The sequence below is a fragment of the Streptomyces sp. RKND-216 genome (assembly GCF_004795255.1).
Lineage (GTDB): Bacteria > Actinomycetota > Actinomycetes > Streptomycetales > Streptomycetaceae > Streptomyces > Streptomyces hazeniae.
In genome coordinates this window covers 4,781,246-4,894,282 of the sequence record NZ_SSBQ01000002.1, presented here as the reverse complement: position 1 = coordinate 4,894,282, position 113,037 = coordinate 4,781,246, and the positions used below count along the sequence as shown (strand labels likewise).

105 protein-coding genes, 2 pseudogenes and 2 riboswitches (1 of these 109 running past the window's edge) are annotated in these 113,037 nt (G+C 72.9%); of the genes and pseudogenes, 43 read left to right on the top strand and 64 right to left on the bottom strand.

What is annotated here, in order from left to right; all coding sequences use genetic code 11:
* Positions 1–970, top strand: the 3' portion of a protein-coding gene (locus E4198_RS21435; RefSeq protein ID WP_136184590.1) for a peptidase M6. Its footprint begins 242 nt before the window's first position; 970 of the gene's 1,212 nt are visible here — the last part of the coding sequence; its start codon lies beyond the left edge, outside the window; it ends in the stop codon at positions 968–970.
* Positions 971–1,011: 41 nt separating this feature from the next.
* Here E4198_RS21435 and lspA read toward each other — a convergent pair whose 3' ends face one another.
* Together lspA and E4198_RS21425 are read right to left on the bottom strand one after the other, a co-directional pair.
* Complete coding sequence (lspA, locus tag E4198_RS21430; RefSeq protein WP_136184589.1) at positions 1,012–1,665, bottom strand: signal peptidase II; 654 nt, start codon at positions 1,663–1,665, stop codon at positions 1,012–1,014.
* A 58-nt stretch (positions 1,666–1,723) separates the two neighbouring features.
* Positions 1,724–2,764 carry a TraR/DksA C4-type zinc finger protein gene (locus tag E4198_RS21425; RefSeq protein WP_136184588.1) on the bottom strand — a complete coding sequence of 347 codons (1,041 nt, stop codon included), beginning with the start codon at positions 2,762–2,764 and terminating at the stop codon, positions 1,724–1,726.
* 498 nt (positions 2,765–3,262) lie between these two features.
* On the opposite strand from E4198_RS21425, the gene ileS reads away from it, so the two are divergent.
* Entirely contained in the window at positions 3,263–6,421 is a 3,159-nt protein-coding gene (gene ileS, locus E4198_RS21415; RefSeq protein WP_136184587.1) for an isoleucine--tRNA ligase, read from the top strand.
* 176 nt (positions 6,422–6,597) lie between these two features.
* On the opposite strand, the gene E4198_RS21410 is transcribed toward ileS, so the two are convergent.
* The 16 genes from E4198_RS21410 to rsmH form a co-directional block, all read right to left on the bottom strand.
* Complete coding sequence (locus tag E4198_RS21410; protein WP_136184586.1) at positions 6,598–7,824, bottom strand: DivIVA domain-containing protein; 1,227 nt, start codon at positions 7,822–7,824, stop codon at positions 6,598–6,600.
* A 51-nt stretch (positions 7,825–7,875) separates the two neighbouring features.
* Complete coding sequence (locus E4198_RS21405) at positions 7,876–8,160, bottom strand: YggT family protein (RefSeq protein ID WP_027762541.1); 285 nt, start codon at positions 8,158–8,160, stop codon at positions 7,876–7,878.
* Positions 8,161–8,222: 62 nt separating this feature from the next.
* Complete coding sequence (sepF, locus tag E4198_RS21400) at positions 8,223–8,873, bottom strand: cell division protein SepF (protein ID WP_136185535.1); 651 nt, start codon at positions 8,871–8,873, stop codon at positions 8,223–8,225.
* A gap of 188 nt (positions 8,874–9,061) precedes the next feature.
* Positions 9,062–9,811 carry a YggS family pyridoxal phosphate-dependent enzyme gene (locus E4198_RS21395; RefSeq protein ID WP_136184585.1) on the bottom strand — a complete coding sequence of 250 codons (750 nt, stop codon included), beginning with the start codon at positions 9,809–9,811 and terminating at the stop codon, positions 9,062–9,064.
* 15 nt (positions 9,812–9,826) lie between these two features.
* A complete protein-coding gene (gene pgeF, locus E4198_RS21390; RefSeq protein WP_136184584.1) occupies positions 9,827–10,564 on the bottom strand; it encodes a peptidoglycan editing factor PgeF in 738 nt (245 codons plus the stop codon).
* Complete coding sequence (gene ftsZ, locus E4198_RS21385) at positions 10,561–11,763, bottom strand: cell division protein FtsZ (RefSeq protein ID WP_136184583.1); 1,203 nt, start codon at positions 11,761–11,763, stop codon at positions 10,561–10,563. The genes pgeF and ftsZ overlap by 4 nt, the downstream gene beginning before the upstream one ends.
* A gap of 283 nt (positions 11,764–12,046) precedes the next feature.
* The gene (locus tag E4198_RS21380; protein WP_136184582.1) at positions 12,047–12,895 is read right to left on the bottom strand and encodes an FtsQ-type POTRA domain-containing protein; all 849 of its coding nucleotides are present in this window, start codon (positions 12,893–12,895) and stop codon (positions 12,047–12,049) included.
* 57 nt (positions 12,896–12,952) lie between these two features.
* Positions 12,953–14,047, bottom strand: a complete 1,095-nt coding sequence (murG, locus tag E4198_RS21375; RefSeq protein ID WP_136184581.1) for an undecaprenyldiphospho-muramoylpentapeptide beta-N-acetylglucosaminyltransferase — start codon at positions 14,045–14,047, stop codon at positions 12,953–12,955.
* Between the two features lie 6 nt (positions 14,048–14,053).
* Positions 14,054–15,526, bottom strand: a complete 1,473-nt coding sequence (gene ftsW, locus E4198_RS21370) for a putative lipid II flippase FtsW (protein WP_136184580.1) — start codon at positions 15,524–15,526, stop codon at positions 14,054–14,056.
* Positions 15,527–15,577: 51 nt separating this feature from the next.
* Positions 15,578–17,026, bottom strand: coding sequence for a UDP-N-acetylmuramoyl-L-alanine--D-glutamate ligase (murD, locus tag E4198_RS21365; protein ID WP_247597783.1), 1,449 nt, complete (start codon positions 17,024–17,026; stop codon positions 15,578–15,580).
* Positions 17,023–18,087 (bottom strand): phospho-N-acetylmuramoyl-pentapeptide-transferase, encoded by a 1,065-nt coding sequence (mraY, locus tag E4198_RS21360; RefSeq protein ID WP_027762549.1) that lies wholly within the window; start codon positions 18,085–18,087, stop codon positions 17,023–17,025. The genes murD and mraY overlap by 4 nt, the downstream gene beginning before the upstream one ends.
* The gene (gene murF / locus E4198_RS21355; RefSeq protein WP_136184579.1) at positions 18,084–19,487 is read right to left on the bottom strand and encodes a UDP-N-acetylmuramoyl-tripeptide--D-alanyl-D-alanine ligase; all 1,404 of its coding nucleotides are present in this window, start codon (positions 19,485–19,487) and stop codon (positions 18,084–18,086) included. Before murF ends, mraY begins: the two co-directional genes overlap by 4 nt.
* The gene (locus tag E4198_RS21350) at positions 19,484–21,073 is read right to left on the bottom strand and encodes a UDP-N-acetylmuramoyl-L-alanyl-D-glutamate--2,6-diaminopimelate ligase (RefSeq protein ID WP_210732874.1); all 1,590 of its coding nucleotides are present in this window, start codon (positions 21,071–21,073) and stop codon (positions 19,484–19,486) included. Before E4198_RS21350 ends, murF begins: the two co-directional genes overlap by 4 nt.
* A 168-nt stretch (positions 21,074–21,241) precedes the next feature.
* A complete protein-coding gene (locus E4198_RS21345) occupies positions 21,242–23,263 on the bottom strand; it encodes a penicillin-binding protein 2 (RefSeq protein ID WP_247597967.1) in 2,022 nt (673 codons plus the stop codon).
* A 194-nt stretch (positions 23,264–23,457) separates the two neighbouring features.
* Positions 23,458–23,985, bottom strand: a complete 528-nt coding sequence (locus E4198_RS21340; protein WP_136184576.1) for a septum formation initiator family protein — start codon at positions 23,983–23,985, stop codon at positions 23,458–23,460.
* A complete protein-coding gene (gene rsmH, locus E4198_RS21335; RefSeq protein ID WP_136184575.1) occupies positions 23,982–24,941 on the bottom strand; it encodes a 16S rRNA (cytosine(1402)-N(4))-methyltransferase RsmH in 960 nt (319 codons plus the stop codon). The genes E4198_RS21340 and rsmH overlap by 4 nt, the downstream gene beginning before the upstream one ends.
* A 241-nt stretch (positions 24,942–25,182) precedes the next feature.
* Here rsmH and E4198_RS21330 point away from each other — a divergent pair, with 241 nt between their 5' ends.
* The 4 genes from E4198_RS21330 (at position 25,183) to E4198_RS21315 (ending at position 30,512) form a co-directional block, all read left to right on the top strand.
* Positions 25,183–25,692 carry a carbonic anhydrase gene (locus tag E4198_RS21330; protein WP_136184574.1) on the top strand — a complete coding sequence of 170 codons (510 nt, stop codon included), beginning with the start codon at positions 25,183–25,185 and terminating at the stop codon, positions 25,690–25,692.
* Positions 25,693–25,792: 100 nt separating this feature from the next.
* On the top strand, positions 25,793–26,812 hold the full coding sequence (locus E4198_RS21325) for a MoxR family ATPase (protein WP_136184573.1): 1,020 nt from the start codon (positions 25,793–25,795) through the stop codon (positions 26,810–26,812).
* Positions 26,812–28,140, top strand: a complete 1,329-nt coding sequence (locus tag E4198_RS21320) for a DUF58 domain-containing protein (RefSeq protein ID WP_136184572.1) — start codon at positions 26,812–26,814, stop codon at positions 28,138–28,140. Before E4198_RS21325 ends, E4198_RS21320 begins: the two co-directional genes overlap by 1 nt.
* Positions 28,137–30,512 (top strand): DUF3488 and transglutaminase-like domain-containing protein, encoded by a 2,376-nt coding sequence (locus E4198_RS21315; RefSeq protein ID WP_136184571.1) that lies wholly within the window; start codon positions 28,137–28,139, stop codon positions 30,510–30,512. Before E4198_RS21320 ends, E4198_RS21315 begins: the two co-directional genes overlap by 4 nt.
* 237 nt (positions 30,513–30,749) lie before the next feature.
* Here the strand turns inward: E4198_RS21315 and E4198_RS21310 are convergent, their stop codons facing one another.
* The 3 genes from E4198_RS21310 to E4198_RS21300 form a co-directional block, all read right to left on the bottom strand.
* Positions 30,750–31,166: a DUF3040 domain-containing protein gene (locus E4198_RS21310; protein ID WP_136184570.1), complete on the bottom strand. Its 417-nt coding sequence runs from the start codon at positions 31,164–31,166 to the stop codon at positions 30,750–30,752.
* Between the two features lie 245 nt (positions 31,167–31,411).
* Positions 31,412–32,173 carry a methyltransferase gene (locus tag E4198_RS21305; protein WP_136184569.1) on the bottom strand — a complete coding sequence of 254 codons (762 nt, stop codon included), beginning with the start codon at positions 32,171–32,173 and terminating at the stop codon, positions 31,412–31,414.
* Between the two features lie 129 nt (positions 32,174–32,302).
* A complete protein-coding gene (locus E4198_RS21300; protein ID WP_136184568.1) occupies positions 32,303–32,779 on the bottom strand; it encodes an SAV_6107 family HEPN domain-containing protein in 477 nt (158 codons plus the stop codon).
* Between the two features lie 182 nt (positions 32,780–32,961).
* On the opposite strand from E4198_RS21300, the gene E4198_RS21295 reads away from it, so the two are divergent.
* The 4 genes from E4198_RS21295 (at position 32,962) to E4198_RS21280 (ending at position 38,238) form a co-directional block, all read left to right on the top strand.
* Complete coding sequence (locus E4198_RS21295) at positions 32,962–33,708, top strand: ATP-binding cassette domain-containing protein (protein ID WP_247597782.1); 747 nt, start codon at positions 32,962–32,964, stop codon at positions 33,706–33,708.
* Positions 33,708–35,903 carry a YhgE/Pip domain-containing protein gene (locus E4198_RS21290; RefSeq protein WP_136184567.1) on the top strand — a complete coding sequence of 732 codons (2,196 nt, stop codon included), beginning with the start codon at positions 33,708–33,710 and terminating at the stop codon, positions 35,901–35,903. Before E4198_RS21295 ends, E4198_RS21290 begins: the two co-directional genes overlap by 1 nt.
* A 52-nt stretch (positions 35,904–35,955) precedes the next feature.
* Positions 35,956–36,570, top strand: a complete 615-nt coding sequence (locus E4198_RS21285; RefSeq protein WP_136184566.1) for a TetR/AcrR family transcriptional regulator — start codon at positions 35,956–35,958, stop codon at positions 36,568–36,570.
* A 282-nt stretch (positions 36,571–36,852) separates the two neighbouring features.
* Positions 36,853–38,238: an NAD(P)/FAD-dependent oxidoreductase gene (locus E4198_RS21280; protein WP_136184565.1), complete on the top strand. Its 1,386-nt coding sequence runs from the start codon at positions 36,853–36,855 to the stop codon at positions 38,236–38,238.
* Positions 38,239–38,337: 99 nt separating this feature from the next.
* Here E4198_RS21280 and E4198_RS21275 read toward each other — a convergent pair whose 3' ends face one another.
* From E4198_RS21275 to E4198_RS21255, 5 genes are all read right to left on the bottom strand, one after another.
* Positions 38,338–39,423 carry a hypothetical protein gene (locus tag E4198_RS21275; protein ID WP_210732873.1) on the bottom strand — a complete coding sequence of 362 codons (1,086 nt, stop codon included), beginning with the start codon at positions 39,421–39,423 and terminating at the stop codon, positions 38,338–38,340.
* Between the two features lie 74 nt (positions 39,424–39,497).
* Positions 39,498–40,406 carry a methylenetetrahydrofolate reductase [NAD(P)H] gene (gene metF, locus E4198_RS21270; RefSeq protein ID WP_136184564.1) on the bottom strand — a complete coding sequence of 303 codons (909 nt, stop codon included), beginning with the start codon at positions 40,404–40,406 and terminating at the stop codon, positions 39,498–39,500.
* Positions 40,407–40,470: 64 nt separating this feature from the next.
* Positions 40,471–41,157 (bottom strand): thiamine phosphate synthase, encoded by a 687-nt coding sequence (thiE, locus tag E4198_RS21265; RefSeq protein WP_136184563.1) that lies wholly within the window; start codon positions 41,155–41,157, stop codon positions 40,471–40,473.
* A 155-nt stretch (positions 41,158–41,312) separates the two neighbouring features.
* Positions 41,313–41,678, bottom strand: coding sequence for an Rv2175c family DNA-binding protein (locus E4198_RS21260; protein ID WP_136184562.1), 366 nt, complete (start codon positions 41,676–41,678; stop codon positions 41,313–41,315).
* Positions 41,679–41,711: 33 nt separating this feature from the next.
* Entirely contained in the window at positions 41,712–42,896 is a 1,185-nt protein-coding gene (locus tag E4198_RS21255) for an FAD-dependent oxidoreductase (protein ID WP_247597966.1), read from the bottom strand.
* A gap of 184 nt (positions 42,897–43,080) precedes the next feature.
* Positions 43,081–43,193, top strand: a riboswitch (TPP riboswitch).
* Here E4198_RS21255 and thiO point away from each other — a divergent pair.
* From thiO to E4198_RS21220, 7 genes are all read left to right on the top strand, one after another.
* Entirely contained in the window at positions 43,187–44,356 is a 1,170-nt protein-coding gene (thiO, locus tag E4198_RS21250; protein ID WP_136184560.1) for a glycine oxidase ThiO, read from the top strand. It overlaps the preceding riboswitch by 7 nt.
* Entirely contained in the window at positions 44,353–44,577 is a 225-nt protein-coding gene (gene thiS, locus E4198_RS21245) for a sulfur carrier protein ThiS (RefSeq protein ID WP_210732872.1), read from the top strand. The genes thiO and thiS overlap by 4 nt, the downstream gene beginning before the upstream one ends.
* 2 nt (positions 44,578–44,579) lie before the next feature.
* Positions 44,580–45,410: a thiazole synthase gene (locus E4198_RS21240; protein ID WP_136184559.1), complete on the top strand. Its 831-nt coding sequence runs from the start codon at positions 44,580–44,582 to the stop codon at positions 45,408–45,410.
* Between the two features lie 170 nt (positions 45,411–45,580).
* A complete protein-coding gene (pknB, locus tag E4198_RS21235) occupies positions 45,581–47,500 on the top strand; it encodes a Stk1 family PASTA domain-containing Ser/Thr kinase (protein WP_136184558.1) in 1,920 nt (639 codons plus the stop codon).
* 370 nt (positions 47,501–47,870) lie between these two features.
* The gene (locus tag E4198_RS21230; RefSeq protein WP_136184557.1) at positions 47,871–48,644 is read left to right on the top strand and encodes a transglycosylase SLT domain-containing protein; all 774 of its coding nucleotides are present in this window, start codon (positions 47,871–47,873) and stop codon (positions 48,642–48,644) included.
* Between the two features lie 44 nt (positions 48,645–48,688).
* Entirely contained in the window at positions 48,689–49,558 is an 870-nt protein-coding gene (locus tag E4198_RS21225) for a deoxyribonuclease IV (RefSeq protein WP_136184556.1), read from the top strand.
* 53 nt (positions 49,559–49,611) lie between these two features.
* Positions 49,612–50,061: a DUF4396 domain-containing protein gene (locus E4198_RS21220; protein WP_136184555.1), complete on the top strand. Its 450-nt coding sequence runs from the start codon at positions 49,612–49,614 to the stop codon at positions 50,059–50,061.
* Positions 50,062–50,131: 70 nt separating this feature from the next.
* On the opposite strand, the gene E4198_RS21215 is transcribed toward E4198_RS21220, so the two are convergent.
* Both E4198_RS21215 and E4198_RS21210 read right to left on the bottom strand, forming a co-directional pair.
* On the bottom strand, positions 50,132–50,533 hold the full coding sequence (locus E4198_RS21215) for a multidrug efflux SMR transporter (protein WP_136184554.1): 402 nt from the start codon (positions 50,531–50,533) through the stop codon (positions 50,132–50,134).
* Between the two features lie 47 nt (positions 50,534–50,580).
* Positions 50,581–50,901 carry an SMR family transporter gene (locus E4198_RS21210; protein WP_136184553.1) on the bottom strand — a complete coding sequence of 107 codons (321 nt, stop codon included), beginning with the start codon at positions 50,899–50,901 and terminating at the stop codon, positions 50,581–50,583.
* A gap of 174 nt (positions 50,902–51,075) precedes the next feature.
* On the opposite strand from E4198_RS21210, the gene E4198_RS21205 reads away from it, so the two are divergent.
* Positions 51,076–51,525: a MarR family transcriptional regulator gene (locus E4198_RS21205; RefSeq protein ID WP_136184552.1), complete on the top strand. Its 450-nt coding sequence runs from the start codon at positions 51,076–51,078 to the stop codon at positions 51,523–51,525.
* Here the strand turns inward: E4198_RS21205 and E4198_RS21200 are convergent.
* Both E4198_RS21200 and E4198_RS21195 read right to left on the bottom strand, forming a co-directional pair.
* Complete coding sequence (locus tag E4198_RS21200) at positions 51,432–52,409, bottom strand: alpha/beta hydrolase (protein ID WP_136184551.1); 978 nt, start codon at positions 52,407–52,409, stop codon at positions 51,432–51,434. The genes E4198_RS21205 and E4198_RS21200 overlap by 94 nt on opposite strands.
* 68 nt (positions 52,410–52,477) lie before the next feature.
* On the bottom strand, positions 52,478–53,101 hold the full coding sequence (locus E4198_RS21195) for a sulfite oxidase-like oxidoreductase (RefSeq protein WP_136184550.1): 624 nt from the start codon (positions 53,099–53,101) through the stop codon (positions 52,478–52,480).
* Between the two features lie 171 nt (positions 53,102–53,272).
* On the opposite strand from E4198_RS21195, the gene bfr reads away from it, so the two are divergent.
* The gene (gene bfr, locus E4198_RS21190; RefSeq protein WP_027762578.1) at positions 53,273–53,755 is read left to right on the top strand and encodes a bacterioferritin; all 483 of its coding nucleotides are present in this window, start codon (positions 53,273–53,275) and stop codon (positions 53,753–53,755) included.
* Between the two features lie 91 nt (positions 53,756–53,846).
* Here bfr and E4198_RS21185 read toward each other — a convergent pair whose 3' ends face one another.
* From E4198_RS21185 to E4198_RS21165, 5 genes are all read right to left on the bottom strand, one after another.
* On the bottom strand, positions 53,847–54,269 hold the full coding sequence (locus E4198_RS21185) for a hypothetical protein (protein WP_051307794.1): 423 nt from the start codon (positions 54,267–54,269) through the stop codon (positions 53,847–53,849).
* Positions 54,270–54,490: 221 nt separating this feature from the next.
* Positions 54,491–54,802, bottom strand: coding sequence for a (2Fe-2S)-binding protein (locus E4198_RS21180; RefSeq protein WP_136185531.1), 312 nt, complete (start codon positions 54,800–54,802; stop codon positions 54,491–54,493).
* A 191-nt stretch (positions 54,803–54,993) separates the two neighbouring features.
* On the bottom strand, positions 54,994–56,343 hold the full coding sequence (locus tag E4198_RS21175; RefSeq protein WP_027762581.1) for a 3-deoxy-7-phosphoheptulonate synthase class II: 1,350 nt from the start codon (positions 56,341–56,343) through the stop codon (positions 54,994–54,996).
* Positions 56,344–56,461: 118 nt separating this feature from the next.
* On the bottom strand, positions 56,462–58,270 hold the full coding sequence (locus E4198_RS21170; protein WP_136185530.1) for an AMP-dependent synthetase/ligase: 1,809 nt from the start codon (positions 58,268–58,270) through the stop codon (positions 56,462–56,464).
* 298 nt (positions 58,271–58,568) lie between these two features.
* A complete protein-coding gene (locus E4198_RS21165; protein ID WP_136184549.1) occupies positions 58,569–59,978 on the bottom strand; it encodes a GNAT family N-acetyltransferase in 1,410 nt (469 codons plus the stop codon).
* Between the two features lie 185 nt (positions 59,979–60,163).
* Here E4198_RS21165 and E4198_RS21160 point away from each other — a divergent pair, with 185 nt between their 5' ends.
* The 6 genes from E4198_RS21160 to E4198_RS21135 all read left to right on the top strand — a co-directional run bounded on the left by E4198_RS21160 (position 60,164) and on the right by E4198_RS21135 (position 65,380).
* Positions 60,164–60,925, top strand: coding sequence for a metallophosphoesterase (locus tag E4198_RS21160; protein ID WP_136184548.1), 762 nt, complete (start codon positions 60,164–60,166; stop codon positions 60,923–60,925).
* A gap of 86 nt (positions 60,926–61,011) precedes the next feature.
* Entirely contained in the window at positions 61,012–61,458 is a 447-nt protein-coding gene (locus E4198_RS21155; RefSeq protein ID WP_136184547.1) for an SRPBCC family protein, read from the top strand.
* On the top strand, positions 61,455–62,822 hold the full coding sequence (locus E4198_RS21150) for an ArsA family ATPase (protein WP_136184546.1): 1,368 nt from the start codon (positions 61,455–61,457) through the stop codon (positions 62,820–62,822). Before E4198_RS21155 ends, E4198_RS21150 begins: the two co-directional genes overlap by 4 nt.
* A gap of 60 nt (positions 62,823–62,882) precedes the next feature.
* Entirely contained in the window at positions 62,883–63,449 is a 567-nt protein-coding gene (locus E4198_RS21145; RefSeq protein WP_136184545.1) for a DUF5304 family protein, read from the top strand.
* 128 nt (positions 63,450–63,577) lie between these two features.
* Positions 63,578–64,519: an ROK family glucokinase gene (locus tag E4198_RS21140; RefSeq protein ID WP_027762586.1), complete on the top strand. Its 942-nt coding sequence runs from the start codon at positions 63,578–63,580 to the stop codon at positions 64,517–64,519.
* A 33-nt stretch (positions 64,520–64,552) separates the two neighbouring features.
* Entirely contained in the window at positions 64,553–65,380 is an 828-nt protein-coding gene (locus tag E4198_RS21135; protein ID WP_136184544.1) for an endonuclease/exonuclease/phosphatase family protein, read from the top strand.
* Positions 65,381–65,679: 299 nt separating this feature from the next.
* Here the strand turns inward: E4198_RS21135 and E4198_RS21130 are convergent, their stop codons facing one another.
* Complete coding sequence (locus E4198_RS21130) at positions 65,680–66,249, bottom strand: hypothetical protein (protein WP_136184543.1); 570 nt, start codon at positions 66,247–66,249, stop codon at positions 65,680–65,682.
* A complete protein-coding gene (locus E4198_RS21125; protein WP_136184542.1) occupies positions 66,236–67,006 on the bottom strand; it encodes an alpha/beta fold hydrolase in 771 nt (256 codons plus the stop codon). Before E4198_RS21125 ends, E4198_RS21130 begins: the two co-directional genes overlap by 14 nt.
* 186 nt (positions 67,007–67,192) lie before the next feature.
* Here E4198_RS21125 and E4198_RS21120 point away from each other — a divergent pair, with 186 nt between their 5' ends.
* From E4198_RS21120 to E4198_RS21105, 4 genes are all read left to right on the top strand, one after another.
* Entirely contained in the window at positions 67,193–68,065 is an 873-nt protein-coding gene (locus tag E4198_RS21120) for a lysophospholipid acyltransferase family protein (RefSeq protein WP_136184541.1), read from the top strand.
* A 40-nt stretch (positions 68,066–68,105) separates the two neighbouring features.
* Complete coding sequence (locus E4198_RS21115; protein ID WP_136184540.1) at positions 68,106–69,302, top strand: DUF5931 domain-containing protein; 1,197 nt, start codon at positions 68,106–68,108, stop codon at positions 69,300–69,302.
* Complete coding sequence (locus E4198_RS21110; protein ID WP_027762591.1) at positions 69,295–69,981, top strand: response regulator transcription factor; 687 nt, start codon at positions 69,295–69,297, stop codon at positions 69,979–69,981. The genes E4198_RS21115 and E4198_RS21110 overlap by 8 nt, the downstream gene beginning before the upstream one ends.
* 186 nt (positions 69,982–70,167) lie before the next feature.
* The gene (locus E4198_RS21105; protein ID WP_136184539.1) at positions 70,168–71,196 is read left to right on the top strand and encodes a 6-phosphofructokinase; all 1,029 of its coding nucleotides are present in this window, start codon (positions 70,168–70,170) and stop codon (positions 71,194–71,196) included.
* Between the two features lie 84 nt (positions 71,197–71,280).
* Here the strand turns inward: E4198_RS21105 and E4198_RS21100 are convergent, their stop codons facing one another.
* From E4198_RS21100 to E4198_RS21085, 5 genes and pseudogenes are all read right to left on the bottom strand, one after another.
* Positions 71,281–71,592 (bottom strand): hypothetical protein, encoded by a 312-nt coding sequence (locus E4198_RS21100; protein ID WP_136184538.1) that lies wholly within the window; start codon positions 71,590–71,592, stop codon positions 71,281–71,283.
* Between the two features lie 59 nt (positions 71,593–71,651).
* The gene (locus E4198_RS21095; protein WP_136184537.1) at positions 71,652–71,876 is read right to left on the bottom strand and encodes a hypothetical protein; all 225 of its coding nucleotides are present in this window, start codon (positions 71,874–71,876) and stop codon (positions 71,652–71,654) included.
* A 19-nt stretch (positions 71,877–71,895) separates the two neighbouring features.
* Positions 71,896–72,750 (bottom strand): annotated as a pseudogene (locus E4198_RS21090) (hypothetical protein); the annotation flags it as partial.
* 340 nt (positions 72,751–73,090) lie between these two features.
* Positions 73,091–73,216 (bottom strand): hypothetical protein, encoded by a 126-nt coding sequence (locus E4198_RS25735; RefSeq protein WP_281727998.1) that lies wholly within the window; start codon positions 73,214–73,216, stop codon positions 73,091–73,093.
* 608 nt (positions 73,217–73,824) lie between these two features.
* Positions 73,825–74,859: a hypothetical protein gene (locus E4198_RS21085; RefSeq protein WP_247597986.1), complete on the bottom strand. Its 1,035-nt coding sequence runs from the start codon at positions 74,857–74,859 to the stop codon at positions 73,825–73,827.
* 417 nt (positions 74,860–75,276) lie between these two features.
* On the opposite strand from E4198_RS21085, the pseudogene E4198_RS21080 reads away from it, so the two are divergent.
* The 4 genes and pseudogenes from E4198_RS21080 to E4198_RS21065 all read left to right on the top strand — a co-directional run bounded on the left by E4198_RS21080 (position 75,277) and on the right by E4198_RS21065 (position 78,605).
* Positions 75,277–76,106 (top strand): annotated as a pseudogene (locus E4198_RS21080) (helix-turn-helix transcriptional regulator).
* The gene (locus tag E4198_RS21075; protein WP_037792013.1) at positions 76,103–76,315 is read left to right on the top strand and encodes a DUF397 domain-containing protein; all 213 of its coding nucleotides are present in this window, start codon (positions 76,103–76,105) and stop codon (positions 76,313–76,315) included. The pseudogene E4198_RS21080 and the gene E4198_RS21075 overlap by 4 nt, the downstream one beginning before the upstream one ends.
* A gap of 372 nt (positions 76,316–76,687) precedes the next feature.
* Positions 76,688–78,262: a hypothetical protein gene (locus E4198_RS21070; RefSeq protein ID WP_136184535.1), complete on the top strand. Its 1,575-nt coding sequence runs from the start codon at positions 76,688–76,690 to the stop codon at positions 78,260–78,262.
* A gap of 94 nt (positions 78,263–78,356) precedes the next feature.
* Complete coding sequence (locus E4198_RS21065) at positions 78,357–78,605, top strand: hypothetical protein (RefSeq protein ID WP_136184534.1); 249 nt, start codon at positions 78,357–78,359, stop codon at positions 78,603–78,605.
* A gap of 113 nt (positions 78,606–78,718) precedes the next feature.
* Here the strand turns inward: E4198_RS21065 and E4198_RS21060 are convergent, their stop codons facing one another.
* Positions 78,719–79,876: a glycosyltransferase family 4 protein gene (locus tag E4198_RS21060; RefSeq protein WP_136184533.1), complete on the bottom strand. Its 1,158-nt coding sequence runs from the start codon at positions 79,874–79,876 to the stop codon at positions 78,719–78,721.
* Between the two features lie 85 nt (positions 79,877–79,961).
* Between E4198_RS21060 and E4198_RS21055 the strand changes: the two genes are divergently transcribed.
* A complete protein-coding gene (locus E4198_RS21055; protein WP_136184532.1) occupies positions 79,962–81,299 on the top strand; it encodes a glycosyltransferase 87 family protein in 1,338 nt (445 codons plus the stop codon).
* Here E4198_RS21055 and E4198_RS21050 read toward each other — a convergent pair.
* The 5 genes from E4198_RS21050 to E4198_RS21030 all read right to left on the bottom strand — a co-directional run bounded on the left by E4198_RS21050 (position 81,253) and on the right by E4198_RS21030 (position 86,897).
* On the bottom strand, positions 81,253–82,473 hold the full coding sequence (locus E4198_RS21050) for a hypothetical protein (RefSeq protein WP_247597781.1): 1,221 nt from the start codon (positions 82,471–82,473) through the stop codon (positions 81,253–81,255). The two genes, E4198_RS21055 and E4198_RS21050, sit on opposite strands and share 47 nt — an antisense overlap.
* Before the next feature lie 83 nt (positions 82,474–82,556).
* Positions 82,557–83,591 (bottom strand): C40 family peptidase, encoded by a 1,035-nt coding sequence (locus tag E4198_RS21045; RefSeq protein WP_136184531.1) that lies wholly within the window; start codon positions 83,589–83,591, stop codon positions 82,557–82,559.
* A gap of 239 nt (positions 83,592–83,830) precedes the next feature.
* Positions 83,831–84,862, bottom strand: coding sequence for a C40 family peptidase (locus E4198_RS21040; RefSeq protein WP_136184530.1), 1,032 nt, complete (start codon positions 84,860–84,862; stop codon positions 83,831–83,833).
* Positions 84,863–85,198: 336 nt separating this feature from the next.
* A complete protein-coding gene (locus E4198_RS21035) occupies positions 85,199–86,557 on the bottom strand; it encodes an NYN domain-containing protein (protein ID WP_210732871.1) in 1,359 nt (452 codons plus the stop codon).
* A gap of 40 nt (positions 86,558–86,597) precedes the next feature.
* Positions 86,598–86,897 (bottom strand): hypothetical protein, encoded by a 300-nt coding sequence (locus E4198_RS21030; protein ID WP_247597780.1) that lies wholly within the window; start codon positions 86,895–86,897, stop codon positions 86,598–86,600.
* A 141-nt stretch (positions 86,898–87,038) separates the two neighbouring features.
* On the opposite strand from E4198_RS21030, the gene E4198_RS21025 reads away from it, so the two are divergent.
* Positions 87,039–87,761 (top strand): rhomboid family intramembrane serine protease, encoded by a 723-nt coding sequence (locus tag E4198_RS21025; RefSeq protein WP_136184529.1) that lies wholly within the window; start codon positions 87,039–87,041, stop codon positions 87,759–87,761.
* On the top strand, positions 87,758–88,039 hold the full coding sequence (locus E4198_RS21020; protein WP_027766048.1) for an Lrp/AsnC ligand binding domain-containing protein: 282 nt from the start codon (positions 87,758–87,760) through the stop codon (positions 88,037–88,039). The genes E4198_RS21025 and E4198_RS21020 overlap by 4 nt, the downstream gene beginning before the upstream one ends.
* A 91-nt stretch (positions 88,040–88,130) precedes the next feature.
* On the opposite strand, the gene E4198_RS21015 is transcribed toward E4198_RS21020, so the two are convergent.
* The 6 genes from E4198_RS21015 to E4198_RS20990 form a co-directional block, all read right to left on the bottom strand.
* Positions 88,131–89,477 carry an aminotransferase class V-fold PLP-dependent enzyme gene (locus tag E4198_RS21015; protein WP_136184528.1) on the bottom strand — a complete coding sequence of 449 codons (1,347 nt, stop codon included), beginning with the start codon at positions 89,475–89,477 and terminating at the stop codon, positions 88,131–88,133.
* Between the two features lie 47 nt (positions 89,478–89,524).
* Positions 89,525–89,643, bottom strand: a riboswitch (SAM riboswitch).
* Positions 89,644–89,755: 112 nt separating this feature from the next.
* A complete protein-coding gene (trpD, locus tag E4198_RS21010) occupies positions 89,756–90,820 on the bottom strand; it encodes an anthranilate phosphoribosyltransferase (RefSeq protein ID WP_136184527.1) in 1,065 nt (354 codons plus the stop codon).
* A gap of 283 nt (positions 90,821–91,103) precedes the next feature.
* Positions 91,104–92,729 carry a cytochrome bc complex cytochrome b subunit gene (locus tag E4198_RS21005; RefSeq protein ID WP_136184526.1) on the bottom strand — a complete coding sequence of 542 codons (1,626 nt, stop codon included), beginning with the start codon at positions 92,727–92,729 and terminating at the stop codon, positions 91,104–91,106.
* The gene (locus E4198_RS21000) at positions 92,726–93,835 is read right to left on the bottom strand and encodes a Rieske 2Fe-2S domain-containing protein (protein WP_210732870.1); all 1,110 of its coding nucleotides are present in this window, start codon (positions 93,833–93,835) and stop codon (positions 92,726–92,728) included. Before E4198_RS21000 ends, E4198_RS21005 begins: the two co-directional genes overlap by 4 nt.
* Positions 93,832–94,644 (bottom strand): c-type cytochrome, encoded by an 813-nt coding sequence (locus E4198_RS20995; RefSeq protein WP_027766044.1) that lies wholly within the window; start codon positions 94,642–94,644, stop codon positions 93,832–93,834. The genes E4198_RS21000 and E4198_RS20995 overlap by 4 nt, the downstream gene beginning before the upstream one ends.
* Before the next feature lie 77 nt (positions 94,645–94,721).
* The gene (locus E4198_RS20990; protein WP_027766043.1) at positions 94,722–95,342 is read right to left on the bottom strand and encodes a heme-copper oxidase subunit III; all 621 of its coding nucleotides are present in this window, start codon (positions 95,340–95,342) and stop codon (positions 94,722–94,724) included.
* Positions 95,343–95,552: 210 nt separating this feature from the next.
* Here E4198_RS20990 and E4198_RS20985 point away from each other — a divergent pair, with 210 nt between their 5' ends.
* A complete protein-coding gene (locus E4198_RS20985) occupies positions 95,553–95,969 on the top strand; it encodes a response regulator transcription factor (protein WP_136184525.1) in 417 nt (138 codons plus the stop codon).
* 73 nt (positions 95,970–96,042) lie between these two features.
* On the opposite strand, the gene E4198_RS20980 is transcribed toward E4198_RS20985, so the two are convergent.
* From E4198_RS20980 to coxB, 4 genes are all read right to left on the bottom strand, one after another.
* Positions 96,043–97,314: an Ig-like domain-containing protein gene (locus E4198_RS20980; protein ID WP_136184524.1), complete on the bottom strand. Its 1,272-nt coding sequence runs from the start codon at positions 97,312–97,314 to the stop codon at positions 96,043–96,045.
* Between the two features lie 144 nt (positions 97,315–97,458).
* Positions 97,459–97,857 carry a cytochrome c oxidase subunit 4 gene (locus E4198_RS20975; RefSeq protein ID WP_136184523.1) on the bottom strand — a complete coding sequence of 133 codons (399 nt, stop codon included), beginning with the start codon at positions 97,855–97,857 and terminating at the stop codon, positions 97,459–97,461.
* Positions 97,854–99,608, bottom strand: a complete 1,755-nt coding sequence (gene ctaD / locus E4198_RS20970) for a cytochrome c oxidase subunit I (protein WP_136184522.1) — start codon at positions 99,606–99,608, stop codon at positions 97,854–97,856. Before ctaD ends, E4198_RS20975 begins: the two co-directional genes overlap by 4 nt.
* Entirely contained in the window at positions 99,605–100,543 is a 939-nt protein-coding gene (gene coxB / locus E4198_RS20965; RefSeq protein ID WP_037789421.1) for a cytochrome c oxidase subunit II, read from the bottom strand. Before coxB ends, ctaD begins: the two co-directional genes overlap by 4 nt.
* A gap of 520 nt (positions 100,544–101,063) precedes the next feature.
* Here coxB and E4198_RS20960 point away from each other — a divergent pair.
* Positions 101,064–102,491, top strand: a complete 1,428-nt coding sequence (locus E4198_RS20960; RefSeq protein WP_136184521.1) for a cysteine desulfurase/sulfurtransferase TusA family protein — start codon at positions 101,064–101,066, stop codon at positions 102,489–102,491.
* Positions 102,492–102,532: 41 nt separating this feature from the next.
* On the opposite strand, the gene E4198_RS20955 is transcribed toward E4198_RS20960, so the two are convergent.
* Positions 102,533–103,507, bottom strand: coding sequence for a carbohydrate kinase family protein (locus E4198_RS20955; RefSeq protein WP_136184520.1), 975 nt, complete (start codon positions 103,505–103,507; stop codon positions 102,533–102,535).
* Between the two features lie 135 nt (positions 103,508–103,642).
* On the opposite strand from E4198_RS20955, the gene E4198_RS20950 reads away from it, so the two are divergent.
* Entirely contained in the window at positions 103,643–103,864 is a 222-nt protein-coding gene (locus tag E4198_RS20950; protein WP_136184519.1) for a hypothetical protein, read from the top strand.
* A gap of 334 nt (positions 103,865–104,198) precedes the next feature.
* Positions 104,199–105,740, top strand: coding sequence for a hypothetical protein (locus E4198_RS20945; RefSeq protein ID WP_136184518.1), 1,542 nt, complete (start codon positions 104,199–104,201; stop codon positions 105,738–105,740).
* Positions 105,741–105,866: 126 nt separating this feature from the next.
* On the opposite strand, the gene E4198_RS20940 is transcribed toward E4198_RS20945, so the two are convergent.
* On the bottom strand, positions 105,867–106,220 hold the full coding sequence (locus tag E4198_RS20940; protein ID WP_136184517.1) for an iron-sulfur cluster assembly accessory protein: 354 nt from the start codon (positions 106,218–106,220) through the stop codon (positions 105,867–105,869).
* 326 nt (positions 106,221–106,546) lie between these two features.
* Between E4198_RS20940 and nadA the strand changes: the two genes are divergently transcribed.
* Together nadA and E4198_RS20930 are read left to right on the top strand one after the other, a co-directional pair.
* The gene (gene nadA / locus E4198_RS20935; RefSeq protein WP_136184516.1) at positions 106,547–107,737 is read left to right on the top strand and encodes a quinolinate synthase NadA; all 1,191 of its coding nucleotides are present in this window, start codon (positions 106,547–106,549) and stop codon (positions 107,735–107,737) included.
* Between the two features lie 87 nt (positions 107,738–107,824).
* Positions 107,825–108,727, top strand: coding sequence for a hypothetical protein (locus E4198_RS20930; RefSeq protein WP_168711485.1), 903 nt, complete (start codon positions 107,825–107,827; stop codon positions 108,725–108,727).
* 36 nt (positions 108,728–108,763) lie between these two features.
* On the opposite strand, the gene E4198_RS20925 is transcribed toward E4198_RS20930, so the two are convergent.
* The gene (locus E4198_RS20925) at positions 108,764–109,852 is read right to left on the bottom strand and encodes a nicotinate-nucleotide--dimethylbenzimidazole phosphoribosyltransferase (RefSeq protein WP_210732869.1); all 1,089 of its coding nucleotides are present in this window, start codon (positions 109,850–109,852) and stop codon (positions 108,764–108,766) included.
* A 172-nt stretch (positions 109,853–110,024) separates the two neighbouring features.
* Complete coding sequence (locus E4198_RS20920) at positions 110,025–110,225, bottom strand: hypothetical protein (protein WP_136184514.1); 201 nt, start codon at positions 110,223–110,225, stop codon at positions 110,025–110,027.
* 92 nt (positions 110,226–110,317) lie between these two features.
* Here E4198_RS20920 and E4198_RS20915 point away from each other — a divergent pair, with 92 nt between their 5' ends.
* Positions 110,318–111,520, top strand: coding sequence for a bifunctional adenosylcobinamide kinase/adenosylcobinamide-phosphate guanylyltransferase (locus E4198_RS20915; RefSeq protein ID WP_136184513.1), 1,203 nt, complete (start codon positions 110,318–110,320; stop codon positions 111,518–111,520).
* A 57-nt stretch (positions 111,521–111,577) separates the two neighbouring features.
* Here E4198_RS20915 and E4198_RS20910 read toward each other — a convergent pair whose 3' ends face one another.
* Positions 111,578–112,201: a methyltransferase domain-containing protein gene (locus tag E4198_RS20910; protein ID WP_348771325.1), complete on the bottom strand. Its 624-nt coding sequence runs from the start codon at positions 112,199–112,201 to the stop codon at positions 111,578–111,580.
* A gap of 68 nt (positions 112,202–112,269) precedes the next feature.
* A complete protein-coding gene (locus tag E4198_RS20905) occupies positions 112,270–112,863 on the bottom strand; it encodes a DUF3043 domain-containing protein (RefSeq protein ID WP_136184512.1) in 594 nt (197 codons plus the stop codon).
* Positions 112,864–113,037 lie beyond the last annotated feature (174 nt).

The window sequence follows — 113,037 nt, the reverse complement described above, 5'->3', positions numbered from 1 at the left end:
CATCCCGGCGGCCGGCTCCGCTCCGGAGCGGTTCGCGTTCTTCGCCGACTACGGCGACCGGTACCTGGACCTCGCCTCGTACGGCAGGTACCGGCTGGAACTGGAACCGACCCGCGACTGGGTGCGGATGCCGAAACCCTGGTCGGCGTACGGAGTCGAGCGCGGCATCAGCTCGGAGGTGATGCGCGCCTACGTGCAGGACGCCGTCGACGCCGCCGTCGCGCGCGGCACCGATTTCGCCGGTGCCGACTTCGTGTACGTCGTCGCGGACGACAACGTGCCGGCCCGCCCGACGGTCTCCCAGGCCAACACCTTCGAAGGGCTGCGCGCAGGCGGCCACACCCTTCGCGCGGCCGCGCTGGTCTTCGGACGCAACAACGACTCGGCCATATGGCAGCGCGGCAACTTCGTGCACGAGGCCAACCACCTCTACGGCCTGCCCGACCTGTACAACGTCGAGCGCGGCGCCTCGGTGGAGTACGCGGGCGGCTGGGACACGATGAGCATGGCCGGCATCTCCGACCTGCTGGGCTGGCACAAGTGGAAGTTCGGGTGGATCACGGACGACCAGGTCGCCTGCGTCACCGACCGCTCGGCCACGCACACGCTGAAGCCCGTCGGCTCGCCGGAGGGGGCGACGATGGCGGTGGTGAAGACCGGCGAGCACTCGGCGATCGTGGCCGAAGCCCGCACACGGGTCGGCCTGGACCGCGGCATCTGCGCGGAGGGCGTACTGCTCTACACCGTCGACTCCCGGGTGCCCACCGGGCAAGGCCCGGTGCGGGTGGTGGACGGCCGCCCGGCCAGCGGCGGCGGGCCCGCCTGCACCGGCCGTTCGCCGGAGGAGCTCGCCGAGCTGGGTGACGCGCCGCTGCGGCCCGGGGAGCGCCACACGTTCGCGAGTGGCGTCACCGTCGCGGTCACCGGGCACCACGGCGGCCGGTACCGGGTGCGGGTCAGCAGGCCCTGACGGAACGCTGCGGGCCCGCCCGGAGGCCGGTCCTCGCGGGCTCAGTCCTTGTGGACGGTGCCGTCCGGGTCGAGGCCGCGGAAGGAGAGCAGCACGATCAGGATGCCGCCGCAGACGATGGCGGAGTCGGCGAGGTTGAACACGGCGAAGTGCCGGGGGGCGATGAAGTCGACCACCGCGCCCTGAAAGACGCCCGGCGAGCGGAACAGCCGGTCGGTGAGATTGCCGAAGGCACCACCGAGCAGCAGGCCGAGCGCCACGGCCCACGGCGTGCTGTACAGCCTCCGGGCCAGGCGGGCGATCACCACGATCACGACGACGGCGATGGCGGTCAGGACGATGGTGAGCGCCTCGCCGATGCCGAAGGCGGCACCGCGGTTGCGCACCACCTCGAACTGCAGCCACTCGCCGATCAGCTCGATCGGCGCGCGGTGCTCGAGGTACGCGACCACGATCAGCTTGCTGACCAGGTCGAGGACGTAGGCGACGGCGGCAACGCCGAGCAGCATCGGAATGCGGCGCGGCCCCCTGGGACCGGTCTGCTCCGTGTCCTGGGGCGGCTCGGCGGGTCCGGCGTCGTTCGACGCGCCGTCCCGGTGCCGAGCGCCCTCCGGCACGTCGGCCGTGTGCTCGGACCGGTCTCTCGCGGCCTCGTCCTCGTCCGGGGTCTCGATCGCCCGCTCCACCTCGTTCACGTGACGAGGGTACGACACAGCGGTACGCACCCCGTCACCCGTGCGCCGGACCGCCGTTTCAGCGTCGCTCCTGCTTCTGCTTGCACTCCACGCAGAGGGTCGCGCGCGGGAACGCCTGCATCCGCGCCTTGCCGATCGGCCTGCCGCAGTTCTCGCACAGGCCGTACGTGCCGGCCTCGATGCGCTCCAGCGCGCGGTCCGTCTGGTACAGGCTCTCCCGGGCGTTCGCGGCCAGGGACATCTCGTGCTCGCGCGTGATGTTCCGGGTCCCGGTGTCGGCGTCGTCGTCGCCGGCTGTGTCGCCCGCGTCCCGCAGCAGCCCGCTCAGTGCCTCCTCGGAGGCCTGGATCTCGTCCCGCAGCCGCCCCGCCTCGTCCTCCAGGTTGGTGCGGGCCTCCTCGACCTCTGCGGGCGTCCAGGGGTCCTCCCCGGGGCGCACGGGCAGCTCACCGGGTGTGAGGGGGGCGGCCTGGGCCGAACGGGCGGTGGGGACCGCCGCGGCCTTCGCCGGAGTCTTCTTCGCAGCCACCTTCTGGGCTCCTGTCTTCTTGGCGGGGGTCTTCCGGGCGGTCTTCTTGCCGGCAGGAGCGGGCTGGGCCGGGGCTTTCCGGGCGGACGTCTTCCTGGACGCGGTCTTCGCCCTCTCGGCGGTCGCCTTCTTCGTGGTGGTCTTCTTGGCCGCGGTCTTCTTGGCCGGAGTCTTCTTGGCCGCGGTCTTCTTGGCCGCGGTCTTCTTCGCCGTCGTCTTTCCGGGCGAGCTCGTCTTCTTCGCCGCGGCCTTCCTTGCCGCCGTGGTGGAGGCGGTCTTCTTCGGAGCAGCCTTCTTCGCTGCAGTCTTCCTGCCCGCGCTCTTCGCCGCCCCCGCCGCCTTCTCCCCCGCCGCCTTCTCCCCCGCCGCCTTCTCCCCCGCCGCCCTCTTCCGGGGGGCCGCCGTCTTCCGCGCCGGGGTCGCGCCGGAGACGGCCTCGTCGGTCGCGGTGCGCCGGGACGCCGTCTTCCGCGCCGCCGTCTTCCCGGGCGCAGCCGACTTCGCGGACGCGCGCTTCGCCGCCGGCTTCCTGCCGGAAGACTTCTTCGCGGCGGTCTTCCTCGCCACCATGGCCGCGGCCCCTTCACATACTGTGATCTTGCTCGCGAATCGTGACCGGAACGATAAATCGACTTCCGGTGGGCGGCAACGGGACGCGCCGCTTCCGATCGCCCGGTCGGACCGTCTTCACGGTCTCCGTACGCCTTGCGATGGCGTTGTGCCCCGCACCGCCGGGGGAAAACCGGTCCGCGCCGAGCGCGGCGGCCCGTACACTGGGTTCAGCGAAAGGCGTGGATGGGGACGAGTAGCGTCGTCAGGCAGTCAGGAGCGACCCGGGGACGGTGTGAGCCCGGGGACGAGCGCGACGTGAAAATCACCCCGGAGCCGCCGGCAGAAAGCCCGCACGCCACGCGTGCGGGCGAGTAGACCCGGCAGCGCGGCCCCAATGAGGGGGCGGCGGACACGACACCGCCGCCAAGGAGGGTGGTACCGCGGGAGCGCCGTTTTCAGGCGCGTCTCGTCCCTCCGACGGAAGCACGCCAGTCCGCCGGAGGAAGACGACCGACGATGAGTCCCGAATCGCCGCAGCAGCACGACAAGCCGCTGTACCACCAGGTGCCCGCCCAGGTCGACCTGCCCGCGCTCGAGCACGCGGTGCTCGACTTCTGGCGCGAGCACAAGGTCTTCGCCCGCACCCTGGAGCAGTCCGAGGGACGCCCCGAGTGGGTGTTCTACGAGGGCCCGCCCACCGCGAACGGAATGCCCGGCGCGCACCACATCGAGGCCCGCGTCTTCAAGGACGTCTTCCCCCGCTTCCGCACCATGCGGGGGTACCACGTGGCGCGCAAGGCCGGCTGGGACTGCCACGGCCTCCCGGTCGAGCTGGCGGTGGAGAAGGAACTGGGCTTCTCCGGCAAGAAGGACATCGAGAACTACGGCATCGCGGAGTTCAACGCGAAGTGCCGCGAGTCGGTGACCCGGCACACCGACGCGTTCGCCGAGCTCACCACCCGTATGGGCTACTGGGTGGACCTGGACGACGCCTACCGCACCATGGACCCGGAGTACGTCGAGTCCGTGTGGTGGTCGCTCAAGCAGATCCACGCGAAGGGCCTGCTGGTCCAGGACCACCGCGTGGCCCCCTGGTGCCCGCGCTGCGGCACCGGTCTGTCGGACCACGAGCTGGCGCAGGGCTACGAGACGGTCGTCGACCCGTCGGTCTTCGTCCGCTTCCCGCTGACCTCCGGCCCGCTGGCCGGCGAGGCCGCGCTGCTGGTGTGGACGACGACCCCCTGGACCCTGGTGTCCAACACGGCCGTCGCCGCGCACCCCGAGGTGACGTACGTGGTCGCCACGGACGGGAACGAGAAGCTGGTCGTCGCCGAACCGCTGCTGGGGAAGGCCCTGGGCGACGGCTGGGAGGCCACCGGGCAGCGCTTCACCGGCGCCGAGATGGAGCGCTGGGCGTACGACCGGCCCTTCGCGCTGGTGGACGTCCCGGACGCCCACTTCGTCGTCAACGCCGAGTACGTCACCACAGAGGACGGCACCGGCCTGGTGCACCAGTCCCCCGCGTTCGGCGAGGACGACCTGGCGACCTGCCGCCGCTACGGCCTCCCCGTGGTCAACCCGGTGCGCGCGGACGGCACGTTCGAGGAGGGCGTCGGCCTGGTCGGCGGCGCGTTCTTCAAGAAGGCGGACGAGAAGCTGGTCGCCGACCTCGAGGCGCGCGGCCTGCTGTTCCGGCACGTCGCCTACGAGCACAGCTACCCGCACTGCTGGCGCTGCCACACCGCGCTGCTCTACTACGCACAGCCCTCGTGGTACATCCGCACCACGCAGGTCAAGGACGCGCTGCTGCGGGAGAACGAGCGCACCAACTGGTACCCGGACTCGGTCAAGCACGGCCGGTTCGGCGACTGGCTGAACAACAACATCGACTGGGCCCTGTCCCGCAACCGCTACTGGGGCACCCCGCTGCCCGTGTGGCGGTGCGCGGAGGAGCACACGGTCGTCGTGGGCTCCCGGGCCGAGCTGGGCGAGCTGACCGGCACCGACCAGTCCGGGCTGGACCCGCACCGCCCGTACATCGACGAGGTCACCTTCCCCTGCCCGACGTGCGGCGGGACGTCCACGCGCGTGCCGGAGGTCATCGACGCCTGGTACGACTCGGGCGCGATGCCGTTCGCGCAGTGGGGGTACCCGTACAAGAACAAGGAGGTCTTCGAGCAGCGCTACCCGGCGCAGTTCATCTCCGAGGCCATCGACCAGACCCGCGGCTGGTTCTACACGCTGATGGCCGTCGGCACGCTCGTCTTCGACAGGTCCTCCTACGAGAACGTCGTCTGCCTCGGCCACATCCTTGCCGAGGACGGGCGCAAGATGTCCAAGCACCTGGGCAACATCCTCGAACCCATCCCGCTGATGGACGCGCACGGCGCGGACGCGGTGCGCTGGTTCATGGCGGCCGGCGGCTCGCCGTGGGCGGCGCGGCGCGTCGGGCACGGCACCATCCAGGAGGTCGTCCGCAAGACGCTGCTGACCTACTGGAACACGGTCGCCTTCCAGGCCCTGTACGCCCGCACCGGCGCCTGGGCCCCGAGCGGGGCCGATCCGGCGCCGGGCGACCGCCCGCTGCTGGACCGCTGGCTGCTCAGCGAACTCCACGCGCTGACCGACCAGGTCACCGTCGCGATGGAGAACTACGACACCCAGCGCGCCGGCAAGCTGCTGTCCACGTTCGTCGACGATCTGTCGAACTGGTACGTGCGCCGCTCCCGCCGCCGCTTCTGGCAGGCGGACCCGGCGGCGCTGCGCACCCTGCACGACACCCTGGAGACGGTGACCCGGCTGATGGCCCCGCTGGTGCCGTTCATCTCCGAACGGGTCTGGCAGGACCTCGTGGTGCCCGTGACGCCCGGCGCGCCGGACTCGGTGCACCTCGCGACGTGGCCGGAGGCCGACCTGGGCGCGATCGACCCGGAGTTGTCCGGCGACATGCTTCTCGTACGGCGGCTCGTCGAGCTGGGCCGGGCGACACGGGCGGAGTCGGGCGTGAAGACCCGTCAGCCGCTGTCCCGGGCTCTGGTCGCGGCACAGGGCTTCTCGACGCTGTCGCCGGATCTGCGGCGGCAGATCACCGAGGAGCTCAACGTCTACGACATCGCCACCCTCGCCGACGTCGGCGGCTCGCTTGTCGACACCAGCGCCAAGGGCAACTTCCGTGCACTGGGGCGGCGGTTCGGCAAGAACACGCAGGCGGTGGCCAAGGCTGTCGCGGCAGCCGACGCCGCGGCCCTGTCCGTCGCCCTGCGCGAGGGCAGGGCCTCGGTGGAGGTCGACGGTGAGACGGTGACCCTCTCGCCGGAGGAGGTCATCATCACCGAGACCCCGCGCGAGGGATGGTCCGTGGCCTCCGACTCCGGCGCCACGGTCGCCCTTGACCTGAAGATCACGCCCGAGCTGCGACGGGCCGGGCTGGCGCGCGACGCAATCCGGCTCATCCAGGAGTCGCGGAAGAACTCCGGGCTGGACGTGGCGGACCGCATCGCCCTCCGCTGGTCCGCCGCCGACGGGGAGGTCCGCCGGGCGCTGACGGACCACGCGGAGCTGATCTCCGAGGAGGTGCTCGCGACGAGCTTCTCCGAAGGCGAGGCCGACGACACCTTCGGCGACCCCGTCGTGGACGAGGCGCTCGGCCTCACGTTCCGCCTGCGGCGGGCCTGAACCGACGACTCCCCACGGGGCGGCCGCCTGCGGGTGGCCGCCCCGTGGGCGGTCTCCCTCGCCGCGCTCCGGCCTCTGGCGCAGTGACCGCAGGTCGTGGTGAGCGCGGAAACGGCGGCGGGCTCCGAGCGTTGCTCGGGGCCCGCCGCCGTGGTCGGCTGTGAGGTGTCAGCCGTTCAGTTGTCGTCCTCGTCGATGAGGAAGCCGCGCATCGGCGAAGGCGCCGCCTGCGGACCGCCCTGCGGGCGGACCGGCGCCATCGGCTGGGTCATCGCGGGCGACATCTGCTGCTGGCCGCCGCCGTAGCTCTGACCGCCGCCCTGCGTGTGGCCGCCCTGCGTGTGGCCGCCGTGCCCGGGGCCGCCATGACCGCCCATGCCCTGGCCGCCGCCCATCGACTGGTGACCGCCCATGGTGCCGCCGCCGGGGGCACCCGCGGAGGCCATCGACGGAGACGGGGGCAGCGAAGCCGCCGCGGGCGTCCGGGACGGAGCCAGCGAGTCGTCGGCCTGGTTCTCCAGCTGGCGGAGCTGGCTCTCCAGGTACGACTTCAGGCGCGTGCGGTACTCCCGCTCGAAGCCGCGCAGGTCCTCGACCTTGCGCTCCAGCGTCGCGCGCGCGGACTCCAGGGAGCCCATGGCGACGCGGTGCTTCTCCTGGGCGTCCCGCTCCAGGGCGTCCGCCTTGGCGCGGGCGTCCCGCTCCAGGCCCTCGGCGCGGCTGCGGGCCTCGCCGACGATCTTGTTGGCCTCGGACCGCGCCTCAGCGATCGCCTGGTCCGCGGTCTGCTGGGCGAGAGAGAGCACCCGGGCGGCACTGTCGTTGTTCTGACCGCCACCGGGAAGCTGCGGGCCGCCGGGACCCATGGGGCCGCCCTGCGGGCCGTGGCCGGGTCCGCCGGGGCCCATGGGACCGCCGGGACCGGCCGGGAGCTGCGGCTGACCGCCGGGAAGCTGGGGCGGGCCGCCTTGCGGGCCGTGTCCACCGGGGCCGCCCGGACCGCCGTGACCGCCCGGACCATGTCCGCCCGGACCGCCGTGTCCGCCCGGACCATGTCCGCCCGGACCGCCGTGTCCGCCCGGACCGTGTCCGCCCGGACCGTGTCCGCCCGGGCCGTGCTGGCCCGGGGGAACCGGCTGCGGTCCTGATATGGCGGCGGGCACCGGCGCCCCGCCGGGACGTTCCTGGCCCTCCGGAGGCTTGCGGCCCTGCTGCTGGTTCTGCTGAGCGGCACGGGTCGCGGCGGCCAGCTTGGCGCGCAGGTCCTCGTTCTCACGGAGCAGACGGGTCAGCTCGGCTTCGACCTCGTCGAGAAAGGCGTCGACCTCGTCCTCGTCATAGCCCTCTCGCAGACGGACGGTCGTGAACTGCTTGTTCCGCACGTCCTCGGGGGTCAGTGACATCTCTTCACCTCAACGTATTCGTCGGCATATCGGCAAGACCATAGGAATCGTTCACAGCCTGGCCACGACGTTGATCAGGATGTAGACGATGATCATGAGCACGAAGAAGGACAGGTCGAGCGCCACGCCCCCGAAGCGTAGCGGCGGGATGAACCGCCGCAGGAGCTTGAGTGGCGGATCAGTGACAGTGTAGGTGGCCTCCAGGACCACCACCATCGCCTTGCCGGGTTGCCATGAGCGGGCGAACTGGAAGACGTAGTCCATCACGAGCCGGAAGATCAGCACGAGCATGAAGCACCACAAGGCGATGTAGATCACCTGCTGCCAGACGGCCATCTTGCTGTGCCTCTCCCCTTGGCTCGTGCGGCCCTCCTGGCCGCGTGTTCCGGTCCTGCGTCTCAGCTCTGGTTGAAGAACCCGCCCTCTGCGATGCGGGCCTTGTCCTCCGCCGTTACATCGACGTTAGCAGGAGACAGGAGGAAGACCTTCTGCGTCACCCGTTCGATGCTGCCGTGCAGACCGAACACCAGCCCGGCCGCAAAGTCGACAAGTCGCTTCGCATCGGTGTCGTCCATCTCGGTCAGGTTCATGATCACCGGGGTGCCCTCGCGGAAGTGTTCCCCGATGGTACGGGCCTCGTTGTAGGTCCGCGGGTGCAGCGTGGTGATCCGGTAGGGCTCCCGCTCGGACACGACCTTGGGCATGATCACCGGTGCGCTCTTCTCCAGGTTCTGACGTTCAGGTGTGATGGATGACACGGGAGCAATTCTCCCGCCTCGTCCGCTTTCGCCGGCGGACACGGGCGTCGGTGACGCCTCGCGGTCCCGCTGGGCCGGCGGATGCACGGCCCGGAGGGACTCCTCGGGCTCCGCCTTCTCCAGGGAGTGCCGCGACAGGGAATGCTGGGGGGATTCCTGGTGCCGACGCCGGTCCCGCTCGGGCTCCGGCTCGGGCTCGAACTCGTCGTCGGGGTCGAACCCCGGGCCGTCGTAACCGTCGTCCTCCACGAGGCCGAGGTAGACCGCCATCTTGCGCATCGCGCCGGCCATTGACTGCATCCTCCGCTCTGTGGTGGTTCCCCTGCCCTCGGCGGGAGACCCCACTCCTGCCTCCTGCGGGGAGGCCGTAAGGCTCCGTCGCCGGCGACCTTGGCTCCACGTGGCCCTCCCGCCTGCCGGCCTGTCCACCAGGACGGAATGACCATATTTTCTGCTGTGGTCCGACTTGCTTGGCGACGTTACCGGAGCCGGGGTCGGACTCCGAGTACCGCGCTTCCGACGCGGACATGTGTCGCGCCCGCGGAAATCGCCTCCTCGAGGTCCGCGCTCATCCCTGCGGACACCATCGTCGCAGCAGGATGCGCTGTGCGCAGGCGGGTTGAGATTTCCCGCAGCCGTGCGAACGCCTCACCCGGCCTGCCCGCGTACGGGCCCGCCAGCGGGGCCACGGTCATCACTCCGTCCAGACGCAACCCCCGGGCCTCGGCCACGGCATCGGCCAGTTCGGGGACCCGGTCCGGTGCGGCGCCGCCGCGCGGCCCGGCGTCGTCGCTTTCCGCGTCCAGCCCGACCTGGATCAGGCAGCCCAGTTCCCGGTCCCGCGGCGCGGCCGCGTTGGCCAGGGACCTCACCAGGCGCAAGCGGTCGACGGAGTGCACGAAATCGGCATATCCGGCCACCGAGCGTGCCTTGTTGGTCTGCAACTGGCCGACGAAGTGCCAGGTCAGGGGCAGGTCCGTGCACTGCGCGGCCTTCGGGGCGGCGTCCTGGTCCCGGTTCTCCGCGACGTGCCGGACACCGAGCTCCGACAGCAGCCGTACGTCACTCGCCGGGTGGGTCTTGGTCACGACGACCAGGGTCACCGCCTCCCGGGGACGGCCGGCCGCCTCGCAGGCGTGCGCGATGCGCTCCTCCACCGAGGCGAGGCCGGCGGCGAGTTCGGCCCGCCTGTCGCCGGTCGCGGAGCGGACGGGGGTGTCGTCGTTCATCGTGTGATCTTTCCCTCAGTCGTCCAGCCAGACGTAGCTCCCGAGCCGGCCCGTGTCGCGCTCGCGACGGTAGGAGAAGTGGTCGTCCGACTCGAGTGTGCAGACCGCGGACTGTTCCAGGGCCACGACACCGGCGGCACGCAACTGGGAGCGCACCCCCGCCGCGACGTCGACCGCCGGCGTGCCCCACGAAGTGGCCGCGTACGCCGCCGGCACGGCGGCCGCCACCTCGGCACGCATCTCCTCCGGCACCTCGTAGCAGCGACCGCACACCGCGGGTCCGGTCCGCGCGATCATGCGGGAGGTGTCGGCACCCAGGCGCACCATGGCCTCGATCGTCGCAGGCACCACGCCGGCCACCAGCCCCGGGCGTCCGGCATGGGCGGCGCCGGCCACCCCGGCCCCGGGGTCGGCGAGCAGCACGGGGGTGCAGTCGGCGGTGAGTACGGCGAGCGCGAGGCCGCGGCGCGCGGTGACCACGCCGTCGACCTCGGCCACCGCGCGTTTGGAGAGAGGCGGGGCCTCGTCCACGACCGCGACCTCACGGCCGTGCACCTGGTTCATCCAGACGACCCGGTCCGGGTCGATCCCCAGACTTCCGGCGGCCAGCGCGCGATTGCGCCGCACGGCGGCGGGGTCGTCGCCGACCGCTCCGCCGAGGTTGAGGGTGTCACGAGGAGCGGCGCTCACCCCGCCCCACCGGTCGGTGAAGGCGAAGTGGGCGCCGCTCAGCGTGTCGTGCAGGCCTATCACTTCAGGAAGTCCGGCACGTCCAGCTCTTCGGCCTGGCTGTCCTGGTACGGACGGGCGGGCGGCACCTGGGGAGCCGGCGGCGGAGCGTCGGCCCCGGCGACCGGCTGCGGGGCGGGGGTCTCCTCGTCGCGCGGGGTGAGCACCCCGAGCGCGGGCCGCTCCCCGCCCTCGTCGGAGGTGCGGGAGGAAGAGGAGGAGTCGTCCCGGGACCCGTACGCGCCGAGCACCTTGTCGCGGTTCTTCGGCGGCGGCTGGCCCCCGTCGAAGCCGGCGGCGATCACGGTGACCCGCACCTCGTCGCCGAGGGCGTCGTCGATGACCGCGCCGAAGATGATGTTCGCCTCCGGGTGGGCCGCCTCGCTGACCAGTTGGGCGGCCTCGTTGATTTCGAAGAGACCGAGGTCCGAGCCGCCGGAGATGGACAGCAGTACGCCTCTGGCGCCGTCGATGGAGGCCTCCAGCAGCGGCGAGGAGATCGCCATCTCGGCGGCGGCCACCGCACGGTCGTCGCCACGCGCCGAGCCGATGCCCATCAGCGCGGAGCCCGCCTCGGACATCACGGACTTGACGTCGGCGAAGTCGAGGTTGATCAGACCGGGCGTGGTGATCAGGTCGGTGATGCCCTGCACACCCGAAAGCAGGACCTGGTCGGCCGACTTGAACGCGTCGAGCACGCTCACCTGACGGTCGGAGATGGACAGCAGCCGGTCGTTCGGGATCACGATGAGGGTGTCGACCTCGTCCCGCAGGCCGGCGATACCGTCCTCGGCCTGGTTCGCCCGGCGACGGCCCTCGAAGGTGAACGGACGGGTGACGACGCCGATGGTGAGGGCGCCGAGTGAACGCGCGATGTTGGCCACGACGGGCGCGCCGCCGGTGCCGGTGCCGCCGCCTTCACCGGCGGTGACGAAGACCATGTCGGCCCCCTTGAGGACCTCCTCGATCTCCTCGCGGTGGTCCTCGGCGGCCTTGCGGCCGACGTCGGGGTTGGCCCCGGCTCCGAGCCCACGGGTGAGCTCGCGGCCCACGTCGAGCTTGACGTCGGCGTCGCTCATCAACAGGGCCTGCGCATCGGTGTTGATCGCGATGAACTCGACGCCCTTGAGACCGACCTCGATCATCCGGTTGATGGCGTTCACGCCACCGCCGCCGATACCGACGACCTTGATGACTGCGAGGTAGTTCTGCGGTGCTGCCACGTCGAAGGCCTCTCGCCTCGAGTTACGTTTCCCTGCTGGGCGGTCCGAATGCCGACCTGAACCCCGACCCTTAAGTCTAGGGTTAACCGTGCTCGTACTTCTCTGGACTCTTCGCAACGGACACTAAGTCGACAAGTGCTGGGTGTTCAACGAACACGCCGAACCTCCCGTTTTTCTTTTCACCCTATGTGATCAGGCCGTCCGGTGATCCACCAGGGTGCTGGCCTGCGGGTATGTACGTCAACTCGGTTGAGACTGCTGCGGCCTGCGGGGGCGTCAGGGGTCAGGGCGGAGAAGGGCGCGAAGGGGAGGCCGCAGGAGCGGTGGGGGCGGAGACGTCGAAGTGCGCGGCGTCGGGAGAAGCCTTCATCAGGGCGCGCAGCGCCCTGTTCTTCGCCGTGCCGCGTTCGGCGCTCCCCCACCGCACCGTGCGGGCGCCGGTCAGTTCGACGGTGAGCGCATCGTAGGAGGCGGCCCTGACCGTGCGGGCGTCCTCGCGTACCCCGGCGGGCAGACCGGCGAGGACGTCGGCCGCGGCCCGGCGCAGGGCCCGGGCACTGAAACGCTGCTGCGCTTGGGCGTCGGCGCGCGGTTCGACGGCGAGAAACGGAACGCCTTCCGGAGCTTCACCGACAGTCGCGAAGCGCACGCCTTCGGCGTCCACTTCGACGTACCGGGCGCCCTCCCCCGTGTCGCCGCCGTCCTTGCGGAGCAACAGCACGGGGCGCCGTTCGGTCACGTGCACGCCCACGCCGTGCGGCCAGGCGCGGACCACCCGGACCTCGTCGACGCGGCGCAGCGTCTCCCGTACCCGGCGTTCCACGGCGGTCGCGTCGAGGGACGCGAGCGGAGCACCGAGTGGAACGTCGGCGGCGTCGAGCACGCGGCGCTCCGTCAGGACGCGGGTGCCGTCGACGGAGACCTTCTCGACGCGCAGCCAGGAGGAGCCGTAGAGCGCCCAGACGCCGAAGGCGCCCAGCAGCAGCGCCAGGACGACGAGGACCAGGAGGGCGCGGCGGCCGGGGCGGGGGAGGCGGCGCCGGACGGACGGCTCGGCGGGGGCCGCGGCGGGGTCCTCCCCCGTCCGCCGCTCGTCCGTGTGCCGCTCGGCGGCCTGTGCGGGTCCGGCCACGCTCCCTGCCCTCTCCTCGGCCTCCGGGCGCGGTACCGCACCCGGAGGCGGGTGTGCCTACGCCTGACGGCGTGCCGACATCGCCTCGTGCACCATGCCGACCAGCAGGTCGTCCGCGTCCGGGCGGCCGAACTCGGCGGCGGCGCGGGCCATGTGGTGCAGCCGGTGCGGGTCGGAGAGGACCGGGAGCACGTGGTCCCGGATCCACTCCGCCGACAGCTCGGCGTCGTCGACCAGCAGGCCGCCGCCCGCCTTGACCACCGGCTGGGCGTTGAGTCGCTGTTCGCCGTTGCCGATCGGCAGGGGTACGTACGCCGCCGGCAGTCCGACGGCCGACAGCTCCGCGACGGTCATCGCGCCCGCGCGGCAGAGCATCATGTCCGCCGCGGCGTACGCGAGGTCCATGCGGTCCACATACGGTACCGGCACATAGGGCGGCATGCCGGGCATGTGGTCGACCTGCGGCAGTTCGTTCTTCGGGCCGACCGCGTGCAGCACCTGGATGCCGGCGCGCTGGAGCTGCGGGACGACGGACTGCACGACCTCGTTGAGCCGGCGCGCGCCCTGCGAGCCGCCGGTGACCAGCAGGGTCGGCAGGTTGGCGTCCAGCCCGAACGCGGCCCGCGCCTCCGGGCGCGCCGCGCGACGGTCCAGGGTGGCGATGGAGCGGCGCAGCGGGATGCCCACGTAGCGGGCGTGCCGCAGCTTGCTGTCCGGCGTGGAGACGGCCACGTACTGGGTGTAGCGGGAGCCGATCTTGTTGGCGAGACCGGGGCGAGCGTTGGCCTCGTGCACCACGATGGGGACGCCGAGCCGCTTGGCGGCGAGGTAGCCGGGCAGGGCGACGTAGCCGCCGAAGCCGACGACGCAGTCGGCCTTGGTGCGCTCCAGGATCTGCTCGGCGGCCTTGATGGTGCCGCGCAGCCGCCCGGGCACGGTGATGAGCTCGGGCGTGGGTTTGCGCGGCAGCGGCACCGCCGGGATCAGGCCGAGTTCGTAGCCGCGCTCCGGCACCAGCCGGGTCTCGAGTCCGCGCTCCGTTCCGAGGGCCGTGATGCCCACGGTGGGGTCCTGCCTGCGCAGGGCGTCCGCGAGGGCGAGCGCGGGCTCGATGTGGCCGGCGGTCCCCCCGCCGGCGAGTACGACATGCACCGAAATTCACCGCTCTCCGGACGGCGGCCTTCCGGACCGCCGTCTCATCGTCTTCCCTTTACGCCCAGCCCGGCCGCGGCGGAGGAGTCCCCCGAGGGCGGGCTGCCGCGCGGCCAGTGCCGCCCGTGCGGCCGGGTCGCTGCGCGCGAACGCGATCAGCAGACCGACCGCGAACATCGTCGGCAGCAGGGCGGAGCCTCCGTAGGAGAACAGCGGGAGGGGGACGCCGGCGATCGGCAGCAGGCCGAGCACCGCACCGATGTTGATCCCGGCCTGCACCGCGATCCAGGTGGTCACGCCTCCCGCGGCATACCTCACGAAGGGGTCCTCCGTGCGTCCGGCCACGCGGATACCCGCATAGCCTAGAGCCGCGAAGAGAGCGAGCACCGACAGCGTCCCCGCCAGTCCGAGTTCCTCCCCGGTCACGGCGAAGATGAAGTCGGTGTGAGGTTCGGGTAGTTGACCCCATTTCTCCACGCTCGCCCCGAGCCCGGAGCCGAACAGGCCGCCCGACGCGAGGGCATAGATGCCGTGCACGGCCTGCCAGCAGGGGTCCAGCGCGCCGGCGTCCGGGTCGGTCACGCCCAGGCACTGGAGCCGGGACATCCGGTTGGGGCTGCTCCAAACGAGCAGGGCGGCCAGCACCGCACCGACACCGAGCACCGACGCGAACAGGCGGGTGGGGGCTCCGGCGAGCCAGAGCAGGCCGAGGGCGATGGCGGCGACGATCATGGCAGTGCCCATGTCTCCGCCGAGCATGATGAGCCCGAGCAGTAGCAGGGCGACGGGCACCAGCGGCACCAGCAGATGGCGCCACTGCGTCATCGGGCCCTTCTCCCGCTTGCGGGCGAGGAGGTCGGCGCCCCACAGGACGAGTGCCAGCTTGCCGAACTCGCTGGGCTGGAGCTGGAAGGGGCCGCCGAGGCCGATCCAGTTCTGGTTGCCGTTGACCTCGACTCCTATGCCGGGCACCTGGACCAGGCACATGAGGAACACCGAGACGGCGAGCAGCGGGTAGGCGCAGGCGCGGTGCAGCGCGACGGGCATCCGCACGGCGATCAGCAGTAGCATCGCGCCCAGGAGCGCGGCCAAGACCTGCTTCTGGAAGTAGTAGGTGGACGACAGCCCGTACCGCAGCGCCTCGATCTGCGAGGCGGAGAAGACCATCACGAGTCCGAGCACGGTGACCAGCAGCGCCGATCCCATGATCAGGTAGTACGCCGTGAGCGGGCGGTCCCAGGCCCGGCAGGCGCGCCGGTACGCCCTGCCCAGCGGGCCTCCCTCACCGCCTGGCAGGCGCGGGGGCCTGCGGGGGGCGGGTGCCCGGCGGGGCACGGGCGAGCGGCGGGTGCGGGCGCCTGCCGCGTAGACGGTGGCCGGGCCGCGGCCAGCTGCGGTCCGTGCGGCCTGCCGCGCCCCCTCCCGGCCCGGCCGACGGGTGGTGCCCGCCGGGCGGTGCGGTGTCGCGTCGGCCGTCATGCGCGTCGTCCCCTTCGTCCCACCCGGTCCTCGGCCCCGGGGAGGCTGCGCTCAGTCGCCGGCCGCCGGGCCGGAGCCCAGTGCGTGGACGGCCTCGGCGAAGGCCTCACCGCGCGTGTTGTAGTTGGTGAACATGTCCATGGAGGCGCAGGCCGGTGCCATCAGCACCGTGTCGCCGGGTCCGGCGAGACGGGTGGCCTCGCGGACGGCGGCCGCCATCGCACCAGTGTCCGTCCGTTCGAGGTCGACGACCGGGACATCCGGGGCGTGTCGCGCGAGGGCTTCGGCGATCAGGGCCCGGTCGGCGCCGATCAGCACGGCCCCGCGCAGACGCTTCACCGCACGGGCGACGAGGTCGTCGAACGTGGCGCCTTTGGCGAGGCCGCCGGCGATCCAGACGATGGATTCGTAGGCGGCCAGGGAGGCCTCGGCGGCGTGGGTGTTGGTGGCCTTCGAGTCGTCCACGTAGGCGACGCCGCCGACGTCGGCGACGTGCTCGATACGGTGCGCGTCGGGGCGGAAGGTCCGCAGGCCCTCGCGTACGGCTGCGGGCGCGACGCCGTACGCGCGGGCCAGCGCGGCGGCTGCGAGCGCGTTGGCGATGTTGTGGGGGGCGGCCGGGGTGACGTCGGTGACCTCGGCGAGTTCCTGCGCGTTCCGCTGCCGGTCCGGCACGAAGGCGCGGTCCACGAGGACGCCGTCGACCACGCCGAACTCCGAGGGCCGGGGGGCGCCGAGGGTGAAGCCGATGGCACGGCAGCCCTCGACGACGTCCGCCTCGCGGACGAGTTCTTCGGTGGCCGGGTCGGCGGCGTTGTAGACGCAGGCGACCTGGTTGCCCTCGTAGATGCGGCCCTTGTCCGCGGCGTAGGCCGCCATGGAGCCGTGCCAGTCGAGGTGGTCCGGGGCAAGGTTGAGGACTGCCGCGGAGTGCGCGCGGACGCTGGGCGCCCAGTGCAGCTGGTAACTGGACAGTTCGACGGCGAGCACGTCGTGGTGCTCCCCGGAGAGCACCACGTCCAGCAACGGGGTGCCGATGTTGCCGACTGCCGCGGTGCGCAGCCCGGCGGCCTCCAGGATCGAGGCGAGCATCTGGACCGTGGTCGTCTTGCCGTTGGTGCCGGTGACGGCCAGCCACTGCGCGGCGTGCCGCCCGGGCCCCTCGCGCAGCCGCCAGGCCAGCTCGACGTCGCCCCACACCGGCACGTCGTGCGCGGCGGCCGCGGCGAACAGCGGACTGTCCGGCTTCCACCCGGGCGAGGTGACGATCAGGTCGGTGCCCTCGGGGAGGGTGGCGCCGTCGCCGAGGCGGACGGCGACGTCGTCCGCGCCGAGGGCGGCGGCACGGTCGCGGTGCGCGTCGCTGTCACCGCCGTCGACGACGGTGACGCAGGCCCCGAGCCGGGCCAGGACGCGTGCGGCGCTGACGCCGCTCACGCCCAGCCCGGCCACGACGACACGCCGACCGGTGAAGTCCTCCGGGCCCGGGGCGGCAGTCACTTCGCCGCCGCCCAGGCGGCGAAGAAGATGCCGACGCCGACGATCGCGCACATGCCCTGGATGATCCAGAAGCGGACCACCACAAGGACTTCGGACCACCCCTTGAGTTCGAAGTGGTGTTGCAGCGGCGCCATCTTGAAGACGCGTTTGCCGGTGAGACGGAACGAGCCGACCTGGATCACCACGGACATGGTGATGAGGACGAACAGGCCGCCGAGGACGGCGAGCAGCAGTTCCGTGCGGGAGCAGATGGCCAGGCCCGCCAGGGCCCCGCCCAGGGCGAGCGAGCCGGTGTCGCCCATGAAGATCTTCGCGGGCGAGGTGTTCCACCACAGGAACCCGAAGCAGGCGCCCATCAGCGCTGCGGCGACCACGGCGAGGTCGAGCGGGTCGCGCACCTCGTAGCAGCCGGGGCCGGCGGTGGCCGGGTTGGCGCAGGACTCCTGGTACTCCCAGACACCGATGAAGGTGTAGGCGCCGAAGACCATCACCGACGCACCGGTGGCCAGGCCGTCCAGACCGTCCGTCAGGTTCACGCCGTTGGACATGGCGAGGATCATGAACAGCGCCCAGACCACGAACAGCACCGGGCCGATGGACCAGCCGAAGTCCTGGGTGAAGGACAGCTTCGTCGAAGCGGGGCTCAGGCCGCGCTCGTCGGGGAAGTTCAGCGCCAGGATCGCGAAGCCGATGCCGACGATCAGCTGTCCGGCCATCTTCGCCTTCGCCCGAAGGCCGAGGCTGCGCTGTTTGACGATCTTGATGTAGTCGTCGAGGAACCCGACGAGGCCCATACCAGCGAAGAGGAACAGCACCAGCACGCCGGAGAAGGTGGGCTCACTGCCCGTCACCAGCTTGGTGACCGCGTAGGCGATCAGCGTCGCCAGGATGAACGCGATACCGCCCATGGTGGGGGTGCCACGCTTGCTGTGGTGGTTCTGCGGCCCGTCGTCGCGGATGAACTGGCCGTAGCCGCGGGACGCGAGCAGCTTGATCAGCAGCGGGGTCCCGATGAGCGACAGGAACAGACCGATGACCCCGGAGAAGAGGATCTGCCTCATCGAGCAGGAACCTCGCCCTCGAGCAGGCCGAGCGCCACACGCTCCAGACCGACCGAACGGGACGCCTTCACCAGAACCACATCCCCCGGACGCAGTTCCTCACCCAGCAGCTCGATCGCCGCCTGAGCGTCGGATACGTGCACCGACTCCTCACCCCACGAACCCTCGTTCTTGGCGCCCATGTCGAGCCAGGCGGCCTCCCGGCCGCCCACCGCCACGAGCTTGTGGACGTTGAGCCGGACGGCGAGCCGTCCGACCGCGTCGTGCTCGGCGAGTGCCTGGTCACCGAGCTCGGCCATCTCGCCGAGAACCGCCCAGGTCCGCCGCCCCCGGCCCATCGCCGCGAGCGCGCGGAGCGCGGCCCGCATGGAGTCGGGACTGGCGTTGTAGGCGTCGTTGACGACCGTGACTCCGTCGGCGCGCTCGCTGACCTCCATCCGCCAGCGCGAGAGCGTGCCCGCCGCGCCGAGTGCCGCGGCGATCTCGGAAGCGGGCATGCCCAGTTCATGGGCCACGGCCGCCGCGGCGAGCGCGTTCGACACGTGGTGCTCACCGTACAGGCGGAGGGTCACGTCGCTGCACCCGGTGGGTGTGTGAAGCGTGAAAGCGGGCCGCCCGCGGTCGTCGAGGTGCACGTTCTCGGCGCGTACGTCCGCTTCGCCCGCCTCGCCGAAGAGCACCACGCGTGCGCGGGTGCGGGCGGACATGGCGCGGACCAGCGGGTCGTCGGCGTTGAGGACGGCCACGCCGCCCGCGTCGGCCGGCGGCAGCGCCTCGACCAGCTCGCCCTTGGCCTGCGCGATCTGCTCGCGGCCGCCGAACTCGCCGAGGTGCGCGGTGCCGACGTTGAGGACGACGCCGATACGGGGCGGGGTGAGGCCGGCGAGGTAGCGGATGTGGCCGATGCCGCGGGCGCCCATCTCCAGCACGAGGTGCCGGGTGTGCTCGTCGGCGCGGAGCGCGGTCAACGGCAGCCCGATCTCGTTGTTGAGGTTCCCGGCGGGGTAGACCGTCGGGGCGAGGCGTTCCAGCAGCTGGGCGATGAGGTCCTTGGTGCCGGTCTTCCCGGCGGAGCCGGTGAGGGCGACCACCTCGGCGCCCAGAGTCCGCACGAGGTGGCGGGCGAGCGCTCCGAGGGCGGCCGTCACGTCGTCGACGACGATCGCGGGCACGCCCACCGGCCGGGTGGCCAGCACGGCGGCCGCACCGGCCTCGACGGCCCCGGTCGCGAAGTCGTGGCCGTCCGCCCGGGCGCCGGGGAACGCGACGAAGAGCGCCCCGGCCTCGACCTCGCGGGAGTCCTTCACCACGGGACCGGTGACACGGACGTCGGGGTCCGGTATGTCGCACTGCTGCCCGGAGACGACAGCGGCGATCTCGGCGAGAGAGAGGGGGATCATGAAATCTTGTCGTCTGTCCGGGAGGTCGGGGCACCGGCGGCGCGCGTCCGCTCGATGGCCTCGCGCAGCACCAGCTTGTCGTCGAACGGGCGGACCACTCCGGCGATGTCCTGGCCCAGCTCGTGGCCCTTGCCCAGCACGAGGACGGCGTCCCCCGGCTCGGCGTGGGCGACGACGGAGGCGATCGCGGCGGCCCGGTCCTCCTCCACCAGGACGGTCCCGCGTTCGTACGCGGGCACCTCGGCGGCCCCCGCGAGCATGGTGGCGAGGATCGCGAGCGGGTCTTCGGTGCGCGGGTTGTCGGAGGTCAGCACGGCCGTGTCGCACAGGCGGGACAGCGCGGCGCCCATGGCGTTGCGCTTGTGCGGGTCGCGGTCGCCGCCGCAGCCGAGCACGGCGTGCACCCGGCCGTCGGTGACTTTGCGGATGGCGTAGAGCACCGATTCCACGGCGTCCGGCTTGTGGGCGTAGTCGACGACGGCGAGGTAGTCCTGGCCGGCGTCGACGCGCTCCAGGCGGCCGGGCACGCCGGGTACCGCGGCGACGCCGTCGGCGGCCGTCTGCGGGTCGATGCCAGCGGCGACGAGGGCGGCGATGGCGGCGAGCGCGTTGGCGACGTTGAACGGCCCGGGCAGCGGCGCGGCGGCCTGGACGGTGAGGCCGTCCGGGCCGTGCACGGTGAAGGTGGAGCCGAGCGGACCGACCTCGACGTCGGCGGCGCGCCAGTCGGCGTCCGGGTGGCCTTCGGCGGAGAAGGTGGTGACGGGCACCTCGGACTCGGTGATCAGCCGGAAGCCGTACTCGTCGTCGAGGTTCACCACGCCGGCGCGGGAGCGTGCCTTGGTGAAGAGCTGCCGCTTGGCCTGGAAGTAGTCCTCCATGTCCGGGTGGAAGTCCAGGTGCTCCGGGCTGAGGTTGGTGAAGACGGCGATGTCGAAGACGCAGCCGTCCACCCGGCCCAGCACCAGGGCGTGCGAGGAGACCTCCATCGCCACCGAGGTGACGCCGCGTTCGCGCATGACCGCGAAGAGCGCCTGGAGATCGGTGGCCTCCGGCGTGGTGCGCTCGGACTTCAGGCGCTCGTCGCCGATGCGGGACTCCACGGTGCCGATCAGTCCGGTGACACCGCCGTCCTTCTCCGCGGCCCGGCGCAGTCCGCCTTCGACCAGGTAGCTGGTGGTGGTCTTGCCGGAGGTGCCGGTGATGCCGATCTGCAGCAGGCCGTCACCCGGGTCACCGTAGATCGAGGCGGCCAGGGCGCCGATCCGGGCCCGCGGGTCGGGCACGGTGAGCACGGGCAGCCCGGTGGCGGCGGCCCGCTCGGTGCCGGAGGGGTCGGTGAGCACCGCGACGGCGCCGAGGCTGGCCGCCTGGGTGGCGAAGTCGGCGCCGTGGAAGCGGGCCCCGGAGAGCGCGGCGTAGACGTCGCCGGGGACCACGGCGCGCGAGTCGTGGGTGATACCGGTCGCCGCGGCTTCGGAGGCGGGCGCGTCGACACCCAGCTGCCGGGCCAGTTCGCTCAGCGGTACGGGGCTCAGCTGGGCCGGACGAGGCGGTGCGGAGGAGATCTGATCAGCTTGTGGCACGGCGGTGAGCGTACCCGGCGAGCGGTCGTCGCCGCGAAGCGAGGGGTTTGCCGGGCGCCGTGCGGGGCGGCGTCCCGTGCCGTCGGTGATCGTGTCCACGTAACAGCTCCGGTCTTCCGTTCGCTGGGCCGTCGCGGCGGCCCCTGGGCCGATCCCCCCCGGGGGGTGCTACTGCTGCTCGCCCTCCTTCCGGCCAGTGTCGTCCTTCTCGCGCTCCGGGTCGAAGAACACGGGCAGGCCGGCGGGCTTCTCTCCGCTCGGCGGTACTCCCAGCGATTTGAGCGAGAAGGACATGACGTCCTTGAAGACGGGCCCGCACACCTCGCTGCCGAAATAGCTTCCCTTGCGGGGGTTCTGCACCGCGCAGTAGACGGTGACGCGGGGCGCGTCCGCGGGCGCGAAACCCGCGAAGGACGAGGTGTAGCCGTTGTAGCGGCCGGTCTGCGGATCCACCCGGTTGGACGTACCGGTCTTGCCGGCGACGAGGTATCCGGGGATGCGGGCGGTGGTGCCGGTGCCCTCGTCGCTGGAGACGACGGACTCCAGCATCCTCGACAGGGTGCGTGCCGTCTCCTCCTTGATCACCCGGCGCGCGTCGGGCTCGGCCGCCGCCGTGAAACCGCCGTCCGGACCGGTGGTGCCGCGGATCAGGGTCGGCTCGGTGCGCACGCCGCCGTTCGCGATGGTCGAGTAGACCGACGCGGCCTGGACGGCGTTGAGGGACACGCCCTGGCCGAAGGCGATCGTGTACTGCTGGGACGCCGACCAGTCGCCGGGGGCGGCGAGCAGGCCGGGGGTCTCGCCGGGGAAGTCGAGGCCGGTCCCCTGCCCGAGGCCGAACTTCCGCAGGTAGGAGTGCATGATCTTGTTGGTCTCCGACCGGGAGTCGGCGAGCTGCTCCGTGGCCAGAATGGTGCCGATGTTGCTGGACTTGGCGAGCGCCCCGTTGAGGGTGAGGTACCAAGTGGGGTGGTCGACGTCGTCGGCGAAGGCGCGGTCGGCGCGCGGCAGCCGGTTGGGCACGGTCACATGGGTGCGCGGGGTCGCGACGCCCTTGTCCAGCACGGCAGCCATAGAGACGGCCTTCAGCGTGGAACCGGGCTCGTAGGCGTCCTGGAGCGCGCCGTTGCCGAGGGTGGAGCTGTCGGCGCGGGCGATGTGGTTGGGGTCGAAGGTGGGGGCGTTGGCCATGGCGAGGATCTCGCCGCTGCGCACGTCCTGCACGACCACGTAGCCGCCGTCGGCGTGCGACGTCTCCACCTGCTCGCCGATGGCGCGCTGGGCGGCCCACTGGATGTCGCGGTCCAGGGTCAGTTCGATGTCGGAGCCCGGGACGGCGGGCTTCTCCTCGGCGTCGGCGGTGGGGATGCGCCGGCCGCCGGACTGGGCGTAGGTGATCTGGCCGTCCCGGCCGGACAGCTTCTTCTCCAGCTTGGCCTCCAAGCCCCCGGAGCCCTCGCCGGCGGCGTTGACGAAGCCCAGCACGCCTGCGGCGAGTTCGTCGCCGGGATAGACGCGTTTGGCGTGCGCGTCGGAGAAGACGCCGACGAGCACGTTGGGGCCGTCGCCCTCGGCCGCCTTGCCGGCCAGCGCGCTCTTGAGGTCCTTGATCTGCCGCCAGTCCTGCGGGGTGCGCTGGCGGGCGAGCCGCACGTAGCGGGTGTCGTCGCGGGAGAGCTTGCGGGCCAGCTCGGCCTCGGGCTCGTCGAGGATGGGAGCGAGGAGTTCGGCGGCCCTCGCGGGGGCGTCGCCGACGTCCGTGTGCTCCTCGGTGAACAGCAGCGGGTCGGCGGTGATGTCGTACGCGTCGACGGTGGTGGCCAGCGGCACTCCGTCGCGGTCGGTCATGGTGCCGCGTTCGGCGGCCAGCGAGACGGTGACGTAGCGGTGGGTCGCGGCGGCTTCGGCGAACGTGCCGGCGTCGACCGCCTGCACCTGGAGCAGCCTGCCGGCGAACACCAGCAGCACCAGGGTGACGGCGACGCCGATCAGCCGGAGCCGGGGCTGGGGACGGGCGAGGCGCAGCGGTCTGCCGCCCGGGCGGCTCCCGGCGCCGGCGGGGCGTGAACGGGAGGGGGGCGCCCCGCCGGGGGTGCGGCGGGTGCCGCGGGCCGGCGGGGCGGTGGGGGCGCGTCCGGGCTTCTTGCGCGCGGCGCCCGCCCGGGACGGCCCGGCACCCTTGCGGGGCACCTCCTTGCGCGCTTCCTTGCGCGGGGCGTCCTTCCGGGGCGTGTGCTTCCGGGGGGCGTCCCTGCGGGGTTCCTCGGCGCGCGGGGAGTCCTTGCGGGGGCGGCCCCCGCGCGGGTCCGGGGTGCGGCCGGTGCCGGGACGGGGTACGCGGCGCGGGGGCCCGTTGCGTTCGCTCACCGGTTCTCCTGTTCCGACTACTCGGGCTGGACGGGCTGCTGCGCGGCCCCCGCGGACTCCTCCGGCTGCACCCGCGGCTGGGGCTCCTGCGGCCCGCCGGACGCTCCCGGCTCCGGGGACGGTCCCGCCTCGGCGGGTGGTCCGGGCGCCTCCTCCTCCGGGGCTTCCCCGGGCGGGGGCGCGGGCGGCGCGGTCGCGGGCTCGGGGGAGCCGCGGACCGTGCCGTCCGGTTCGAGGAAGGCGGGCGGGCCGCCGGGGACCATGCCCAGTTCGCGGGCACGTTCGCGCAGGCCGGCAGGGTCGGAGTAGGACGCCACCTCCTGCTCAAGCGCCTGCTCCTCCTCCTCCAGCTCGGTGGTCCGCTGCTCCAGCCGCGTGACCTGGAACGATCCCGTGTTCAGGGACGCGTTCAGCAGCAGCAGGGCGAGCAGGCCCGAACCGAGCAGCACCACGACGAGCAGGACGAACGGCGTGCGCGCGGCGGTGGATGTGCGCCCGGCACCGACCGACCGGGTGAGGCGGGCGAGGCGCTGCTGGGCGTTCACTCCTGGACCTCCCGGATGCGCTCGGCGCCGCGCAGCCGGGCGGGGGCGGCGCGGCGGTTCGCGGCGATCTCCTCGTCGGCGGGCAGTTCGGCGCCGCGGGTGAGGAGCTTCAGCCGGGGCTGGTACCGCTCGGGGACCACCGGCAGGCCGGCGGGCGCGGTGCTGGTCGCTCCGGCGGCCAGCACCTTCTTGACCAGGCGGTCCTCCAGCGAGTGATAGGACAGCACGGCGATCCGGCCTCCGACGGCGAGCGCGTCGACGGCCGCGGGGACGGCGCGTTCCAGCACCGGCAGCTCACCGTTGACCTCGATCCGCAGGGCCTGGAAGGTGCGCTTCGCGGGGTTGCCGCCGGTGCGCTTGGCCGCCTGCGGCAGCGCGTCGCGGATGAGCTCGACCAGCCGGGCGCTGCGGTCGAACGGGTGCGCGTCACGTTCGCGCACGACCGCTTCGACGATGCGCCTGGCCTGCTTCTCCTCGCCGTAGGTGCGGAGGATGCGCACCAGGTCGCCGGGCGGGTAGGTGTTGAGGACCTCGGCCGCGCTGATGCCGCGGGTCTGGTCCATGCGCATGTCCAGCGGAGCGTCCTGGGCGTAGGCGAAGCCACGCTCGGCCTCGTCCAGCTGCAGGGACGACACGCCGAGGTCGAAGAGCACGCCCTGCACACGGGGGGTGCCGAGCCGGGCGAGGACGTCGGGCAGTTCGTCGTAGACGGCGTGCACCAGGGTGGCCCGGTCCCCGTGCGCGGCGAGCCGTTCCGCGGCGAGGTCCAGGGCCTGCGGGTCGCGGTCCAGGCCGATCAGGCGTGCGGCGGGGAAGGTCTCCAGCAGGGCCTCGCTGTGCCCGCCCATGCCGAGCGTGCAGTCGACCACGACGGCACCGGGTTCGGCGAGTGCGGGGGCGAGCAGGTCCAGGCAACGGCGCAGCATGACCGGGACATGACGCTCGTTCGTGTTCATGTGCACTCTCCGGCCGGCGGTCTCCACGGCCGACCGCACATGCTCCCGGGAGCACGTACGCGCCGCGCACGCGGGGGAATTCGGGATGCGGGGAGTGTCGCGCCTCCCGCTGCGCGTCACTCTAGTCCACCGCATCTCCCGGTCAACGAACTGGTCAGGCGCGTCTCCCGCGGGACCGGCGTGGGTCCCGCAGACGGGGTCGCGGCGCGCCGGCGCAGTGCGTGCGACTAATCTCGTCGCCATGTCTGCTTCCCCGGAGGGCCGGGTCACCGACGCCATCGTCGAGGCCAACGCCCGTTACGCGGCCGCGTTCACCGATCCCGGCCTCGAGGCCCGCCCCGCGCGCAAGGTCGCGGTCGTCACCTGCATGGACGCCCGCATCGACGTGCCGGCGGCGCTCGGTCTCGCACTCGGCGACCACCACACCATGCGCAACGCCGGCGGCGTGATCACCGACGACGTGATCCGTTCCCTGGCCATCAGCCAGCGGGCGCTCGGCACCCGTTCGGTGGTGGTGGTGCACCACACCGGCTGCGGAATGCTGACGATCACCGAGGACTTCCGGCACGAGCTCCAGGCCGAGTCCGGGCAGCGTCCGTCCTGGTCCGTGGAGGCGTTCAAGGACCTCGACGACGAGGTGCGCCAGTCGATCAACCGGCTGCGCAGGTCACCCTTCCTGCCCTACACCGACGACATCCGCGGCTTCGTCTTCGACGTGGCCACCGGGCGGCTGCGGGAGGTCGCGGCCTGACTCCGGAAGGGCCGCCGCCCGTGGCCGGGACGGCGGCTCCCGGACGGTTGATCGATCCCGCACGGTGACGGAATCGGCCGACCCATGAAGAATGGGCCGGGTGACGACGTATGACGAACACGTGAGCCTCAGCGATCTGACCACCACCGCGGATGGCGTGCGCCGTTCGGTGGAGAGCGTGATCGAGGGGAAGCCCGAGGTGGTGCGGCTGTCCCTGGCGGTGCTCCTCGCCGAGGGCCATCTGCTGATCGAGGACGTGCCGGGCGTGGGCAAGACCATGCTCGCCAAAGCGCTGGCCCGGTCGATCGACTGTTCCGTGCGGCGGATCCAGTTCACCCCCGATCTGCTGCCCTCGGACATCACGGGCGTCAGCGTCTACGACCAGCAACGACGCGACTTCGAGTTCAAGCCGGGGGCGATCTTCTCGCAGATCGTGATCGGCGACGAGATCAACCGCGCCTCGCCCAAGACCCAGTCCGCGCTGCTGGAGTCGATGGAGGAGCGGCAGGTCACCATCGACGGGCAGACGTACCCGCTGCCCGAACCGTTCATGGTGATCGCCACCCAGAACCCGGTCGAGATGGAGGGCACCTACCCCCTGCCGGAGGCGCAGCGGGACCGCTTCATGGCGCGGGTGTCGATCGGCTACCCCAGCCCGGAAGCGGAGCTGGAGATGCTCGACGTGCACGGCGCCGCCTCGCCACTCCAGGACCTCCAGCCCGTCGCGCACCTGCACGACATAGTGAAACTCACCGAGGCGGTCCGCGGCGTCCACGTGGCGGACCCGATCCGCCGCTACGCGGTGGAGCTGGTCTCCGCCACCCGCTCGCACCCGGAGCTGCGGCTCGGCGCCTCGCCGCGGGCCACACTCCAGCTGCTGCGGGCGTCGAAGGCGTCGGCCGCGCTCAGCGGGCGGGACTACGTGCTGCCGGACGACGTGCAGGAGCTGGCCGTGCCGGTCCTCGCACACCGGCTGCTGCCCACCGCGCAGGCCCAGCTAAGCAGACGGACCGCGGAGCAGGTGGTCACCGAGATCGTGCAGCAGACCCCGGTGCCGACCGCCGTCCCCGGCTCGGTGCCGCCCGGCCCGCAGGGCTACGGGCGCCCGCGAGGCTTCTGATGTCCACCGGCCCGGTCGTCGGCGCCCGGCCGCACCGGCCGAACCCTCAGGACGAGAACGCCGGCTCGCTGCGGGCCTCGCTCGGCGGGCTGACCACGCGGGGTCGTTCGTTCCTCGCCGCGGGGCTCGCCGCCGCCGTCTGCGCGTACGTGCTGGGCCAGTCCGACCTGCTGCGGGTGGGTCTGCTGCTCGCGATGCTGCCGCTGGTGTGCGTGCTCGTGCTGCACCGCACCCGCTACCGGGTCTCGGCCGCCCGCCGGCTGAGCCCCGCGCAGGTGCCAGCCCGCGAGGAGGCGCGCGTGCACCTGCGCCTCGACAACGTCTCCCGCATCCCGTCCGGCCTGCTGATGCTTCAGGACCGGGTGCCGTACGTGCTGGGCCCGCGGCCGCGGTTCGTGCTGGACCGGGTCGAGCCGCAGGGTCGGCGCGAGGTGTCCTACCGGGTGCGTTCGGACTTGCGCGGCCGCTACCCGCTGGGTCCGTTGCAGCTGAGGCTGACGGACCCGTTCGGGATGTGCGAGCTGACCCGGTCGTTCAGCGCCTACGACACGCTCACCGTGGTGCCGCGGGTGGAGGCGCTGCCGCCGGTGCGGCTGTCCGGCGCTGCCGGCGGCTACGGCGACCGCCGGCAGCGGTCGCTGGCTCTGGCCGGCGACGACGACGTGATCCCCCGCGGCTACCGGCACGGCGACGACCTGCGGCGCATCCACTGGCGCAGCACGGCACGGCACGGCGAGCTGATGGTCCGGCGCGAGGAGCAGCCGCAGAAGGTGCGCTGCACCGTCCTGCTGGACACCCGGCGCTCGGCGTACGGCGGCTCCGGGCCGGACTCGCCGTTCGAGTGGGCGGTGTCCGGCGCCGCGTCGGTCTGCCTGCACTTGCTGGAGAGGGGCTTCGCGGTGCGCCTGCTGACCGACACGGGTCTGCCGGCGACGGGCACGGACGGCTCCGGCTTCGACGGCGACTCGGCGGAGGTGGCGGCGCTGCTGCTGGACGGCCTCGCCGTGCTGGAGCAGTCGCCGGAGCCCGGTCTGTCCCGGGCGTGGGACGTGCTGCGCGGGGGCGGCGACGTGCCGGGCACCCGCGAGGGCCTGCTCATCGCGTTCCTCGGCGCGCTGGACGGTGAGCAGGCCGCACTGGTGGCCCGGATGCGGCAACGCACCCGGCGGGCGCTGGCGTTCACCGCGCAGCCGGGGCCGGACTGCGCGGACACGGATCCGCTCCTGCGGGAGGCCGGGTGGACGGTGTCGGCCGGCGGACCGGGCACGACGCTTCCCGGGCTGTGGCAGAAGGCGCACGAGGCGACCGGGGAAGGGCTGAAACGATGACCGGACGTGCCCGGCTGGCGGTGTGCGCCGGGGTCGCGACACTGACCTCGGCGTGCGCGATGCTGCCGCTCACCGCGGAGGCGACCTGGCTCCTCCAGGCGTGCGTGCTGCTCGGCATCCAGACGGTCGCCGGCGTCGTCGCCCGGCGCGTGCCGCTCGCCCGCCCGCTGACCGTGCTGGTGCAGCTCGCGCTCACGCTCATGCTGCTCACGCTGCTCTTCGCCCACGACCAGGCCGTGGGCTGGGTGCTGCCCGGGCCGGACGCGTTCGCGCAGTTCGGCGGGCTCTTCGCGGAGGGCGCCCAGGACGTGCGGCGCTATTCGATCCCGGCACCCGTCAGCGACGGCATCCGGATGATGCTGCTGGCCGGTGTGGCCGGGATCGGCCTGCTGGTGGACGCGTTCGCGGTGACCTACCGCAGTGCCGCCCCCGCCGGGCTACCACTGCTCGCGCTCTACTCGGTGGCCGCGGGGCTGTACGACGGCGGGGCGAACTGGCTGTGGTTCCTGGTCGCCGCGGCGGGGTTCCTGCTCCTGCTGCTCGCCGAGGGGCGCGAACGGCTGTCTCAGTGGGGGCGGGTCTTCGGCCGGCTGCCCGGCCCGTCCGGGCGGCCGTACGAGCCGGGCAGCGTCGGCGGCTCGCCGGTCGCGGCGGTCCGCACCGGCCGGCGCATCGGTGCGCTGACACTCGGCATTGCGCTGGCCGTGCCGGCGGCGCTGCCGTCGCTGGACAGCGGCCTGCTGGACTCCTTCGGCGGCCCCGGCTCCGGACTCGGGCCGGGGAACGGCACGGTGACCGCCGTGGATCCGCTGGTCGCGCTGCAGGACAGTCTGAACCAGCCGGAGAACCGCACGGTGCTGACGTACCGCACCGACAACCCCGATCCGGGAGGCATGTACCTGCGGATCGTGTCCCTCGACCAGTTCGACGGCGCGGCGTGGGAGACCTCGGAGCGGCAGGTCACCCGGGTTCCCGAGTCGTTCCCCTCCCCGCCGGGGCTGTCGGAGGAGGTCAAGACCCGCCGCGTGACCACGACCGTGTCCGCCGCCGACTGGTACGCCCAGTCCTCGCTGCCGATGCCGTACCCGGCGACCGGTGTGGACGTCGAGGGGGGCTGGCGGTTCGAGCCGCGGAGCCTGGCCCTGGTCGGCGAGGGCGGACAGACGACCCGAGGCGCCCGGTACCGGGTGGAGAGCCTGCTGGTGGAGCCCACCACGCAGCAGCTCGCGCAGGCGGGCGAACCGTCCGAGCCGCTCCCGGCCACCTACACCGAGGTGCCGAACTCGCTGCCGGACGTCGTGGAGAGGACAGCGAGGCAGGTCACCCGGAACGCCGACACCGACTACGACCGCGCGGTCCAGCTGCAGGAGTGGTTCACCCTGGACGGCGACTTCACCTACGACACGGAGGTGCGGGCCGGAAGCGGCACCGCGGCCATCGCCCGTTTCCTGAAGCAGCGCGAGGGCTTCTGCGTCCACTTCGCCTTCTCGATGGCGGCGATGTCCCGGACGCTGGGCATCCCGGCCCGCGTCGCAGTCGGTTTCACGCCTGGGGAAGAGCTGGACGACGGCCGGATGGCGGTCGGGCTCCAGGACGCGCACGCCTGGCCGGAGCTGTACTTCGACGGCGTGGGATGGGTCCGCTTCGAGCCGACGCCGACCCGCGGCAGTTCTCCCCCCTACTCCCTTCCGGAGATCGACGGGAGCGGCGGCGACCGGGACAGCCTGGTGCCGGAACGGCCGGACGACACGGCGGAACCGGCGCCTGCCCCGTCCGAGTCGGCGGAGTGCACGGCCGCCGAGAAGCGTCTCGACCCGACCTGCGGCGGGCCCGAGGCGGCCGGGGGCGCATGGGGCGGAGGCGACGGCGGCGTCCCCTGGGGGACCGTGGTGCCGGTGTCCGGCGCGGTGATGGCCCTCCTCCTGCTGCCGATGCTGCCGATGCTGTGGCGGCTGCGAGCCCGGCGCCGGCGACTGGCCGGCAAAGACGTGCTCGCCGCCTGGCGGGAGATGCTGGACTCCGGCTGGGACCTGGGCATCGAGCCCGACGAGGCGGCGACTCCGCGCCGCGCCGCGGAACGGCTGGTGAAGCGCGGCGCGCTGGGCACGGAGGCGGCCGCCGGTGCCGAGCGGGTCGCGCACGCCGTCGAACGCCTGCTGTACGCCCCGGTGGAACCGGAGGCCGAAGGCCTGGCGAGGGACGTCCGGCGGGTGCGTGCGGAGTTGGTGCGGCGAGCCCCGCGGGGGCGGCGGGCACGGGCCCTGCTGTGGCCGCGTTCCGCCATTCGGGTGATCTGGGCGGCCGCCGACCGAGGAACGGAGTGGAACCGTCGGTGGCGGGGCATGCTGCGGCCCGGTACCGCGGGTCGGTGAGCCGGGGACGGCGCGGGCGACAGGCGCGGACACAGGCGGCTGGAGGGCGACGGCCCGAGGGGGCGCCACCTGCGGGTGGCGCCCCCTCGGGCGGAGTCGGGTGAGGCTCAGCGTGACGGACAACGGGCCGGATGCGCTCGCGCGTGGACACCATCTGTGAGGGAACGCCGGGAAAGGTGCTCCCCCACCCCTCACGGGCTGTCGCTCGTCCTGCGGCGCTCGTGCCGGGCCGGTCAGTCAGCCCCGCTCGTCGCGGCGGCGCTGCCAGCGTTCCTCGATGCGGTTCATCATCGAACGGCGGGGTCGGGACGCGCGGCGGGTCTGCCGGCCGCCACCGGCCGGAGCGGCACCCTGCTCGGTGGCGGACTGCTCTTCACCGGGCTTGGGGGCCTTGCGCCAGCTGGTCACGGCCAGCACGGCACAGCCGAGCATCACGAGGAAACCGACGACGCTCACCCAGATCTGCTGCGCGACCATGCCCGCCATGAGGAGCGCGATGCCCACCAGAAATCCTGCGACCGCCTGGTAGACCCGCTTGCGGGTGTACGAGCGCAGCTCGCTTCCCTCGAGCGCTGTCGCGAACTTGGGATCTTCGGCGTACAGCGCTCGCTCCATCTGCTCGAGCATGCGCTGCTCGTGCTCAGAGAGCGGCACGGAGTCCTCCTACTCGTCGGTCGCGGGGGGCGACCGGATGCGGCCCTTCAAGGATAGGCAGGGAATCGCCCCCGTGAAACCCGCCCTCTACGCTGATTCCTCCCACCGTTTCCGGGATGCCGGGCCGGTGTGGTGGACGGTGTATTCCGTGCATTCCCTCACCGCCTTTCCGTCATGCCGGACGGTGTGCCTCGATCATACGGCGCCCCGGGCCGTTGCGGACGGGCTGTGCGCAGCCGCACGCCTCACCCGTCCGCGGCGGGCACCTCCGCCAGTACGTGGAGCTGCGTGGCCACCGACTGGAACGCCGGCAGCTCGGATGCGGCCGCCTCCAGTCGGGCCAGCGCGTCCAGGGCGTCCGGCTCGGTGTCCACCAGCGCTCCGGGTACCAGGTCCGCGAAGACCCGAACCCCGTGAACCGCCGCGATCCGGAGCCCGGTGTCGGCCACCAGGCCGGTGAGCTGCTCCGCGGTGAAGCGCCGGGGCATCGGGTCGCCTTCGCCCCAGCGGCCGTCGGGAGCGGCGAGCGCCTGCCGGGCCTCGGTGAAGTGGCCGGCCAGGGCGCGGGCGAGCACCGCGCCGCCGAGGCCGGCGGCGAGCAGGCTGAGCACCCCGCCTTCGGGCCGCAGCGCGGCCACGGCGTTGCGGAGGGCGTCGGCGGGGTCGTCGACGTACTCCAGGACGCCGTGGAAGAGCACCACGTCCGAGGCGCCGCGCTCGGCGACGTCGAACAGCCCGTGGGCGTCTCCCTGCACGCCGCGTACGCGCTCCGCGACGCCGGCCTCCGCGGCGCGGCGCTCCAGCGCGAACAGCGCGTTGGGGCTCGGGTCGACCACGGTGACCCGGTGACCGAGCCGAGCCACGGGCACGGCGAAGTTGCCGGTGCCGCCGCCGGTGTCCAGGACGTCGAGGCTGTCCCGGCCGGTGGACTTCACCCGTTCGTCGAGCCCGCCTCGCAGCACCTCCCAGACCACGGCGTTACGAAGGGAAGCGCTGGGGCGGGACATGCGGTGCTCCTCGGCGGCTGTGCTGCTGGGGCGGCTGCGGTGCTGGGCCGGCGGGGCGCCGGCGGGGGACCAGCCTAGTGCGCGGGCCTGGTCGTGCCGACGTCCCCACGACCGGTGGCGGCCGGCTCGTCAGCTCGCACGGGGTTCGTCGGCAGGGGGGACCCGCGGCTGGGGCAGCGCCGGCTGGGAGACCAGCATCCGTTCGACGAGCCGCAGGAACACCCAGGCCTCGCGCACCAGGTCGTCCGCGTCCCGCCAGCTCGCGGCGCCCTGGATGCCGGCCTCCGCGCGGGCGCGGCGCTGCGCACCAGCGGCGAACAGGGCGCTCCACTCGGTCAGTTCCGGTGCGGCCTCGGGAAGCACCTCCCAGGCGCTGCGTATCCGGGTGCGGCGGCGGGGGGCGGGCTCGGGGCGTCCGCGCACCGCCAGCACCGCCGCGGCCGTACGCAGTGCGGCGAGGTGAGCCGTGGCGAACCGCTCGTTGGCGGTCGGCATCTCGGCTGCCTCGTCCAGGCCATGCTGCGCCTGGGCGAGCAGGTCCAGTGCCGCGGGCGGCGCCGAGGCGCGGCGCAGTACGGGATGGACGTCGTTCGGGGGCCCGTGCATGGCGAACCTCCATTCGTCGGACGGCGGTCGGTGAGACCGCTCCTGTGTGTCCAGGAAAGACCACGGCACTGACAATCCGTGCCGACCTGCACAAACGCCGCGGGGAGCGGGGGTGGCGACGGACCACCGGTGCCGATGGCGTACTTTTTGAACTGACCAGTCAGTTCAAAAAGAAGAGGGGTGTGCCCGTGCAGAGGCCCCGGCAGACGGAGGGTGCGACCGTGACCGCCGACGGGCTGGGACTGCGCGGGCCGCGCGGCCCCGTCTTCGCGGACGTGGAGCTGCGCGCCCCGGAGGGGGCGCTGATCGTGGTGGACGGCCCCTCCGGCTCCGGCCGGACCGCGCTGCTGCTCACCCTCACCGGCCGGATGCGGCCGGACGCCGGCACGGCCGAGGTGGCCGGCCGACGGCTGCCCCACGGCGCGGCAGCCGTACGCCGGATGAGCGCGCTCGGCCCCGTGCCCGGCATCACCGACCCGGACCCCGCGCACTCCGTCGGCGAGCAGCTGCGCGAACGCGCCCTGCTGCTCGGCCGGTTCGACGGGCCGCTGCGGGGCCTGCTCGCCTCGCCCCGCCGACGCTCGGCGGCCGCCCGGGAGCGCACGGAGGCGGCACTCGCCGCCGCCGGCCTGGACCCGTACGCGCTGCCTCACGGGGTGCGCACGCGCGGGCGCGACCTCTCCCGTACCGAGACCTTCCGGCTGGGTGTCGCCCTGGCCCTGCTGGGCCGCCCCCGACTGCTGGCCGTGGACGACGTCGGGCTGAAGCTCACCGACGGCGAGGAGACCGCCGTGTGGGAACTGCTCGCGTCCATCGCCGCGGCCGGCACCACGGTGCTGGCCGTCGGCAAGTCCCCGGCGCCTGCCGTCGCCGGGGAGGTCCCGCTGGTCGTCGTCCGCACCGCGGACCGTGTCCGGGAGGCCGTGTGATGCGTGCACCGAGGCTGGCCTCCCTGGAGCTGCGGCGTTTCGGCCGGGGCCGTCTCCCCCGCGCCGCCATGGCCGCGATGATGCTGCTTCCACTGCTGTACGGCGCGCTGTACCTGTGGTCGTTCTGGGACCCGTACGCACGCCTGGACCGGATACCCGTGGCGCTGGTCGACGAGGACCGGGGCGCGGAGGCCGGAGGGGAACGCGTCGAGGCGGGCGCGTCTCTCGTGGAGAGCCTGCACGAGAGCGACACCTTCGACTGGCGGGAGACCGACGCGGCCGACGCGCGCGAAGGAGTCGCGGAGGGACGCTACTTCCTGTCCCTCACCGTGCCCGAGGACTTCAGCACGCGGCTCGCCTCCGGCGCCGGGGACCGCCCCGCGACCGGCGCGTTGCGGGTGCGCACCGACGACAGCAACAACTACCTCGTCGGCCAGATCGCCCGCACGGTGTTCTCCGAGGTGCGGGCCGCCGCGTCGAGCAAGGCCTCCCGCCGCTTCTACGACCGCATCTTCGTGTCGTTCTCCACTCTGCACGACCGGACGCAGAAGGCCGCGGACGGCGCCTCCGACCTGGACGGCGGAATCGGCCGGGCCGGCAAGGGCGCCGGGGAACTCTCCGACGGCCTGGACGAGGCGGAGCGCGGCAGCGGGCGCCTGGAGGACGGGACCAGGCGGCTGCACACCGGCTCGGGGAAGCTGAAGTCCGGCGCCGCGAAGGTCGCCGACGGCACCGGGAAGCTCGCCGCGAAGGTGCACCGCCTCTCCGACACGGCCGGGCCGCTGCTCGACCGTCACAGCGACGACATCGCGAAGACCGCCCGCAAGGTGTCGCGCGCGGCCGGGACCCTGCGGAAGAACCTCGACGACCTGCCCGGAGCCGCGCGGCGCGCCGAGACGGACTCCCGCAGGGCGGCCGACGCGCTGACCCGTGCGGACACCGCCCTCTGCGGCGGAACGGCCGCCCCCGGCGGCAGCAGCGCCCCGGACGGGCCCCTGCCCGGGCCGACAGCGCAGGGCTCCGCGCCTCCCGAAGTCCCGGGCGCCGGGGGGCAGTCCGGTCCCCCCGCCCCGGACGCGGCTGCGGGCGGCTGCCCGCAGCTGAAGAAGGCGGTGGCCGCGGCCGAACGCGCCGCCGACGTCGCCGCGGACACCCACGATCTCCTGCAGGACCACGAGAGCCTCGACGAACTCGGCGACCATCTGGAGGACCTGGAGCGCGCGGCCGGAAAGCTCGCCCGCGAGGCCCCCGGCATGGACGAGGACCTGGACCGTGCAGTGCGCAAGGTCGACAGGCTGAACTCGGGTGCGCGGAAGGTCGCCGACGGCGCGGCCCGGCTGCACACCGGCCTCGGCGGCGCCGAGGACGGCGCCGAGCGGCTCGACGGCGGTCTGGAACGGCTGGGCGACGGCGCCGACGCGCTGGACGGCGGGCTGTTCCGGCTCGCGGACGGCTCCGAGCGGCTCGCCGCCGGGCTCCACAAGGGCGCCGCCCGCATCCCGGACTACGACGACGAGGAACGCGCGAACCGCAGCGAGGTGATGGCCGACCCGGTCCGGCTGGCCTCGTCCCGGCTGCACGGCGTCCCCGACTACGGCACCGGCTTCGCGCCGTACTTCATCCCCCTCTCCCTCTGGGTGGGCGCGATGGTGGCGTACATGCTGCTCCAGCCGCTCAACCGGCGGGCGCTGGCGGCCGGTGCACCGGGGCGGCGGATCGCGCTGGCCGGCTGGCTGCCGGTGGCCGCGATCGGCACCGTGCAGGCCGCCGCGCTGCTGGCCGTCCTGCACTGGGGGCTCGGACTGCAGATGGCACGCGGGGCCGGCACCGCGGCATTCCTGGTGCTGGTGACGCTGTGCTTCACGGCGATCGTGCAGTTCCTGGGCGCACGTTTCGGGCCCGCCGGGCGCATCCTGGTGCTGGCGTTGCTGATGCTCCAGCTGACCTCGGCCGGCGGCACCTACCCCGTGCAGACCAGCCCGGACTTCTTCAACGTGCTGCACCCGCTGCTGCCGATGAGCTACGTGGTGGAGGGCCTGCGCCACCTGATCACCGGCGGCGGTCTGGAGCCCGTGTGGCGGGCGTGCGCGGTGCTCGTCACCTTCACGGTCGCCGCGCTGGCGCTCACCGCCTGGACGGCCCGGCGCGGTCAGATGTGGACGATGAAGCAGCTCCATCCGGAGCTCACGCTGTGAGCGCCGCGGGGCGGGGGCGGCGCGGGGGCGGAGGTCTGTGACAATCTCCGGCATGGCACGCGGCAGCACGCGCCGGAGCGCGACCCGTCAGAAGCTCTACGAGGCGGCCGTCACACTCATCGCCGAACAGGGCTTCTCCGCCACGACGGTGGACGAGATCGCCGAACGCGCGGGCGTCGCGAAGGGCACCGTCTACTACAACTTCACCAGCAAGACCGAGCTGTTCGAGGGGCTGATGCGGCACGGCGTCGAGCTGCTGCGGGACGACCTGCGCCGCGCGGCGGACGAGGCGGCGACCGGTGGCGGCGGCCGGGTGGACGCCCTGGACGCGATGATCCGGGCCGGGCTCGTCTTCATCGACCGCTACCCGGCCTTCACCCAGCTCTACGTCGCCGAGCTGTGGCGCACCAACCGCGCCTGGCGGGACACCCTCACCGTGGTGCGGCGGGAGGTCGTCGAGGTGGTGGAGCAGGTGCTGCGGGACGGCGTCGCGGACGGGGAGCTGAGCGGGGACGTCGACGTCCCGCTGACGGCCGCCGCGCTGGTGGGCATGGTGCTGGTGGCCGCGCTGGACTGGCAGGCGTTCCAGCCGGAACGGTCCCTGGACGAGGTGCACGGCGCGCTGTCGCTGCTCGTGCAGGGACGCGTCGGCGGGTGCGGCCCGTAGACCGCCCCCGCCGACGCTCCCCCCTCCCCCGTACCTCCCCCGTACGGTCTCCCCCTTCTCCCCCGTGTGGCGGGTGCCGCGCCGTTCCGCCGCCCCGTGCCGGCGGTCCGGCGCCGCGTCCCTCCACGCCCTGTACTCTGCCGTCCGCGCAGGCCGGCGCCCATCCGCTCGGGTACTCAAACCGGCGTCTGGGTATCCGTACTCAGCCCGTGGGTGCCGGCGCTCACCGTGGACCGGGCCGGTGCCCGGCCGTCGGTGCGCCGCTGGATAGAGTCGCCGGTCATGGCGGGAATCGCAGTGATCGGCGCGGGCATGGGCACCATGGCGGCCGCCGCGCGGCTGGCCGTGGCCGGGAGACGGGTCACGGTGCTGGAGCGCGGGGACACCTACGGCGGGGCCCTGCGGCGCTACGCGCGCGACGGGTTCACCTTCGACACCGGGCCGGGGCTGCTGCACCTGCCGGCCGTCTACCGGGACCTGTTCGTCAAGACCGGCCGGGAGGCGCTGGAGGAGTGCGTCGAGCTGCGCCGTGTCGATCCGGACGCACGGCACGTCTTCGCCGACGGCACCGCCGTCACACTGCCGGGCTTCTCGCACGGCGGCGTGCGTGCCGCGCTCGACGAGGCGCTGGGCGCGGGTGCCGGGCAACGGTGGAGCGACCTGCTGGGGCGGGCGCGTGCGGCCTGGGACGCCACCCGGCGCCCGCTGCTGGAGGAGCCGGCGCGCCCGGGAGACGGCGGACCGACGGCCGACCCGTACCCGGCGTCGCGGCGCCGCGGACTGCTGCGGCGGCGCCCGCCCACACTCGCCGAGGTGGCCGAGGACGAGCTGCGCGACCCCCGGCTGACCGCGCTGCTGGGCGGTTTCGCCCGGTCCTACGGCCTCGACCCGGCCGAAGCGCCGGCAAGCGCGGCGGTGCTGGCATACCTGGAGCAGACCTTCGGCACCTGGTACGTCTGCGGCGGCATGCGGGAGTTGGCGCGCGCGCTGCACGACCGGTGCGTCGCGCGCGGGGTGGAATTCCGGTTCGGCGCCGAGGTGGCGCGGGTGCGGGAGGCCGACGGCCGGGCCACCGGCGCCGAACTGACCGACGGCGAGGTGCTGGACGCGGACGCCGTCGTCGCCCCCGGACGGGCGGACGCGCACGCACCCGGGGCGCGGGCCCGCTTCACGGTGCTGCTCGCGCTGGACGGCCCCCGACCCAGGGATGAGCCGCACCGCACGCTGCTGCACGGCCCGGACCGGCTGGTGACCGTCCTGCGACCGGACGACCCTGCGCTGGTGCCGGACGCCGGGCACGAAGCGGTGGTGCTGACCGCGGTGGTGCCGGCCGGCCCGGTGGCCGAACCGGAGCGGCTGGCCGACACGTTGGTCGCCGCGGCGGACGCGGCGGGGCTGAACCTCGGGTCCCGTGTGCGGTGGCGGGAGGTGCGGACACCGCTCGACCACGCGGCCTCGACGCACGCGCCGGGAGGCGCGGTGCCGCCGCCGGTGCTCGCCGGCGGGGGTGGAGCGTGGCGGCGGGAAGCCAACCTCGGCTCACCGCGCGGGGTGTACCGCGCGGGGGGCTGGGCGCACCCCGGCGGCGGGACGGCGCACGCCGGGATGTCCGGCGCGCTGGCGGCCGGGCTGCTGCTGGAGGGCGACGACTGGCGCGGCTCGCGGTGACCGGCCCGGGGCGGTGACCCCGACGACGTGACGACGGTGCGCCCTGCGCGCGGTCGGGAGCCGCGCTGCCGCCGTGCCGGTCGGTGTCGGCCGTGGCGGTCAGTAGCCGCGCTGCTCGTCGTAGTGGTAGTCGCCCTGGCCTCCGGCCGCGGGAGCGCCGTAGCCCTGTCCCGCGTCGTGGCCCTGTCCGTAGCCGTTCTCGGCGGGGTAGCCCGCCTCGCCGTAGGAGTAGCCGTACCCGTAGCCGGCGCCCAGCCCTTCATCCCCGTAGCCGCCACCGTAGCCGCCGCCGTACGGGTCCTGGTACGGGTAGGACTGCTCCGGCACGGGCTGCTGGTCCGACTCGCGCTGCTGCGGCACCCATGCGCCGCCGTATGCGTCGGCGCCGTAGCCGCCATCGCCGTATGCGTCGGCGCCGTAGCCGCCGTCCCCGTAGCCGCCGTCGCCGTAGCCGCCGCCCTGGCCGCCGTAACCCTGCTGCATGCCGTAGTCCGGCGTGCCATGGCCCTGCTGGGTCCCGTAGCCGTCGGCCGGGCTGTCGTAGCCGGCGCCGTACGGACCCGTGTCGTAGCCGATGTACGGGTCGGAGTAGGCGGCGAACGGGTGCTGCTGCGGGTCTTCGCCACCGTGGCCGTAGCCGTACGGCACCTCGCCTCCCGCCACGCCGTGGGAGGCGGCGGGCACGAACACCGACCGGTCGTCGTCGCGGTCGTAGATGCCGTACTCGCCGGTGTCGTCGGGCACCGGCTGCGGGTGGTAGGCAGGCGGGTCGTAGGCCGAGGTGTCGTACACGTCCCCGGCATACTCCGCGGCGCCGTGGGCGCCGCCGGGCCGGTCCTCCTCGACGCCGGACACTTCGAGTACCGGGTCGGCGTCCTCGACCGGGGGGACGTCGTTGCCCTCGCGGCGCCTGCGGCTGGAGCCGGGCATGCCGCCGAGCGCCCAGCCGGTGGAGAAGCCGCGGCGGTAGGAGAGGGTGACGAAGGTCTGTCCGACGGCGAACGCCATGGCGCCCAGCGTGATGACGATCACCGAGGAGAGGGCGACGACGCCGAGCACGACGGTGGCGAAGCCGGCGAAGGCGAGCAGCCTCCAGCGCAGTCGCGCCTTGTACTGGAGCAGCACTTCGGCCAGGAGCCAGACCGCGACGGCTCCGAACGCTATGTAGAGGACCGTCCAGCCCATGTCCGCCCCTCTTCCCGCTGCCCTCGGCGCAGCTCGTGGAACCGCGTCCCGGCCGGACCCGGTCCGGTCAGACCCTAGTGCAGTCCCAGATTCTGGTGGATCTCAAGCGTGGCCGTGGAGTGGTTGAGCGTGATGAAGTGCAGTCCGGGAACGTCCTCGGCCTGCAGGCGCGCGCACAACTCCGTGGCGTACTCGATTCCGATTGAGCGTACCGCCGCCGGGTCGTCCTGTACCGCCAGGATGCGGTCCGCGAGTTCCGGGGGGAACGTGGCGTTGCTCAACTGGGAGAACCGCTCGATCTGCCGCACGTTGGTGACTGGCATGATCTCCGGGATGATCGGGGTCTCGCAGCCGGCCGCGGTCACGCTGTCGCGGAGCCGGAGGTAGTCCTCGGCACGGAAGAACATCTGCGTGATGGCGTAGTCGGCACCCGCCCGGCACTTGTTGACGAAGTGCCGCACGTCGGTGTCCCAGTCCGTGGACCGCGGGTGCATCTCGGGGAACGCGGCCACGCCCACGCAGAAGTCGCCGGCTTCCTTGATCAGCTCCACCAACTCGGCGGCGTAGCTGACGCCCTCGGGGTGCCGGACCCACTCCCCCATCGGGTCGCCCGGCGGGTCGCCGCGCAGCGCCAGCACGTTGCGGATGCCAGCGTCCGCGTAGCAGCCCATGACGTGGCGCAGCTCGGCCCGCGAGTGGTTCACCGCGGTCAGGTGCGCCACCGGGGTCAGGGTCGTCTCGTTGGCGATGCGCTCGGTGGACCGGACGGTCCCCTCCCGGGAGGTGCCGCCCGCGCCGTAGGTCACCGACACGAACGTCGGGGAAACCGCCTCGATCCGGCGGAGCGCGTCCCACAGGGTCCGCTCGCCCTTCGCCGTCTTCGGCGCGAAGAACTCGAACGAGTACGAGCGCCGGCCGGAGGCGAGCAGGTCGCGGATCGTGGGCGCGCGGTCTGTCCTGACGGAAGCGGTACCAAGGGCCATGTGTGCAGGTTAACCGCCGGTAGAGGGGCATCCGGCCGGAACAGCGCCAAGATGCCCGCACAGCTCACATGGCGGACATCTCGCGTCCAGCAAGTGGACGCTCGCGCAACCGGCGGGCCAGGTCGGCGGCCGCGGCCCCCGGGTCGTCGGCGGCGGTGATCGCCCGCACGACGACGATCCGCACCGCACCGGCGTCCAGCACCTCGTCGAGGTTTGCGGCGTCGATGCCGCCGATGGCGAACCAGGGACGGACGGGCGCGAGCGACGCCGCGTAGCGCACCAGCGGCAGACCGGGCGCGTGCCGGCCCGGCTTGGTCGGGGTGGGCCAGCAGGGGCCGGTGCAGAAGTAGTCGACCCCCCGCTCGACCGCCGCGGCGTCGACCTCCTCCTCGGCGTGTGTGGAGCGGCCCACCAGCACATCGTCGGACCGGCCGCCGAGGATCGCGCGGGCCGCGGGCACCGGCAGGTCGCCCTGGCCCAGGTGCAGCACGTCCGACCCCGCCGCGTGCGCCACGTCGGCCCGGTCGTTGACGGCCAGCAGCCTGCCGTGGCGGCGGCACGCGTCGGCGAACACCTCCAGGTGCTCCAGCTCCTCGCCGGCCTCCATGCCCTTGTCGCGGAGCTGGACGATGTCCACGCCCGAGCCGAGCACGGCGTCCAGGAACTCCGGCAGGTCGCCCTGCTCCCTGCGGGCGTCGGTGCAGAGGTAGAGCCGGGCGTCGGCGAGCCGGGCGGTGGCGGTGGGTGGCATGGGCGAGTCCCCGGGTCGGGGTGCGCGGGCCGCGGCGGGGCGGCCCGCGCACCGTCGAGCTGAAGTGTGCGGTGGTGACGGCCGGACGCGCCGTCAGGCGGCGCGGCCGGCTCCGCCGGGCCCGGCGGTCGCGCCAGGCCGCCTGGTCCGGGTGGTCAGACGGCGAGTGCCTGGGCGCGGCGCTTGACCTCGGTGCCGCGGTTCTCCCGCAGCGCCTGCGCGGGCGTGCCCGGCAGGCTGTCGTCCGGGGTGAACAGCCACTCCAGCACCTCCTCGTCGGTGAACCCGTCGTCCCTGAGCAGGGTCAGCGTGCCGACCAGGCCCTTCACGATCCGGTCCCCCGCGACGAAGTCGGCGGGGACGTGCAGCGCGCGGTTCTCGCCTCGGCGCACGGCGATCAGCTGGCCCTCCTTGACCAACTGCCGTACCCGGGTCACCTCGACGCCGAACTGCTCGGCGATGTCGGGCAGCGTGAGCCAGGCGGGGACGAGAGCATCGGTCTTCGCGTCAATCTCGGTCACGGACACCAGCCTGCCACCTGCCGCCGACAGTCACTAGCGCACGGCCTTCTTCAAGGCGACCGACGCGTCCGCCAGCAGGGTGGGATCGAGTACGGCGCCCTGCTGGATGAGCCGGCGGCCCTGGGCGAGGTCGCGGGGGCGCCCGACGGCAAGCAGCGCGGTCAGCGTCTCTCCGCGCAGCCAGCACACCGACCAGGACGGCTCCCCCGGGTCGCCGCGCAGCAGCATCCGGTCGGCACCCGCGTGGTGCCCCGCGTACTGCACGAAGCGGCCGAACTGCTCGGACCAGAAGTAGGGCACCGGGTCATAGACGGCCTCCTCCGCCGGGCCACCGCCGCGCAGCTCGGCGACGACGTTGGCGGCGACCACCACCGGGCCCTGCAGGGCGTTGTCCCAGTGGTGCACCAGCAGCCGGGCGCCGTAGCGGGCGGAGGGGAACGACACGCAGTCCCCCACCGCGTACACGCCGGGGACCGAGGTGCGCAGCCGGTCGTCGCCCCGCACCGAGCCGTCGGCGCAGAGCGCGACTCCCGAGTCGGCGAGCCAGCGGGTCGCCGGGCGGGCGCCGATGCCCACCACCACCGCGTCGGCGGGCACGCGCTCGCCGTCGTCCAGCACCACGGCGCCAGGTTCGACGGCCGCCACCCGGGCACCGGTACGCAGCCGGGCACCGCTCTGTGCGTACCAGTCGCGCATGTGCACCGCGACGTCGGCGGGCAGCGCGCCGGGCAGCGGCCGGTCGGCGCTCTCGACGACGGTGACGGCGCAGCCGGCCTCGCGGGCCGCGGTGGCGAACTCGGCGCCGATCCAGCCCGCGCCGACCACCACGACGTCCTTGCGCTCCTCGAGCACGGGCCGGAGCCGGGCGACATCGTCCAGGGTGCGCAGCAGGTGCACGCCGGGGGCGCCCTCGCCGCCCGGCAGGGTCAGGGGCTCGGCTCCGGTGGCGAGCACCAGGGCGTCGTACGGGACCGGCCCGCGGCCGGTCTGCAGCACCCGCTCACCGGCGTCCAACCCCGTGACGGGGTTGCCGAGTTCGAGTTCCACGCCAAGCGTGTCGAAGTCGATGTCGAACGCGGAGCCCTCGGCCGTGCCGAGCAGCACGGCCTTGGACAGCGGCGGACGGTCGTACGGCTGGTGCGGCTCGGCGCCCAGCAGCAGCACGGGGCCGGTCCAGCCCTGTTCGCGCAGCTGCACCGCTGTCTGGACGCCCGCCATGCCGGCGCCGACGATCACCACACGCGCGTTGTCCTCGGTCACACCGCCACTGTATGACGGCGCCCGGCACGGTCGCCCGAGCGTCCTTCCCGAGCGTCCTTGAGGCCGCGTGAATCTGGACGGCCGCAGGCGCCGGGCCCGCCGCGGAACGGCTCCCGGCGGACGCAGTAGGGTGGCCGGCATACGTCATGCACGCGGGAGCCCGGCGGACCGGGCTGAGAGGGAGGCGGAACGGCCTCCGACCGTACGAACCTGATCCGGGTCATTCCGGCGAAGGGAGGAGACGCGAAGTGCCGACCCCTGAGACGTCCGCCGCGGACGTCCTCGTTCTCGGCGGTGGGCTGTCCGGCCTGGTCACGGCCTGGCGCGCGGCCCAGCGCGGCCTTCGGACGGCAGTGGCCGACCCCGCGCCGGGCGGCGGCGCCGCGCGGGTCGCGGCGGGCATGCTGGCGGCCGTCACCGAACTCCATTACGGCGAGGAGACGTTGCTCGCCCTGAACCTGGCGTCCGCCCGCCGCTATCCGGACTTCGTCGCCGAGCTGGAAGAGGCGAGCGGGCGGCTCACCGCCCACCGCGCCTGCGGTGCCCTGTCCGTCGCCTTCGACGCGGACGACCGCGCCCGTCTCCGTGACGTGCACGCGCTGCAGCAGCGGTGCGGTCTGGAGGCCGAGTGGCTGACCGGCCGCGAGTGCCGGCGGCTGGAGCCGATGCTGGCTCCCTCGGTGCGGGCCGGCGTCCGGGTGGACGGCGACCACCAGGTCGATCCCCGGCGGCTCGCGGCGGCACTGCTCGCCGCCTGCACCCGTGCCGGAGTCGCCTTCCGCGAGGCCGCCGCCGCACGGCTGACCGTCGCGGGCAACCGGGCGGCCGGGGCGGTCCTCACGGACGGCCGCGAGATCCGCGCTGGACAGACGGTGCTGGCCACCGGCTCGTGGAGCGGGAAGCTGGACGGCGTGCCGCCCGGGGTGCTGCCGCCGGTGCGGCCGGTGAAGGGCCAGGTGCTGCGGCTGCGCGTACCGCCCGCGTACGCGCCGTTCCTCTCCCGCACCGTCCGGGCCACGGTGCGCGGCACGCCCGTCTACCTGGTGCCCCGGGAGGACGGGGAGCTGGTGGTGGGGGCGACGAGCGAGGAGCTGGGCTGGGACACCACGGTGACCGCCGGCGGCGTGTACGAACTACTGCGGGACGCACGGGCGCTGGTGCCGGGCGTCACCGAGCTCCCGCTCACCGAGTCCGGCGCCGGCCTGCGCCCGGTCTCCCCCGACAACGCGCCCGCGCTGGGGCCCACCGCGCTGCCGGGCCTGCACGTCGCGACCGGCCACGGCCGCAACGGCGTGCTCCTCACCCCCGTGACGGGAGACGTGATGGCAGAGGTGCTGACGACGGGCCGGCTGCCCGAGGACGCCCGGCCGTTCGCCCCGGACCGCTTCCTCTCCCCCCTCCAGGAGCACACCCGATGACTGCTGCACACACCGCGACCGTGACGCTGACCGTGAACGGGGAGCCGCGGGAGCTGTCCCGCGGCCAGACCCTCGACCGTCTGGTGGCGACGCTGACCACCGCGCCGTCCGGGGTGGCGGCTGCCGTGAACGAGGCCGTCGTGCCGCGCGGCCGGTGGCCGGAGACCGAGCTGGCCGACGGCGACCGCGTCGAAGTGCTGACCGCCGTACAGGGAGGCTGACCATGACCGTGCACACCGCGGACGACGTCGAACAGGCCGCGGCGGACCCGCTGGTGATCGACGGAGTCGCGTTCGGCTCCCGGTTGATCATGGGGACCGGTGGAGCGCCCAGCCTGGAGGTGATGGAGCGGGCGCTGCTCGCCTCAGGAACGGAGCTGACCACCGTCGCGATGCGCCGACTCGACCCGGCCGTGCAGGGGTCGGTGCTGACGGTGCTGCGCCGGCACGGCATTCGCGTGCTGCCGAACACCGCCGGCTGCCACAGCGCGGGCGAGGCGGTGCTGACCGCGCGACTGGCCCGGGAGGCACTGGAGACGGACTGGGTGAAGCTGGAGGTCGTCGCCGACGAGCACACCCTGCTGCCCGATCCGGTGGAGACGCTGGAGGCCGCTGAGACGCTGGTCGACGACGGTTTCACGGTACTGCCGTACACCAACGACGACCCGGTGCTGGCCCGGCGGCTCGAGGACGCGGGCTGTGCGGCGGTGATGCCACTGGGCTCGCCGATCGGCTCGGGTCTGGGCATCCGCAACCCGCACAACTTCCAGCTGATCGCCGAAAGCGCCTCCGTACCGGTCGTCCTGGACGCGGGGGCCGGCACCGCCTCGGACGCCGCCCTGGCCATGGAGCTGGGCTGCGCGGCGGTAATGCTGGCCTCGGCAGTGACGCGGGCGCAGGAACCGGAGCTGATGGCGCGGGCGATGCGGCACGCGGTGGCTGCCGGACGGCTGGCGCACCGGGCCGGGCGCATCCCCCGGCGGCACTACGCGGAGGCGTCCTCCCCCACCGAGGGCATCGCCGCATTCGACCCGGAACGTCCCGCTTTCATGTGATACGGACGTCGGGCATGAGGTGAGTCGCTGTCACCTGCCGCCCGGGCGGGCGCCGCACGGCCCGCGCTGGTCACGGAGGGGGCGGCTCCGTGTCACCGTTCTGCTGCGAAGCGGGCCCGGCGCGGCGGGGGTACCCGCTCCCGCGCGGGGCCCCTCGTAGACTCGGGCGGGTGGACACGACGCTTCAGGACCCGCTCATCGGCCATGTGCTCGACGGTCGTTACCGCGTGGACGCGCGGATCGCGGTGGGCGGGATGGCGACGGTCTACCGGGCGCTGGACATGCGACTGGACCGCGTGTGCGCATTGAAGGTGATGCACGCCGCGCTGGCGGGCGACCAGGTGTTCGTGGCGCGGTTCATCCGCGAAGCGCGCTCCGCGGCCCGGCTCGCCCACCACAACGTGGTGGGCGTCTTCGACCAGGGCACCGACGGCGGCCACGTCTACCTGGCGATGGAGTACGTCGACGGCTGCACCCTGCGGGACGTCCTGCGGGAACGCGGCGCACTGCAGCCGCGGGCGGCACTGGACGTGCTGGAGCCGATGCTGGCCGCACTGGGCGCCGCCCACCGGGCCGGTCTGGTGCACCGGGACATGAAGCCGGAGAACGTTCTGATAGGGGACGACGGCCGGGTCAAGGTCGCCGACTTCGGCCTGGTCGGGGCCGTGGACGGGCAGACCTCGACCAACACCGAGTCCCTCCTGGGCACGGTCTCCTACCTGGCGCCGGAGCAGATCGAGCACGGCGTCTCCGACACCCGCACCGACCTCTACGCGTGCGGCGTGGTGCTCTACGAGATGCTGACCGGCTCCAAGCCGCACTCCGGCGGTACGCCCGCGCAGGTCCTCTATCAGCACCTCCAGGCCGACGTGGCCGCCCCCTCGGACCGGGTTCCCGGGCTGGCCCCGGAGCTCGACGCGCTGGTGGCCCGCGCGGCCGCCCGCACCCCGGAACGGCGCCCGGCGGACGCGGTCGCCCTGCTCTCCGAGGTCCGGAGCGTACGGGCGGGTCTGACCGACGCCCAGCTCGACGTCGTCCCGCCGGAGGCCCGGAACCGGACGCAGGCGGGTGCGGAGAACCTCACCACCGTGCTTCCGCGCCCGGTGGACGACGGCCGGGACCCGTCGCCGGTCGAACGGACCGCCCGCTTCCCCTCCCCTCCCCTGGATCCGCCGGAGGGGACGGACGGCTCCCGGCACCGCGCCGCCCGCCCACGCGGGCCCCGCCGTCCGCTGCTGGTCGTCCTCGGCGCCGTGCTGGCGGTGCTGCTGGGCACCGGCGTCTGGTACATCAACTCCGGTCAGTTCATCCGCACCCCGAGTGTGCTGTCCCTGACGGAGGGCGACGCCCGCGCGAAGCTGCGGGACGCCGGGCTGGAGGTGCGCGTGGAGCGCGACCACAGCCTCACCGTCGACCGGGGACGCGTGATGGAGAGCGACCCCTCCCCGGGCGAGCGCATCCGCCGGAACGGCGCGGTCACCGTCGTCGTCTCGCGCGGCCCCGAGGTGGTGAAGGTGCCGGACCTGTCCGGCACGCCGCTCGACGACGCCCGGCGGGAGCTGAAGGAGCTGGGCCTGGAGCCCGGCCTGGTCACCCGCCGGTTCGACGAGGAGGTGGCGCAGGGCGCGGTGGTCTCCACCGAGCCGGCCTCGGGCACCGAGAGCCGCACGGGCTCCGCCGTGCGGCTCACCGTCTCCAAGGGCCGCGAGATCGAGGTGCCGGACGTCGCCGGCGAGGACGTGGCCTCGGCGCGGGAGACGCTGCGCGAAGCGGGGCTGGACGTGCGGATCACCCCGGAGCGGGTCTTCTCCGAGGAGGAGAAGGGGACCATCGCCGTCCAGTCGCCGGAGCCCGGCGCCGTCCGGGGCGAGGGCGAGACGGTCACCCTGACCGTCTCCAAGGGCCCGGACCTGGTGGCGGTCCCGGACGTGGAGGGCATGAGCGCGGACGAGGCACGCTCCACGCTGGAGGGCGCCGGGTTCGAGGTGCGGATCCGGCGCATCTTCCTCGGCGACACCGTCTTCAACCAGAACCCGGACCCCGGGCAGCAGGCCCCGCGCGGCTCCGGGATCACTCTCTGGGTGCGCTGAGCCTCCGCCACCCGGCCCCGGCCGCCCCCGCCGCTCCCCGTCCCGACCCGTGCGGGATGTCCGGTGACCGCGGGTCGCGGGCGGGGGACCCGGCGTGCACCCGGAAGCCCCCCACTGTGAGGCCGCACATAGGACCCACGTCACGTACGAAGCCGCTTAGTGGCACGAGCGGCGCCCCGAACGGCCCGCATGTCCGTTATGACCAGGTGAGTGCCGTTAGTTTCACGAAACGGGATAGTACGTCACACTTTTGATTCGCGAATTCTGAGCCTCTAAGAATTGCCAGCGTCGCATGGCGCCGTGAGACAGAACGCGGCGCGCCGCCACCGGCTTGGCGACCGTCACGCAATTCGAAAGGCCCGCACGCACCATGCCTCGCATCAACCTTCCGATCTCCGCCCTGACCGCCAGGACGAAGCAGTCCCTTCAGACGCTCAAGAAGGTCGACCTGCAGAGCCTCCGCTCCTCCGCCCGTACGAAGCAGTACTCCGTGGCCGGTATCGCCACGGCCGGCGCCGCCGCCATGGCGCTGACCCTGGTCCCCGGCTCCGCCGACGCGGGCGACGAGTCCCAGAGCTCCGCCGCCAAGGTCTCCTCCGCCCCCGTCGCCTTCTCCGGCCCGGTCGAGCACGCCGACAAGCAGCGCAACGGCATAGCCCAGCAGCTCGACTCCGTCGAGAAGCAGATCGCCGCGGACAAGAAGGCCGCCGAGGCCAAGAAGGAGAAGGCGGCCGCCGCGGCCGCGAAGAAGCGGGAGGCCAAGCAGGAGGCCAGCCGCAGCCACAAGCGCGGCCAGGCCGAGAAGGCCACCGCCCCGAGCTACCCGAACAACCTGGACGGCTGGATCCGTGAGGCCAGGTCCATCATGGCCAAGCACGGCATCCCCGGCAGCTACGAGGGCATCCACCGCAACATCATGCGGGAGTCCAGCGGCGATCCGCGCGCCATCAACAACTGGGACATCAACGCCCAGAACGGTGTGCCCTCCAAGGGTCTGCTGCAGGTCATCAAGCCCACCTTCGACGCCTACCACGTCCAGGGCACGCCCCACGACCAGTACGACCCGGTCGCCAACATCGTCGCCGCCTGCAACTACGCGGCCGACCGCTACGGCACCATCGACAACGTCGACTCGGCCTACTGAGCCCTGCCGACGCCCCGGCCGCACGCCCCGCGATACTGGACGGCGTGACGACCCCCGAACGACGCAATCCCATTGGCGGCCACGTCCCCGTAGCAGGCGGACTGGCCGCCAATGGCCTTTCCTATTCCGAGAAGATCTGCGCCGAAGCCGTCCAGGTGTTCGTCGCCAACCCGCGCGGGTGGGCGACACCACCGGGGAACCCGGCACAGGACGAGGAATTCCGAACCTGCTGCGCCGCACGGGGAATTCCCGCTTTCGTGCATGCGCCGTATCTGATCAATTTCGGTTCGCACACGGAGGCGACGGCGGCTCGCTCGGTGGTCTCGCTCCGGCACTCGCTGCGCCGGGGGCGTGCGATCGGCGCCGAGGGCGTCGTGGTGCACACCGGCTCCGCGACCGGCGGCCGCGAACGCGCCGTCGCGCTCGCCCAGGCACGGGAGTTGATGCTTCCTCTGCTGGACGAGCTGACGCACGACGACCCGCAGCTGCTGCTGGAACCCACGGCGGGACAGGGCTCCTCGCTCTGCTCCCTGGTCGGCGAACTGGGCCCGTACTTCGAGGCGTTGGACCGGCACCCGAAGCTCGGCGTCTGCCTGGACACCTGCCACGCCTTCGCCGCCGGTAACGACCTGGCAGCCCCCGGCGGAGCGAAGCAGGCGCTGGACGACCTGGTCGGCGCCGTCGGTCCGGGCCGCCTCCGGCTGATCCACGCCAACGACTCCAAGGACGTCTGCGGCGCGGCGAAGGACCGGCACGAGAACATCGGCGCCGGCCACATCGGCGCGGAGCCCTTCGCCGACCTGATGGACCACCCCGCCACTGAGGGGGTCCCCCTGGTGATCGAGACGCCGGGCGGCGAGGCGGGGCACGCTGCGGACATCGCCCGCCTCAAAGATCTGCGGAATACCCCATAGGGGTATAGCGTTCCTCGTGGTGAACGCCCCGTTCCCCCCGAGGAGGCGCCCCGATGCCGCACCACCACGACAGGTCCTGGCGCACGGCCGCCCGCGCGACCCTGCACTGCCTCACCGGCTGCGCCGTCGGCGAGGTCCTGGGCCTGGTCATCGGCACCGCGCTGGCCTGGCACGACGTCCCGACCATGATCCTGGCCATCACCCTGGCGTTCTTCTTCGGCTACGGCTTCACCATGGTCGCCGTGCTCCGCGCCGGTCTCCCCCTCCGGGGCGCGGTGAAAGTCGCCCTGGCCGCCGACACCGTGTCCATCACCGTCATGGAACTGGTGGACAACGGCGTCATCCTGCTCGTCCCCGGCGCGATGGACGCCCACCTGGCCTCGGGGCTCTTCTGGGGCACGCTCGCCTTCGCCTTCGCCGTCGCCTTCCTTGTCACGACCCCGGTCAACCGCGCCCTCATCGCGCGCGGCAGGGGCCACGCGGTCGCACACGCCCACCACTGAGCCGGGGCGGACTCCTCCCCATGCGGCTCGGCCGCCCCGGCACCGCAGCACCGGGCGGCTGCGCCACCGGTCAGGCTGCCGCACCCCGGACCTCCCGGGGCGCGGCACCGGCCTCCTGCCGCGCATTGGGCCGGTCGGCGAGCTTGAGCCAGACGACTCCGGCGATGATGACGCCCAGCCACCCGGCCTGGGCCGCGGTGAGGGTCTCGTCGAAGAAGACCGGCCCCAACAGGGCGGCACCGAGCGCCCCGATGCCGGCCCAGACCGCGTAGCCGATGCCGACGTCGATGGTGCGCAGGGCAGCACTGAGCGCCCAGAGCGTCAACAGGAAGAAGACCGCGGCGACCAGCGACCACGACACGCGGGTGAAGCCGCGGCTTCCGCCGACGGCGAGGGCGTACCCGACTTCGAAGACGCCGGCAAGCAGGAGCATGAGCCAGGAGCGTGCGGCGGTGCGTGCGGAGGTGTGCATGTGAGCGGTTCCTTTCCTGGAGGGCGGGGTGAGTCGGACGCGAGGGGTCAGGCGGCACCGCTGAGCTGGAGACCGACGACGCCGGCGATGATCACGGCGATACCCAGCGCCTTGCGCCAGTTCAGACGCTGACCGAACACCAGGACCCCGAGAAGCGTGATGCCGACACCGGCGACGGAGGTCCACAGCGCATAGCCGACCCCGACGTCGAAGGTCAGCAGCGCCTTGCTGAGGAAGAACGTGGCGAAGGCGCCGCTGACCAGGGTGGCGGCGGTCCAGGGACGGTTCCGGAAGCCCTCGGCCTTGCCCGCCGCCATGGCGACGGCGATCTCGAACACGACGGCGACGGCGAGGTGGAGCCAATGCATGGCAGGTCCTTTCGACAGCGCGAAGCGCGGCGCTGCGGAGTGGCGCCGACACGGAGATCCTGCAACACGTTGCTTGTACGTGCAACTAGGTACCGTCTCCTGGCGCACCCGAGCACCAAGGGAAAGCCCAGGAAGGACCCGGTTGAAGCTTGCATGCTCATGTAGTATGCGCTCATGACCACCTCACCCGCCGCACGCCTGGGCACCTCCGACCAGGACGTCTGGAACCGGGTACTCACCCTGCACGCGCGCGTCGAGCGGGAGCTGGCCGCGGCGCTGCAGCGCAGGCAGGGACTCGGCCTGTCGGAATACCGCTCCCTGGAGCACCTGTACCACTCCGGTACCAGCGAGCTGCGTATGCAGGTCCTCGCCGACCGGGTGGGGCTGGGCCAGTCGTCGGTGACACGCCTGGTGAGCAGGCTGGAGGCGGCCGGTTTCGCGTACAAGGACCTGTGCCCGTCCGACAAGCGCGGCGTCTACGCGGTGATCACGGACGAGGGACGCCGGCGCTACGAGGCCGCACGCGCCACCTACGCCGAGGTACTGTCGTCGGCCCTGAACACCTTCACCGGCGACCCGGAGCTGGGCCCCAGCGTCCAGGCCCTGCGCACCGCCCGGGGCTGATGCGGTCCGCCGGTACCGCCGCGCGGGCAGCGGCTCAGGAAGGAGAGGACAGCGGTGGTGACGGCCTCCGGGTTCTGTACCGCGAGGTCGTGTGCGGCGTCGGGAATCTCGGCGAACGCCGCATCCGCGAGACGGTCCACCATGCGTGCGGCAGTGGCCTGCGAGAGGAGTTCGCTGTGCCGGCCGCGGACCAGCAGGGTCGGCGCCGCGACGCGGTCGACGGCCTGCCACAGGTCGTCCTCGCCGGCGGCGCCGGCGACGAAGCCGGTGAGGCCGTCCGCGTCGAACCGCCAGGCCAGGCGACCGTCGGCGCGGCGGATCAGGTTGTGCGCGACGACGTGCCGGACCAGGGCCTCGCGCGCCAGCGGGTCGCCGTCGAGCCAGTCCCGTACCGCTTCGTCCGGGTCGCCGTACGTGACGTCGCGCAGCCCCCGGAGCATCGTCGGCAGCGCCTCGCGGGCCCAGGGGGTGGTGAGGGAGTCCGGACCGACGTCGAGCAGGACGAGCCGTTCGACCAGGTCGTGGTCGTCGGCGGCGGTCAGCAGCGCCGCCAGGCCGCCCATCGAATGGCCGACCAGATGCAGACGCGGAAGGTCCAGCCGCCGGGCCAGGTCCGTCACGTCGGCGGCCAGGGCGGCGGCGTTGTACGCGGCGGTCCGGTCGGACTCGCCGTGGCCGCGCTGATCCGGAGCGAGGACGCGGAAGCGCCGGGCGAGGCCAGCGTCCAGGGTGTCCCACTCACGACAGTGGCCGAGCAGACCGTGGAGCACCAGGACGGCGGGGGCATCGTGCTCCCCCCACTCCCGGTAGTGGAAGCGGAGTCCGTGCAGGACGGCGTAGCGGTCGACGCCGGCGGGTGCGGCGGGGGCGCGCGTCGAAGCCATGAGTCTGCGCTCCGGGGAGGGGACTGCGGGAGAAGACTCGCTTCTTCGAGGATAGGACCACCGGGCGGTCACGGCTCGGGGCCGTCGCCGGGGTCCTCCTGGTAGCTGTAGCGCTGTTCCCGCCACGGGTCTCCGACGTTGTGGTAGCCGCGCTCCTCCCAGAAGCCGCGGCGGTCTTCGGTCATGTACTCGATGCCGCGGACCCACTTGGGGCCCTTCCACGCGTACAGGTGCGGAACGATCAGGCGGACGGGGAAGCCGTGCTCCGCGGTGAGGAGTTCGCCGCCGCGGTGGGTGGCGAAGACGGTGTGGTCGGCGGTGAAGTCGGCGAGCCGCAGGTTGGAGCTGAAGCCGTACTCGGCCCACACCATGACGTGGCCCGCCTCGGGGGCGGGCGGCGCGAGGGCCAGCAGGGTCCGGGCGAGTACGCCGCCCCACTCGGCGCCGACCATGCTGAACTTGGTGACGCAGTGCAGGTCGGCGGTCACCGTCTCGTACCGGAGGGCCGTGAACTCCTCGTGGGACCAGCAGTGCTTGCGGCCGTCCGCGGTGGCACCGAAGACGCGGAACTCCCAACGCTCCGGACGGAACTTCGGCACCGGCCCGTAGTGGGTGACCGGCCAGCCGCGCTGGAGTCGCTGCCCGGGCGGGAGCGGTGGGTGCTCCCCTCCGTGGCTCTCCGGCTGACCCATGTCCCCATGGTGTCAGACCCCGCGCGACCGAACCGACGAGGGCCCCGCCGTGCCCGGCGCAGTACGCCCACCAGGCATTTCGGTAAGCCTGTGCTTACTGGAAGTGCGTGCCGCAAGGGTGCGAGTATGCGCAGGCAACCAGCCGTTCATCCCTGGAAGGAGCCCGCGGCGATGCAGGGAGACCCCGAGGTCATCGAGTTCCTGAACGAGCAGCTGACCGCCGAGCTCACGGCGATCAACCAGTACTTCCTGCACGCGAAGATGCAGGACAACTTCGGGTGGACCAAGCTCGCGAAGTACACCCGCTCCGAGTCCTTCGACGAGATGCGGCACGCCGAGCGGCTGACCGACCGCATCCTGCTGCTGGAGGGGCTGCCCAACTACCAGCGCCTCTTCCACGTGCGGGTGGGCCAGACGGTCACCGAGATGTTCCAGGCCGACCGGCAGGTCGAGGTCGAGGCGATCGACCGCCTCCGGCGCGGGATCGAGGTGATGCGCGCCAAGAACGACATCACCTCGGCGAACATCTTCGAGGACATCCTTGCCGACGAGGAGCACCACATCGACTACCTCGACACGCAGCTGGAGCTGATCGAGAAGCTCGGTGAACCGCTGTACCTCGCCCAGCAGATCGAGCAGCCGGCGGACGCCTGACGGCCGAGGGCGACTCGTCCTGCGACGCGCCGGGGCGGACCGTCGCGGTCCGCCCCGGCGCGTCGTGCGAGATCCGCCGGCACCGCCCGGGTCAGTCGCCGCCCCTGGCGACGTCCTCACCCCGCACGTTGCACAGGCCCCAGATCACGAAGCCGCACATGGCGATGAGCACCACCGACCACACGGGGTAGTAGGGCAGCGACAGGAAGCTGGAGATGATCACCAGTGCCGCCATCACCACACCGGCCACGCGTGCGGCCATGTTCGCCCGGAACAGCCCGAGGGAGACGATGACGGCCACGGCACCCACGAAGAGGTGCACCCAGCCCCAGCCCTCCGTGTCGAACTGGAAGGTGTAGTTGGGAGTCGTCACGATGACGTCGTCGTTGACGATCGCCATGACGCCCCGGAGCAGGTCGAGCACGCCCGCGATGAGCAGCATGACACCCGCGAAGACGGTGAGTCCCGCGGCGAGGCCGTAGTCCACCGGCCGTTGTCGGACTGTGTGAGCCATGGTTACCTCCTCGGACTTCGAGCGAGGCGCTGTGGCGGTACGGGAGCCGGGGCGAACTGCTGCGCGTCGGGACGGCGGCAGTTCGTACAGTGCGCGGGTACGGGCGCCTCTACCGTGAATTCTCCGCTCGCTGCGCGGAGGCGCAAATCGGCATGGGCATGCGCACACGGGTGGGTGAGGAGCGCCGGGCGGCGTCGGGATGGGCCGGCCGGCCAGAGGTGTCAGGCGGCGGGCGCGCTGAACGCGGTCGCCGGGACGGGCCCGACGCGCGGAGGCGCCTGGGTGCCGGGGACCTCTTCCTCGGTGGGCCGCAGGGCCCGTGCCGCCGGGGCGAGCGCCGGCTCGCCGCGGTCGAGGGCCTCGCGCCGGGGGCAGTCGCCGCGCCCGAGGATGCCCTGGATGCGGCGGACGCAGGAGCCGCAGTCGGTGCCCGCCTTGGACGCCGAGGCGATCTGACGGGGAGTGCAGGAACCTGCTGCCGCGTGTGCGCGGACCTGCTGCTCGGTGATGCCGAAGCAGGAGCAGACGTACACGCGGGTCACCTCCGTCGGGTCCTCGGGCGCCGTGGCGGCGCGTCCTCCCCCGTATTCCCAGGGGTGAGGTAACCCTAACCTTACTCACGGGGCGCCGTCCACCCAACGCCCGTGGGGCCCGCGTCACACCTGTGACACGGGCCCCACGGGCAAGGAGTACGGCCGCTGCAGGCGGGGCGTACGCGGCGCGACTACTGGTCGCGGTACATCTCGGCGACGAGGAACGCCAGGTCCAGCGACTGGCTGCGGTTGAGCCGCGGGTCGCAGGCGGTCTCGTACCGCTGGTGCAGGTCGTCGACGAAGATTTCGTCCCCGCCGCCGACGCACTCGGTCACGTCGTCGCCGGTCAGCTCCACGTGGATGCCGCCGGGGTGCGTGCCCAGGCTCTTGTGGACCTCGAAGAAGCCCTTGACCTCGTCCAGCACGTCGTCGAAGCGCCGCGTCTTGTGCCCGCTGGCCGCCTCGAAGGTGTTGCCGTGCATCGGGTCGCTGACCCACACCACCTGGGCACCCGACGCGGTGACCTTCTCCACCAGGGTCGGCAGGTGGTCGCGGATCTTGTCCGCCCCCATCCGCGTGATGAAGGTCAGCCGGCCCGGCTCGCGGTCCGGGTCCAGCCGGTCGATCAGCGTCAGCGCGTCCTCGGGCGTGGTCGTCGGGCCGAGCTTCACGCCGATCGGGTTGCGCACCCGGGAAGCGAACTCAACGTGCGCGCCGTCCAGTTGACGCGTGCGCTCGCCGATCCAGAGCATGTGGCCGGACACGTCGTACAGGTCCCCGCTGCGGGAGTCCGTACGCGTCAGCGCGCCCTCGTAGTCGAGCAGCAGCGCCTCGTGCGACGAGTAGAACTCGACAGTCTTGAGCTCCTCCGGGTCCGTGCCGCAGGCGTGCATGAACTTCAGCGCCTGGTCGATCTCCCGTGCCAGCGCCTCGTACCGCTGTCCGGAGGGCGAGTTCCGCACGAAGTCCCGGTTCCAGGCGTGCACCTGCCGCAGGTCGGCGTAACCGCCGGTGGTGAAGGCGCGGACGAGGTTCAGCGTCGCCGCCGAGGCGTGGTACATGCGCTTCAGCCGCTCCGGGTCCGGGCGGCGCGCCGCCTCGGTGAACTCGAAGCCGTTGACCGAGTCGCCCCGGTAGCTGGGCAGGGTGACGCCGTCGCGGGTCTCGTCGGGCTTGGACCTCGGCTTGCTGTACTGGCCCGCGATGCGGCCGACCTTCACCACCGGCACCGAGCCGGCGTAGGTGAGCACGGCGCCCATCTGGAGCAGTGTCTTCAGCTTGTTCCGGATGTTCTCCGCGGACACGGCGTCGAACGCCTCCGCGCAGTCGCCGCCCTGGAGCAGAAACGCCTCACCCCGGGCCACGGCGCCCAGCCGCTGCTTCAGCAGGTCGCACTCGCCGGCGAAGACGAGCGGCGGATAGGACTCCAGCTCGGCGATCACGTCGCGCAGAGCCTGGTGGTCCGGCCATTCCGGCTGCTGCGCCGCGGGAAGATCACGCCAGGTGGCGTTCGAGGTGCTGGTCTCAGCGTTCACGGTCACGCAGTCCAGCCTAAGGGCTGCACCGGGCCGAAAGGGGCCGTGACCGGCTGATGAGACGCGATCCACCAGATCTCGCCACGTGTCCCGGCGGGGGGCTTGCGCACCCCGCCGGGAGGGGTCAGGCCGCGTAGAGGTCGTCGATCTCGGTCGCGAAGTCCTTGGCGACGACGTTGCGCTTGAGCTTGAGGGAGGGCGTGAGGTGGCCGGACTCCTCGGTGAACTGGACGGGCAGCACCCGGAACTTCCGCACCGACTCCGCGCGGGACACCTCGGCGTTGCCCAGCTCCACGGCCGACTGGAGCTCCTCCAGAAGCGCCGGGTCGGCGAGCAGCGCCTCCCGGGTGAGCTCGGCCCTGCCGTTCTCCTGCGCCCAGCGCGGCAGGAATTCCTCGTCCACGGTCAGCAGCGCCGCGACGAACGGGCGGCCGTCGCCGACGACGATGCACTCGGCTACCAGCGCGTGCGCGCGGATGCGGTCCTCGATCACGGCGGGGGCGACGTTCTTACCGCCGGCGGTGACCAGGATCTCCTTCTTCCGGCCGGTGATCGTCAGGTAGCCCTCGGTGTCCAGGGTGCCGATGTCGCCGGTGTGGAACCAGCCGTCGGACAGCGCGTCGGCGGTCGCGGTCTCGTTGTTCCAGTAGCCGGCGAAGAGGTGCTCGCCGTGCAGCAGCACCTCGCCGTCGTCGGCGATGCGCACCACCGAGCCGGGCAGCGGCTGGCCGACGGTGCCGATCTTCTGCCGGTCGGCCGGGTTGAAGGCGGTGGCCGCGCAGGACTCGGTGAGGCCGTAGCCCTCCAGGACGGAGAAGCCGATGCCGCGGTAGAAGTGGCCCAGCCGTTCCCCCAGCGGGGCGCCGCCGGAGATCGCGTGGGTCGCGCGGCCGCCGAGGGCCGCGCGGAGCTTGCGGTAGACGAGCTTGTCGAAGAGGCGGTGCCGCAGCCGCAGTGCGAGCGACGGGCCGCCGGGCGTCTCCAGTGCCTTGCTGTAGGCGATGGCGGCGTCGGCCGCCTTGTCGAAGATCCGTCCCTTGCCGTCGGCGGCGGCCTTGGCGCGGGCGGAGTTGTAGACCTTCTCGAAGACCCGCGGCACGCCCAGGACCATGGTGGGCCGGAAGGAGGCGAGCTCGTCGGTGAGGGTGGTGACGTCGGCGACGTGACCGAGCTTGATCGGTGCCATCACGGCGGCCACCTCGACCAGGCGCCCGAAGACGTGCGCCACCGGCAGGAAGAGCAGCACCGAGGACTCGCCGGTGTCGAACTGCGCGCGCAGCCGCTCGACGACGTTGCCGCACTCGGCGAAGAAGCTGCGGTGGGTGAGCACGCAGCCCTTGGGCCGGCCGGTGGTGCCGGAGGTGTAGACGAGGGTGGCCGGGTCGTCGGCACACGCGGTCGAACTCGCCTTGTCCACCGCCTCGTCGGTCACCTCGGCCCCCGCCTGGGTGAGCGCGGCGACCGCTCCCGGCGCGTCCGCGGAGGGCTCGATGCGCCAGAGGTGCTCGAGTTCGGTGAGGCGTTCCCGCACCGACGCGACGGCCTTCTCGTGCACGTCGGTCTCGACGAGGACGGCGCGCGCCCCGGAGTCGCCGAGGATCCAGGCGATCTGCTCGGGTGAACTCGTCTCGTACACCGGCACGGTGACGGCGCCGGCGCTCCAGACGGCGAAGTCGAGGAGCGTCCACTCGTAACGGGTGCGCGACATCAGGCCGACCCGGTCGCCGGGGCGGACGCCGGCGGCGATCAGGCCCTTGGCCGCGGCGCGCACCTCGGCGAGGAACGCGGTCGCCGTGACGTCCTCCCAGGAGCCGTTCCGCTTGCGCGCCAGCACCGCCACGTCCGGGTGCTGCACGGCGTTCCGGCGGATGAGATCCGTCAGGTTGCCGTCCGCGGGGACCTCGTACAGGGCCGGAAGGCTGAACTCGCGCAACTGCTGCTCCTCGTCGGCGCCGGGCGGGCCCTGCGGCCGCACCCGTCCGCGTGTGTCCGGGACCGCGCTGCGCTCCCGAAGGAATGACGGCCCGGACGTTACCCACTGGTAAGGCAGTCCGGGTAGGGGACACGGCCAGATGTTCCGTGCGTCACACGTCGCGACGCGGACATGCTGACGCACTGCCGGAAAGGTTAGTGCACACCGCCGACGACCGGAGTGATCCCGCAGGTGAGAGCGAGCGAACGCCCGGCCGGGGTGGGAGGGCACCCCGGCCGGGCGCGCCGGCGACCGGCGTTCAGGGGGCGGACGCCCGCGCCCCGGCCGGCCGCACCGTGAGGACCACCGCACCGTCACGGTCCTCCCGGGTCAGGGGGAGCCCCAGGCCGCGCATCGCCGCGATCATCGCCACGTTCGCCGGGGAGGTGACGGCGTACACGACCGCGCACCCGCTCTCCCCGGCGATGCGCACCAGCCTGCGCAACAGCGCGCCGCCCACTCCGCGCCCCTGCCACGCGTCCTCGACCAGGAGGGCCACCTCGGTCTCCTCCCCGTCCCAGAGCAGGTGGCCGACGGCCACCGGACGTCCGGACCGGTCCTGCGCCACGACGGTCCGGCCGACGTGCGGGGACAACAGCCCGCCCAGGTACCGGCCGGGGTCGGCCACCGGAGCGTGGTAGCGCTCGGCGAGCGTCTGCCGGGAGCACCGGGCGTGCAGCTCGCGCACGGCGGGCAGGTCACGGCCGTCCGCACGGCGCAGGACCAGCTCGCCTCCGTCGCGGGCGGTGGCGGGCCACGCCTCCGCGGGGAGGCGCCTGCCGAGCCGCCGGTCCAGTGCAACCAGAGCGCGGGCACGGGCGTACTCCCCGGGCGTGAACGGAGCGTGGGGCCGCTCCACGACGAGCACGCCGCCGGACGGGTCGGCCAGCCGCAGGCGGCGCGGTGTGAACGCGTTCCGGTCCCCGGGGCGTTCGGGCGGCGCACCGCCCGTCGCCGGGGCGGCGGCCTCCGCGCGGATCGTGCAGCGTCCCAGCAGCCGGCGCAGCGCGGGCGGGAGTTCGGCCGAGTCGTGGGCGATGCGGACCGCCAGTTCCAGCGCCCTGGTGGTGCCGTCGACCAGCTCGTGCGCGTCGGCCTCCTCCACCAGGACGTGACGGCCGCCGGCGGCCGTCACGGCGCGCCGCAGCTCAGGGGCGTCCACCGTGGCGGGAGCCCTCACCAACAGCTCGTCCACGGTGTGGTCGGCCGTTTCCGGGCGTTCCGCGCCGCCGTCGGGCCCTGCGGCGAGGTCGCCCGGGCCCAACGGCAGCGTCTGCAGCGTCAGCACGTCCACCCGCAGTCCGGCCAGGGACGTGCAGAGCGCGGCGAGCGCGCCCGGCCGCTCCCGGACGGTCGTCCGGAGCCGCCACAGCGCGGTGTCCGCGACGACCGGGGGCGCGGCGGGAGCCTCCTGGGCGGGCACGCGCCGGCGCGACCACCATGCGTGCAGGCCGGCCGTGCAGACGAGGACCAGCGCCGACGCGGCCAGCAGTCCGGCGCCGTGCGGTCCGCCGACGATCGTCTTGGCAGCGAGGTCGGTGACCGTCACGGCGGTAAACAGCGCCGCCAGCTCGACGAGGTCGCGGCGCCAGTGCCCGCCGTGCCCGGAGGGGCCGCCGTGTCCGGAGGGGCGGCGGGACGCGGGACGGAGGTGCTGTGGATCTGCCATGCGCACCACCCTCGGGCAACGGTGTGCCAGGGGTGCTAACGGCCTGTTACCCCGGTGTTGACGAGCGCTGCCGCATGGTCGCGCCCGGGCACCGTGCTGCTCTGCGCGGCGCTCCGGGCGCTCCGGCCGCGGGGGGTGGGGGGAACGGCGGCGGCAGCGGCCCAGGGTGCCTCTAGGGTGGGGGGATGCGGGTCCATGTGGTGAGCGACGTGCACGGCAACGCGACGGATCTCGCGAAGGCGGGGGACGGCGCCGACGCGCTGCTCTGCCTCGGGGACCTCGTCCTCTTCCTCGACTACGCCGACCACTCGCGGGGCATCTTCCCCGACCTCTTCGGCGTCGAGAACGCGGACCGCATCGTCGCGCTGCGCACCGCCCGGCGCTTCGAGGAGGCCCGCGCGCTGTCCTCCCGGCTGTGGTCCGGCATCGACCGTCGGGCGGCCACCGAGGAGGCCGTGCGCCGCCAGTACGCCGAGCTGTTCGCCGCCTTCCCCAGCCCGACGTACGCCACCTATGGCAACGTGGACGTGCCGCCGCTGTGGCCGGAGTACGCCCGGCCGGGCACGACGGTGCTGGACGGCGAGACCTGTGACATCGGCGGCCTCCGGTTCGGCTTCGTGGGCGGCGGCCTGCCCACCCCGATGCGGACGCCGTACGAGATCGACGAGGAGACGTACGCAGCCAAGATCGCGGCGCTGGGGCAGGTCGACGTGCTGTGCTCGCACATTCCGCCCGAGGTTCCGGAGCTGTGCTACGACACCGTCGCCCGCCGGTTCGAACGGGGCAGCGCGGCGCTCCTGGAGGCGGTGCGCGAGGTCCGGCCGCGCTACCACCTCTTCGGACACGTCCACCAGCCGCTGACCCGCCGGATGCGCATCGGCCGCACCGAATGCGTCAACGTGGGCCACTTCAACGCCACGGGCACGCCGTGGGTTCTGACGTGGTGACCGGCGTCGCGGACGGACGGCCGCCTTCCGGGCGGTAGCCTGCCACCGCACACCACAGGCGGCGGCACGACGGAGGAGCCACGGAGATGGCCGAACACACCAGCTCGAGCATCACCATCGAGGCGGCACCCGCCGAGGTGATGGGGGTGATCTCCGACTTCGCGCGCTACCCCGAATGGACCGGCGAGGTGAAGGAGGCGGAGGTCGTCTCCACCGACGGACTCGGGCGGGCGGAACAGGTCCGGCTGCTGCTCGACGCCGGGGCGATCAGGGACGAGCACACCCTCGCGTACGACTGGGTCGACGAGAACGAGGTGCACTGGTCGCTGGTGAAGTCGCAGATGCTGCGTTCCCTGGACGGCTCCTACCGGCTGCACCCGGTGGCCGGCGGCAACCGCACCGAGGTGACGTACCAGCTGACCGTGGACGTCAAGATCCCCATGCTCGGCATGATCAAGCGCAAGGCGGAGAAGGTCATCATCGACCGCGCCCTGGACGGGTTGAAGAAGCGGGTCGAGGCGCTGGGCACGTGACTGCCGACGGCCTCTCCGGACGTCCGCGGCTGCTGCTGGTCACGGGCACCGGCGGCGCCGGCCGCACCACCGTCGCGGCGGCGACGGCGCTGGCCACCGCGCGTGGCGGCGAACGCACGCTGCTGCTGAGCACCGAGGAGGACGGGGTCCTCGAACGGGTCCTGGGCGCCCGGATACCCGCCGGGGAACCGGCCGAGGCGGAGCCCGGCACCGGCCTCTGGGCCGCACGTGTCGACCCGGACGCCGAAGTCCGCGCGCTGGCCGCCCTCCTGCGCGAGCGGGGCGGCACGCTGCTGCGGTTCACCGGTGCGGAAGCCCTGGACGACGACGAGCTCACGCCCCTGCCCGGCGCAGAGGAGTTCGCGGTGCTGCGGGCCGTGCGACGGGCCGCAGCCCAGAGTGGGACGGGTACCGGGGGCCGGGCGCGGTGGGACGCCGTCGTGGTGGATCTGCCGCCCGTGGAGCGGGCTCTGCGGACGCTCGCACTCCCGGACCAGGTCCGGCGGTACCTGGACCGGCTGCTGCCGCCGCAAAAACAGGCCGCCCGTGCGCTGCGCCCGCTGCTGGCCGGACTGGCGGGTGTCCCGATGCCGCCGCCGGGCCTGTATGCCGGGGCGGACCGCTTCCGTGCCGAACTCGCCGATGTGGCCGGGGTGCTGGCGGCCGCGGGGACGGCGGTGCGGCTGGTCGCCGAGCCCGGCGACGCGGCCGTGGAGCGGCTGCACACGGCGCGGGCCGCACTGGCCCTGTACGGGCTGCGGTGCGACACGGTGATCGCCAACCGGGTCCTGCCGACCCTCTCCCGCGACCCGTTCCTGGCCGCGCTGTCGGGTGAACAGCAGGCCGCGCTGAAGACGTTGCGCGCGCACCCGGTGCGCGGGCTCCCGGTGCGGGAGGTGCCGCACCTGGGGCGTGCCCCGCTGGGGACGGCGGACCTGGCGGAGCTGGCGGACTTCGTGGGCTCCGTGGGCCCAGCGGCCTCCCCGGACCCAGCGTGCTCTCCGGACGTCGCCGGGCCGCCCCGAGGCGTTTTCGTCCCCGGCCAAAGCGGCGCGCCGGGCACCGTGGAGGACAGACGCGCCGCCGAGGGGAGGCTGCACTGGCGGCTGCCGCTGCCGGGCGCGCGGAAGGAAGCACTCGGGCTGGTACGGCGTGGGGACGAACTCGTCGTCGGCGTCGGCCCGCACCGGCGCACGCTGCCCCTGCCGTCGGCGCTGCGGCGCTGCCGGGTGACCGGGGCCGCGTTCGAGAACGGCGAGCTGTGCGTGCGGTTCGAGCCGGATCCGTCGCTGTGGCCCGAGCGGCCCGACGACCCCACCGAGGGCGTCGTCGACGGCACCGCGGAGGACTCCGCGCAGGGCTGAGCCGGAAGGCGGGTCCGGTACCGTCGGAGGAAGAAGCCGACCCAGCACGGGAGCCCCACGATGAGCGATGCCTTCGAGCGGAACGACGCCGACGCCTGGGCCGAAGCGTGCGAGGAGGACCTCGCCGCGGAGCGGGACCGGCGGCGTGCCGCATACGGTCCGCAGCCGGCCAGCGCCTCGGAGGAACTGCGGCGGCTGGCCGACGCCGTGTCCGCGAAGGTCACGGAGATCGGCAAGCCCTTCGCCGGGACGCCGGGCGGCTTCGCCGCCCAGGGGTTGGCCCAGCAGTTCCTGGCGCAGGCGCGTGCGGTGGTGGAGCCGGTCGTCGAGCGCAACCCCCAGGTCTTCGACCACCTCGCAGCGGCGGGGAACGAGATCGCGGCCGCCTACCGCGTGGCCGTGCAGGGGCAGGAGCAGCGCTGGTCGGCGGACCTGCGTCCGCAGGGCGCCGCCCCCGCGCCGCGCGGCGACGAGCTCCGGCCCGAAGGCGTGGACCGCCCCGACGGCCTGGACCGGCCGGGAGACGTGGCCCGCCCCGAGGGGCCGGATGGAGCGAAGGGCACCCGCCCGACGGACCGGCGCGACGACGACGGCCCCGACGGCCCGGAACGCATCGACCTCGACTGACCGCGACCCCGCCGTTCCTGCCGCCACGTCCCTTCTCCGCGTCCCACTCCCCGGCGGCGTGCGCTGCGCCACACACCCCTCCGGTACCCTCGTGCGCAGCGGGGATCGACGGAACAACTGAGGGACACATGGGACTCACCATCGGCGTCGACATCGGCGGTACGAAGATCGCGGCCGGCGTGGTCGACGAAGAGGGCTCGATCCTCGAGACGTGCAAGGTTCCGACCCCGCCCACCGCCGAAGGCGTCGTCGACGCCATCGCGGACGCGGTCCGTACGGTCAGCGCGGAACACACGGTGGAAGCGGTCGGCATCGGCGCCGCGGGGTACGTCGACGACAAGCGCGCGACGGTCCTCTTCGCCCCCAACATCGCCTGGCGCCACGAGGCGCTCAAGGACAAGGTCGAGCAGCGCGTCGACCTGCCGGTCGTGGTGGAGAACGACGCGAACGCCGCGGCCTGGGGCGAGTACCGCTTCGGCGCGGGCCAGGGCCACGACGACGTCGTCTGCATCACCCTGGGCACCGGGCTGGGCGGCGGCATCGTGATCGGTGGGCGGCTGCACCGCGGACGCTTCGGCGTGGCGGCGGAGTTCGGCCACATCCGGGTCGTCCCGGACGGTTTGCTGTGCGGCTGCGGCAGTCAGGGCTGCTGGGAGCAGTACGCCTCCGGCCGCGCACTGGTGCGCTACGCACGGCAGCGGGCCGCCGCGACTCCCGAGAACGCCGAGATCCTGCTCAAGCTGGGCGACGGCACTCCGGACGGCATCGAGGGGCGGCACGTCAGCCAGGCCGCACGGGCGGGCTGCCCCGTCGCGGTCGACGCGTTCCGCGAGCTGGCGCGCTGGGCTGGTGCCGGGCTGGCCGACCTGGCCTCGCTGTTCGACCCGTCCGCGTTCATCGTGGGCGGCGGCGTCTCGGACGAGGGGGACCTCGTGCTGGAGCCGATCCGCAAGTCGTTCCGCCGCTGGCTGGTCGGCGGCAACTGGCGCCCGCACGCGCAGGTGCTGTCCGCCCAACTCGGCGGTGAGGCGGGCCTGGTGGGCGCCGCCGACCTGGCGCGTCAGGGCTGATCGAGCGGCCGGCCACGGCGTACGCTGCGGCGTATGACACCTGCTTCGGTACTCGCCGACCTGCCCGGGTCGCGCACCGAACCGGACGGCTCCGCCGTGGTGCGGCTGCTCAGCTACAACGTCCGCTCCCTGCGGGACGACGTGGGGGCGCTCGCCCGGGTCATCCGGGCGTGCGCCCCCGACGTCGTGTGCGTGCAGGAGGCGCCGCGCTTCTTCCGCTGGCGCAAGCACGCGGCACGGCTGGCGCGGGAGTCCGGCCTGGTGCACGTCACGGGCGGGGCGACCGCCGCCGGACCCATGATCCTGGCGTCGCTGCGCGCCCACGTCGAGGACGCCGAAGACCTGCTGCTGCCGCTGACGCCGGGGCTGCACCGGCGCGGGTTCGCCACCGCGGCACTCCGCTTCGGACCGGAGCGGCCCGGAGGACCGTGCGCCCGGCTGGGCGTGCTGAGCACCCACCTCAGTCTCCAGAAGGACGAGCGGTACGCGCAGGCCGGCATGCTGCTGGAGCGCCTGACCGAGATGCGGCAGCGGACCCCGTACGCCGTGGCGGCGGGCGACCTCAACGAACGGCCGCGCGGCCGGGCCTTCCGCCGGCTCACGGACGCCCTGCAGGACGGCTGGGCGACAAAGCCGTGGGGCGGGGAGCACACCTCGACCCCGTCGGACCCGCACCAGCGCATCGACGCCGTGCTGGCGTCGCCGGAGGTGGAGGTGCTGGGCTGCGGCGTGCCGAAGGGGCTGCCGGGCGTGACCGAACGGGATCTGCGGGCGGCCACCGACCACCTGCCGGTGCTGGCGGCGCTCCGCCTACCGGCCTCCGCCCCGTGCGGGGACGGCGGGCGGCCGGCGGCCGGCTGACGCCGGGCAGGTGTGGCCCGGTCAGCCGTCGCCGCCCGCCCGGGCGCGCTCGCGGCGCAGTTCGATCGCGACAAGCCAGCCGGTGAGCAGCGCCACCGCGGTGAAGACGAACAACAGGGTCAGCACGGTCGGTTCCCCCCTCCTACCGTCGCCCGCGCCGGCTGCTCCGGCCGCGGGCGCCCCATCCTCGCAGGGGCCGGGCCCGCCGCGCACTTCCGTTTACCGGCAGCGTCCGCCGCCCGGCGGTTGCCGGGATCGTCCGTGCAGGCCGGACCGCTGCGGACCGGAAGGGCCGCAGGTCAGACGACCGCGCCGCCGCCGGGGTCGCCCAGGTCGTCGTCGTGGTCGTCGCGGAGCCGGGTCAGCAGGGTGGCGAAGCCGACGAGGAAGCCGCCGACGCCGAGCGTGACGATCCACCACGACATGTAGACGTCGAACAGCACCGCCCCGATGAGCAGCAGGGGGCCGCCGAGCGCGCCGAGCCACCCGAACTTGGTGGTGGTGTCGGTCTCCGGCAGGGGTGGCGGCTCCGGTGGCGTGAAGTGGTCGTCGTCCTCGGCGTCCGGACGCTCCCAGTCGCGGGGGCCGGTGCCGGCGGCGTACACGGTGAAGCTGCGGGCAGGCCGGTCGTCGGGCTCGGCCTCCGTCTCCTCCGCTTCGCCCGCCCGCTCGCGGTCCCGGGCGTCGCGGTCCTCGTCCGCACCGCCGGGCGCCTCGCCGGACTCGTCCTCGGGCCGGTCGTCGGGCCGGTCGTCGGGCTCGTCGCCGTAGGCGGCGACGATCTGCGCCCACGCCGCCTCCTCGTCGGCCGGCAGTGCGGGCTCCCGCTCCTCGCCGGGACCGCCCGCGCCCTCCTTACGCTCCGTCACGTGCCGTCGTCCTCGCTGAGATCCGGGAGATGAAGCCGTGGGTGTCCGCGAAGATCCGCTCCGCGTCGTGGTCCAGGGTCGCCACGTGGTAGCTGTCCTCCAGCACCGTCTCGGTCACGTCCGTGGAGGAGACGAGGGAGAGGATCAGCGCCGAGTCGGACGGCGGCACCACGTGGTCGGTGCGGCTGTGCAGCAGCAGCAAAGGCTGGGTGACCTCCGGGAGTTCGGTGCGCAGCCGGCGGAAGAGGTTCCGCAGCGAGTAGGCGGCGTGCAGCGGCACCCGGTTGTAGCCGATCTCGTGCGACCCCTCCTTGGCGATGTCGTCGGTCAGCCCGCGGGTGGAGCGCACCAGCTGCCGCAGGACGGGCAGCGCGTACCCCTCGAGACGGGGGAAGGTGCTCGCCGGATTGACCACGACCACGCCGCTGACGTCGTCGCCGTGCTTGGCGGCCAAGCGCAGCGCCAGCGCGCCGCCCATGGACAGGCCGCAGACGAAGACCTCCGAGCAGCGGGCGCGCAACGAGCGCAGCTCGCGGTCGACCGTCGCGTACCAGTCCTCCCAGCCGGTGACCTGGAGGTCCTCCCAGCGGGTGCCGTGACCGGGTAGCAGCGGCAGCGACACGGTGTATCCGCGGTCCGCCAGATGGCGCGCCCAGGGACGCAGCGACTGCGGCGAGCCGGTGAAACCGTGACACAGCAGGACGCCGGTCTGCGAGCCGTCGTGACGGATCGGCTCGGCTCCGGGAAGGATCGGCACCGCGGGTCTCCCTTCGCACCGCACCGCGGGAAGGACGTCGGACGGTGCCACCCTACGCGTGCGCGGGTGACCCGGGTAGCACACCGCCTGGGGCGGTGTCCGCGGCGCACGCGGGGATACCGGCGGCTGCGCGGGATATGGTCGGTTCCGTCAGGTACAGGAGGTCCTCGGGTGTTCTACGGAGCGATGAAGCTGTCTGTCGGCAGTTCGCTGAAGCTCGTCTTCCGCCCCTGGGTGGAAGGGCTGGAGAACGTGCCGACCGCCGGGCCGGCGATCCTGGCGAGCAACCACCTGTCGTTCTCGGACTCCTTCTTCCTGCCCGCGGTGCTGGACCGCAAGGTCACCTTCATCGCGAAGGCGGAGTACTTCACGGCGCCGGGAGTGAAGGGGAAGCTCACCGCGGCCTTCTTCAAGGGCGTCGGTCAGCTGCCGGTCGACCGGTCCGGGGTGCGCGGCGCGGGCGAGGCCGCTATCCGCAGCGGGCTGAGCGTGCTGGAGAAGGGCGAGCTGTTCGGCATCTACCCGGAGGGCACGCGCTCGCCGGACGGGCGGCTCTACCGCGGCAAGCCGGGCGGCCTGTCGCGGGTGGCCCTGCGGTCCGGGGCCCCGGTGATCCCGGTCGCGATGATCGACACGGAGAAGATCCAGCCGCCCGGACAGATCCGGCCCAAGCTCATGCGGCCGGGCATCCGCATCGGCCGCCCGCTCGACTTCAGCCGCTACCAGGGCATGGAGAACGACCGGTTCATCCAGCGTTCCGTCACCGACGAGGTGATGTACGAGATCTGGAAGCTGTCCGGCCAGGAGTACGTCGACATCTACGCCACGGCGGCGAAGCGGCAGATCGCGGACGCGGCGAAGGCTGCGGCAGAGGCGCAGAAGGCGCAGGCTGCCGAGCAGACCCGGAAACCGGAGTCGGCGCAGGCGGCCGTCGCGGCGGAGCCGGTCGCGGAGCGGCCGGAGCGGAAGCCGGAGGGCACGCCCGCGGCGGGCGAACGGGCCGGGCACGACCCGCAGGGTGAGCCGGGGAAGCACGGCGAGAGAAGGAACGCCGCGTAGCGCACGCGGTGCACGAGGGGGGATTCGGATGCCGGCGAGGATGTCGGTGGAACAGCCGCTGTGGCGGGCCCTGACGGGCTACCGCCTGCTGAGCGCGGCCTACGCGGCGGGCCTGTGCGTCCTGGCCTACGACCACTACGTGCGCCCATACCTCGCGGTCGGCTTCGTGGCGCTGCTGGTCGTGTGGACGCTGGCGACGGCCACCCGCACGGTGTCCGCCGCCCGGTGCGGCTACCCGTTCCTGGTCTGTGAGCTGACCATCGCGCTCACCGGCATCGTGCTGACCCGTTTCACCGAGACGATGGCGCGGGTGGAGAGCGGCATCAACACGCTGCCGTCCATCTGGTCGGCCGGGGCCGTACTGGGCTTCGCGATCAAGGGCGGGTGGCGGTGGGCGGCGGGCGCCTCGGTGCTGGTCGGCGTCGCCAACCTGGTCGAGCGCGGCGCACCGTCCCGCGACACCGTGCACAACGTGCTGCTGGTGTGCGTCGCGAGCATCGCCATCGGCTACGTCGTCGAGGTCGCGCGGGCCAGCGAACGGACCCTGGCCCGCGCGCTCCAGATCGAGGCGGCCACCCGCGAACGCGAGCGACTCGCTCGCGACATCCACGACGGCGTCCTCCAGGTGCTGGCCATGGTGCAGCGCCGCGGCAGTTCGCTGGGCGGGGAGGCGGCGGAGCTGGGGCGCCTGGCGGGCGAGCAGGAGGTCGCGCTGCGCGCGCTGGTCTCCGGCGGCCCGCCGCCGCTGCCCGCTCCGGCGGCCGCGTACGCGGCGCAGGCCGTTGCCGGGCCGGGGCCGGAGCCGCACGGCGCGGCGGGCGGCCCCGGGGCCGTGGAACCGGGGGAGCCGTACGATCTGCGGAAGCTGCTCGCACGGCACGCCGGCGCCCTGGTCACCTTCTCCGAGCCGGGCACCCCGGTGCTGCTGGCGCCGGAGACGGCACGCGAACTGGCCGCGGCTGTCGGTGCCGCCCTGGACAATGTGCGGCAGCACGCCGGGGCGGACGCCAGGACGTGGATCCTGCTGGAGGACGAGCCGGACGCGGTGCTGGTGACCGTCCGGGACGACGGTCCGGGCATTCCGGCCGGGCGTCTGGCCACGGCCGAGGCGGAGGGCCGGATGGGCGTCGCGCTGTCCATCCGCGGCCGGCTCCGCGACCTGGGCGGGACGGCGGAACTGGTGTCGGTGCCGGGGCAGGGGACCGAGGTGGAGATGAGGGTGCCGAAGGATGGCTGAGGAAGCGACGGGCGAGCGGGAGCCGCTGCGGGTGATGGTGGTCGACGACCACCCGATGTGGCGGGACGCGGTCGCTCGCGACCTGGAGGCGGCGGGTTTCGCCGTGGTCGCGACCGCGGGCGACGGCCGTCAGGCCGTACGGCGGGCGCGAGCTGCCGTGCCGGACGTGCTGGTGCTGGACCTGAACCTGCCGGAGCTGCCCGGTGTCGAGGTCTGCCGTGAACTGGTGGGCGCCGACTCGGCGTTGCGGGTGCTGGTGCTGTCGGCGAGTGGGGAGCACGCGGACGTGCTGGAGGCCGTGAAGTCGGGCGCCACCGGCTATCTGGTGAAGTCGGCGAGCACCGAGGAGCTGATCGACGCGGTGCGGCGCACCGCCGCCGGCGACCCGGTGTTCACGCCGGGTCTGGCCGGGCTGGTGCTGGGCGAGTACCGCCGTCTGGCCACCGAACCGCCCGCCGCGGCGCCGGACGAGCCGGGGGTGCCGCAGCTCACCGACCGGGAGACCGAGGTGCTGCGGCTGGTCGCCAAGGGGCTGAGCTACAAGCAGATCGCGGAGCGCCTGGTGATCTCCCACCGCACGGTGCAGAACCACGTGCAGAACACCCTGGGCAAGCTCCAGCTGCACAACCGCGTGGAGCTGGTGCGGTACGCGATCGAGCGCGGCCTCGACGACGGCTGAACTGCCGATCCGCACCCGCCCGGCGCCGCGCGCGGTGTCGCTCGTACGGGTGAGAGCGGGCGCCCCCTCCCCGCCCAGCGCCGGGAATGTCGCACTGCCCCATCCCGTTGTGACCTGGATCACCGCTAGCGTGGCCGCTGTGCGTCGGCGGTCACGCGGAGAGGTCACGCGGAGAAGGGAGATCCCATGCGGGTCGGAGTGCTCACCGGCGGGGGCGACTGCCCCGGCCTGAACGCGGTCATGCGCGCCGTGGTCCGTAAAGGCGTCCAGGAGTACGACCACCGTTTCGTCGGCTTCCGGGACGGCTGGCGCGGCGTGGTCGAGGGCGACACCGTGCCGCTGGACATCCCGGCGGTGCGGGGCACGCTGCCGCGCGGCGGGACCATTCTGGGCTCCTCGCGCACCAACCCCTTCCAGCAGGAGAACGGCGTCCGCCGCATCCAGGAGAACATGGCGAAGGCCGAGGTCGACGGCCTGATCGTGATCGGCGGAGAGGACACCCTCGGGGTCGCGGCCCGGCTCACCGACGAGTACGGCGTCCACTGCGTGGGCGTGCCCAAGACGATCGACAACGACCTGTCGGCGACGGACTACACCTTCGGCTTCGACACCGCCGTGCACGTGGCGACGGAGGCCATCGACCGGCTGCACACCACGGCCGAGTCGCACATGAGGGTGCTGGTGGTGGAGGTGATGGGCCGGCACGCGGGCTGGATCGCGCTGCACTCGGGGCTGGCCGGCGGCGCCAACTGCATCCTCATCCCGGAGCACCCCTTCGACGTGGACGAGGTGTGCGGCTGGGTGCGGTCGCGGTTCAAGGCGAGCTACGCGCCGATCGTGGTGGTGGCGGAGGGAGCCGTCCCGCGGGACGGCGGCATGGTCCTCAAGGACGACTCCCTCGACTCCTTCGGACACGTGCGCCTGTCCGGCGTCGGCGAGTGGCTGGCCAAGGAGATCGAGCAGCGCACCGGCAAGGAGGCCCGCACGACGGTGCTCGGGCACATCCAGCGCGGCGGCACGCCGAGCGCGTTCGACCGCTGGCTCGCCACCCGTTTCGGCCTGCACGCGATCGACGCCGTGCACGAGGGCGACTGGGGCACCATGGTCGCGCTGCGCGGCACCGACATCGTCCGGGTGCCGCTGGCCGACGCCACGGCCCGGATCAAGACGGTGCCGCCCGCGCTCTACGAGGAGGCCGGCGTCTTCTTCGGCTGACGGGCCGCCGGCCGCACCCCGGCGGCCCCAACCGGTGTGGGGACGGCCGTCCCCACACCGCGCCGCTCCCGGCGGCCTCCCCGACTATTCCGCCCGGTTCCAGTGGTAGAGGAATCCGGCACCCGCGGCGGCGGCGCTCGCGACGCCGCATGCGATGCCCCAGCCGCCGCTGTGCGGCAGCACGAGGAGCGGCGTGAGCAGCGCGTACGCCAGGAAGAACAGCCCGAGTACGCCCGGACGCGTGGCGAGGGGCCAGACGGGGCCGAAGTCGACGTCGCGCCCGCCGGAAGTGTGGGACGCCGCCACCGGCCGCGCCTGCCCGCGGGCCTGGACCTCGCGGCACCGCGTCACGGCCCGCCGGACCGCGCTCTCTCCCCCGCCGTCCGGCGCGTTCATCCTTGCCTCCCGCATACCGGTACCCCGCCCGTACGGGTCCGGGGCACCCCCGTCGCCACTCATCCGAACTCCGACTGAAGGGTGGTGTTGTCCGCATGCCCGCGCGCAGCGGCGGCGTTCCGTTCGTTCTCGGCCCGCATCTCCTCACGCGTGGGCCCGGCCGGTTCGTCCGCGTCCGTGTCCTTGGCATCGTTCGCTTCTTCGCCGAAGAAGATACCCGCAGGCTTGCCCAGCGCCAGGTCGGCGGCGTCGCTGTAGTGATCCCGCCCCACCTCGGGCTGCACCGCCCCGTCCGACGGCGTGTCAGAGGAGCCGTCGCCGGGCGCCGGATCGGACGTGCCCGTCCCGGTCGGCGCCTCCGGGGCCGCAGGAGCGAAGTTGTCCATGGCCAGGGTGCTTCAGCCCACCACCGGCTCCGCCTCCCGCGGCTCCTCCCGCGGCGCCGATCAACATCTGGGAGGCGTCGAACTTCTCACCATGAATCAGGTTGTTCGCCGTGTCTCCGCCCAGGCTGCCCAAGGCACCACCCAGGGCTCCCTCGCCCACGTTGCGGGCCATGCCCTCGCCGACGTTGCCCAGCAACTTTCCGGCGACTGCACCACCCGCCATGCCAAAGCCAGCATTGACGAGGTTCTTGTCCCACTCGCTCCCCTTGCCGCTCAACAGGCTGGTGGTGACGTTCGCGCCGTATTCGATGCCGAACTGGAAGAGGTACTTCGCAGACCTGCTCCCCCGCGTCACGGTGCTCAGGAGCTTGAAGGTCTTGGCGATGGCGGACAGCAGGCGTCCAAGGCGTGCGGCGGCGGCCGTCGCCTGCGCAGCAAGACGTGCGGCATTCGCGGCACCGGCTGCCGCGGAGAACCCGAGCGTGATGAAGGAGGTGGCGACCGACGCAGCGATCGTCACACCGATCTCGATGTAGATCTGGTGAATCTCATCGTTGACCTTCTCGATGTTGTCCGCCGCGTCTTCAAGCCCTTTGGCGGCGTCGTCGAAGATGTCCTGCGACTCCTCGATGGACTCCTTGACCGTCTCCCAGTGAGCCAGAAAGGCATCAGCGGCGGGACCTCGCCATTCCGTGCCGTGTTTGGCGCGGATCTTCCGGTCCATCTCCACGGCGAACGTGTCGAGATGCGTACCCATGTCCCGCCACGCCTTCGCGGCGTCTTCCGACCATCAAGGCGTACGACGTCGGCGGCGTGTTGCAGTAGGGCGGCCTCGCAGGTGTCCTGGCGTCCCTGCTCCTGCGCTACGTCGAGCCTGCCCCTCGATGGGACGTACTGGCGTGCATGGCGGTGTCGGCGCTCGGGCTCGTGGTGTCCTGGGTGGGCACACGCCAGGGCACGGCGACGGCCCCGGAGCCACCCACATCACGGGCGCCCTCGGCACCGACGGGTGACTGGTGGCCGGATCGCGCGCAAGGAAGGCACCTCGGTGTGCTGCTCGTCCTGGTGTCGGCAGCCCTCCTCCTCTTCGGCTCCGCACAGCACGTGACGCCTCAGCTCGCGGACGCGCGCGCCGGATCGGCACGCATCGCCCCGGTGACTGTCACCGAGGTGAGGGCGCAGAGTTCCAGCCCCGTACGCGGCGGAGGGACGACGTGCACGTCGACCGTCTCGGTCACCCTCTCCGATGCAGCGGCCGACGGCCAGGACACTCCCCTGCGCGGCACGATCAAGACTTCCAAACAGGTACGGCCGAACGGCACGCTCTGGGCGCTCTACCGCCCCGGTCAGGAGGAGGCCCACCTGGCCGCGACACGCGGCGAACTGGTGGCGCTGCGGAGCGGCACCGTACGCCCGTCAGGTGTGCTGCTGGGCCTCTGTGCTGTCACCGCAGTGACGGGTCTGGCTCTGTTGCTCTGGCGTCGGGGCAAGCCGTACAGCGGGGGTGAGACTCTGACGGACGCCCTACGCGATGGCGGTGTGCAGGCGCTCGCGGTAACCCTGAGCGGCACGGCGCCCGAAGGACGGAGGGAGTTGGGGGTCGGGCTGCGGCTGACGGCCCAGGACGGCTGTACGTCAGCCGCCATGTCGACGTGGAGCATCTCGCCGATGTGCTGTACGGCCGCACCGCATGGCTGTACTGGGAACCACCGCGGAACGGCGAGCCGCCACGTGAACGGCCGGGACGCAAGGGGGAGATGCTACCCGCCGTTCTCATGGTCGGCGGTGGTGACGAGACGCGGTACGTGCGCGGCTGGATGCCCCGGAAGCCGGACTGGCCGATCGCTCAGGGGCAGGCCCTGGGAGCGGTCGCTCCGGAATCGTGCCCGGCGGTGCCGCAACTGGGATCCGGGGCTGTTCGCCCGCCACGGCTCCGCCTCGGCGCGGTGCTGTGGCTGGGGCTGGCGGTGCTGGCGGCGGCGGAGGCGCGCTGAGGGCGACCGGCTGCGACAGCGGTGGCAGGAGGGTCGACGTCGGCCGCGTCGGGGGAGGGATGGCGGCGGTGGTGGGTGCAGAGGGGGCAGGGGCCGGGGGTGGGGCTGCGGTGGGCGCGGTCGCAGTCGGGGCAGTTCTGGAGTGGGGCGAGGGGCGGGGTGGGTGGTGGGGGTTCGGGGCTGGGTGCGGGTTGGAGTTCGGCGAGGCGCCAGGCGAGGACGGCGGCCGGGCGGGTGCGGAAGCTGTCGGGGAGGTCGCTGGTGAGGGTGCTGGTGATGCGGGCGGGGCGGATTCCGGAGGCGAGCCAGGTGTCGACGCCGGGTGCGAGGCGTGCGATCTCGCGGCGGGAGAGGGTGAGTCGGGGGTCGCGTGTGCCGAGCGCGGTGAGGAGCGCGACCGCTTCGGGGCTGGCCGGCGCGGACGGTGCCGGGTCGGGCGGCGCGGTGGGCTGGGGCGTGCGTGGCGAGGGCAACGCGGTTGCCGCATCCACGCAGGGTGGTGCCGGTTCCGCCGAGGGCGCGGAAGGGGTCGGGGGCGCTTGGGTGTCGTCGGGGTGGGCGAGTTCGGGGAGGGTGTAGACGTAGGTGCGGGTGACGAAGCGTCCGCCCGGGCCGCGCAGGATGCGGCGTTCGAGCCAGCCGTCGGCCTCCAGCTCGCGCAGGGCGCGGCTGATCACGGTCTCGCCTTCGGTGAAGTGCTTCTGGAGGGCTTCGATGGTGACGGGGGTGCCGTCGGGCATGGAGTTGATGTAGAGGGCGACGCCTACGGTGACGGCGCTGCCGGGCCGCCGGGCGAGGCGGTTGGCCAGGATGGTGAAGTTCCCGGACAGGCGTGTCCGGACATGGATGGCGCCGGATACCGGCGCGTTAAGCTGCGCAGTAGCCATGGGGAAGCTGGATCTTCCTTGGTGGTGAGGCCCTCGCGTCCGGGACGGCAATCCTGGCCGGGGGCCGACTTGTGTGGGTGTCTCCCGCCGACAGTAACCCCGATTCGCCACCCTGTGTGCACGGTTCACCCTGACGGGTGACTCCACCGGGAAGGGCGGGCGGGTGGGAAGTCCTTCATCAGTTGAGTCCTTGGGAGGAGTCCCGGACCCACCGGGCCCCGGTGAACGGGGTCCCGTCCGCAGTGACCGGGCCCCGGACATCCAGGTCCCCGTACGAACTGCGCGTTCGGACGGCGCGGCGCAGCGGGGCGAGGGCTTGTACGCGTGGGGCGCGCGGTTGTACGCGACGCGCGGCGTGACGCCGCATGCGCTCGCGCGTTCGCCGGAGGGAGGTGGTGGACGGTGAGCCAGACGACGGTGGACAGCGACGGACAGCGCCCGGAGGACGACCCGGGCACGGGCGTCGTCGCGGCGTTCGGCAGGCAGTTGAAGCTCTTGCGCATCCGGGCGGGGATGGAACGCCCGGACCTCGGCGCGCGGATCGGTTATGCGCCCTCGACCATCGCGGCTTTCGAACAGGGACGGCGCATCCCGCTCCCCCGCTTCGTCGACCAGGTGGACGAGGCCCTGGACGCGGGAGGCGTACTCAAAGCCCTCAAGGAGGAGCTGGCCCAGGCGCAGTACCCCCGCTTCTTCCGCGATGCGGCGAGGTTGGAGGCGGAGGCCGTCGAACTCCACGTGTACGCCGCTCAGGCCGTCCCGGGACTTCTGCAGACGGAAGAGCACGCCCGCGCGGTCTTCGGGATGCGGCGCCCCCTGCTGGACGAGGACACTGTTGCGCAGCGCGTGGCTGCCCGCATGGCACGGCAGGAGATCTTCTGCCGCAAGGCGTTGCCCACGCTGAGCTTCGTGATCGAGGAAGCGGTGCTCCGGCGGCCCATCGGCGGCAGGCAGGTCATGCGCGGACAGTTGGAGGAACTGCTTCTCAGCGCGCAACGACGCAACGTCGAACTCCAGGTCATGCCGATCGAGCGGGAGGAGCACGCTGCTCTGGCGGGCCCCTTCACCTTGATCGAGACCCGGGACGGGCGCAGGATCGCATACTTGAGGTCCAGAAGGACAGTCGGCTCTACACGGAGCGAGCGGCGGTCAGAGAGATCGAGGAGCAGTACGGAATCCTCCGGGGCCAGGCGCTGACTCCACGAGAGTCGATGGTTCTCGTCACCGAACTGCTGGGAGACACATGAACATCGAGGCGCGCAAGCTGACCGTGCCGGACGCCGCCTGGCGCAGGAGCAGTTACAGCAGCGGCGAGGGCGGGGAGTGCGTCGAGGTCGCCGCCACGGCTGCCGCTTTGCATGTCAGGGACTCCAAGCGGGTGGGCGGGCCCATGCTGAGCCTGTCGCCCGAGGCGTGGGCGGCGTTCGTCGGGCTTGCCGCCCGGCAGGCGGACTGACAGGCCCCGAGCACCGGCATCGGGCCCGGTCGTGTGCACGCCACACGACCGGGCCCCGTCGCGCACGCGCCCGGGACGGGAGTCACGGCGCTCACGCCCCTCCTTCCCGATCTCCCCCGAACTCGTCCTGGACGGGCGATCCTGCGCCCCTGCGGCATCCGCGTCGACTACGCGCCGGAAGGGGACACGCCGTGAACGGACCGTCCCCGGACGCCCGGACGGAGCGGAATTGACCGGTACGGGTGAACGGGCGGGAGTTCACGGGCCCTTGGGCCGGACGGTGCGTACGGTGGGCACGGCCGGAAGATCGTTCGTGGTGGACGACCCGGGCTGCGGGACAGATGCGGACGAGGGAGAGCGGGGAAGAGCGGCATGGCCGAGGCCACGGCGGGCGAGAAGGACGAGCGGGTGCTCGGGCGCAGGTGGACCGTGCGCCTGGACGCCGCCGGACGTGGCACGACGGCGGTGCGCGTCTCCTGCAGCCGGCCCGCCTGTCCCGCCCAGGGGCTGCCGTCCGCGGCGGCCGGGCGGGAGGCTGCGGTCGCCCATCTCAGGGAGCACCTGCAAGCCGCCCCGGGGCCGCGCGCCGACGCGTACTGCGCGTGCCGGGCCGAGGACTGCGCGGCGCACATTGCTCCCACCGAGGGGCAGAGGCGCGCCGAGCCGTGGCGGTGCGGCGGAGCGGTCGTCCTGGCCGTGGTCAGCGATAGGGGAGGCCGCTGGTGGCAGGCCCTGGAGTGCTGCACGCGGTGCGCGGCCGCGCTGCCCCGCGCGAGGACCGTCGCCACCTCCGCAGTCGCCACCTCCGCAGTCGGATCCGCCCCGGGGTCCGACGGCCAGGCCGCCGCCGACGACCGACCGAGGGCCGCCGCCGTCGGCACTCCGCACTTCTCCGACGGCCGGACGCCAGCCGGTGGCCCGCCCGCGCGCGCGGCCCGGGAGGTGCCCGCGCCGCGCCCGGCGCCGGCCCGTCGGCGTCAACGCGGGAAGATCGCCCAGCGATCCGTCCCGCCCGACCTGCGGCCCGTCGTCCTGCGCGACGAACTCATCGAACTCGGGAACCTCTTCCGCCGCTACCAGCGGCGTACCGAGCCCGACCTGGCTGTGCTCGGCGACCTGCACGAGCGCAAGGCTCGCGCCTTCATCGCCTGGGCGCAGGTCACCGGCGACCCGGAACTGCGGGCGGAGGCGGAACGGGCCGAGCAGTCCGCGGCGACCGTTCGCATGCAGCACCGGCACCGGAACGGGGAGCGCACGGAGGAGGACGAGCCGGCGGTCGCCCGGCTGCTGACGGCTCCGGGACAGTGGGAGCAGGCACGCGCCGTCCTCGCTCACGTCGCGGGTCACACTCCGCTGCCCGGCGCGCAGGCACGGCTGCTGGTGCTCATGCTGACCCTGCGCACGGCGCACTCCGGCACCGGCAACCTCGTCGGACAGGACCTCGCCGGGCTGGGTCTCGACGATCCGGAGGCCCTGGCCGAGCGGTTGACCGACTGCGGCTGGCTGCGGCTTCCCGGTACGGCGAGCGACCTGCTGGCATCCCGCCCGGAGAGCCCCACACCGGTCACCGTGCCCTCCCTGGTGCCCGGCGAAGACGCCTCCGCCCCCTTCACCTTCGGCAAGAAGGCCCGTGCCAAGCTCTCCGGCTGGGGCCAACGGGTGGTGTCGGACAAGAAGCTCCGCAAGCGCAAGGCACCCGCGCCCGTCCGGCTGCTCGCCCTGACGCTGGCCACCCGGACCGACGCCGACGGGCTGCTCGGGGCTGGCGACGAGGGCCTCCCTCTGGAGTCCCTGCTCCAGCAGGTCCCGGTGGAGCAGGGTGAACTGCCGGGCCTGGTCGACCGGTTGACGCAGGCCGACTGGCTCACCGACGCAGCTCTCACCGACAGCCACCTGACCGGCCGGCTGACCGAACGCGTCCTCCCCCTCACCTGCCCCCTCGTCTGACCGAGCCGCAGGTGACGACCCCGCCCCGGCCGGTGGCGAACTGCTGGAGATCTGCCTGGGCGAAGGCCCGGCCCGCGAGACATGGAGGAAGCTGATGGCCGTGGGCACGTACTTCCCCGGACGGGGCACCATCGTCGAAGAGTCCTACCTCAAAGGCAAGGAGGAGGGCCAGGCGGTGGAGCGCGCACTCAGCGTCCTCCGCGTGCTGGACGCACGGCAGATCGACACGACCGACGCCGTGCGAGCCCGCATCACCGGGTGCACGGACCTGGACACCCTGGAGCGCTGGTTCAGCCGGGCCCTCACCGCAGGCGAAGCGGACGACCTCTTCGTGGACGAGTAGCAGGAGGACCCGGGAGCAGGCGTCATCACGGACGGCGGCAAGCTCGGTCCGAGCACTGCAGTTGCACCGGACCGGAACTTCGCAGACGGCGCCTCGGAGCCTTCGACGGGCCGCTACAGCAGCGCGCGGAGGTGGTCGGCGAGGAGGTCCCAGCGCCAGTGGGACTCGACCCAGGCGCGGCCCGCCGTGCCCATGCGGGTGCGGAGCGCGGGGTCGGCGAGGAGGGTGACGAGGCGGTCCGCGGTCTCGTCCGGGGAGCCGCCGCGGACGACCCAGCCGGTCTCGCCGTCCCGGACGGCGTCCGGCGCGCCGCCGGAGTCGCCGGCGACGACGGGGAGCCCGGTCGCGGACGCCTCCAGGTAGACGATGCCCAGGCCCTCCACGTCGAGGCCGCCGCGCCGGGTGCGGCAGGGCATGGCGAAGACGTCGCCGGCCCCGAAGTGCGCGGGCAGGTCCTCCCACGGCACGGCGCCGGTGAAGTGGACGGACGCGCGGACGCCGAGCCGGGCGGCCTGCTGCTCCAGGTCGGCCCGGTAGGGGCCGCCGCCCACGACGAGCAGCACCGCGTCCGGCTGGGCCGCCAGTACCCGGGGCATCGCGGCGATCAGGGTGTCCTGCCCCTTGCGGGGCACCAGCCGGGAGACGCACACGACGACGGGACGGCCGGCGAGGCCGAGCCGTTCGCGTACGGCGTCGCCCCCCGAGTCGGGATGGAAGGTCTTCTCGTCGACGCCGGGCGGCAGCTGCACCATGCGGGCGGCGGCCTCGTCGCTCAGTGCGCGGGCGATCCGGGAGCGGGTGTATTCACCCAGATAGGTGAGCGTGTCGGTGGTGTCGCCGATCCGTCGGAGCAGGCGGCGGGCGACCGGGAGCTGCGCCCAGCCAGCCTCGTGCCCGTGGGTGGTGGCCACGATGCGTTCCGCGCCGGCCCGGCGCAGGGCGGGCGCCATCAGTCCGAGCGGTGCGGCGGCGCCGAACCACACGGAGCGGCAGCCGTGTTCGCGCAGCAGGCCGACGGCCCGGCGGGTGACGCGCGGCGTGGGCAGCAGCATGGTCGTGCGGTCTCGGACGACGGTGAAGGGCTGTGCGGCGTCGAAGGCGGCGGTGGCTTCGGCGCCCTCCCGGCCGCGTTTCCAGGTGGAGGCGTAGACGACGACGCGCTCGGGGTCGAGGCGCTGGGCCATGCTGTGCAGGAAAGCCTGGATGCCGCCGGGCCGGGGCGGGAAGTCGTTGGTGACGATCAGCGTGGTGCGCGCGGCGGTCGTGTCCATCGCCGCCGACAGTACCGGGTGACCCCGGCCCGCCCGGCAGCGCCATGGGCGGCCCCCGGCCCGACACGGCGGTACTGTCTGCGGCATGCGCCTGTCCACCGCCGCCGTCACGGCCGTCTGGATCGCGTCGCGAGCGGTCCTGATGCTCCTCGTCCTCAAAGTGATCACGCTGCCGGGTCCGGACGTGACCACGGACGTCTCGGTGATCTACCACGGCTGGTACGAGGTACTGCGCGGTGGAACCTTCCCGCAGGGGGACGTGACCTGGCAGTACCCGCCGGTGGCGGCCCTGGCGGTGACCTCGCCGGCCCTGCTCCCCTTCTTCGGCTACACCACGGCGTTCTTCGTGGTCGCCTGCGTCGCCGACCTCGTGGTGTTCGCGTCGCTGCTGGCGGCGGGCCGCGGCCCGGGCCGGCGGCAGGCCGGTGCGTGGTGCTGGGCGGTGGGGCTGCCCCTGCTGGGGCCCACGGCGTACGCGCGGTACGACGTGCTGGTGGCCGCGGTGGCGGTGGTCGGCCTGCTGGCGCTGCTGCGCCGGCCCGCGGTGGGCGGGGCGCTGGCGGCGCTCGGTGCGCTGCTGAAGGTGTGGCCGGTGCTGCTGCTGGTGGGCGCGCCGCGGGGGCGCCCCACGCGGGTGGCGTGGTCGGTGGCGGCGGTCGCGGCAGCGCTTCTGGCGCTGGCCTTCGCCATGGAAATGCCGGGGGCGTTCCACTTCCTCACCCACCAGCGGGACCGCGGCGTGGAGGTGGAGTCGCTGGGGGCGATGGTCTTCCACGTGGCGCGCCACTTCGGCTGGGAGGGGCAGGTCCTGCTGCGCTACGGCTCTGTGGAGTTCCTCGGGCCGTACGTGGGCCTGGTCGGCACCGTCTCGCTGGTGGCGAGCGCGCTGGCGCTGGGCTGGCTGCTGCTGTGGCGGGTCCGGGCCCGGGCGTGGACGGCGGCGACCCCGGCGGACGCGGCGTTCGCCGCGGTGCTGCTGTTCGTGACGACCAGCCGGGTGATCAGCCCGCAGTACATGGTGTGGCTGGTCGCGGTGGCGGCGGTGTGCTGCTGCCTGCGGGCGAGCCGGATGGGTCCGCCCGCCGTGCTGGTAGTGCTCGCGACGGGCGCGACGCTGCTGGAGTTCCCGGTGTACTTCGGCGAGGTGGTCGGCAGTACGGGGCTGGGGGTGGCGCTGCTGGCGGTCCGCAACGGCCTGCTGGTGGTGGCGACGGTGTGGGCGTGCGCACGGCTGTGGCGGGCGACGATCTCGGAGCCGCGACAGGCGGCGGAGCGTGCGGAGGCGGCGGCCGCGTACGAGGGGCGGGTGCCGGCCCGGCACGGCCCGCGTCCCGTGGTGGCGGGCGGCACGGGAGCCGGGGGCGCTGCGGGCCGGGCTACGGGGCCAGCTCCGCACGGAGAGCGGAGTGCCACATCCGGATGAACGCCTCCCGGTCCACGGCCAGTACCTCCCGCAGGGCTCCGTCCACGGCCTGCGCCGGGCCGCCGTCGGCCGCACCGACGGCGCGGTAGAAGGCGGCGAGCCGGCCGGCCCCCCACCGGTCCGCGATCATGCGGCAGGCCAGCCAGCTGCCCTCGTACGCCCGGGCGAGCGCGTCCGGGTCGCCGGTGAAGCGGAAGTCCGCGTCCGGCGGCAGCCGTCGGGGCAGGTCGCCTGCCCGTACCGCTTCGGCCAGAGTGGGCGCGGCGACGGACGGGTCGGCCCCGGTGCCGCGGTAGCCGACCCAGTCGGCGAGCCCTTCGGAGAGCCACAGGGGCGTGCTGTCGTCCGTATGGTCCCGGGTCGCGACGTGCGCGGTCTCGTGGGTGAGCACGACCTGCCGGCCGCGGTCGCTCAGCAGCGCGTACGCCTGCCGGTTGACGACGATGCGTCGCCTCTCCCCCGGTTCGCCTCCGCGCGGGCCGGTGGTGACGGCGGCGATGCCCTCGTACGTGGCGGGTTCGCCGTCGAGCAGTTCGGCCATCCCGTCGACGGAGGCGGGCACCAGGACGACGGTGCGGCGGGACCAGGGGTCGGGCCAGGCGGCGGAGACGGCGGGCACGGCCCGGTCGGCACGGGCGGCGATGCGCCGCAGGGTGCCGTGGTCCACGGTGCCCAGCACCAGGCTGTGTTGGCCGTGCACCACGCGGAGACGGCCCTGCTCCCACAACTGCCGTCCCCGGCCGTGTCGTTCGCCGGTGATCCACCAGCGGCCGTCGTGGCGCCTGAGCGCGAAGGTCTCCTTCTCGACGACGGGAGGGCGGTCGCGGTCCCCCAGCCGGTAGCGCAGTTCGACCACGGCGTCCGCGCGCTCGTGGTGCGTCCGGACGCTCCGCACCCGGTACGTCCAGGTGGCCACCGGAAGGCGGGCGAGGTTGGCTGCCACGGTGCGCTGCGCGGCGCGGTAGTCGCCGGAGCGGGGGTCCACGGCGGCGAGGTAGCGGGAGGTGTCGGCGTCGCGCACGGCGGCGGCCTGCCGGTCGAAGAGGGCCTGCACGGCCTGCTCGGTGTCCCGGACGGAAGGGGCGGGACCGGTGCAGCCGGCCGCGCCGAGGAGCAGCGCGGCGACCGGCGCGCACACGGCGGCCCGTACGGACGCGTGTCTCCTGCGGTGCACGGGGGGATGCTACGCGAGGCGGCACCGTTCGGGGCGGCGAGTGAGGTGCGGCCCTTCGGGGGCGGCCTGTCAGGTGCGGCCCGTCAGGGGCGGGTGACCGCGGAGACCGGCATCATGCCGACCGGGTCGTAGCGGACCTGGGCGCCCGGGTACGGGGAGTGCACGACCTGCCCGCCGCCGACGTACATGGCGACGTGGCTTGCGTCGCTCCGGTAGATGACGAGGTCCCCGGGGCGCGCCTGGGAGAGCGGCACGCGCCGCCCTGCGCCGCTCTGGCCCTGCGAGGTGCGCGGCAGGGCCACTCCGGCCCGGGCGTAGGACCACTGGGTGAGGCCGGAGCAGTCGAAGGCACCGGGCCCGGCCTGGCCCCAGCCGTAGGGCGAGCCGACGACGCTGCGGGCGGCGGCCACCGCCGCGGCGGCGCGGGCGGAGGAGGCGGCCCCGGTGGTGACGGGGGCGCGGCCGGTGCCGCGCGAAGCGCGGTCGTGGGCGGCGCGGTCGGGCGGCGACATCCGGTCCAGCAGGCGCTGCGCGGTGCCGAGTCTTCGCTGCACGGCCTTCTTGTGGCGCTTCAACGCGGCGCTGCGCCGCTCCAGTTCGGTCAGGTCGCGTCCCGCTTCGGCGCGGTATTGGTCGAGGACCCGCTGGGCCTCGCGCAGTTGCCGCAGCCGGTCGGCGTTGCGGGCGCCGATGCGGTCGAGGGTGGCGGCCTTGTCGAGGAAGTCGTCCGGGGCGGCGGAGAGCAGCAGGGCGACGGAGGGGTCGACCCCGCCGTTGCGGTACTGGGCTCCGGCGAGCGCACCGAGGTCGTCCCGCAGCCGGTTGACGACCGACTGCTTGCGGGCGGCCTGGTCCTGCACGTTCGCGATGCGGTCGCGGAGGTCGTCGACGTCCTCGGACGCGGCGTTGTACTTCTCCGTGGAGCGTTCCGCCTGGGCGTGGAGGCGGTCCACGCGGGCCGCCACGTCCTGCGGCGCGCCGCTGCCCGGGTCGGCTCCGACCGGGGCCGTGGTGAGCGCGGCGACGGCGCCCGCGGCCGCCGTGAGGGCGGCGACGCGGACGGCGGGCCGGCCGGTGAGGGCCGTGCCGGGGTGACGGGGTGACCGGTGCGAGACCACGGGTCGCGCTCCTTCCGCTGGGCTGGGCGTAGGCCCGCTTGCCCGGCAGAATGTAGCGGCGCCGGCACGGAGGGTCCACGCGCCGGGCCGGAGGAGGCGGCGGTCGCGGCATGCCGCACGGACGACGGTGCAGGTCACCGTGGCGGCGGCGGACGGGAAGGCGTCAGCCTCACGCACGACGAACCACCCGTACGAGGGACGGGTGGTTCGTCGTGCGTGAAGGGGAAGGCGGGGCTGCGTCAGCCGACGCGGACGCCGTACATGAACGGCATGTTGTTGATCGACTCGTAGCGCACGTTGGCACCCGGCTTGGGGGCGTGCAGGATCTGGCCGTTGCCGGCGTACAGGCCGATGTGGTGCAGGTCGCCGTAGAACAGCACCAGGTCGCCGGGCTGGAGCGCGCTGCGGCCGATCTGGGCGCCGGCGCTCGCCTGGGACTGCGAGGTGCGCGGCAGCGAGACGCCGGCCTGCGCGTAGGCCCAGGAGGTGAGCCCGGAGCAGTCGAAGGAGCTGGGGCCGGTGGCGCCCCAGACGTACGGCGAGCCGATCTTGCCCTGGGCGGCGCTCAGCGCGGCGGACGCGCGCTGCGAGGCGGGGACGCCGCTGCCGAGGTCGACGCGGTCGGAGGCGGCGCGGTTGGCGCGGGCCTCGTCGGCCTGCATCTCGGCGCGCTGCTCGGCGGTGAGGGTGTTGAGCAGGTCCCGGGCGTCGGAGAGCTTGCCCTGGATCTTCTTCTTCTTGCTGCCGAGTTCCTTGCGGGTCTCGGAGAGGTCGTCCAGCTTGGTGCGGGCCTCCTCGCGCTTCTGCTCGAGGGTGCGCTGCTTGCCCTGGATCTTGTCCAGCGCCTCGCTCTGCTTGGTGCTGAGCTGGTCGAGGGTGGAGGCTTTGTCCAGGTAGTCGTCCGGGTCGGACGAGAGGAACAGCTGGATCGAGGGGTCGACGCCGCCGTTGCGGTACTGCGCGGTCGCCATCGAACCGAGGCCGTCGCGCAGGTCGTTCAGCTCACCCTGGCCGCGCGCCACCGAGTCCTGGAGGTTGGAGATGTCCTTGTTGAGCTTCTCCTGCTTCTCCTTGGCGCCGTTGTACTTCTCGGTCGCCGCCTCCGCATCTTCGTAGAGCTTGTCGACCTTCGCCTTGACCTCGTCGAGGGAGGGCTTGGAGGGCGCCGCCTGCGCGCTCTGGGAGGTGAGGGCCACGGCTGCGGCAGCGGTCGCCGTCATGACGGTGACACGGGTGCGACTGGGCTGCTTGGGACGACGGTGGGACGCCACTGGGGCGAGCTCCTTCTTCCTCAGCCGCCTGCCGGTCGGTCTTTCCGGCCCCACTCCCCGCTTGGGCGGCGGCTCGTGGGACGAGGCGGTACCTCCGCTGTCACCCCGGATGAGTGATCGGTTTCGCGGTGGTTCGAGCCCAGAGATTAGCCACGCCCATCTGATCGGATCAAATCCCTCAGAGAAATTGCCGTGCGGATCACAGGATTCTTTACTCTCATCACACGCGCAGCGACCGCCACTTGACAGCCCGTAGGAGCAATACGGGGCAACGGGACGCAACCCTCCCATCAGGCGCACCGGGGACAACTGCCCCCATGTGCAGGCCGGGTGCGGTCAGGTACGGCCGAGGCGGCGCAGCAGCAGCGCGGAGGACACCGGCCGGGCCCCCGCGGCGGCGCAGCCGTCGGCCACCTCCCGGTCGGAGGAGACCACGACCACGGCGCGGCCCGGCGGTTCGGCCCGCACCAGCCGGCGGATCAGCTCGTCCGCGGTCTCCCCCGGCTTGCTGAACAGCACCCGAACCCCGCGTGGGGGCGCCAGCAGCACCGGCGCGGCCAATTCGGCCCCGTCAAAGACGCAGGTCATCTCCGCGCCGGTCTGCGCGGCGAGCACCGCGAGCCCGCCGAGGAGCCGCAGCCGCTGCTTCTCCAGCGGCATCGTCGGATAGCCGGTCTTGGTGACGTTGTAGCCGTCGACGACGAGATGCGCCTGCGGCAGCGACAGCAGCTGGTCCAGCAGCGCCGGGTCGCTCTCCGACAGGGCCCGGGCCGCGACGTCCTTGGGGCTCATCCGGCCCGGCTCCACCGCGTCCACGGTGTCCGCCGGGCGCAGTTCCGCCGGGGGCAGCGCGAGTTCGCGCCGCAGGCCCTGGGCCGCGTCGAGCACGGTGTCCAGCAGCAGCCGGACCCGCATGTCCTCCACGCTGCGCCCCTCACGGGCGGTGCGGCGGCCGGCTTCGAGCGCCGACTCGGTCTCCGCGAGCCGCGCCTTGAGCCGGCGCACCTCGCCGTCGGTCGCGGCCTTCTCCGCCGCGTGGGCGGACCGCTGGTCGTCCATCTCGGACCTCAGCTTCCGCAGCGCGGCCTCGCCCCGCTTCACGTCGCTCTGCGCGCTGCGCAGCTTCCGCTGCACCGCCTCCAGGTCCTTGCGGGCCGCCTCGCCCTCTCCGCGGGCCCGTTCGGACTCGGCGCGCTGCGCGGCGCGGGCCGCGGACAGTTCCTCGCGCAGCCGCGCGAGTTCCCGCTGCGTCTCCTCCCCCGCCTGCTCGGCCTGGGCGCGCTGCGCCTCCTCACCGGCCGCCGTCACCTGCTTCACCCAGCCCGGCGGGCGCAGCACGTAGGCGAGCGCCGCCACGTCCACCGGGTCGGCGGCGGCCGGCGCGCGGCCGGCCTCCACCGCCTCCGCCAGTTCGGTGACCAGGTCGCGGAGCCGTCCGGCGACACGCCGGCGGAACACCGGATCACTCTCGAGCGCCGCCGCCATGGCGTTGCCGCCGAACTTCGCGCGGCGCTGCGGCGTGAACCGGGCGTACTGGCGCAGCGGCCCCGGCAGCTCCGCCACGGTCAGGTCGCCGATGGCCTCGCCGGTCAGCGCGACGACCCGGCGCCGCACCCTGTCGGGCAGCGGGCGGTCGAGCGACTCGTCCGGCGGCACGCGTGCGTCGTCGCGCTCACCGTCGCTGTGTTGCTCCACCGCTCACACCTGCCCAGGTTCCTCCGACCGCCGCGCCGTCTCAGGCCTGTGCTCCCGAGGCCCCCGGGGCTCCAGAAGATCCCGAAGCCTCCGGTGCCTCCTTCGCCTCCGCGCCGGGCCGGTCCACCAGCTCGATCCGGTCCACAGCGTCGCACCAGCGGCAGCGGACCGACTCGATGCTCTCACTGCGTACGTCCCGCTCCTCGACGGTCGGCTCGCCCGCCAGGTCCAGATGGACGAACTCGACCACCGTGCTGGAACGGGTCACGTCGAACCGGGTCAGATTGCCGCACAGCGTGCAGCGCCAGCGCGTCGTCCTCGTGGGCTGGGGAACCGCCATGATGTCGTCCACACTCCTTCGGTGCCGGCCGTCCGGGGACCCCATCGTCTCCACGGGTGTACTGCCGGTCACCTTACGACCTCGGGCCCGCAGCGCGTGTCGGGCGGACCCCGCCGTGGCCGACCCGTCATCATCCGCTGCATGTCCGCCACCGGTACCCGCCCTCCTACCCGCTCGGTGCGCGGTCACCCCGTGGCGACGTACACCCTCATCGGCCTCTGCGCCGCGGTCTTCCTGCTGGGCCCGGTCGCCGGGCTCGGCACCGGCGGTGAGGGGGCCCTGTACCGGGAGCAGGCCTCCTACTACCAGCGCTGGGGCGTCGTCCCCACCGAGCTGTGGAGCGGCGCCGCGCGCCCGCTGCTCACCCCGCTGACCTCGCTCTTCGTGCACGGCGGGTGGCTGCACCTGCTGAGCAACCTGCTCTTCCTGTTCGTCTTCGGCGAGAGCGTCGAGCGACGGACGGGCGCGGTCCGCTTCACCCTCTGCTACCTGGTCGTCGGCTACGCGGCGATGCTCTGCTACGCCGCCGCGCACCACGGCTCCGACGAGACCCTGGTCGGCGCGTCGGGGGCGATCTCCGGTGTGCTGGGCGCCTTTCTCTACCTGCTCCCCCGGGCACGGGTGACCAGTGTGTTCCCCTTCCTGTGGTTCCTGCCGCTGCGCTTCCCCGCCTGGCTGGTGCTGGTGTTCTGGCTGGCCCTCCAGTGGCTGGCCGCGCGCCACGACACGGACGGTCCCGGCGTCGCCTACCTGGCCCACGTCGTAGGCTTCATGCTCGGCTTCCTCTACGCCTGGCGACGCTTCCGCACGGCAGACGCAGCCGCCCGCCCGGCCGCCGCCCCCGACGAAGGGATCTCACCGTGATCACCTCGATCGTGCTGATCAAGACCAGCACCGACCGCATCCCCGAGATCGCCGAGCAGATCGCCGCCATCGAGAGCGTGAGCGAGGTGTACTCGGTGACCGGGGCGCACGACCTGATCGCGATGGTGCGGGTGGCGCGGCACGACGACCTGGCCGACGTGATCCCCGGACACATCAGCAAGGTGCCCGGAGTGCTGTCGACCGAGACGCACATCGCGTTCCGGACGTACTCCCAGCACGACCTCGAGGCCGCGTTCGCCATCGGCCTCGACGCGTAGCCCCTCCGGGGGCGATCCGCGTCGCGGGCACGCCCCTCGCCGGACGGGCTGGTCTCCCGCCCCGTCGGGCGAGGGCGGACGGAAGACCACGTCAGCGACGGGCCGCCAGCGAACGGACCGCGCGGACGAAACGCTCGACGTGCTCGTCCGGCGTCCCCGCCCCGAAGCTGACCCGCACCGCGTTGAGCGCCCCTCGCGAGGGCGCACCGCAGCCGCCGCCTTCGTCGTGCCCCCTCCCCAGCAGGTTCCGCAGCAACGGATGCGCGCAGAACAGTCCGCTGCGCACCCCGATCCCGTACTCCGCCGACAGCGCGTCCGCGAACCTGGTGCCGTCCCAGCCGTCCACGACGAACGACACCACGCCGACCCGTCCGGCGGCGCGGCCGCCTTCGCCGCCCCCTGGGACGCCGTCTTCGCCGCGACCGAAGAGCGACAGCACCCGGACGTCCGGCACCTGGGCCAGCCCGTCCAGCAAGACCTCCAGCAAGGCGCGTTCACGCCGCACCAGCCGCTCCAGCCCGGCTTCCTCCAGCGCGCGGCACGCGGACGCCACCGCGTGAGCACCCACCACGTTCGGAGAGCCCGCCTCGTGGCGGGCGGTGCCGGTGTGCCACTCGACGTCGAGACGGCCGTCCGGCTCGCGGGCGACCCGGCGGCTGGCCCCGCCGCCCGCCAGGTAGGGCTCGGCCGAATCGAGCCAATCGGACCGCCCGGCCAGCACACCCGCACCGAACGGGGCGTACAGCTTGTGGCCGGAGAAGGCGACCCAGTCCACGTCGAGCCCCGCCACGTCCACCGGGTGGTGCGGGGCGAGCTGCGCCGCGTCGAGGACCACCCGCGCACCGTGCCGGTGCGCGACGCGGGCCAGCTCGCGGACCGGCCAGATCTCTCCGGTGACGTTGGACGCCCCGGTGACGCAGACCAGCTTCGGCCCGTCCGGGCCGCCGTGCAGCGCCGCTTCGAGCACGGACACCGCCTGCTGCGGACTGCGTGGCGTGTCCAGCACGGCCGTCTCACAGCGGCGCCACGGCAGCAGCGCGGCGTGGTGCTCGCTCTCGAAGACGAAAACCCGCGTGCCGTCCGGGACCACCGCCGCGAGCAGATTCAGCGAGTCGGTGGTGCCGCGGGTGAAGACGACCTGGTCGTCAGCACGGCAGCCGAGGAACGCGGCGACGGTCGCACGGCTGCGCTCGTACAGGTCGGTGGACAGCTGGGACAGGTGGCCGGAGCCGCGGTGGACGCTGCCGTAGTAGGGCAGGTAAGCGGCGACGTCGTCCCACACGCGGCGCAGCACGGGGGCGCTGGCCGCCTGGTCGAGCGCCGCGTACGGGATCTCGGTGCCGTCGGCGACGGGCACGAGGACATCGTCACCGAGGACGGGAAGCGGGGTCGCCGCAGCGGTGCGAGGGGCGGCGGGGGCAGGGGCGGAGACGGACATGTGCAGAGCACTCCCTCATGACCAGGACCCCTGGCTGTGTGATGAGGGATCCGCGCTTGCCGCGGACCTTGCGTGTCCGCGACCTGGTCATCACCCGGGGCACCCCGCCACGGAAGGAGGGTTGCCGGACAGCGGGCCGGGGCCTTCGTCGCTGTCACTCGTGACCTGGACGGCAGTATGCCACGCGCCTGCGGCGGGTCGCGCCGCCGGCCCCCGTCACCGCGAGCGGCGCCGGAGGCCGGGGGCCGGCACAGGGGCGGGGCGTGCCCGTGCGGGCGCTACGCGTGGGAGGAGGCGACCCAGCGGTCGAGGGCGGACTTGGCGGCGCCGGAGTCCAGGGACTCCGCCGCGCGCGCGAGGCCCGCCCCGAGCTGGTCGGCGAGCGGCTGGTCCGTCGGTTCCAGCGCGGTGAGCGCCGCCGCCGAGTTGAGCAGCACGGCGTCCCGGACCGGCCCCTGCTCGCCCTCCAGCAACCGCCGCGCCACGTCCGCGTTGTACGCGGCGTCGGCGCCACGCAACGCCTCCACGGGCACCATCTCGAGGTCCACGGTCCGCGGGTCGAAGCTCTCCCGCCGGACAGTGCCGTCGCGCACGATCCACACGGTGGAGGTGCTGGTGGTGGTCAGTTCGTCCAGGCCGTCGTCGCCGCGGAACACCAGCGCGGAGGAGCCGCGTTCGGCGAGCACGCCGGCGAGGATCGGCGCCATCCGGGCATCCGCGACGCCGGTGGCCTGCGCGCGCACCCGTGCCGGGTTGGTGAGCGGGCCGAGGAAGTTGAACGAGGTGGGGATGCCCAGCTCGCGTCGTGCGGCGGCGACGTGCCGCAGCGCGGGGTGGAACTTCACCGCGAAGCAGAAGGTGATGCCGGCCTCCGCTGCGACCTCCGCGACACGGCGCGGGGTCAGCTCCAGGTTGACGCCCAGCTTCTCCAGCACGTCAGAGGCGCCGCTGGCGGAAGACGCGGCACGGTTGCCGTGCTTGACGACCTTCGCCCCGGTGCCGGCGACCACGATCGCCGACATCGTCGAGATGTTCACCGTCTTCGCCCGGTCGCCGCCGGTGCCGACGATGTCCACGGTCGGGCCGGGCACATCGATGACGTTGGCATGCGCGTACATGGTGCGCACCAGGCCGGACACCTCGTCCACCGTCTCGCCCTTGGCCCGCAGGGCGACCGCGAACCCGGCGATCTGGGCGTCCGTCGCCTCGCCCCGCATGATGCGGTCCATCGCCCAGGCGGACGCGTCCGCGGAGAGGTCCTCGCCGGCCAGCAGGGCGCTCAGCACGTCCGGCCAGGTGAGGTCGCCTCCGGTGGGAGAGCCGACGTCGGGAACGGTGTTCATGCTGCACGCTCCTGGGTTCGTCGGCCCGGCCGGGGCACCGGCGGACCGTGGGCAGGGGGCCGGCGGCGGACGGCCGCGGCCCGTCGGGAAGGGGCGGCGGCACGCGTACCGTCGCACGCTGCTCACCCTATCGGCGCGGGCGGCGGGCCCGGCGCAACGCCCGCATCGTGAGCCGGGGAAACACCCGGACAACGCCCGTGGGCCCCGCCCCTTCCTCGGGGGAAGGGGCGGGGCCCACGGTGTGGTGCGCGCCGCCGGGGCGGTCCGGTCGGCGGCGGGACGATCAGTGGTGGCCGTGGCCGCTGGTGATCTCCCGGTACTCCTCGGCCGTCGGCTTCGGAATCTGGCCGCTCTCCGGGCCGAAGTAGCTCTTGGAGAGCTTGGCGCGCATCCGGGTGCCGGCGCCGACCTTCCGCTTGACGCCGTTCTCGTCGGTCTCGGGACCGATCTCGAGCGGCTCGGGCTGGTCGTGGGCGGTGAGGGTGTGCAGCTGCTCCTGGCTGAGCGGCTCGTGGACCTCGATGAACTCGCCATGCGGCAGGCGCTTGATGATGCCGGACTCGCGCCCGTGCAGCACCTTCTCCTTGTCCGCGCGCTGCAGGCCCAGACAGATCCGCTTGGTGATGATGAACGCCAGCACCGGCCCCGCGAAGAACATGATCCGGACGAACCAGGTGATCGCGTTGATCGAGAGGTGGAAGTGCGTGGCGACGAGGTCGTTGCCGCCGCCGATCAGCAGGACCATGTAGAGGGTGATCCACGCGACGCCGAACGCCGTACGGGTCGGGGCGTTGCGCGGGCGGTCCGCGATGTGGTGCTCGCGCTTGTCGCCCGTGACCCAGGCCTCGATGAACGGGTAGACCGCGATCGCCGCCAGGACCAGCGGGAAGATCACCAGCGGGATGAACACGCCGAGTACCAGCGTGTGGCCCGCGAAGTTCACCTCCCAGCCCGGCATGAACCGGATCAGGCCCTCCGAGAAGCCCATGTACCAGTCGGGCTGCGCGTTGGTGGACACCTGGTCCGGCCGGTACGGGCCGAGCACCCAGATCGGGTTGATCTGGAACGTCGCCGAGAGGACCGCGATGACGCCGAAGACGAGGAAGAAGAAGCCGCCCGCCTTGGCCATGTAGACCGGCAGCAGGGGCATGCCGACCACGTTCTTGTTGGTGCGTCCGGGGCCCGCGAACTGCGTGTGCTTGTGGTAGAAGACCAGGATCAGGTGCGCCACCAGCAGACCCAGCATGATGCCGGGCAGCAGCAGGACGTGCGCCGCGAAGAACCGCGGAATGATGTCGTGGCCGGGGAACTCGCCGCCGAAGAGGAACATCGACAGGTACGTACCGACGACCGGCACGGACAGGATCGCGCCCTCCATGAACCGGACGCCCGTGCCGGACAGCAGGTCGTCCGGGAGGGAGTAGCCGGTGAAGCCGGTGAACATGCCGAGCACCAGCAGCAGGAAGCCGAACAGCCAGTTGACCTCGCGCGGCTTGCGGAAGGCACCGGTGAAGAACACCCGCATCATGTGCACGAGCATCGCGGCGAGGAAGATCAGCGCGGCCCAGTGGTGGATCTGCCGGATGAGCAGGCCGCCCCGGACGTCGAAGCTGATCTCCAGGGTCGAGGCGTACGCCTCGGTCATCCGGATGCCGTGCATCGGCACGTAGGTGCCGTGGTACTCGACCTCGGCCATGCTGGGCACGAAGAAGAGCGTCAGGAAGACACCCGTCAGGATGATGATGATGAAGCTGTAGAGCGCGACCTCACCCAGCATGAAGGACGGGTGGTCCGGGAAGATCTTACGCATGTTGGCCTTGGCCAGGCTGTAGATGCCCAGACGGCCGTCGGCCCAATCGGCCACCCGCTCGCCGGCGGGTGCCTTCTTCTTCGTCGTTGAAGTACTCATGCTCCGCGCTCCCAGAAGGACGGGCCGACGGGTTCGGCGAAGTCGCCCTCCGCCTGCAGGAACCCTTCGTCATTGACGCTGATCCTCAGCTGCGGCAGCGCGTGGCCGGCCGGACCGAAGAGCACCCGCGCACCGTCGGAGAGGTCGAACGTCGACTGGTGGCAGGGGCACAGCACGTGGTGCGTCTGCTGCTCGTACAGGCTGACCGGGCAACCGACGTGGGTGCAGATCTTCGAGTAGGCCAGCACCCCCTCGTGACTCCAGTCAAGGGCCTTCTTGTCCTTGATGTCCTCGGGCTGGATACGCACCAGCATGAGGGCGGCCTTGGCGATCTCGGTGTTGAACTCGTGGTCCTCGGGCTCCAGCCCCTCGGGCCGGGCGAAGGCCAGCGAGCCGACCGGGACGTCCTCGGGCTTGAGCGGCTCACCGGTGTTCTCGTTGATGAGCATCAGGCCCTTCTCCCAGAAGGTGTGCCGCAGCTTGTCCTCCGGCAGCGGACCGAGGTCGCGCAGCAGGACGACGCTGGACAGCGGGAGGAGAGCCAGCGCACCGAACATGGTGTTCCGCACCAGCTTGCGGCGGCCGAGCGCCGACTCCTGGGCGCCCTGGCGGAAGTCCGCCAGCACCTTGCGCTTCAGCTCGGGCTCCGCCTCGACCGGGTGACGCTCGTCGGCGAGCTCCACGTCCGACATCAGGGTGCGGGCCCAGTGGACCGCGCCGATGCCGATGCCGAGCAGCGCGACACCCAGGGTCATGCCGAGGGCGAAATTCAGGGCGCTGATGTGCCCGAGCGGCCAGATGTAGACGATCTGCTCGATCGGGAACGCGACGTAGGAGGCGATGAAGCCGACCGTGGCGAGCATCGAGATGACGAAGTACAGCGCGACCGTGCGCTCGGACCGCTTGGCGGCCCGCTCGTCGACGTCCTGGATGCGGTGCTCGTGGGGCGGCAGCCCGGGGTCACGGAAGGGGTCCTCCGCGAGGGCCGCCTCGGCGCCGTGCCCGGGGTCCTTCTCGGCCTCGTGGGCCTCGTCCCGCCGCTCGGGCATTTTCTCGTTCGGGTCGTGGTCTGACACGTTGTCGTGGGATCCAGTCTCGCTGCTCATGACTTCTTGGCCTTCGCTGTCCGGGCCGCGACCCAGATGGCCAGGGCGATCATCGCCCCGAGCCCGAACACCCAGGCGAACAGACCCTCGGCCACCGGGCCGAGGCCGCCAAGCTTGACGCCGCCGGGGGTCTCCGCCTCGTCGCTGTTGACTTCCTCCAGGTAGGCGACGATGTCCTTCTTGTCGGACTCCGTCAGCACCGTGTCGGGGAAGGAGGGCATGGCCTGCGGACCGCTCTGCATGGCCTCGTAGATGTACTTCGGCTCGACGCCGCCGAGGTCGGGGGCGAACTTGCCCTCGGAGAGGGCGCCGCCCTCACCGGTGAAGTTGTGGCACTGCGCGCAGTTCGTACGGAAGAGCTCACCGCCGTTGGCGATGTCCGCGCCCTCCGGGTTGTACTGCTCCTCGGTCGGAACGCTCGGGCCCGGGCCCAGCGAGGCCACGTACGCCGCCAGCTGGTCGATCTCGGCCTGCGAGTAGACCTTGGGCTTCTCGACGCCCTGCGGGCCGGGCTGCTGGAGCGGCATGCGGCCGGTGCCGACCTGGAAGTCCACCGCGGCGGCGCCGACGCCCACCAGGCTCGGACCGTCGCTGGTGCCCTGGCCGCCCTTGCCGTGGCAGCTGGAGCAGCCCACCAGGTAGAGCTTGCGGCCCTCCTTGATGGCGAGGGACTGGCCGGCCTTGGTGTCGGCCTTCGCCTCGTCGGCCGGCGCGAACGTGGCGTACAGCCCCCCGGTGGCCGCCAGCGCGAAGAGTAGGACGACGAGCGCCGCCAGCGGATGGCGCCGTCGTGCGGAGAGCTTTTTCACGGATTACCCCGGTGTCAGGATCTTCTGCGTCGATGCTTCTGGCTGTGTCTGCGCGTGGTCGGGCCGCACGGCCCGGCTCACTTGATCAGGTAGATCGTGGCGAAGAGGCCGATCCAGACGACATCGACGAAGTGCCAGTAATAGGACACGACGATGGCCGCAGTGGCCTGGTGGTGGGTGAACCTCCTGGCCGCGTACGTCCGCCCCAGGACGAACAGGAACGCGATGAGGCCGCCCGTCACGTGCAGTCCGTGGAAGCCGGTGGTCAGGTAGAAGACGGAGCCGTACGGGTCGGACGAGAGCGAGAGCCCCTCGTGCATGACCAGCTCCGTGTACTCGTAGATCTGACCGCCGATGAAGACCGCGCCCATGAGGAAGGTGATGATGAACCAGCCTCGGAGCTTCTTCACGTCACCGCGCTCGGCGGCGAACACGCCGAGCTGACAGGTGAGTGAGGAGAGCACCAGGATCGTGGTGTTCGTCGCGGAGAAGGGAAGATTCAGTGCCTCGGCGCTCTCCCTCCAGTACTCGGCACCCGTCACCGACCGCAGCGTGAAGTACATCGCGAACAGTGCCGCGAAGAACATCAACTCGGAACTCAGCCAGATGATCGTTCCGACGCTGGTGAGGTTCGGCCGGTTGACCGACGGGTGTGCGTGCCCGGTTTCTACTGCTGTTGCTGTCGCCACGCCCGTCATTATGTCGGTCGCTTATCCCGGGTTCACTTCCGGGGGTGCTGTTCGGTGTGTCCGGCGCCCGTGGACTGCGCAGACGGCCCCGGGAAGGCCCCCGGAAGAGGGTACGAAGCGGTGTCGGCGGGCCCTTCGAGGGAGTAGCATCCGGCTCACCGGGACCTCGATCACGCACGGCTTCCCGGCCCGTCTCACCGACCCCTTCGCGGAGGAACGATGCAGCCGACCGCCACGGTGCTGGTCTACAGCGACGACGCCAACACCCGGGAGCAGGTCCGGCTCGCGGCGGGGCGGCGCCCCGCCGCGGACGCCCCGCAGATCGAGTACGTGGAGTGCGCGACGCTGCCCGCCCTGCTGTCCACCCTGGAGGAGCGGACGGTCGACGTGTGCGTGCTGGACGGGGAGGCCGTGCCGGCCGGCGGCATGGGCGTGTGCCGCCAGATCAAGGACGAGATCTTCCGCTGCCCGCCCGTGCTGCTGCTGATCGGCCGCCCGGAGGACGCCTGGCTGGCGACCTGGAGCCGGGCCGAGGCCGCGGTGTCGCACCCGGTCGACCCGGTCGCCCTCGCGGACGCGCTGGCCGGCCTGCTGCGCGGCGACCACCGCAGCGCGGGCGCCGCGGGCGCCGCCTGACCCCTCCGCGCATGACGCCCGGCCGCCGCGCAGGGGACCTCCCGCACGGCGCCCGGGCGCGTCCTGTGGGTGCTCAGGCCTGGAAGCGGAGGCGGGCCTGAGCGAACTCGATGTCGCCCAGAGGCGCCTGGGCGGGCTTGCCCTCGCCGGTGAGGGCGCTGCCCTCGCGCCACTCGGACCAGCTCAGGTTCCAGTCGCCGAAGCCGTTGCCGAACGCGGGCATCTGCTCGCCGCCGTCGCCGTTGACGTAGGTGAACACGTCGCCCTTCTGCACGAGGCCGAAGAGCCACTTGGCGTTCTCGGTGCTCATGCCGGTGCAGCCGTGGCTGGTGTTGGCGATGCCCTGCGACCCGGAGGACCAGGGCGCGGCGTGCAGGAACTCGCCGCTGTGGGTGAGGCGGGCGTTCCAGTAGACCGGCAGGTCGTAGGACTCGGAGCTGCCCGCGGGGATGCCGATACTCCCGCTGGTCATGCGGAGGAACTGGGTCTTGCCGAGGATCACCTTGACGCCGACCCGGGTGCGGAACCCGGGCTTGCCGGCGCTGATCGGGATGGTGCGCGCCTCCTCGCCGTCCCGGGTGACGGTCAGGGTGTGCGCGGCGAGGTCGACGGTGCCTTCGACACGGTCGTCGGTGCGTATGCTCAGCGGCTTGGAGACGCCGCCGCGGAGGCCGTCGCGTATCTTGATCCCCTCCAGCGCCGCCGAGACGGATATGGAGGCGTGCGAGGGCCAGTACTCCTTGGGCCGGTAGTGCAGCGTCTGCGCATCCACCCAGTGCCAGCCGCCCTGCGCCCGAGGGGTGGAGCGGACGTTCAGTGCGCGCTCCACGGTCTCCCGCTGCTCGCGACCCTTGACCTTGTGACTGAGCTCGGCGACGAGCGGCTGGCCGACGCCGTACTCGCCCTTCTCGGGGCCGAAGGTGACGGTGAACTTCTTGCCGTCGGAGGGCCGCGTCCCGAAGCGGACGGTGCGGCGTCCCGGCTCGCCGTCCTCGTTCTCGGTGCTCACCCGGACGGTGTAACGGGTGCCTGCGGCGAGCGGTGCCGTGCTGTGCCAGCGGGTGCCGTCCTCGGAGAGCCTGCCGCGCACGTGCCGTCCGCCGGCGTCCGTGGCGACCACGTCGGTGAGGAGGGCCTCGTCGTCCTCGGCGGTGACCACGAGGGGCTTGCGGTAGTCGACGTCGTCGCTGCCGTCCTCGGCGCTCAGCTCGACCTGGCTTCCGGCGTCGTACGGGGCGGCCGCCAGTGGATGACCGTCCTCTCCGCAGGCGGTGAGCCCCACCGCCAGGGGCCCCAGCAGAAGGGCGCAGCTCACCGCCGTGCGGCGCTTCCGTATGTCAGTCATGACTTCACGTTAGGAACGCGCGGTGGCGGTGGCCCGTCGGCTTGGGCCGATCGGGTCCTCTTCGCACGACAGGCCCCCGGCAATGCCGGGGGCCTGTCCTGGTGTGCGCGATGCTTGCGGGTTCTGCGCCTACCGGCTTTGCGCCTACTGGTTCTGCGCCTCGCCGCGGTAGTACTCGAAGAACCAGCCGAAGAGGCCGATGAGCACCACGGGCAGCGAGAAGAAGAACAGCCACCAGCCGAAGATGATGCCCAGGAAGGCCAGGGCGCCGCCGAGGGCCAGGGCGAACGGCTGCCAGCTGTGCGGGCTGAAGAAGCCCACCTCGCCGGCGTCGTCGGCGACGTCCGCCTCCTTCTCGTCCTGCGGGCCGACGTCCACCCGGCGTGCGGTGAACGCCAGATAGAAGCCGATCATCATGGCCAGACCGAAGGTGAGGAAGAGCGCGGTCGTGCCGACCGGCTCCTTCGACCAGACGCCGTAGATGATCGCCATGGCCAGCATGAAGAAGGAAAGCCAGATGAACATCTGTCCCTGGATCTTCACTTCCCGACCTCCTTGCCGGTGGCGGCTTCCTTGCCCGGGTCGACGACGTCACGCTGCCCGGTGTCCTCGATCTGGTCCAGGGCGGCGATCTCGGGATGGTGCAGGTCGAACGCGGGAGATTCGGACCGCACGCGCGGCAGGGTGACGAAGTTGTGCCGCGGCGGCGGGCACGAGGTCGCCCACTCCAGCGAACGGCCGTACCCCCACGGGTCGTCGACCTCGATCTTTTTCCCGTGCTTGGCGGTCTTCCAGACGTTGTAGAAGAACGGCAGGAGGGACATGCCCAGCAGGAAGGAGCTGATCGTCGAGATGGTGTTCAGCGCGGTGAACCCGTCGGCGGCCAGGTAGTCGGCGTACCGGCGCGGCATGCCCTCGGCGCCCAGCCAGTGCTGGACCAGGAAGGTGCCGTGGAAGCCGATGAAGAGGGTCCAGAAGGTGATCTTGCCGAGCCGTTCGTCGAGCATCTTGCCGGTGAACTTCGGCCACCAGAAGTGGAACCCGGCGAACATTGCGAAGACGACCGTACCGAACACGACGTAGTGGAAGTGCGCCACCACGAAGTAGCTGTCGGAGACGTGGAAGTCCAGCGGCGGCGAGGCCAGGATGACACCGGTCAGACCACCGAAGGTGAAGGTGACCAGGAAGCCGATCGTCCAGAGCATCGGCGTCTCGAAGGACAGCGAGCCCTTCCACATCGTGCCGATCCAGTTGAAGAACTTCACGCCCGTCGGCACCGCGATGAGGAACGTCATGAACGAGAAGAACGGCAGGAGCACGCCGCCCGTCACGTACATGTGGTGCGCCCACACCGTCACCGACAGGCCGGCGATGGCGATCGTCGCACCGATCAGGCCGATGTAGCCGAACATCGGCTTGCGGCTGAAGACCGGGATGACCTCCGAGACGATGCCGAAGAACGGCAGCGCGATGATGTACACCTCGGGATGGCCGAAGAACCAGAACAGGTGCTGCCAGAGCAGCGCGCCGCCGTTGGACGAGTCGAAGACCATCGAGCCGAACTTGCGGTCCGACTCCAGCACCAGCAGCGCGGCGGCCAGCACCGGGAAGGCCAGCAGCACCAGCACACCGGTGAGCAGCACGTTCCAGGTGAAGATCGGCATCCGGAACATCGTCATGCCGGGCATGCGCATGCAGATGATGGTGGTGATGAAGTTGACCGAGCCGAGGATGGTGCCGAAGCCGGAGAAGGCCAGACCCATGATCCACATGTCCGCGCCGATGCCCGGCGAGTAGACCTCGCTGCTCAGCGGCGCGTACGCGAACCAGCCGAAGCTCGCCGACCCCTGCGGGGTGAGGAAGCCGCCGACCGCGATCAGCGAACCGAAGAGGTAGAGCCAGTAGGCGAACATGTTCAGCCGCGGGAACGCCACGTCGGGCGCGCCGATCTGGAGCGGCATGATCCAGTTCGCGAAGCCCGCGAACAGCGGAGTGGCGAACATCAGCAGCATGACCGTGCCATGCATGGTGAACGCCTGATTGAACTGCTCGTTCGACAGGATCTGCGTGCCCGGGCGGGCGAGTTCGGCGCGCATGAAGAGCGCCATCACGCCGCCGATGACGAAGAAGAAGAACGAAGTGATGAGGTACAGCGACCCGATCGTCTTGTGGTCGGTGGTCGTCAGCCACTTCACCACGACGTTGCCGGGCTCCTTGCGGCGCTGCGAGGAGAGACCGCTCTGGGCAGCGATCGTGTCCTCGGCGGCACCCTGGGGTTCGTTGAGGATGCTCACGGGTTATTCGTCTCCGCATTCCTGGTGTCGCCGATGGTCGCGACACCCGCCGGGATGTAACCGGTCTGGCCCTTCTCCGCCAGCTCTTCCAGGTGCTTCTGGTAGCGCTCCGGCGAAACGATCTTGACGTTGAAGAGCATCCGGGAGTGGTCCACACCGCACAGCTCGGCACACTTGCCCATGTAGGTGCCCTCCATCTCGGGAGTCACCTCGAAGCGGTTGGTGTGGCCGGGGATGACGTCCTGCTTCATCAGGAAGGGAACCACCCAGAAGGAGTGGATGACGTCCCGCGAGGTCAGCACGAACTGGACGGTCTCGCCCTTCGGCAGCCACAAGGTCGGGCCCGGGTTGCCGTTCTGGAAGTTCCGGTCGGCCGGCGTGCCCGCGGTGTAGACGCCCTCGGCGCCCTCCGGGAACGCCTCCTTCATCCGGTCCGGGATGGCGGCGAGTTCCTCGGAGTCCGTGTTGTCCGTGGAGGTGTCGCCGTCGACGTTCTCGACGTAGTTGAAGCCCCAGCTCCACTGGTAGCCCACCACGTTGACGACGTGGTCCGGCTTGTCGGAGGTCTTCAGGAGCTCGGCCTCGTCACGGGCCGTGAAGTAGAAGAGGACCGACACGATGATGATCGGGACCACGGTGTACAGCGCCTCGATGGGCATGTTGTACCGGGTCTGTGTCGGGACCTCCACCTTGGTGTGCGAACGCCGGTGGAAGATGATGCTCCACAGGATCAGCCCGAGCACCAGGGCGCCCGTGGCGAGCGCAGCCGCCCACGAGCCCTGCCACAGGGAGAGGATCCGCGGCGCCTCCTCCGTCACCGGGGTGGGCATGCCGAGGCGGGGGAAGTCCTTGTAGGTGCAACCGGTGGCGGTAGCCAGGACCAGTCCCGCAGCCAGCGCCTGCGGCAGCATCCGCCGCATCGGGCGCCGTGACATGGGGGTACCGCCCACGCCCTTCGGGCGGTGGGGGAGGTCGGAGCCGTTGGGACTCACGTAGCGCCTTCCCGAGAGTCTCGCCCGCTCAGCCGGGCTCGGCCGTCTTAGTGGTCGGGCGCCGGCCCCTGGCGCGGGCAGGGGTTTGATGTTTATGCGGGCCAAACCTTACTGGACGGGATTTGGACCCGCGCCAGGAGGGTCCGTCTCCCGCGTGGCGGCTCCGCAGCGGCCGTCCGGCGGTTCCGGCCGCGCCCCGCCCGCCCCGGCCTGCGTCCTCAATCGCCCGGCCCCGGTGCCTCTGCGCGCGTGGGTCAGGGGCGCGCGCCGCGTCCCCGCGGGGCACTCCGGGTCACCCCCGGGCGGGCCGCCCGTGCAGCGCCGCGAACGGCGGGAGGAGACACGGGCTTCCCTCACGCAGCGGCCCGGGCCGTCGGGCCACGAGAGGGCCGGTGGGGGTGAGGTGCGGTGGGGGTGTGAGGTGCGGTGACCGGTCGGGCCGGCCGGGCGCTAGCGTGAGCGTGTGCCGTACTTCGACGCCGCGTCGTCCGTTCCGCTGCATCCCGTCGCCCGGCAGGCCCTGGTCGCCGCGCTGGACGAAGGCTGGGCCGACCCGGCCCGGCTCCACCGCGAGGGCCGGCGCGCGCGGATGCTTCTGGACGCCGCGCGGCAGACCGCCGCGGAGGCGGTCGGATGCCGCCCGGACGAGCTGACGTTCACCCCGTCGGGCACACAGGCCCTGCACACCGGCGTGGCCGGTGCGGTCGCAGGGCGACGGCGTGCGGGCCGGCACCTGGTGGTCTCCGCGGTGGAGCATTCCGCGGTGTTGCACGCGGCGGCCGCCCACGAGGCGGACGGCGGGACCGTCGCCGAGGTGGCCGTGGGCCGCACGGGCGCCGTCGACCCCGGCGCGTTCGCCGCCGCGCTCACCGAGGGCACCGCCCTGGCCTGCCTGCAGAGCGCCAACCACGAGGTCGGTACCGAACAGCCCGTCGCCGGAGTGGCCGAGGCGTGCCGTGCGGCGGGCGTGCCGCTGCTGGTGGACGCGGCCCAGTCGCTCGCCTGGGATGCGGTGGACGGCCCGTGGTCGTTGCTGGCCGGAAGCGCCCACAAGTGGGGCGGTCCGCCCGGAGTCGGCCTGCTCGTGGTGCGGAAGGGCACCCGCTTCGCCCCGCCGGGTCCCTCGGACGAGCGGGAGTCGGGCCGCGCCCCGGGGTTCGGGAACCTCCCGGCGGTCGTCGCCGCCGCGGCGTCGCTGCGGGCGGTGCGCGCGGAGGCCGCGGCCGAGGCCGCACGACTCCGGGCGCTGGTGGACCGCGTCCGCACCCGGGTGCCCGAAGTCGTCGGGGACGTCGAGGTGGTGGGCGACCCGGTGCACCGGCTGCCGCACGTGGTCACCTTCTCCTGCCTGTACGTGGACGGCGAGGCGCTGCTGCACGCCCTGGACCGCGCCGGGTTCTCGGTGTCCTCCGGTTCCTCCTGCACGTCGAGCACCCTGACGCCCAGCCACGTGCTGCGCGCCATGGGGGTGCTGTCCGAGGGAAACGTCCGCGTGTCGTTGCCGCCGGGTGCCCGCGAGGAAGACGTGGAACGCTTCCTGGCCGAACTCCCGGGCGCGGTGGCGTCCGTGCGCGCCCAGCTCGGCGCACCGGCGAGCGCCCCCGACGCACCGGCCGACATAGGTGCGGACGGCGGCCCGGAGGCATCAAAGTCGTCGGAGGACGCGGAGGAGGACGCCCTGACCGTGGACGCGCTCGGCACGCTGTGTCCGGTACCGGTGATCGAGCTGGCGAAGGTGATCGGCGAGGTACCCGTCGGCGGGGTGATCACGGTCCTCGCCGACGACGAGGCCGCCCGGCTTGACATTCCCGCCTGGTGCGCGATGCGCGGCCACACCTACCTGGGCGCCGGTTCGGACGGCGCGTCCTACCGGATCCGCCGGGCCGCCTGAGCGGACCGGACCGGACCGGACCGGACCGGACCGGTCCGGCGTCAGCCGAGGTGGGACTGCACCTCGGCGGCCGCGGCGTCGCCGTAGGCCTTGGTGAAGCGCTCCATGAAGTTGCCGCGACGCAGCTCGTACTCCTGGGTGCCCAGGGTCTCGATGACCAGGGTGGCCAGCATGCAGCCGACCTGCGCGGCGCGTTCGAGGGAGACGTCCCAGCTCAGACCGGTGAGGAAGCCGGCGCGGAAGGCGTCGCCCACGCCGGTGGGGTCGACCTTGGCCTCCTCCTCGGGCGGGCTGACGAGGAGGGGCTCCTCCCCCTTGCGGTCGATCCGCACGCCCTTGGCGCCCAGGGTGGTCACCCGGGTGCCGACCCGGTCGAGGATGTCCGCGTCGCTCCAGCCGGTCTTGGACTCGACGAGGCCCTTCTCGTACTCGTTGGTGAAGAGGTACGTGGCCCCCTCCGTCAGCACGCGGATGTCGTCGCCCCCCATCCGCGCGATCTGCTGGGAGAAGTCGGCGGCGAAGGGGATGCCGCGGGTACGGCACTCCTCGGTGTGGCGGATCATCGCTTCGGGGTCGTCGGCGCCGATGCACACCAGGTCCAGGCCGCCCACGCGCTCGGCCACGGCCTGGAGTTCGATCAGCCGGGCCTCGCTCATCGCGCCGGTGTAGAAGGAGCCGATCTGGTTGTGGTCGGCGTCGGTGGTGCACACGAAGCGGGCGGTGTGCGCGGTGGTGGAGATGCGCACCGACTCGGTGTCCACGCCGTGCCGGTCCAGCCAGGCCCGGTACTCCTCGAAGTCCTCGCCGGCCGCGCCGACCAGGATCGGGCGAGTGCCGAGGCAGCCCATGCCGAAGCAGACGTTCGCCGCCACCCCGCCGCGGCGCACGTCCAGGGAGTCGACCAGGAAGGACAGCGAGACCGTGTGCAGCTGGTCCGCGACGAACTGGTCGGCGAAACGGCCGGGAAAGGTCATCAGGTGGTCGGTCGCGATGGAGCCGGAGACAGCGATACGCACGGCGAATTCGCTCCAGGAAGGAGAACGGAAGGCGGTCCCGACCACGCTACCCGGTCACCGACCGCATCCGAACAGGACAGAACTACCGGATAGTAGGGCTTTCCCCCGTCTTCGGAGCATGCGTACTGTCGGGGCATGAGCACCCATGGCGCCGATGCGCCCACAGCCGGTCACCGTTCGGCGGAGCCGGAGTCCCTCGCCCAGCTACGCGGCGACTGCGCACGGATGTCCGAGCGCTGGCCCCGTACGGCGCACGGTGCCGCGCCGGGGGCGGCGGCGTCGGAGCGGCCCCGCGGGGTGCACGTCCCGGAGCGCTCCGCGCACCTGTTGGACGGCATGTCCGAATACGGGGACTAGGACCGCACCAGGACCTGTCCGGGAGACCCGGTCTCCTGGTTCCGCGTGAGGCGCGGGCCGTTCGGCCGGGCCCGGGACCGTCCGCGCACCGTGTCGGCCGAACACCGTGCACCGTCCGCCGGCCGTGCCGCGCTTCACCGGATCGACCCTGGTCGTGGGGCGGCCGGACGCTCATGAACGGCCTCTCGTCGCCCCACTCGGCGACCCCGTTCCGCCGGCCCCGTAACGCGGCCGGCGGAACGGCCGGGAACCGCTCGTCGTCCGGTCCCGTCCAAGGGGCGTCCCCGCAAGGGATGCGGGCCCGACAGAAGAGCGGAGCCGAAGGAGCGATGTGGTGAGCACCCAGGAGACCCCCGAGGGACCCCGACTGCGCCGGCGACTGACCGTCGCCTCGGTGGCGACGGCCGTTCTGCTGGCCGGAGGCGGCGGAGCCTACTGGGCGTCGAACGCCGCCGAGTCGGACGACGACACGTCGGCCGCCGCCGACAGCCGTGAGAACCCGCCGCCGCTGGTGCTGGACAGCCTCGGGCTGAGCGAGTCGGGCGACACCCCGGAGCGCGGCATCGCCCCGGGCGAGCCCAACCCCAACGCGACCGTGTACGAGGCCGAGGGCGACCTGCCCGACGGCCCCGGATCGGCACCGGTGCACCGTCCCGAAGGCGACGTGACCGAGGCCGAGATGCAAGCGATCGCCGACGCGTTCGGCGTGGACGGCGCCCCGACCGAGGGCGACGCGGGCTGGCGGGTCGGCGGCACGCCGGACGGGAGCGGTCCGCTGCTGACGGTGGACGAGGAGACCGGCGCGTGGTCCTTCATCCGCCACCGGCCCACCGGCGACGACCTGTGCGGCAAGCCGAAGGAAGGCGGCGCCGGCAAGCCGCCCGCCCCGTGCCCCGACCAGCAGGCCGACGGCGAGGGGCAGTCGAGCAGCGACGGTGAGCGTGGGGGCGACCCGGTGCCCGCCGACGAAGCGAAGAAGACGGTGCGGCCCGCGCTGGAGGCGCTCGACCTGGACAGTGCGGCGCTGGACGCGTCCCACTCCTACCAGGACACCCGCCTGGTGACCGCGAAGCCGCGTCCCGGCGGCATCCCCTCCCAGGACTGGTCCAGCACGTTCACGGTGAACTCCGCCGGCGAGCTGGTGCGGGGCCACGGCCGGCTGGGCGAGCTGGTGAAGGGCGCCGTGTACCCGGTCATGACGGCCGAGGAGACACTGAAGGCACTGAACAAGCACCGTGCGTCCGCCGGCATGCCGGAGGTCCCGTCCTGCGACGACGCGCCGCCGCCGCGCCCGAAGGACGAGAACACCGACCTCGGCGGCTATCCGAAGGCCGACGACGTGATCAGGTGTGCGACCCCCGGTTCCGAGGACTCGTCCGCGAGCGGTGGGGACGCCACCGCGACGGTGAGCGGTGCGACGTTCGGCCTGGCGGCCGAGTACTCGAAGGGCGCGCCGATCCTGGTCCCCGCGTGGATCTACGACGTGGAGAAGCAGGGTGCCGAAGGCACCTACCAGGTGGCCTTCCCCGCGGTGGAGCGCGAGTACCTGCGCACTCCCGAGGACAAGGGCAGCGAGGACGGCAGTGACACGCCGGTCTCCCCCGGATCGCCGGACGGCCGGAAGCTGATCTCCTACCGCGCCGACGGCCGTGACCTGACGGTCACCTTCTGGGGTGGCGTCTGCCACGACTACCAGGCCGTCGCGAAGCCGGCGGACGGCGGAGTCGAGGTGAAGGTCGAGCCGAAGAACCCGGAGCCCAAGGAGAACTGCATCATGATCGCCGAGAAGCAGAAGGTGACGGTGCAGCTCGACAAGCCGCTGGACGGCCGCAAGGTGCTGGACGCCAGGAGCGGCGACCCGCTGCCGAAGAAGTGACCGACGCCTCGGCACGACGCACGACGCACACATGACGAGGGCGGCGACCCGGAAGGGGTCGCCGCCCTCATCGTGCGCCGTTCCGGGCACCTCGTCGCGAGGCGCCCGGCGGACTGCCTCAGCTGATCAGCTGAACGAGTCGCCGCAGGCGCAGGAGCCCGTGGCGTTCGGGTTGTCGATGGTGAAGCCCTGCTTCTCGATGGTGTCGACGAAGTCGATGGAGGCGCCGCCCAGGTAGGGGGCGCTCATCCGGTCGGTGACCACCTTGACGCCGTCGAAGTCCTTCACCACGTCGCCGTCGAGCGAACGCTCGTCGAAGAAGAGCTGGTACCGAAGGCCGGAGCAGCCACCGGGCTGGACGGCCACGCGGAGCGCGAGGTCGTCACGACCCTCCTGCTCGAGGAGGCTCTTGACCTTCACCGCGGCGGCGTCGGACAGGATGATGCCCTCACTCACAGCGGTCTCGTCCGATACGGACATCTGCTTCTCTCCCGGGTTGTTCGGACTGCTCTGCCATGGGCTGGAACGGAAGACATCCCGGATTCATTCCAGTCCCGGCACGTCGCGATCCCTCGTCCCTTGCGGTTCTCATGCTCGCACATCCGGCGCGGGGCGGTCACGAGCGTGCGGCGCACCGGGTGGGACGGGGCGGAAGGCCGTGCGGTCACCCGGGGTCGCGGTATGCGTCACATCGACACGATGCCCGTCGTCAAACTGACGTGAACCGGTTATCATAGATAACGTCACTACGACGATAAGTACGCGTGGATCAGAACGCGTGTTCCGAACAGAAAGGGTGCGTGATCGTGTCCACCACCCAGCCCCTGGACGTGCAGCCCACGCCGCTCGCCCTGCTCCTGCTCGGCCGCGAGGCCGACCCCTCGAGCGAACGCGGCGTCGACTGTCCAGGCGAGCTCCCCTCGCCCTCCGACCCGGACCTGGTGGAGCGCGCCCGCGCGGCCAAGGAGAAGCTGGGCGACAAGGTCTTCGTGCTCGGGCACCACTACCAGCGGGACGAGGTCATCGAGTTCGCCGACGTCACCGGCGACTCCTTCAAGCTGGCCCGGGAGGCGGCCGCCCGCCCGGAGGCCGAGTACATCGTCTTCTGCGGCGTGCACTTCATGGCAGAGTCGGCCGACATCCTCACCTCCGCACGCCAGCAGGTCGTCCTCCCCGACCTCGCGGCCGGCTGCTCCATGGCCGACATGGCGACGGCGGAACAGGTCGCCGAGTGCTGGGACGTCCTGACCGAAGCGGGAGTGGCGGAGCGCACGGTGCCCGTCTCCTACATGAACTCCTCCGCCGACATCAAGGCGTTCACCGGGCGCCACGGCGGCACCATCTGCACCTCCTCCAACGCCCGCCGCGCACTGGACTGGGCCTTCGAGCAGGGGGAGCCCGGACAGAACAAGGTCCTCTTCCTTCCCGACCAGCACCTGGGCCGCAACACCGCCGTCCGGGACATGGGCCTGTCCCTGGACGACTGCGTGGTCTACAACCCGCACAAGCCGGGCGGCGGCCTCACCACCGAGCAGCTGCGCGACGCGAGGATGATCCTGTGGCGCGGCCACTGCTCGGTGCACGGCCGCTTCTCGCTGGACTCCGTCGACGACGTGCGCGCCCGCATCCCGGGCGTCAACGTCCTGGTGCACCCCGAGTGCAAGCACGAGGTGGTCCAGGCCGCGGACTTCGTCGGATCCACGGAGTACATCATCAAGGCGCTCGAGGCCGCCCCCGCGGGCTCGAAATGGGCCATCGGCACCGAGCTGAACCTCGTACGGCGGCTGGCGAACCGTTTCGCGGACGAGGACAAGGAGGTCGTCTTCCTCGACCGCACGGTGTGCTTCTGCTCGACGATGAACCGCATCGACCTCCCGCACCTGGTGTGGGCGCTGGAGTCACTGGTCGAGGGCACCGTGGTCAACCGCATCGAGGTGGACACGAAGACCGAGCAGTACGCCAAGATGGCCCTGGAGCGGATGCTGGCGCTGCCGTGACCTCGTGAAGTCCGGCGCCGGGAACGAACCGGCTCCGGTGGACGTCACCGGTGCGGAGTCGAGCGAGCGCAGAAAGGTACCAGGCCCATGCCGGAGCGGTTGGTCGAGGAGTCACGGCTCCGGCAGCTGCTCGAGGAGGCCCCGTACGACGTCCCGCGCGGCGGGGTCGCCGACCTGGAACGCCTCACCGCGCTGCTCGACGCGGTCGTGCCGCCGTTCCCCCGCGCGGGCGGTCCCTCCCCCGGCGAGGAGGCGGCGGTGGCCGCGTTCCGCGCGGCACGCCTTCGGCAGACGGCCGCGCGGCAGCCCGGCGGACCGGCCTGCGCAGCCGTGGCCGCATCCGTCTCCGCCGCGCAACGGTGGCGGAGGGGCAGCCGGCGTTCGACCACGCTCGGAGTGGTGACCGCGCTCATGCTCGGCGGGGGCATCGCGGTGGCCGCCGGCGGCCACGTGCCGGACCTCGGCCGTTTCCCGGGCGGCTCCGGAGGCGGGCCGACGGAACCCGCACCCTCCTCAGCCCCGCCCTCCGCCCCCGGCAAGAGAACACTCTCGCCTCCGGCAGCCCCGGCTCCCGGCCGTACGCCGGACCGGGACCGGGAACAGCGCAAGCACCGCGACGGCCGGAAGGGCGCGAAGGAGGACGGCGACCGGGAGCGACGGGGCAACGAGCGCGGCCAGGACCGCCGGAACGGGCCCGACGGGAGACCGGACCGCCCGGACCGGAGACCCGATCAGCCGGGACGGGACGGGGACGCACAGCAGGAGACGGCCGAGTGGGAGCGGCGCGGCGAGAAGCGCATCGAGCACAAGGACCGCGACCGCCCCGGGGGTCGCGACCGGCCGCGCGCCGACCAGGAGCCGGGGCGGGGCGGTTCACCGGACCGCGCCGGCGAGGACCGGCGAGACGACCGCGACGACACCGGGCAGGACCGTCGCCGCGACCCGGCGCAGGATGCCCGGGGCGACCGACCCGGACGGGATCGCCGCTGAGAGGCGTGGCCCGGAGCGGGTGCGGGGCGCTTGGCGTCAGGTGACGTCGAGCGCCTCGGGGGACTCGCCGGCTCCGGTGTCCGTCGGCAGGCCCGCGGCCAGGTCGGCCGCGGCACGCACCAGCGGCACGGCCATCAGCGCACCGGCCCCGCCGCCCACCACGATGCGGTGGTCCGTGAGCGGCTCCAACGACATGCGGTCGAGCGCCTTCGCCTGCGCGGGCTCGTCCGTGGCCTGTCCCGCGAGCCACCAGTCGGGGGCCCGAAAGGCCACCCGCTGGCCCACGAGGGCGCAGGCGGCGGAGACCACGCCGTCCAGGATCACCGGCGTCCGCCGCACCGCCGACTGGAGCAGGAACCCGGTCATCGCCGTGAGATCCGCGCCCGCGACGGTCGCGAGCAGCCGGAGCTGGTCGCCGAGCACAGGCCGCGCGCGGCGCAGGCCGTCCCGGATCGCCGCGCACTTGCGCATCCACGCCAGGTCGTCGATCTGCGCACCGCCCCGGCCGGTCACCACGGACGCGTCGGTCCCGCAGAGGGCGGCGACGAGGGCACCGGCCGCCGTGGTGCCTCCGACGGACAGGTCGCCGAGGACGACCAGGTCCGTCCCGGAATCCGCCTCCTCGTCGGCGAGCGCCATGCCCGTGCGGAAGGCCTGCTCGGCCTCGGCGCCGGTGAGGGAGTCCTCGACGTCCAGCCGGCCGGAGGACCTGCGGACACGGTGCCGGGTGACGTCCTCGGGCAGTTCGGCGGGATCGCAGTCGAGCGACATGTCGACGATGCGGAGCGGCACCTCGAGCCGCCGCGCGAGGATCGCGGCCGGGCTGTCGCCGTCGAGCGCGGACCGGACGAGGCTGTGGGCGGACCCGGCCGGACGGGCGGAGACCCCGAGTTCGGCGACGCCGTGATCGCCGGCGAAGAGCAGGAAGCGAGGGCTGCGGATCGGCTGCACCGGTACCTGTGCCTGCGCCGCGGCGAGCCACTCCCCCAGCTCGTCGAGCCGGCCCAGGGCGCGACGGGGAAGGCCGGTGCGTGCCCGCCGCTCCTCCGCGTCCCGTCGGAGGCCGCCGTGCGGCCGCTGGATGAGGTCGGAGAACGCGTCGAGGTTCAGGGTCCCGTCAGGCATGCGCAGAGGCTACGCGAACGGGGCACGCCCGCGGGGCCGGGCCCCGGAGCGGCGCTGTCCCCAGGCCCGTCGGGCACGGGCACCGGCGGAACGTCGGAGCCCGTGCCCGAGGCGCGTCCCGGAACGGGCACCGGCGGAACACCGCCGCGGGGAGGCGCCGCCGAGCGGAACGTCAGCCGTGGAGGCTCATCGGGCCGTAGATCTTGGTGCCGTCCTCCAGGAGGGTGACCTGGTCCGCGCCGCCGTCGAGCAGTTCACGCCACACCTCACCGATCCAGGACTCGGCATCCCCCTGCGTGGAGAACTCGTCCGGCTGGACGGCGGGTTCCGTCTCCGTACCGTCGGACTTCTCGAACCGCCACGTCCACGCCATGTCGCCTCCCGCAGCAACTGATCGGCTGTGCTTGCTCACCGCAGCGTAATGCCCGTTGCGCGACCGGCCACGCCTCGCGAGACGATCGGTGCGTGGAACTCACTCTGCTCGGCACCGGCGCCCCCGCCGGACTGCCCCGCCCGGACTGTCCCTGCGCCGCGTGCGCCCGCGCGACCGGCGGCGACGCGCGGGCCGCGACGGCCCTGCTGCTGGACGGCACCCTGCTGCTCGACCTGACCCCCGGTTCGGCTCTCGCGGCGGCCCGCGCTGGGAAGACGCTGCACGGCGTGCGGCAGGTACTGCTGTCCCACCCGCACGACGGACCCCCGGTGGAGGTCCCGGCCGCGCTGCCGCAGCCGGTGCGCGTGCCCGACGGCCAGGAGCTGTCGCTGCTCAGCGGGCACCGGGCGCGGGCGGTGGCACTGGACGCGCCGGGCACGGGCTACGAGGTGGCCGGTCCGGACGGGGAGCGGCTGCTGTACCTGCCGCCCGAGGGTGCCGTGGCGGGTCACGAACAGGTGGGCGGGCCGTACGCGATGGTACTGCTCGACGTGATCGGGCGTCCGGACGGGCTGGCCCGGCTGCGGGCCGCGGGGGCGGTCGGGCCGACCACGGACGTGGTGGCCGTCCACCTGGATCACGACGTGCCGCCGGGTGGGGAGCTGCGCCGCAGGCTCGCCGCCTCGGGCGCGCGTCCGGTGCCGGACGGCACCACGCTGGCCGTCGGCGCGTACCAGGACGTGCCGGAGCCGCCGCGCCGCACGCTGGTGCTCGGCGGCGCCCGGTCGGGCAAGTCGGTGGAGGCGGAGCGGCGGCTCGCGACGTACCCGGACGTGCTGTACGTGGCGACGAGCGGGCGCCGGGAGGGCGACCCGGACTGGGCGGCGCGGGTGGCAGCGCACCGGGCGCGGCGTCCGGCTTCGTGGCGCACCGTGGAGACCTGCGACCTGGCCCCGCTGCTCGCCGCACCGGAGGAGCCGGCGCTGCTGGTCGACTGCCTGGCGCTCTGGCTGACCGACGCGATGGACGCGGTCGGCGCGTGGGAGGACGCGCGGTGGGAACGCGGCGGAGCAAGGGCGCTGGCCGAGCGGGTCGCCGAGCTGGCGGCGGCGGTGCGGGAGACGCGGCGCCGGGTGGTGCTGGTGAGCAATGAGGTCGGGTCCGGGGTACATCCCGAGACGCCCGCGGGGCGCCGCTTCCGCGACGAGCTGGGCCGGCTGAACGCGGCCGTCGCCACGGAGTGCGAGACGGTGCTGCTCGCCGTGGCGGGCGTCGTCACCCCGCTGCGGTCCTGAGCCCGGACCCCGGGGACGTACCACGTCGCCGGGACCGGGCTCCGGCGGGCTCCGCGCTCACCCGGCGGCGGCGGGGCGCCGCAGACCGCACAGGTGGAGGTAGGCGGCCACGCCCCGGTAGGGGTCCGTACGGGCGGCGCGCTCCTCGGCCGCGAGCTGGCGCGGCAGCAGGGCGCGGCGGTCGTCGTCGGGAGTGAAGACCTGCACTCCGTACCAGGTCCGCAGCGGCACGCCGACGCCCGCAAGCAGCGAGGTCATCGGTTCGAGGCGGAAGGCGCGCTCGGCGAAGTCGAAAGCGGCCAGTGCCGCCTCCCAGTCGCCGGCGCGTGCGGGGTGCAGGGCGAGTGCGGCATCGTTGCGGATCATGACCGACAACAGACCGCCAGGGGCGAGGACGCGCGCGAGTCCGGCGAGGGTGCTGGCCGGGTCGTGCGACGCGGTCAGCCCGTCGTGGCAGAGCACGACGTCGAAGGTGCCCGGCGGGAAGTGGGCACCGGCCTCCTGGCCGCCACCCCGGACGAGGCGCACCCGCTCCCGCACGGCCGTGTCCTCTGCGTCGAGGGCCTCGCCCACGTAGGCGTGCACCGCGGCGTCGGCTTCCAGACCGGTCACCCGGTGGCCGGCGCGGGCGAGACGCAGCGTCCGTTCGACCGGGCCGAGACCGGCTTCGAGGACGGTCAGCGGGCCGCCGCCGGGGAAGTGGGCGGCGAGCTGCTCGTCGAGCTGGCGGGCGACCAGGTCGTGCCGGATCAGGGCCGTTCGCCGCGGGCGACCTGCGGCTTGGGCAGGCGCATCCGGCGCATCTGAAGGGTGCGCATGAAGGCGTAGAGCACCGCGCCGCGCCGATTCTCGTCCGGGAAGCGCTCGGCGAGACTCTTCTTCAGCCGGAAGCTCATCGCGAAGGAGTCGATGACGATCATCGCGATGACGCCGATCCACATCACGAAAGCGATGTTCGTGAACTGCGGAGACGGCACGATGCTGAGGATCAGGATGAGCACCGCGATCGGCAGGAAGAACTCGGCGATCGACCACTTGGCGTCCACGAAGTCGCGGGCGTACCGGCGCACCGGCCCCTGGTCGCGCGCGGGGAGGTACCGCTCGTCGCCGCCGGCCAGCGCCTGCCGCTGCCGCTGCATGTCGGCACGGCGCGCCTCGCGGGCCCGCTTCGCAGCCTCCCTGCGGTTGGCCGGGGGCTTGGCGAGGGTGCGGCGCTGCGCCAGCGCGTCGCTGCGCTTGGGCGTGGGCCGGCCCTTGGGGGCCTGCGGGTCGCGGATCTGCTGGGGCTCGGCCTCGGTCACCTGGGTGACGGCCTGCCCGTCCTTCGAACGGCTTCGGAACACGTCTCTACAGTACGGTGCCGCCGGAGGTGCTCCCCACCCTGGGGGAGAACGATCCCGCAACACCACCCCGTCCCGCACCCGCCGTCTCCTCCCTGCGCCGGAGATGGGCGCGAATGATCGTCCTCGCGGATGAGCGGATCCGGTTCGAGGCGGTGCGGTAATGGAAGAAGGCCC

Bases quoted from the DNA above. Each gene is read 5' to 3' on its own strand.
- E4198_RS21425 (WP_136184588.1), bottom strand. From the start codon at position 2,764: ATGGTGGCGAGGAAGACCGCCGCGAAGAAGTCTTCCGGCAGGAAGCCG.
- ileS (WP_136184587.1), top strand. From the start codon at position 3,263: ATGAGTCCCGAATCGCCGCAGCAGCACGACAAGCCGCTGTACCACCAG.
- E4198_RS21410 (WP_136184586.1), bottom strand. From the start codon at position 7,824: ATGTCACTGACCCCCGAGGACGTGCGGAACAAGCAGTTCACGACCGTC.
- E4198_RS21405 (WP_027762541.1), bottom strand. From the start codon at position 8,160: ATGGCCGTCTGGCAGCAGGTGATCTACATCGCCTTGTGGTGCTTCATG.
- sepF (WP_136185535.1), bottom strand. From the start codon at position 8,873: ATGGCCGGCGCGATGCGCAAGATGGCGGTCTACCTCGGCCTCGTGGAG.
- E4198_RS21395 (WP_136184585.1), bottom strand. From the start codon at position 9,811: ATGAACGACGACACCCCCGTCCGCTCCGCGACCGGCGACAGGCGGGCC.
- ftsW (WP_136184580.1), bottom strand. From the start codon at position 15,526: ATGACGGCCGACGCGACACCGCACCGCCCGGCGGGCACCACCCGTCGG.
- mraY (WP_027762549.1), bottom strand. From the start codon at position 18,087: ATGAGGCAGATCCTCTTCTCCGGGGTCATCGGTCTGTTCCTGTCGCTC.
- murF (WP_136184579.1), bottom strand. From the start codon at position 19,487: ATGATCCCCCTCTCTCTCGCCGAGATCGCCGCTGTCGTCTCCGGGCAG.
- rsmH (WP_136184575.1), bottom strand. From the start codon at position 24,941: ATGAACACGAACGAGCGTCATGTCCCGGTCATGCTGCGCCGTTGCCTG.
- E4198_RS21330 (WP_136184574.1), top strand. From the start codon at position 25,183: ATGTCTGCTTCCCCGGAGGGCCGGGTCACCGACGCCATCGTCGAGGCC.
- E4198_RS21320 (WP_136184572.1), top strand. From the start codon at position 26,812: ATGTCCACCGGCCCGGTCGTCGGCGCCCGGCCGCACCGGCCGAACCCT.
- E4198_RS21315 (WP_136184571.1), top strand. From the start codon at position 28,137: ATGACCGGACGTGCCCGGCTGGCGGTGTGCGCCGGGGTCGCGACACTG.
- E4198_RS21305 (WP_136184569.1), bottom strand. From the start codon at position 32,173: ATGTCCCGCCCCAGCGCTTCCCTTCGTAACGCCGTGGTCTGGGAGGTG.
- E4198_RS21300 (WP_136184568.1), bottom strand. From the start codon at position 32,779: ATGCACGGGCCCCCGAACGACGTCCATCCCGTACTGCGCCGCGCCTCG.
- E4198_RS21290 (WP_136184567.1), top strand. From the start codon at position 33,708: ATGCGTGCACCGAGGCTGGCCTCCCTGGAGCTGCGGCGTTTCGGCCGG.
- E4198_RS21285 (WP_136184566.1), top strand. From the start codon at position 35,956: ATGGCACGCGGCAGCACGCGCCGGAGCGCGACCCGTCAGAAGCTCTAC.
- E4198_RS21280 (WP_136184565.1), top strand. From the start codon at position 36,853: ATGGCGGGAATCGCAGTGATCGGCGCGGGCATGGGCACCATGGCGGCC.
- E4198_RS21275 (WP_210732873.1), bottom strand. From the start codon at position 39,423: ATGGGCTGGACGGTCCTCTACATAGCGTTCGGAGCCGTCGCGGTCTGG.
- metF (WP_136184564.1), bottom strand. From the start codon at position 40,406: ATGGCCCTTGGTACCGCTTCCGTCAGGACAGACCGCGCGCCCACGATC.
- thiE (WP_136184563.1), bottom strand. From the start codon at position 41,157: ATGCCACCCACCGCCACCGCCCGGCTCGCCGACGCCCGGCTCTACCTC.
- E4198_RS21255 (WP_247597966.1), bottom strand. From the start codon at position 42,896: ATGGCGGGCGTCCAGACAGCGGTGCAGCTGCGCGAACAGGGCTGGACC.
- thiS (WP_210732872.1), top strand. From the start codon at position 44,353: ATGACTGCTGCACACACCGCGACCGTGACGCTGACCGTGAACGGGGAG.
- E4198_RS21240 (WP_136184559.1), top strand. From the start codon at position 44,580: ATGACCGTGCACACCGCGGACGACGTCGAACAGGCCGCGGCGGACCCG.
- E4198_RS21230 (WP_136184557.1), top strand. From the start codon at position 47,871: ATGCCTCGCATCAACCTTCCGATCTCCGCCCTGACCGCCAGGACGAAG.
- E4198_RS21220 (WP_136184555.1), top strand. From the start codon at position 49,612: ATGCCGCACCACCACGACAGGTCCTGGCGCACGGCCGCCCGCGCGACC.
- E4198_RS21215 (WP_136184554.1), bottom strand. From the start codon at position 50,533: ATGCACACCTCCGCACGCACCGCCGCACGCTCCTGGCTCATGCTCCTG.
- E4198_RS21210 (WP_136184553.1), bottom strand. From the start codon at position 50,901: ATGCATTGGCTCCACCTCGCCGTCGCCGTCGTGTTCGAGATCGCCGTC.
- E4198_RS21205 (WP_136184552.1), top strand. From the start codon at position 51,076: ATGACCACCTCACCCGCCGCACGCCTGGGCACCTCCGACCAGGACGTC.
- E4198_RS21200 (WP_136184551.1), bottom strand. From the start codon at position 52,409: ATGGCTTCGACGCGCGCCCCCGCCGCACCCGCCGGCGTCGACCGCTAC.
- E4198_RS21195 (WP_136184550.1), bottom strand. From the start codon at position 53,101: ATGGGTCAGCCGGAGAGCCACGGAGGGGAGCACCCACCGCTCCCGCCC.
- bfr (WP_027762578.1), top strand. From the start codon at position 53,273: ATGCAGGGAGACCCCGAGGTCATCGAGTTCCTGAACGAGCAGCTGACC.
- E4198_RS21185 (WP_051307794.1), bottom strand. From the start codon at position 54,269: ATGGCTCACACAGTCCGACAACGGCCGGTGGACTACGGCCTCGCCGCG.
- E4198_RS21165 (WP_136184549.1), bottom strand. From the start codon at position 59,978: ATGGCAGATCCACAGCACCTCCGTCCCGCGTCCCGCCGCCCCTCCGGA.
- E4198_RS21160 (WP_136184548.1), top strand. From the start codon at position 60,164: ATGCGGGTCCATGTGGTGAGCGACGTGCACGGCAACGCGACGGATCTC.
- E4198_RS21155 (WP_136184547.1), top strand. From the start codon at position 61,012: ATGGCCGAACACACCAGCTCGAGCATCACCATCGAGGCGGCACCCGCC.
- E4198_RS21145 (WP_136184545.1), top strand. From the start codon at position 62,883: ATGAGCGATGCCTTCGAGCGGAACGACGCCGACGCCTGGGCCGAAGCG.
- E4198_RS21140 (WP_027762586.1), top strand. From the start codon at position 63,578: ATGGGACTCACCATCGGCGTCGACATCGGCGGTACGAAGATCGCGGCC.
- E4198_RS21135 (WP_136184544.1), top strand. From the start codon at position 64,553: ATGACACCTGCTTCGGTACTCGCCGACCTGCCCGGGTCGCGCACCGAA.
- E4198_RS21120 (WP_136184541.1), top strand. From the start codon at position 67,193: ATGAAGCTGTCTGTCGGCAGTTCGCTGAAGCTCGTCTTCCGCCCCTGG.
- E4198_RS21115 (WP_136184540.1), top strand. From the start codon at position 68,106: ATGTCGGTGGAACAGCCGCTGTGGCGGGCCCTGACGGGCTACCGCCTG.
- E4198_RS21110 (WP_027762591.1), top strand. From the start codon at position 69,295: ATGGCTGAGGAAGCGACGGGCGAGCGGGAGCCGCTGCGGGTGATGGTG.
- E4198_RS21105 (WP_136184539.1), top strand. From the start codon at position 70,168: ATGCGGGTCGGAGTGCTCACCGGCGGGGGCGACTGCCCCGGCCTGAAC.
- E4198_RS21100 (WP_136184538.1), bottom strand. From the start codon at position 71,592: ATGAACGCGCCGGACGGCGGGGGAGAGAGCGCGGTCCGGCGGGCCGTG.
- E4198_RS21085 (WP_247597986.1), bottom strand. From the start codon at position 74,859: ATGGCTACTGCGCAGCTTAACGCGCCGGTATCCGGCGCCATCCATGTC.
- E4198_RS21075 (WP_037792013.1), top strand. From the start codon at position 76,103: ATGAACATCGAGGCGCGCAAGCTGACCGTGCCGGACGCCGCCTGGCGC.
- E4198_RS21070 (WP_136184535.1), top strand. From the start codon at position 76,688: ATGGCCGAGGCCACGGCGGGCGAGAAGGACGAGCGGGTGCTCGGGCGC.
- E4198_RS21065 (WP_136184534.1), top strand. From the start codon at position 78,357: ATGGCCGTGGGCACGTACTTCCCCGGACGGGGCACCATCGTCGAAGAG.
- E4198_RS21060 (WP_136184533.1), bottom strand. From the start codon at position 79,876: ATGGACACGACCGCCGCGCGCACCACGCTGATCGTCACCAACGACTTC.
- E4198_RS21055 (WP_136184532.1), top strand. From the start codon at position 79,962: ATGCGCCTGTCCACCGCCGCCGTCACGGCCGTCTGGATCGCGTCGCGA.
- E4198_RS21030 (WP_247597780.1), bottom strand. From the start codon at position 86,897: ATGGCGGTTCCCCAGCCCACGAGGACGACGCGCTGGCGCTGCACGCTG.
- E4198_RS21025 (WP_136184529.1), top strand. From the start codon at position 87,039: ATGTCCGCCACCGGTACCCGCCCTCCTACCCGCTCGGTGCGCGGTCAC.
- E4198_RS21015 (WP_136184528.1), bottom strand. From the start codon at position 89,477: ATGTCCGTCTCCGCCCCTGCCCCCGCCGCCCCTCGCACCGCTGCGGCG.
- trpD (WP_136184527.1), bottom strand. From the start codon at position 90,820: ATGAACACCGTTCCCGACGTCGGCTCTCCCACCGGAGGCGACCTCACC.
- E4198_RS21005 (WP_136184526.1), bottom strand. From the start codon at position 92,729: ATGAGTACTTCAACGACGAAGAAGAAGGCACCCGCCGGCGAGCGGGTG.
- E4198_RS21000 (WP_210732870.1), bottom strand. From the start codon at position 93,835: ATGAGCAGCGAGACTGGATCCCACGACAACGTGTCAGACCACGACCCG.
- E4198_RS20990 (WP_027766043.1), bottom strand. From the start codon at position 95,342: ATGACGGGCGTGGCGACAGCAACAGCAGTAGAAACCGGGCACGCACAC.
- E4198_RS20985 (WP_136184525.1), top strand. From the start codon at position 95,553: ATGCAGCCGACCGCCACGGTGCTGGTCTACAGCGACGACGCCAACACC.
- E4198_RS20980 (WP_136184524.1), bottom strand. From the start codon at position 97,314: ATGACTGACATACGGAAGCGCCGCACGGCGGTGAGCTGCGCCCTTCTG.
- coxB (WP_037789421.1), bottom strand. From the start codon at position 100,543: ATGTCACGGCGCCCGATGCGGCGGATGCTGCCGCAGGCGCTGGCTGCG.
- E4198_RS20950 (WP_136184519.1), top strand. From the start codon at position 103,643: ATGAGCACCCATGGCGCCGATGCGCCCACAGCCGGTCACCGTTCGGCG.
- E4198_RS20940 (WP_136184517.1), bottom strand. From the start codon at position 106,220: ATGTCCGTATCGGACGAGACCGCTGTGAGTGAGGGCATCATCCTGTCC.
- E4198_RS20930 (WP_168711485.1), top strand. From the start codon at position 107,825: ATGCCGGAGCGGTTGGTCGAGGAGTCACGGCTCCGGCAGCTGCTCGAG.
- E4198_RS20925 (WP_210732869.1), bottom strand. From the start codon at position 109,852: ATGCCTGACGGGACCCTGAACCTCGACGCGTTCTCCGACCTCATCCAG.
- E4198_RS20920 (WP_136184514.1), bottom strand. From the start codon at position 110,225: ATGGCGTGGACGTGGCGGTTCGAGAAGTCCGACGGTACGGAGACGGAA.